Below are 110,039 nucleotides of genomic sequence, written 5' to 3'. Positions count from 1 at the left end.
TTTCGCTGCTGGCGCTGATCAACCCGGTCGGCGCGGTGCCGTTCTTCCTGAGCCTGACCGCGCAGCAAACGGACGGCGAGCGGCGCCGCACGATCCGGATCGCGTCGGTGTCGGTGTTCTGCGTGATGACGGTGACGACGCTGCTCGGGCAGCAGATTATCGACTTCTTCGGCATTTCGGTCGGCTCGCTCGAAGTGGGCGGCGGGATCATCATGCTGCTGATGGCGATCAACATGCTGAACGCGCAGATCGGCAACACGCGATCGACGCCGGAGGAGCGCTACGAAGCCGAGTCGAAGGACAACATCGCGGTCGTGCCGTTGGCGATTCCGCTGCTCACGGGCCCCGGCTCGATCAGCACGGTGATCATCTATGCGGCGAACTCGCATCACTGGTATGAGCGGGCCGGGCTGGTCGCGATCGGCGCGGCCCTGGCTTTTCTGTGTTTCGTCGCGATGCGGCTCGCCGAGCCGATCGCGAACTGGATCGGCCGCACCGGCATCAACATCGCCACGCGGCTGATGGGTTTGATGCTGTCGGCGCTGGCGGTGGAATTCATCGTCAATGGACTGAGGGCGCTACTGCCTGCACTGAGATGAAAACTTCGATTGCGATTGTGGATTATGGGATGGGCAACCTGCGCTCGGTCGCGCAGGCGCTCAAGAAGGCCGAACCGGCCGCCGACGTGGCGATCGTCGACACGCCGGCCGCGATTCGCGCGGCCGACCGCGTCGTGCTGCCCGGCCAGGGCGCGATGCCGGACTGCATGCGCTGCCTCGGCGAATCGGGGCTGCAGGAGGCGGTGATCGAGGCATCGCGCACGAAGCCGCTGCTCGGCGTGTGCGTCGGCGAGCAGATGCTGTTCGACTGGAGCGCGGAAGGCGACACGAAGGGCCTGGGCCTGTTGCCCGGCAAGGTCGTGCGCTTCGAGCTCGACGGCCGGCTGCAGGATGACGGCTCGCGCTTCAAGGTGCCGCAGATGGGCTGGAACCGCGTGCGCCAGTCGCAGCCGCACCCGCTGTGGGACGGCGTGCCCGACGACGCATACTTTTACTTCGTACACAGCTATTACGTGAGGCCGGACAACCCGGCACACACGGTGGGCGAAACGGCATACGGCGCGCCGTTTACGTCCGCGGTCGCGCGGGACAATCTCTTCGCGACCCAATTCCACCCCGAGAAAAGCGCGGAAGTCGGGTTGCGTCTGTATCGCAACTTCGTACACTGGAAGCCGTGAGCGTCGCGTGCGTGCCACAGTCGGCGGGCCGGAACGGCCTGTCGCACACAGCGCGTTCGCGAAAGCGCCGAAAGAGTTGTACTAAACTAGCGAGGCGGCGCGGTACCGGATTGGCCGGTACGCGCCGGATTCTTTTCTTCTTCCACGACGACACCCGATTGCTATGCTGCTGATTCCGGCCATCGATCTCAAAGACGGTCAGTGTGTGCGCCTCAAACAGGGCGATATGGACCAGGCCACGATTTTCTCCGAGGACCCGGCGGCGATGGCCCGCAAGTGGGTCGATCTCGGCGCCCGGCGGCTGCATCTGGTCGACCTGAACGGCGCGTTCGCCGGCAAGCCGAAGAACCTCGACGCGATCGAAGCGATCCTCGACGAGGTCGGCGACGAAATCCCCGTACAGCTCGGCGGCGGCATCCGCAGCCTCGAGACGGTCGAGAAGTATCTCGACGCCGGCCTGTCCTACGTGATCATCGGCACGGCGGCCGTGAAGGACCCGGGTTTCCTGCGGGATGCGTGCACCGCGTTCGCGGGCAACATCATCGTCGGCCTCGATGCGAAGGACGGCAAGGTTGCGACCGACGGCTGGAGCAAGCTGACGGGCCACGAAGTGATCGATCTCGCGCTGAAGTTCGAGGACTACGGCGTCGAATCGATCGTCTACACCGACATCGGCCGCGACGGGATGCTGCAAGGCATCAACATCGAGGCGACCGTGAAGCTCGCTCAGGCGGTCGGCATTCCGGTGATCGCCAGCGGCGGCCTGTCGAACCTCGCGGACATCGATAGCCTGTGCGAAGTGGAAGAGCACGGCGTCGAAGGCGTGATCTGCGGCCGTGCGATCTACTCCGGCGATCTCGATTTCGCGGCCGCGCAAAAGCGCGCGGACGAACTGAACGGCGAACTCGACAACGCGTAAGCGCGGTTGTCCCGTTCGCCGGGGCTGCCTGCTGGCGGCCCCGACCGGAAGCCTCGCGCGAGGCTTCCGTAACCGGCCGTCCCATCGCGGCCTTTGGCGCAACATCATGGCTCTAGCTAAACGCATCATCCCCTGCCTGGACGTGACCGCCGGGCGCGTCGTCAAGGGCGTCAACTTCGTCGAGCTGCGCGATGCCGGCGACCCCGTCGAAATCGCCCGCCGCTATGACGACCAGGGCGCCGACGAACTGACGTTCCTCGACATCACCGCGACCTCCGACCAGCGCGACCTGATCCTGCCGATCATCGAAGCCGTCGCGTCGCAGGTGTTCATTCCGCTGACCGTCGGCGGCGGCGTGCGCGCCGTCGAGGACGTGCGGCGCCTGCTGAACGCGGGCGCGGACAAGGTCAGCATGAATTCGTCGGCGGTCGCGAACCCGCAGCTCGTGCGCGACGCGGCCGACAAGTACGGCTCGCAGTGCATCGTCGTCGCGATCGACGCGAAGCGCGTATCGGCCGACGGCGAGACGCCGCGCTGGGAAGTGTTCACGCACGGCGGCCGCAAGAACACGGGCCTCGACGCGATCGAATGGGCGCGCAAGATGGCCGAGCTCGGCGCGGGCGAGATCCTGCTCACGAGCATGGACCGCGACGGCACGAAGTCCGGCTTCGACCTCGCGCTCACGCGCGGCGTGTCGGACGCGGTGCCGGTGCCGGTGATCGCGTCGGGCGGCGTCGGCTCGCTGCAGCACCTGGCCGACGGCATCAAGGACGGCCGCGCCGACGCGGTGCTGGCCGCGAGTATCTTCCACTACGGCGAGCACACGGTCGGCGAGGCGAAGCGCTTCATGTCCGACCAGGGCATCCCGGTGAGGCTGTGATGAATACGGAAACGAAAGCCCTGCCCGCGTGGCTCGACAAGGTCCGCTGGGACGACAACGGCCTCGTGCCGGTGATCGCGCAGGAAGCGTCGACGAACGACGTGCTGATGTTCGCGTGGATGAATCGCGAGGCACTCGCGAAGACGATCGAGACGCAGCGGGTGGTTTATTATTCGCGCTCGCGCAAGCGCCTGTGGTTCAAGGGCGAGGAGTCGGGCCACGTGCAGCACGTGCACGAGGTACGGCTCGACTGCGACGAGGACGTCGTGCTGCTGAAGGTCGAGCAGGTGTCGGGCATCGCATGCCACACCGGCCGGCATTCGTGCTTCTTCCAGAAATTCGAAGGCACGGTGGACGGCGGCGACTGGGTCGCGGTCGATCCGGTGCTGAAAGATCCCGAACACATCTACAAATGACGCAATCGACCGAAGACACGCTGCTGCGCCTCGCGGCCGTGATCGATAGCCGCAAGGGCGGCGACCCCGATCAATCGTACGTATCGCGCCTGTTTCACAAGGGCGACGACGCGGTGCTGAAGAAGATCGGCGAAGAGGCGACCGAAGTCGTGCTGGCTGCGAAGGACGTGCGCCAGGGCGGTGCGCCGACGGCGCTGGTCGGCGAAGTGGCCGATCTGTGGTTCCATTGCCTCGTGATGCTGTCGCATTTCGACCTGAGCCCGGCCGACGTGATCGGCGAGCTCGAGCGCCGCGAAGGGCTGTCGGGTATCGAGGAAAAGGCGCTGCGCAAGCGCCGCGAGCGCGAGGAAAACGGCGGGTGACGGCGCGCGGCCTGCCGCGCCGGCAACAGTGCGGTAAGCTGTAAGAATTGTCATCTAACGGGGGTAGCATCATGACCGATACGCCGAGCGAGTTTCCGACGCCGTCGGTGCCGGGCGCAGCGGACGCCGAGCGGCTGAACGGCCTGCGCACGCTGACGCACGTGCTGTACGGCCTCTACGCGATTCATTGGCTGACGGGCGGCGTAACCGGCATCATCGCGATCATCATCAACTACGTGAAGCGCGGCGACGTGGCCGGCACGCCGTACGCCGACCATTTCGAGTGGCAGATCCGCACGTTCTGGCGCGCGCTGATCGCGTACGTGATCGGCTTCGCGCTGATGTTCGTGGTGGTGGGATTCGCGATCATGTTTGTCACGTGGATCTGGACGCTGTACCGTATCATCAAGGGTTGGCTGTACCTGAACGACAACAAGACGCTCGATCCGCAGGCCTGGTTCTGACCGGCGCGCGGGGCGTTTCGCAGGAGCAACATGAGTCACGATCCGAATTGCCTGTTCTGCAAGATCGCGGCGGGCGAGATCCCGAGCGCGAAGGTGCACGAGGACGACGAATTCGTCGCGTTCCGCGACATCCGCCCGGCGGCCGAGACGCACGTACTGGTGATTCCGCGCCGGCACCTGCCGACGCTGTCGGCGGCGAGCGAGGCCGATGCGCCGATGCTCGGCCGGCTGATGCTGCTCGTCGCGCGTCTGGCCGACCAGCTCGGCGTTGCCTACACGGGCGGCGAAACCGGTTTTCGCACGGTGATCAACACGGGCCCCGGCGGCGGGCAGGAGGTCTACCACCTGCACGCGCATATCCTGGCCGGTCCGCGGCCGTGGCTGCGGATGGGTTGACGTAGCGGGGCGTTTCCCCGCATCGATAGTCGAAGCCGGCGTGCCGCCGGCGATTTGCGCCGCCACGCGGCATGGTTGAGGAGAGGTTTCATCATGGGTGGATTGAGCATTTGGCACTGGCTGATCGTGCTGCTGATCGTCGCGCTGGTTTTCGGTACGAAGAAGCTGCGCAACATCGGCAACGACCTCGGCAGCGCCGTGAAGGGCTTCAAGGACGGCATGAAGGAAGGCGAGACACCGGCCGATGCGCAGCAACTGCCGCGCACGGGCTCGGTCGACGTCGACGCGAAGGAAACGACGCGTTCCGATTCGAACAAGGCGTAACGCCGGCAAGCTGACAGGCATACGCGATGCTGGATCTCGGTCTTTCGAAGATGGCGCTGATCGGCGTCGTCGCGCTCGTGGTGCTCGGCCCCGAGCGCCTGCCGCGCGTCGCGCGCACGGCAGGCGCATTGTTCGGCCGCGCGCAGCGGTACATCAACGACGTGAAGTCCGAGGTCTCGCGCGAAATCGAACTCGACGCGCTGCGGACGATGAAGACCGATTTCGAGTCGGCCGCGCGCAATGTCGAGACGACGATTCACGACAACCTGCGCGAGCACGAGAAGGAACTGAACGACACGTGGCATTCCGCGGCCGGCGGTCTTAACGAAGGCTCGGTCGATGCCGGCACGTACGGCTCCGACACGCCTGCGGCGCCGTCGTGGCGCGGCAGTACGGCCGCGCTCTCGCGCAAGCGCCGCAACTGGCGTGTGAAGCAGGCGGCGATGCCTGTCTGGTACAAGCGCGCGACGACCCGCCGCACGCACGTGCAGTCGGGCGCCGCGCGTGTCGCGCGCCACCAGCCGGCCAGCCTGCGCCGGCCGACGCGCTTTCTCTGAGCCGAGCGCATGCTCGCTCGTCAATCCTACCGAGGGCCGGTGTGAGCGACCCCCAGCAGAATCCGGGCGACGCCCCGGAAGAAACCTTCATTTCCCATCTCGTCGAGCTTCGCGATCGCATCATTCGCGCGGGGCTGGCCGTGATCGTCGTGTTCCTCGGGCTCGTGTACTGGGCGCCCGACATCTTCCGGCTGCTCGCGCGGCCGCTGATGGAAAACCTGCCGAAGGGCGGCAGGATGATCGTGACCGACGTCACCGGCTCGTTCTTCGTGCCGATGAAGGTCACGATGCTCGTCGCGCTCGTGATCGCGTTGCCGATCGTGCTGTACCAGATCTGGGCGTTCGTCGCGCCGGGCCTGTACCAGCACGAGAAGAAGCTCGTCATGCCGCTCGTCGGCAGCAGCTACTTCCTGTTCCTGTGCGGGATGGCGTTCGCGTACTTCCTCGTGTTCCCGACGATCTTCCGCGTGATGGCGCATTACAACGCGCCGCTCGGCGCGGAGATGTCGACCGACATCGACAACTACCTGAGCTTCGTGCTCGGGATGTTCATCGCATTCGGGGTCACGTTCGAGGTGCCGATCATCGTCGTGCTGCTCGTGCGGATGGGCGTGCTGACGCTGAAGAAGCTGAAGGAAATGCGGCCGTACGTGATCGTCGGCGCGTTCGTCGTCGCGGCGGTCGTCACGCCGCCGGACGTGTTCTCGCAGCTGATGCTCGCGCTGCCGCTCATCGTGCTGTTCGAGGTCGGGCTGCTGGCCGCGCGGTTCTTCGTGCCGAAGCCAACGACGGAAGAACCCGAGCCGGAGAACGGCGCCGCCAGTTGAGCAGGAAACGGGGCGCGGTGGCCGGCATGCTGGCCGCCGTCGATGCGGCCTTTCGGCAAGCAACATCGAAGCCGGGCGCGTGGCCGGAAGGGCAGGCGGTGAGGGCGAGAGCACGGCTTCACCGCGACGAAAGCGTTTCGTTGCAAAGCGGAAGGGCAGCCGAATCGAGTTGACCCCCAAGCGTTGGACATCATTCCAGCCCTTGGGGGTTTTTCGTTTCCGCCAGCTGCCAGCAAGCGGCGCAGACGCGCCGCCCGCCGGATGTCACTCGCTGTCGCTGTCCTGTTCGTCGAGCGCCTGCTTCGGCGGCGGCGGGCGCTTGCCGATCACGACGTTCAGGTCGAACTCCTTGCCCTTGCGCACGACGTGCACCTTGGTCGACGTGCCCGGCTTGATCTGCGCGACGGTGTTCAGCAGCTTCGTCGTGTCGGTGATTTCGTCGCCGTTCACGCTCACGAGGATGTCGCCCGGCTTGATGCCGGCCTTGTCGGCCGGACCGCCCTGCAACACGCCCGCGACGATCGCGCCCGACTTCTGCTGGAGCCCGAACGACTCGGCGATTTCCGGCGTGACGTCTTGCGGCTCGACGCCGATCCAGCCGCGCGTGACCGAGCCCGTCGTGATGATGCTTTCGAGCACGGTGCGCGCGGTCGACACCGGGATCGCGAAGCCGATGCCGAGCGAGCCGCCCGAGCGCGAATAGATCGCCGTGTTGATGCCGAGCAGGTTGCCGTTCACGTCGACCAGCGCGCCGCCCGAATTGCCGGGGTTGATCGGCGCGTCGGTCTGGATGAAGTTCTCGAACGTGTTGATGCCGAGGTGATTGCGGCCGAGCGCGCTGATGATCCCCATCGTGACCGTCTGGCCGACGCCGAACGGGTTGCCGATCGCGAGGACGACGTCGCCGACCCGCGACTGGTCGGAACGGCCGAGCGTGATCGTCGGCAGGTTCGTCATGTTGATCTTCAGTACGGCGAGATCGGTTTCGGGATCGCTGCCGATCACCTTCGCGGTGGCCGTGCGGCCGTCGGCGAGCGCGACTTCGATCTGGTCGGCGCCGTCCACGACGTGCTGGTTCGTTAGAATGTAACCTTCAGGGCTCACGATGACGCCGGAGCCGAGGTTGGCGGCGGGTTCGTCCTGCTGCTTGCGCGCGTTGCGGTCGCCGAAGAAGTAGCGGAACAGCGGATCCTTCGCCCGTGGATCGGGCGGCAGCGAGCCGTCCTTGCTGGAGAATACGTTGACGACGGCGGGCATCGCCTTTTGCGCGGCCTCCGCGTACGACGTGGTCGCCGGCGCTCCGCCGATGCCCGGCGCCACTTCCCGCAGCGCAACGATCGGCGTGGCGAGCTGCTTGCCGAGCTGTCCTTGCCGTTGCAGCCATTGCGGCTTGAGCGTCACGACGATGAACATCAGCGCGAGCAGTACGGTCACCGCCTGCGCGAAGAACAGCCAGAAGCGTCTAAGCATCTGAATGGATTAGAGGTTTATATGGATCGGATCGAACTTGAATTGTACTTGAACAATACCCTTGAAACCGCGCGCTTCAAGGACTATTGCCCGAACGGCCTCCAGGTCGAGGGGCGCCGCAAGATCGAGAAGATCGCCACCGGCGTGACGGCGTCGGTCGCGTTCCTCGAAGCCGCGCTCGAATGGGGGGCGGATGCGGTGCTCGTCCATCACGGCTATTTCTGGCGCAACGAGGCGCCGCAGATCACGGGCCGCAAATACCAGCGCCTGAAGCTGCTGCTCGCGAACGACCTGAACCTGTTCGCGTTCCACCTGCCGCTCGACGCGCACCCCGAGCTCGGCAACAACGCGCAGCTCGGCCAGAAGCTCGGGCTGATCGGCGATCAGCGTTTCGGCGACGGCGACCTCGGCTGGATGGCGACGCTGCCGATGCCCGTCACGCTCGAGCACTTCGTCGCGAAGGTCGAGCGCACGCTCGGCCGCACGCCGCTTGTGCTCGGCGATACGGACATGCAGTTGCGCCGCATCGCGTGGTGCACCGGTGCCGCCCAAAGCTACTTCGATGCCGCGATCGATGCCGGCGCCGACGTGTTCCTGACCGGCGAGGTGTCGGAATCCGTCACGCACGCGGCCGCCGAGAGCGGCGTCGCGTTCGTTGCGGCAGGGCACCATGCCACCGAACGCTACGGAATCCAGGCGCTGGGGCGCCACTTGTCCGAAGAATTCGATATCGAACACCTTTTTATCGATATTCATAATCCGGTCTGAACGACGGATTTGCGGCAGCGCATCGAAATTTCACAATGTAGCGGATGCTTAAAAGTGAAATGATTTAATTGCTCCGATAGTGCGGGAAAACCCTTAACTATCAACCACTTCGAAGGGATTTTCATCTCCGGGCCTTGTAAATGGCGACTCCATTCGAGCAAACTAGCGGCGGAATGGAAAGTCGTGACGGAAAATCCAACTCAGAAGTGGGGCGTGTGATGCGAGACAAGGAAGAGAAACGCGTCGACAGCGGCCGCCGTACCTGGCTGATTGCGACATCCGTAGCAGGTGGCGTGGGAGGTGTCGCCACCGTTGTACCTTTCGCGGCGTCGCTTGCGCCGTCCGCGAGAGCGAAAGCGGCCGGTGCGCCGGTCGAGGTCGACATCAGCGGCCTGAAGCCCGGCGAGATGGTCACGGTGCCGTGGCGCGGCAAGCCCGTCTGGATCCTGAATCGCACCGATTCGATGCTGGCCGATGTGGTCAAGGCCGACAAGGAAGTGGCCGATCCGACCACGAAATCTCCGTATTCGATGCCGTTGCCCGCGTATTGCGCGAACGAATATCGCGCGCGGACCGATCGCAAGAACATTCTCGTCGTGATGGCCGTCTGTACGCACCTCGGCTGCACGCCTAGCCAACGCTTCACGCCGGGTCCGCAGCCGAACCTGCCGGACGACTGGCCGGGCGGTTTCCTGTGCCCGTGCCACGGTTCGACCTACGACCTCGCCGGTCGCGTGTTCAAGAACAAGCCGGCGCCTCAGAATCTCGACATCCCGCCCTACATGTTCACGTCGGCGACGACCCTCGTGATCGGCAAGGACGAGAAAGGAGAAGCGTGATGGCTGCCGACAACAAAGAAGTCTCCACGACAGGTCTCACCGGCTGGATCGACCAGCGCTTCCCGCTCACGTCCACCTGGAAGAAGCACGTTTCCGAGTACTACGCGCCGAAGAACTTCAACTTCTGGTACTTCTTCGGCTCCCTCGCGCTGCTGGTGCTCGTCAACCAGATCGTCACGGGCATCTTCCTGACGATGAACTACAAGCCCGACTCGACGCTCGCGTTCGCGTCGGTCGAGTACATCATGCGCGAGGTGCCGTGGGGCTGGCTGATCCGCTACATGCACTCGACCGGTGCATCGATGTTCTTCGTCGTCGTGTACCTGCACATGTTCCGCGGGCTGATGTACGGGTCGTATCGCAAGCCGCGCGAGCTCGTGTGGATCTTCGGCTGCGCGATCTTCCTGTGCCTGATGGCCGAGGCGTTCTTCGGCTACCTGCTGCCGTGGGGCCAGATGTCGTTCTGGGGTGCACAGGTGATCGTGAACCTGTTCTCGGCGATCCCGTTCGTCGGCCCGGACCTGTCGCTGTGGATTCGCGGCGACTACGTCGTGTCCGATGTCACGCTGAACCGCTTCTTCGCGTTCCACGTGATCGCGATTCCGCTCGTGCTGGTCGGCCTCGTGATCGCGCACCTCGTCGCGCTGCACGAAGTGGGGTCAAATAACCCGGACGGCATCGAGATCAAGGCGAAGAAGGACGCGAACGGTGTTCCGCTCGACGGCATCCCGTTCCATCCGTACTACTCGGTGCACGACTTCTTCGGGGCCTGCGTGTTCCTGATGGTGTTCGCGCTGATCGTGTTCTTTTCGCCGGAGATGGGCGGTTACTTCCTCGAGTCGAACAACTTCGTCCCGGCGAACCCGCTGCAGACGCCGCCGGAGATCGCGCCGGTCTGGTACTTCACCGCGTTCTACGCGATGCTGCGCGCGACCACCGACCCGTTCAAGATCGTGCTGATGATCGTGATCGCGCTGCTCGGCGTGCTCGCGCTGATCCGCGCGCGCGGCAAGTGGAAGGTCGGCCTGCCGGTGCTGGCCGCGGCGATCATCGTGTTCATGTTCCTGACGGAGTCGAAGTTCTGGGGCGTCGTCGTGATGGGCTCGGCGGTGATCACGCTGTTCTTCCTGCCGTGGCTCGACCGCAGCCCGGTGAAGTCGATCCGCTACCGGCCGCTGTTCCACAAGGTGTTCCTCGGGATCTTCGTCGTGGCGTTCCTGACCCTCGCGTTCCTCGGCACACGGCCGCCATCGCCGGTCGCGACGCTGATTGCGCAGGGTTGCGCGCTGATCTACTTCGCGTTCTTCCTCGGCATGCCCGTCTGGACGCCGCTTGGCACGTTCAAGCAGCCGCCGGAGCGGGTGCGCTTCAAGCCCCATTAACGTGAGCGAGGAGAGAACGACATGAAGAAACTGCTTTCGACGCTCGCGCTGATCGGGGCGACGGCCGTTGCGCTGCTGGCGGCGCCGGCCGTGCGCGCGGAAGGTAATTTTCCGCTCGACCGGGCGCCCGATAACACGGAAAATCTCGTTTCGCTTCAGCACGGCGCGCAACTGTTTGTAAACTATTGCCTGAACTGCCACAGCGCGAACCTGATGCGCTACAACCGTCTGACGGATCTGGGCATATCCCAGAAGGAGATCGAAACGAATCTCCTGTTCACGACCGACAAGGTCGGGAACACGATGTCCGTCGCGATGCGGCCCGAAGACGCGAAGAACTGGCTCGGCACCATGCCACCCGACCTGTCGGTCGAGGAGCGGGCGCGCAGCCGCGACTGGCTGTACACGTATCTGCGGAGTTTCTACCGCGACGATACGCGGCCGACCGGCTGGAACAACGCGGTGTTCGAGAACGTCGGCATGCCCCATGTATTGTGGCAACTGCAGGGGCAGCGCACTGCCAAATTCGAAGACAAGACGGACGAGGAGACGGGCGAGAAGGCCCACACGCTCGTCGGCTTCCAGCAGGTCACGCCGGGGACGTTGTCGTCGCCGGACTATGACGCTGCGGTGGCCGACCTGGTGGCCTATATGACATGGATGTCCGAGCCGGCCCAGCAGACCCGCAAACGCCTCGGCGTGTGGGTGCTGGTCTTTCTCGGTGTCCTGACTTTCCTGGCCTGGCGGCTCAATGCCGCCTACTGGAAAGATATCAAGTAAACACGCCTGACCGGCGTGGGGCCGGCGCAAGGCGGAACCCGTGAAAGGGGTTGCGCCGCGTGCCGGCCCTCGGCTTTTTTGAGGAAACGCAAATATGATGGTTCTGTATTCCGGCACAACTTGCCCGTTCTCCCAGCGTTGCCGGCTGGTGCTGTTCGAGAAGGGCATGGATTTCGAGATCCGTGACGTCGACCTGTTCAACAAGCCGGAAGACATCTCGGTGATGAACCCGTACGGTCAGGTGCCGATTCTGGTCGAGCGCGACCTGATTCTGTACGAATCGAACATCATCAACGAATACATCGACGAGCGCTTCCCGCACCCGCAACTGATGCCGGCCGACCCGGTGCAGCGCGCACGTGCACGCCTGTTCCTGCTCAACTTCGAGAAGGAGCTGTTCGTTCACGTCAGCACGCTCGAGAACGAGAAGGGCAAGGCAGCGGAGAAGAATCACGAGAAGGCACGCCTCGCGATCCGCGATCGCCTGACGCAGCTCGCGCCGATCTTCGTGAAGAACAAGTACATGCTCGGCGAGGAGTTCTCGATGCTCGACGTCGCGATCGCGCCGCTTCTGTGGCGTCTGGATCACTACGGCATCGAGCTGTCGAAGAACGCCGCGCCGCTGATGAAGTATGCCGAGCGGATCTTCAGCCGCCCGGCCTATATCGAAGCACTGACGCCGTCCGAAAAGGTCATGCGTCGTTGATGATGCAATGAAGGCATGACGGAGCGGGCGGCGCGGCGTGCCGCGTGCCCGCTCCGGGTTCGAGGATTGTGATGCAAGAGATTTCAACGAAGCCATATCTGCTGCGCGCGCTGTACGAGTGGTGCACCGATAACGGTTACACGCCGCATATCGCGGTGAGGGTCGACAACTCGACGCGCGTGCCGCGTCAGTTCGTGCGTGACGGCGAGATCGTGCTCAACATCAGCTTCGAGGCGACGAGCCAGCTGCAGATGGGTAACGAGTGGATCGAGTTCACCGCCCGGTTCTCCGGGAAGGCGCACAAGATCGAGATTCCGGTGGCCAACGTGCTCGCGATCTACGCGCGGGAGAACGGGCAAGGGATGGCGTTCCAGGTCGACGCGGTGGCGGGTGAGGGCGAGGATTCGGGTGCATTCGAAGACGATGCCGCGCAGGCCGATGAGGCGTCGCGTGACGAGTCGCCTGCCGTATTGACGCCTGTCGTCGATGTCGGCGCGAACGAGGAGCCGTCCGAAGGCGCCGACGAACCGCCGAAAACCGACGGCGACGGCTCGAAAGGCAGCAGCAGACCTCGCCTCAAGATCGTGAAATGAGGTAGAATCTCGCGCTTACGCCGGCTTAGCTCATCTGGTAGAGCAGTTGATTTGTAATCATCAGGTGGCGGGTTCGAGTCCTGCAGCCGGCACCATATCTGACAAGGGGTTACGCGATGTTTGCGTAGCCCCTTCGCGTTTCCAATACCCCCCTCACGTTTCCAATGCGCGTCAGCGAGACGGTTTAACCGGCCGTGCGCCTCGCACATAACGCGCCGTCATGCCCGGTCCGCTGTGACCCGCCAGGCGTTGTCCGGCCTCCAATCCTTCATCGATCGTCTTGTGGGTCACGCCGCGCGCGCGGAGATCGCGGAACTGAAACTTCGCCTTTTCGATACCGGCCCGCTCGCGTGCCTTGTCGAAGCGCGACCGCAGCTTGCCCTTCGTGAGTGGATAGCCTTCCTCGTCGCGCAGCAGGTAGGGAGAGACGTCGACCTTCGAACCACGCCAGGCCAGCAGGCGTTCGATCAGTGCCGCGAGATCGCCCGTGATTTGCACCGTAACGAATGCGCCCGTCTTCTGCGTACGGAAGATGAGGTTGCCGCGCACGATGTTGGAGCGCTGCACGCGCAGGACGTCCGAAGGGCGTTGTGCGCAGAGATCGGCCAGATCCATCGCGTTGCGTAGCGGCTGGTCGGCCACCGTGTAGACGGCTGCATATAGCTCGTCATCGATGAGGATGTCTTGGCGCCCGGTCTCCTTCTTCCCGCGCACGCCGGCGCACGGGTTCGCGATCGTCATCATGCCCCACAGCCGCCCGCAGTTCAGGACCAGCGACAGCACGGCCTTCGTGCGGTTCGCCGTTACGACACCGCGCTTCTCTGCCGTCGCGCGCCAGATTGTGGCGACGTCGGCCGGCGTGAGCGTGTCGAGCTCCCGAGCGCCGATGACGGCCGCGAGCCTGGAGAGGAACAGGTCGTACATGCGTTGCGTCGCCGCAGACTTCTGCGGCAGCTCGCGTATGCGGTAGGCCTGCTCGAGCATGGCGAACGTGTGCCGTGTCGTTTCCGACGACGGCGCGCGGGCGCCTTCTAACTCGGCCCAACGTTGAAGTGCGACGACGCGATCGGTGCCGAGCGGCTCGAGAATGCGCCGCCCGTCCACCTCGCCGTGATCGTAGTAATAACGCAGCGAGCCGTCCGCGTTCTTGCGCGAGCGGAAGCGCGGGATCGCACCTGGAGTTTGTGCCTTGCCCGCCATCACACTGCGCCGAGATTCAGCGACGTGAGACCGGCGGGCTGCGGTGTGCGCGCTTGTTTGGATTCGATGATTCCCATTTGCTTGTCGTGGTAAGCGCGTGCGACCAACACGCGGCCGTGCACGTCGACGACATGCGGCCAACCCTGCCGAGCGAGCCACAGGATTTGGCGCGCGCGTTGCGGCGTGCCGGTCAGTTCGCGCAGTTCTTGTCGGCCGAGGTACGCGCCGGTGCCGCGCTGCGAGCCGCGACGTGAATATTCTTGCATGGTGATTTTCAACGCGTAAAGAGGGGACACGCAGAACAACTAGTGGACTCGTGGCTAACGCGGATATCGACGGTAAGTCGTTGATTCGTAATGGTTGTGTGTGCCACTAGTTGCCATGAAAAACCCGTGGCACCCCCTTCCGACTCGTGGCCTAAAAAATAGGCAGCGCCCGCGACTCGTGGCAAAACGCGCGCGACTCGTGGCATGGCTTTGCGGTCAATTTCCGCCCCTTCTACGTATTCTTTCTTCTTCTTTTTCAATGAATTAGAGAGAAGAGAAAAAGGGACGGCGGCGGTCGGCGCAAAAACCGGACTAGTGGCAAAAACGCCCCGACTAGTGGCAATTCCAATGCGATTCATGGTGGCACTCTTCTCAACAATCAAAGACTTACGAGCGGACAGCCCCGAAAACCACGATTCGCGTGCGCTGCCTGCCCGTTCCCTGTGGAAAAACCGGCCCGCGCGCCCCCTCTCCCTCAAGGCCCGCGTAGTTGCTCGGCCGTTTCGGCTTGCGGGGGGTACGGGGGGAACCGGACAGCACGGCGGCCGCGTGACGACGTGCGCCGATCGCTGCGCGCATCGACGCACGCACCGGAAACCCGAATACAGGGCCGCTACGCGGCCGGAAAGAATGAGGGAAGGGGTACGGCCGCACGGCGGCCGCATCGGCTGAGAGCGAGTCATGCTCGACCCCGCTGCTCGGTCGCGTCGGTGGCCAGGTCTTCGCGGACGGATACGTGCAGACCGAAGCCGGCCAGGCGTTCGAGCGAAATCGGCGTGAGGTACGGCACGCGGCGCGTGTAGATGCGACGCTCGACTTCCTTCTCGCCGACGACGACGCCGGCGTGCTTGAGCTGCGCCTTGAACACGCGGTCGGATTTCACCGGTAGGCCGTTCCATTTGTCGCGCAGCGCGCTCGTGTGGGCGATGTGGTCCATCACGTGGCCCGTGCGCATCAGCAGGCAGAACTCGCCGTCGACCATGTCGAACGTGTACGGGTGCTTGTAGTTGCCGCCGTCGATCTCCGACAGCACGGTTTCCATGATCCAGACCCACGGCTCGCGATCGGCGCTCGTCTCGGCGATGTGACCGTTCATTTCGGCGAGCAGGTCGCGCGGGAAGTCTCCTTCGCTCGGGTCCATGCCGGCGAACTCGCACAGGTAGCGCCAGGCGAGCGCGACGGCCGCATAGTTGCCGGCCATCCGCTTCGCGCCGTCGTCCTCGCCGCTCGCGCGGCAGTTGGCCAGCGCCTTGTCGCGCAGCGTCGCGTACTGGTCGGACACGGCGCGCTTGTCCAGGCGGGCGAGGAATTCGAGCCACTGGCGAACCGGGAAGCGCGGCAGGTCGTCGGGCATCAGCGGGCCGCGCTTGCCGGTCAGCGTCGTGCGCACCAGCTTGCCGAGCAGGCTGCGCACGGGCACGTCTTCGCCGGCCAGCATCACGGGCGCGCACAACAGGTATTCCGTCATGTCGGTGCCGCGACGTGTCACGGTGTACTGGTAGTTCTCCTGCAGCAAGCCGACCGCCTTGTCGATCACGTCCTGCCGACGCGCGGACAGCTCTTCCCATCCGACCGGGTGGCTCGTGTGGCTGATGCTGGTCAACAGGCGGAACTCGGTCTGCAGCGACTGCCCGGAAAACATCGTGAACGCGAGTGAGCGCTCGAGGCGCTTGATGAGCGTCGACTTACCCGCGCCCTTGTTCGCCTGGATCGTGATGTGCGGCCAGAAGCCGAGCAGCGCCTTCAGGTGGCCGCCGAGCGCCCACACGAGCGGGATCGTCGCGGCGTTCTGCTTGAACGTCGCCTGGTACGCGGTGATGACGCGGCGCGCGTCGCTGGCCGGGCCGGTCGGGAAGGTCAGGTTGTGATACGGACACTGCTTGTCGGCTTCGGTGAAATAGCAGTCCGGTCCCTCGTTGACGATCAGGCGGCCGTCGCGCCATGCGAGCCCGACAAAGTTCGCCGCCTGGCGCGCGCCCAGGTCGGCGCCGCGCTCCAGGATGTTGACCATGCGCTTGAACGGCGCCGGCGCCCAGATCGGGCCGAACTTGCCCCACTGGTCGACGTTGTGCAGCTGGTCGTCGAGCATGACGCGGCGCACGAGCTGCGCGCCGTGGCGCGGCGCCTGCACTGACACGGCGAAATAGACAGTGGGCGCCTGGTCGGCGTCGCCCGTCATCGTCGACGTCGCGCTCGCCACGGACACGCGGCTGATGCCGGCAATGCGGAAGCCGCACAGGTCCGTCATGACGGGCGTTTCGACGCCGCTTTCCTCGTTCTTGTCCATCTTCGTGATGTAGCTGGTGAAGTCCGGCCGGACGCGGAAACGCCAGTACTGCGCGAAGTCGTGCGATGGCAGGAAGATCCGCGGCCGGCCGCGACGCGTGGCGTCGCCGGCGAGGCCGGCGATGAGCCACGGCTCGAGCTGGTCGAGTGCGCGCTGCAGATCGGCCGGGCCGCGCAGTTGCAGGTAGTCGTTCACGTCGTTGATCGGCTTGACGGCCTTCTCGCCGTCCGCGAGGTCGGCGAACCAATTCGCCTGGTCGACGAGCACGGCGCTGATGTTCAGCGCCGTGAGCCGTTCGTAGAGCGCCCAGGCAGCTTCCGGCCCAGGCCGGCGGCCGGCACGCGGGTGGCCGTCCGCGAACGGCTCGTCGTTGTCCAGGCAGATCACGACCTGTTTGCCGCGCAGGAACGCGAAGTCGATGCCGCCGACGTTCGCCAGGCCGCGAAGCGCCAGGGCGGCGGCGCCAGGCATCGCGCAGGTGTCGATCGACAGCGCGTTGATCGCGCTTTCGACGATGAACACGCGCTTCGCCTTGTCGAGCCGGCGGGGATCGGCGGTCCAGCCGTAGCCGGCCTTGTCGCCCTGGGTCTGCGTCTTGACTCCGCCGTTCAGCGCCGGATCGACATAGCGCATGTCGACGGCGACGACGCGGCCGTCGCCCGGTACGCGCACGATGAACGCGGCGGCCGGGCCGGCGTGACCCACTTCGCCGGCCGCGACCTTCGAGCTGGTCCACGTGTTGAAGCCGAGCGAACGCGCGGCGATCGCTGCGTCGATCGCCGTGACGGAAATGCCACGGCCGACGAGGTAATCGCGCACCTGGTCGCGCTCGGCGAAGCACCGATCGGCGATGTACTCGACGGTCGTTTTCTCGCGGCGCTCGGCCGGCGCCTGGCGGTCGAGCGGGATGCCGTACGCGTCGTGCAGGTAGCGCACCGCATCGGCGACCGTGCCGCCGCGCGTGTGAATGACCAGGTCGATACACGAGCCGCCGACGTCGGCGCTATGGTCGCGCCAGCCGGTGCCGTGCTTCGGGTGGTTCACGTAGATCGACAGGGACGGGCTCTTGTCGTCGTGCTGCGGCGAGTGGTACAGCGCGCGGTCACCGCCGCGACCACGCTTCAAGCCGAGGCGATCCGCGAGGTCGTGCAGGTCGATGCGTTGTTTCAGTTCGTCAATCGAGGCCATTGTTATTGCTGTTGGTGCAGGGAGAGGGCGGCAGGGTTGCCGGGTGTCGAGGGGCTGTCGACGAGCGCGCGCAGCGCTCCGGCCGAAGCCGGGAAGGCAAGCGCCAGGCGATCGCCAAGAACGCTGACAAACAGCGCGAGCACCGCGACGCGCTGCAGGCCGCCGGGTTCATGGTCGAAGCGAAGCGCGTCGGCGGCCGCCGCGATGGAGGCCGCGAGTGCGGCGTCGTGAGGGGTGGTGTGCGTCATGCTGCTGCGCCTCCGAGGATGTCGTGATGGTTCTGTTGCAGGCGTTGAACGGCGTGCTGCAGCTCGTAGCGCGAGGTGATCGCCTGGTCTAGCATGGTGCGCAGGCGCTTGCGGTTGCGTTCGAGATTCGACGTCGCGTTCGCGAGGGCTGCGGTACGCGTCGCGCCGTGGCCGATGCGGATGCCCGATATCAGGTGCGTGACGACGCACTTTTCGGGGTGGCCGTCGTGCAGGTGCGACTCGGTGTGAATGCCGAACGTGGCGCCGGCGTCGTTCGGGATAGCGACGTGATCGCCTGCGACAGTGCGCAGGCCGGCCGAAGTCAGCAGCTCGTAACGAATGGTGGGCTCGTTCGTCATCGTGTCAGCCCCGCGGCGGAACGGCCCAGGCCAGTGCCGCGACCAAGGCGATCATTGCGACGACGCCGATCACAAAAGCGATCGGCCGGGCGAGCCGAATGTCGAACAGGCGCAGCACGTCGGCGGCTAGGTAGTAGACGCCGGTCAGGGAAAGGGAAAGCATCAGCAGCACGCCGATGCTGAAAACGTAGGGCTTCATGGTGTGGTTCCAGGTGAGTGCACCGGCGGCCGGCGCGGAAGGATCAGTCGAAGTCGTTCGCGGCGCGGCGCTTCCCGTCGATGGCCGGCAACTCGGGCGCGGGTTCTCGATCGCGCCATACGTTCGCCGTACATTCGAAGGCGTGGCGGGCGGCCGGACATAGGGCATCGAAATTCCCGACCATGCGCAGGCGGCGCCACATCGCGCGCAGGTCGAGTTCGGTGAGGGGCGCGCGCATCGCGTCAGTGCATCCAGTCGAGCACCGGCGTGCCGCGCGCTAGGTCCCACGACACGACGAAGCCCAAGGCACGGGCGTACGCGACGAACACATCGGCGCGTACGTCGGCAGCGGAGATCTTCGTGAGGTAGGCGACGCGCTCGTCGTAGGACAGCGATTGGGCGAGTGCGGCGATCGGTGCGGGGATCAGCGTTTGCATACGGCCTCCAAGAAATTTCAGGCAAAAGGAGTCCCTCACGCCCGCAGAGCGGGCGCGATGGGTGTTCAGCGAAAAGCGGGTTAGGGCTTAGGCGTCGAGCAGCGGGAGCTGTCGCGAATCGGTCGGGAGCCGATCAACCTTGCCGACCGGCACGTACACGTGCGGATTCGGGTTGAGGCTCGGCGCGATCGTGTGGACGGTCGCGACGTGAATCTTGTAGGTCGTCGCGCATTCGATGTTGGTGCACTGGCAGTACGCCTCGCGAACGAGAGCGGACAGCGTGCGGCTGGTTCGAATGACGGCGCGGCTGCCGCAGTGGTGACACTTCAATTTCATTCGGGATGCTCCTACGGACGGCTGCATTCGCCGCGACCTTGGCGCGCGCATTGGCAGAACATGCCGACTTCACCCAAGGTCGCGACAGCGTCGAGATATTTGCGGGTCACACAAACGAAGCCAACGGCGGCAACTAGCGTGTCAATCTTGTCGATGACGATGCCCTTGCCGCCGCTCAAAAAACGGCTGACTTCGGAGTCGTCCCATCCGAGCGCTGTTTGTACTTCATGACGTTTAGGACCATGCAGCGCATGGCGCAACGCGGGTTCGATTAGGGCGGGTGGTTGCATGACTCAACGCCTGGCAAAAGAGGTTGAGTGCGGTTGAGCCGTGGAGCCGGTAACTTTGGCGCGGTACCGTTCAACGCCCTCGAGGTAGATGAGACGGGCGACGCTCGACGTCGACCGGTTCAGAAACGTGGACAGCTCTTCTAGCGCACGGCGTTCATCCGGCATAAGCCGCATGTAGACAGGCTTGCTGGATAGGACGCCGCGCGGCGAGCGTGTGATGGGAGCTTTCTTGCGAAGCATGGCGGTATACTTTCCCTTCGTTAACCTTGCACAAGCTAAGTGTAATTGCCAATTTGGCAAATTGCAACGGAAAACTTGCCCGTATGGAAATTTTTGGTGAGCGTTTAAAAGCGGAACGGAAGCGGCTCGGCCTTAAACAGGCCGAGCTTGCCGACCGAGCAGGGACGACCAACGTCGCCCAAAGCCGCTACGAGAGCGGCGATCGTTCGCCTGATTGGGGGTATTTGTCTGCCGTAGCACAAGCTGGGGTTGACGTGCTCTATGTCCTGACAGGGCAACACAGCACGTTGGAGCTATCGGCGGACGAACATGTCTTGTTGGCGGGATACCGCTCGCTCGACGCGCAGGGGCGCGCCGGCGTGCTGGGCATGATCGGGGGGATGACGCAGCCGGTCACCGCCGCACCCTCTGCCAAGAAGGCCACGACGGTTCATCAGAATTTTCAGGGCGCTAGCGTCGGGCAGCACGTCACTGGTGATGTGACAGGCCCCTTCTCAATCAACATGAGTGGCGCAGGGCGGAAGAAGAAGCGAGAGAGTTGACTGTAGCGAAAAGCACTAAACGGCAGGGCCAGCCGTGGGAGAAGAAGAAGTCAATGAATCAGAAGTTCAGCGGTGACGTCGGGCAAGTTGCTGGCGGGGATGTGAAGAGCAATAGCGCGCAGACAAACGTCAATGTGCATTTCCACGGCGGTGAATCGAAGCCGGTTGTGACGAAATTCATCAGCGACAGGCAGCGCAACGCCATCGCACGCAAAGCGTTCGAGATACAGGCGAAGACCGGCACCGATAAGTTGATGGTGTACCGCCGGCTCATGACGGTGTTCGACTTCGAGAGAATGGACGAAATGCCGCGCAACGTGTACGAGCGTGCGATCAAGTACCTCGATGGCTGGATTCGAAACGGCACGCTCGGGCAGGCACCAGGCGCGCCAGCGCAACCGGAAGCCAAAGAGCCGGAACCCGCAGCGGCGCAGCTGGTGGCGCCGCGCGAGTTGCCGGCTGATCGACCGGTACTGCCGGCCGGTACAGCGACGACACCCGTAACGGTATTCCCGTCACCGATGCCTGCACCAGCACCGGTGCCCGCGCCCGCACCGGTCCATCAACAGAGGAACCGATTATCGTGGCTTACGGTGGTGGTCGTGGTGACTGCCGCGGGGGCCGTTGCTGCGATGCTGTATGTTGCAACACACGGCTCTGACGTACCCGCTCAAGCACAGGCAACAGAGCAGCCACATCATTGCGAGTACCGCGGCGATCGCTATTCGCCAGGTAGTGTTGTCATGCAGGCCGGTGTTCGCCGGCAGTGTGTCGCCGTCAATGGCGCCGCAGCATGGCAGAAAGCCGACGCGGCTCGTCGCTGACTTCCTATACCAATTTCCAACAGGCGCAACGCGCTACCTATCCGAGGGACCTATGAAGAAACTGCTCAAAGTGCTTGGCATCGTCGTCGGTGTCGTTTTTGCTATCGGGATTGTGGGAACCATTTTCGGCGAAAAGCCCGGAACAGGAACATCGACCGCGTCGAATTCAACGACCACGACGAAGTCGGAAAGCGAGGCTTCCAAGCCGATTGAGAAAGTCAGTGTGACCGCCGGGGCGCTTTTTGCTGCGTACGAGAAAAACGAAGTAGCCGCAGACCAAAAATACAAGGGCAAGGCCCTGTCGGTGAGCGGAACGATTCAGAGTATCGACAAGGATGCGTTCGACAATATCGTGGTGAAGCTGCGATCCAGCAACGAATTCATGCCTGTCAACGCGTACCTGAGCAAAGAACACGAAGCGCTTGCGGCGTCGCTCGAAAAGGGCAAAAAGGTCACGTGGACGTGCGAAGGCGATGGCCGTTTGATCGGTAGCCCGATGCTGCGCGATTGCACGCCGGCATAACGGTCAATGCACGAGTGAACCGGAGCCCGCGACCGCGGGCTTTTTTGACGTGGCGGCCAATCGATCTGCGCCTCGAGGGCGCTACTCGTTCTCCCCGGATTCGATCTCCGGCACTTCGCTTGCCTTGACCTCCAGATCGAGGTCCGAAGTAAATCCGCCGTTACCGTCGATCGAATGTGTAACGCGCGCAATGATCCAGTTGCACTCGTCGATGACACGTTTGTAACCGCGCACGGTTACAGGTAACTCGGTCATCAGCTCGGGGCGGCCGAGCGCAAGCACGATGCTGAATTCTGCGACGCCGCGCTGTAACTTCTCCCACTCTGCCTTCGCCGCGCGCGTCGCGTTTGCCTTGTTCGCATACGTGTGCCGCAACGTCTTGACGTTCTCGGCCGTGCCGAACAATACGTCGCCGCTCTTGTCGATCGGCTTCTTCTTTGTCGTGCGCTGTCGGCGCCGCTTCACCGTGGTTGCCTGTCGGCGCTGAACTCGACCTGGCTGAACGAAAGCGCGACGCTGTTTCGCCGGCGCTACTACAAGAACGGGAGCCACGCGGGCTTCATCCTGTACATGACCGACGCGGCCGAGAAGCAGGAGGACGTCGACAACCTGCGCTCGGCATTGAAGAACGCGAAGGGGCCGGGCAATTTCCGGAACCTGTTCATGTACGCGCCGAAGGGGAAGAAGGACGGCATCCAGCTCCTGCCGATCGGCGAAGTCGCGGCGAAGGACGAGTTCTGGAACATCAAGAAGGTGACGGTCGAGGATCAGCTCGCGGCGCACCGCGTGCCGCCGCAGCTCATGGGGATCATCCCGTCGAACGCGGGCGGGTTCGGCGACGTGGAGAAGGCGGCCGGGGTGTTCAATGGCCTCGAGATCGATCCGCTGAAGGCTCGGCTCCGGGAGGTGAACGATTGGCTCGGGGTCGAGGTCGTGCGGTTCAGGGACTTCGAGATGCCGAAGGGCTGACGCCCGAGCGCACACCTGGCAACGCAAAGCCGCCGGGCACTTCGGTGCCGGCGGCTTTTTTGCGTCTGGTGCCCGTGCGCCGGCGCGGCGGAATAGGGCGCCTCAGGCCGGCCGCTGGACAGCAGCCCCCAAGGCTTGGCCGAGCCTGCGCCAGGGCCGTGGCGGGCTGCCTGACGCGCCGGCGGCGCACTCCTGGGGCCGGAACGCTGCCCCAAGGATGACGATTCAGACCCGGCGCGCGCAGTTGTGACCCCGCCCCACCTGCCCGCAAAAACGAAAGGTTTTTATGCACTCATGCGGGGCGGGCTCGGGGCCGTCTAGCTTGGGTGTGGCGGCGAGCAGCCGACCGATTCATCTATGCACTTTTATGCGCCATGGTTATGCAATCTCCCCGATCCCTGGCCCAACTTGGGCGGCGGGCTCGTGCAATGCGCGAGCAGATGCAAAAATGGCCGCGGAATCGCGGCCATCTTGTACGTCCCCGATAGGTATTATCGAGACAGATTCGCAATACGTTTCAGGCTGACTCGACCGTACAGGTCAGCGTCAAATTCCCGTCGCAGAGCAGCATAGGCTTCGTCGTTCGCCTCGGCCGACTCAGTCTCTGGCGCTGGCTTTGTCGGGTGGATGAAAGGACTAACTTGTTCGTGGCGCAGTAGTTCCATGAACTCTTCGGATGTAACAAACCTAGGCTCGGTCATGGTGGGCTCACTCGTGCGTTAGTTTGATTGCCGTGCAAAGTATCGCGGATTGAGATCCGCGCGGAAGTAGTGTTTTCGCTTGATCCAAACAAGCCCCTCGGAGCGCGTGATTACAGCGACGTCGACAGGACCGCCAACTGATTGCGTGCGCTGGGTCACCTTTTCCTTCAAAGATTCTAGCACGACCAAAGTTTCTGCCAACTCAGCCATCTCGCTCGGCGGGAGACCCGAGATGACGGAATTGAGGGGCGCATAGTGCGAGTTCCACGTCTGCCTCGTCCAGGCCTGCGAGAAATCGCGTTTTGCCTGCTCGATGCGCTGCGGCACGCCGGCCGCCACGGCCGGATCGAGGTTCAGCCCTGCAATCAGACCTTCCGCATGTGTCGTAAACAGGTTGGTGACGGTGTTGAAGACTTCCGGCGCGAAGCCGGACATGAAGGTCTGAACCATCGACTTCATCGCGAACGCATCGATGTGAGCGTCGACATTGTGATCGATGGCTTTTTTGGAATATTCGACGGCAATCAGCTTGTCTAGGAGAAAACCGTAATATCGTATTTCTATATACGAGGGCAAATATTCTTTCTCGCCATACCCCGCGACGACGATGCCCGAGTATTGACCATCAAAGTGCCAGTGGTAGAAGCGATACAGCGATTCAATAACGACATCGGCAAAGGCGTCCGCGTCGACAACAGTCGCGAGATGATGATGTTGGCCGGGCACACCGAGATAATCGGCAATCTCGTGAGCTAGCCACGCTCGCTGACGAGTTTTCGCATCCACCACATCAGCATCGGTGAACTGACTTCCGAGCGGCGTTGCTGCGTTCAGTGCAATTTCGGTCTCCATGAACGTGCGCATTGTCGCCTGCAGCACGTCAGGCTGCCCGTTCTGTATAAGAGCGGGGTACACCGTGAGAGCTTTGTCGAGCAGTCTGAAGAAGCCGCCAGCTGCCAATTGCCGGAAATGCTTCTCGCGATGGGCCGGAGGGAACAGAGCCGTGTGATCGCGAATGTAATCGACCAGGGATGTCGCGTAATCCGAAAGCGTGTCGCGCGTGTCACCGACTTCACTTCGAAACGATTTGATGACCAATTCCCACGGAACTTCTTGCAGGTCAGCCGCGTTGTAAAGCATGACGCCGACTGGAGCAGCTTTCGCAAGCTGGAAAATCTTGTTGGCCCCAGTTGCGAAAGTGTATTGCTCCGCGCCAGCAGCGGGAGACGTGAAGGTTACTGCGCTGTCTGCTGCGAGAGCGACAGCGAGACGATTCAAAACGGCAACTTCACAAGTCATCGCAATCCCCGTTTGCTTGTTGTTTGTCGGAGATAGTCTACTACCTCGCCAGTGTGTCTACGCGCCCGGCGAGTTGCGACCGAGGCGTCTGAACTGTCGCGTCGCGGGCTGGGAATTGCTTCCTGTTGGTGGCCAATCGCCGTTTAAAACGCTCGTTTTCCACTATTTGGGAACGAGATCCCAACTCCTAGACTCCCGCTACGTCCCACCTCGTGCCTGAGTACGGATGGTTTCTTACCCCGGTCACGGTCCCCCTGTGGCCGGGGTTTTTTGCGTCCTGTCGCCTCGGCGCGAGGCCGCAGGGCAGCGTACCGGGTACCCACTGTGCTAGCAGGACTGTACTATCTGATAATAATCACAAGCACGATGACCGCCGATTCGAACGCGAGCCGGATGACAACATGTCGCCCCAGTGTGGCGCTTACGTATCAGTAAGACAAACCATGAAAAAAATCCAGGACAACCAGACGATCTTTTATCCGGAGCTCAACGAATTTTGTCGAAAGTACTTGGATTCGTCAAAATCTGTAAGCTTGATGGATCAAAATTTGTTCCCTCAGCGAATAAGTGATATACAAAAATCAATATTTGAGCAGCTGTTGCTTTTTGATGCAGTATCATTTCGAGTGCACGGCGAAAACATCCCTCTAGCTGTATTGATCAATTTTTTCGGTCGCAAAGGGTTTGATGCACTGGTTGAGCAGGAGGCGCTACACTTCGTCTTATGGACGCAAAACATCATGCATTTGGTGAGCGACGCAAAGGGTATTAATCCTTTGTGTTGGGGGAAATTCAACGAAGGGCCGCATACCGATCCCATTCAATCCATTGAGCTAGGGTTGAACTGGGTAAGGCCAGTTCCGGGAAGGCGCGAAAAAAGTGCATTGGTGAAAAAATTACTACCTCTGTATTCTGTATCGCGGGATGGTATGGCGGAAATGGCAGTGAAGGCCACGGAGTCTGCATTTTTGTCCGGAAAGCTGACGGCTCTTGGTCTTGATCCTAATGTAATCGAATTAACGAATTTTCCGAAAGCTAAGCGCGAGCTTATGAATAAATGCGCGGATGAAGTTATTTCGTATACGTTGATGTGTGAAGAGCGTCTGACATCCTACTCGAATTTCGATTTTTTTCATTTTTTCAACGATTCAGCTAAAAAAATCACCTCATTGAATTCGGTTGCTGAGGGGTATGCTGAAATTGCGAAGATTCAGAATGTTCCAGATTTAAAGGTTGTATTTGATTCGTTGGATAAGCCATTGGAGCGAATCGCAAAGTTCCGCAACAAGCGAAGTTCTAAAAAATTTCGTGGCTGGCTTGCCGATGCGCTCGACCGTTCTTCGGGAGAGGAACTCACACGGGAGTACATAGATGCATTGGTAGCGCCGAAGGGTTTCTTCCAGAAAGATATTGGAAAGATAACCAAGGCCATTGCGACCACCGCCATCGGGACGGGTATTGGATCTCTGTTGGACACAAAGCTCGCGGGCGCGAAGGTCGTCGCGGGCATGGCAGCAACGACGGTGCTTCAGCCTGTTGCTGATTTTGGCCTTGATCTTGTAGACACGTACCTGTTGGAAGGAATCACCAAAGGCTGGACGCCCCGCATGTTCTTCGACGACTTAGAACGATGGAAGGTCGAATCAGCGAAAGCGAAGACAACAACGCAGGATCATTAAGGATGCTAGCCGATAGGCAGTGTTTGGCGCGAACAACGCTCGCGCCTAGCGGTTACCCGGCTGCCATGGTTGGTCGCGTCGCCTTCGCGGATGAATGCTGAACTCATCCCGAATCCTCACGGGAAATCCGCGGCGACTGTAGGACGCGCTCCAGATACAACTATCCTGCAAGAGTTACCGAGGCGAAATGATGAGAGGGGTACGGCGGAGAATGAAGTGCCGCAAACCGGTTCACTGAGTCTGGACCGAAGTACAGTGAAATTACAGTTGGGGTGAGCTTGGGCAGCTCTGATTGACCTTGATTAGCCTTGGTTTTGCAAATTGCGAGTTGCGCAAGGCATTGATTTATAAATAGTTTTGGTGCGCTGGTAAAACTCCGAAGGCAGTGTTTGGCGCGAACGACGCTCGCACCTAGCCGGTTATGCGCGTGGGTTATCGAGTTTTCGCGTTTTGTGCAGTTCGATCAATAGCTGTTGAGCTGGTCATCCGACACATTGAAGCGGTGCAGCCCTTCGGTTGCCACGTGTGTTGCTACGCGCCCTGCAAGTTGCGACCGAGACGTTTGAATTGTCCCGCCGCGGGCTGTCATTGCTTCCCGTTGGTGGGCAATTGCCGTTTAAGATGCTCGTTTTCCACTATTTTGGAACGAAATCCCGCCTCCTAGACTCCCGGTACGTCCCGCCTCGTGCCTGAGTACGGACGGTTTCTTACCCCGGTCACGGTCCCCCTGTGGCCGGGGTTTTTTGCGTCCTATCGCCTCGGCGCGAGGCTGCAGGGCTGCGAACCGGGGAGCGCGCGCGCCACTTCAATTTCTATCCTGTACGCTTCCACCGTACCTCGAAAATTAATTGTTTGTCCCTAGATTTCATGACCAGTCCAGATGCACCCGTCAAAGAGCGGGCAACGATCGTATGCTGCGATGGCCCGCGCGTGCTGTTGGTCTCACGCGCAGCGTCACGATGGGCGTTGCCCGGAGGCACGATAAAAGTCGGTGAATCGCCGCTTGACGCAGCTCATCGGGAACTGTGGGAGGAGACGGGTTTGATCGACCTGAACCTCACCTATGCCATGCACTTCGGCGGCCTCAGCAAGCTGCACCACGTGTTTATCGGGTCGTTCGTCGCTGAACAGAAGCCGCAGCCGAGTAACGAAATTGCTCGATGCAAATGGTTCCGCCACGATGCGGTCGCCAATATCCGGGCGAGCATTCCTACGAAGAAAATCATCGAACTGGTATTCGACGGCGAGCTGCACGCGTAGCGCCGTTTTTCAGTTCCGGCACACTCGCTCGTAGCTATACTTCGGAGCACCCATTGGGGGCTCACCCGCACCGAGGCGTAAATGGACAGCGCGTACACATATCGCGGATACACGATCGACGTCCGCTGCGAGTATCAGTTCGATCAGGCGAGCGCAACCCTCACGACGGATCACGTCGATGCGGGTTTCGTTGCTGTCGTGCAGGTTCGCGCGACGGCGGCGCCGTCGTTCTTTCTCGCGCCGATTCGCCTGGCCGATGATCGCGGTAAGCCATTTGCCGACGGCCTAGAAGCCTTGCGGGCCGGTCGTTCCGCAGGTGAAATCATCATTGACGATCTGCTCGTGGACCTGGGGCGCGACAGTCTCGGCGCTCAGTGATGATGTTTTCGTCGCAGCTCGTGTACGGAGTACACGACGAGGAAGATACCCATCATCGCGATCCCTGACGACAGAAAGTCGTTCAGTGTCCCCGTGCTATTCAGGGCGCGCGGAAACAGGCTGAGGCTCAGCCCGACCAATGTAAGAATCACGCCTGCAGCGATTCCCCAGCCCGGACCGGCATTTTCATTGGTTGTATTTTTCATATTGCCCTCGTCGAAAATCACTCCCTTAGCACTGGCGAACAGCATTTTGCTTCTGGCAAGAGTGCTCGCAAGTGCCTCTTCCCGCAGTGCTTCACAATCATCTATCGAAGATATGTGGAGGGCAACTAGAGAAAGGGCGCGTTTCCAATACGATGCGAGCCCTTGCCACATAAGGCTCGGGAGCATGCAAATTATCCGGATTTGGAAACGTGGAATTACGCTAAGCCCTTGTAGTTTCTAGGAATTTCAAGTGCTTTGTAATCATCAGGTGGCGGGTTCGAGTCCTGCAGCCGGCACCAAATCCGAAAAGGGGTTACGGAATTTTCCGTAGCCCCTTTTTTCGTTTCGGCGCAATCACCAACAACGCGCTGAGCGCCGACGTCTTACGTCCCCGTTCCGATTCGCACCACGTGCGCCGCACGCAAGGTTTCACCGAACATTTTCCCCATCGCCACACCGCACTTCCTTGCGAGACTGTCGGAATCGAGACACGTTTCCCCGTTGGCGCGTGCCTTGTAGATCGGCTTGATCGTATAGCGGGTACCACCGGGTTTGTCGTTGGTCGCCGGCACCGGTGCAGTCGTAACGTCCGATACCTCCATCTGCCACGTCGCGCTGATGGGCGTGCCGTAGCGCATCATGTCGGACTCCGTGAACAAGCGGATCGTGTGACTTGGGCTCATGGCCTGCAGCGCGGACGGTACCGGATTCACGAATTTCATCACGTCGAGTTCCACGACTTTCGTCGGCACGTCCGCCAGTGCGCCCTGGATGCCTTCGCCCAGTCCGACCAGATAGGCGCGGCCCTCCTTACCGAACGACGGCGCGTCGAACATCCTGCCGTCCACGACGATCAGAATGCCGCTCGCCTGCGTTGGCGTAGCGCCCGCCGTGCCCTCGCCGAGGAGACTGGGTGTCGCAACGCAGCCGCTCACCAGCGCTGCAACGACGCACACTGCGATTCCACGCATTGTTTTCATAGTTGGCCTGTCGGGCAAATCCTCGCGTCGGCATCGAGGCCATGCAGCCGTGCGCCGAGTGTTCGCGTGATTGTCGTGTACGTCGCGCGGTTTGCCAACGCATCGTCCAACATCTGTCAAAACGTAATCCTGCCGCGCATGTCGCCAACCGGCGCCGAACATGTCCGCCCGAAGCCTGAATCGTCGCGAATGCGCGTAGCCGGCCGGCGGCATCTTCCGCCTCCCGCGCCCCGCAATTCCGCCAGCCAGCACGCATCGCTACGCCCCCGTTTCCCTGTCACGCCCGCGTCACGCTGCGCCCCTAACGTTGCACATTCCCGTCGCGGCGCCGTCGTCGCGATCCGGGCGTGCGCACTCCGCACGCGACGCCGTGCCCGCGTCGCGCAAGCGGCCAACCGGGATCTCGCTCCCGACAGCGCATCGACCATGCACCGCGCCATTCCATTCGAAAACACGATCGACGCCGATTGAGTTGGATCGCGGACGATCAGGAGACACGGACCATGCTGAGTCCACATGAATTTTCGATGCTGCTGCGCATTGCTCGCGCGCCGGACAGCGTCGACCCGTCGAACCCGGCTTTCGCCGTGCTCGTCGAAAAGCGGCTCGTTGACGATACGCAGGTACGCGTGAATGCGGTGGCTGCACGCCCGGCGCTGACGCCGATCGGACAGCTGCTGCTCGCGCGCTTTGACGAAGCTGCTTGAGGGGAAACGAACAGAACTGCAGAAGCGCGTCACGCCTTCGCCGCAGCGAAGGACGTGACGCGATGAAAGCGCGGCGAACCGCTTACTGCGCGAGCGGCACCGTCACGTCGCTGCCGAACCAGTGCATCGAGATCTTCTTCAACGTGCCTTCCTTGCGCAGCGAATCCAGCGCATCGTTGATCGCCTTCTCGAACTTCGGATTACCCTTGCGGAACGGGATCGCCATCTCCTGCTTGCCGCCGTTGAGCACCGCGCCCGAGCGCAGCGGCAGGTTTGACGTCTTGATCATGTACGGCAGCATCAGGCGGTCGTCGAGCGTCGCCTCGATCCGGCCCGCGGCGAGGTCGCGCAGCTTTTCCGGCGCGCCCGGATACGTCTGCACCTCGATGCCCGGCACGCTGCGCGCCATCTGGTCGTAGTTGGTGCCGAGCGTCACGCCGAGCTTCTTGCCCTTGAAATCCTCGAGCGACTTGAAGTTGCGCGTGTCGTCCTTGCGCTGGATCAGCTGCGCGGCCGAGTACGTGTACGGCTGGCTGAAGTCGAGCACTTCCTTGCGCTGCGGCGTGATCGTGACCTGGTTGACGATCACGTCGAACTTGCCGGCCTGCAGCCCCGCGATGATCCCGCTCCATTCGGTCGGGATGAACTGCGTCTTCACGCCGAGCTTGCCGGCGACCGCATTCGCGACGTCGACGTCGAAGCCCTCGAGCTGACCGGAGGTGCCGCGCGAGTTGAACGGCGGATACGTGCCTTCGAGCCCGACGCGCAGCACGCCGGCTTTCTTAATCGAGTCGAGCAGGTCTTCCGCGTGCGCGGCGACGGCCGTGAAACCGAGGGCCGACGCGAGCAGCAGGCCCGACAGAAGGAACTTCGAACGTTTCATCGCAGATCTCCAGTGTTTCAATATGGTAATTGTGCGCCGGGCATCGAGCGTGCCCGGGCTGGGCCGGAATACGGGCACGTAGACACTACTCGCAACCGGCCCGTGCCGAAAGTCGAATGGGCCCTGATTGCAATCGATTTCAGCGGGCGGCGGGTGCAGTGCAGAGTGACGACGCGGCATCTCATGCGTTTAGAAATGCGCTTTTAAATCAGGGTCATTTCCGTTTCGTGCCATTGGCATCACGAATACGACGAACTCGACAACCGGCGACGTACTGTGCGGCCGGACGGGCATGCCGTCGACTGGTTGATGTACGGTTCCGGCCATGTGCACCGGATGCTGCTCGATGGTGAGGAGCGCGTGCAGTTCGAGCGCGATGATCTTCATCGCGAGACGGTGCGCGTGCTGTCGAGCACGGTCGGGCAGCGCACGCACTGCGATCCGGCAGGGCGCGTGCTGCAGCAGACGATTCAACGGTCGACGTCGCCCGCGCCGCTCGCCGAGCGGCGGTATCGTTATGTCGCGGCGGGGCAGTTGTCGCGGATCGAGGACTGCTCAAATCTCTGGTATGCAACGGGCATTCCGAAATCAATACGGATGTACGCACGGAATTCAATGAGGCCGCTAGACGGATGAGGGCAGCAGGTGTTCCAGAAGATGTCGTGAGGCGAGCTATGCGGCAAAATTACAAGCATTTTGACTGTTTTGGATCTTTCAATGCCAAATAGAGCGAATCTTAGCCAGCACTTCGAACTGAGAGTTCCCGCGCTGCTTGCCCAGATTCATGCTGCGGAGGCGAAGGTCGGACTGTCTTTTCCTAAAGAGTACGTTGACTTTCTTCTAATTACCAATGGGCTCAATTCGACTGGCTGCTTGGCCCTGCATGAGATAGAAGTTTTGCCTGAGCGAAATATAGAATATGAAGTCCAGAAGTACTTTCCTGGATATTTCATGATTGGCGATGATAGCGGCGGTCAAGCAATTCTGATCAATGCTGCCGGAGAGGTGTTTGAAGTAGGAATGGGCGTAACGAATCCAAAGTTCCTGGAGAGATCGGCCGATTCACTTACCGATCTGTTGGTGAAGCTCAAAGGCTTGACGCTTGGGGAGAGGTGAGATCAGGACCGATCTTGACTGCGATAAGGTACTTAACGATGCGGGAATTTAATTCGAAGGATTTGGATGCTCTGGATTTCGAGGGCGTTCGCAGTGCATTGCTCGGGGGGGAGGGGGGATTTCCCTCGAAAAAGTCGTCTGTCTACCGGAGGCTGATGTTTTGTGTTGCGCGTATATGGGAAAATATTTCAATGTGAAATTTGATCTGGATTACGGAGTTTCTCTTGAGGCTGTGAGTGATTTTTCCGTTGATGAGCTTGAGGACATTGCTCGAATTTTGATGTGCTAGAAGATGATGGGCTTCCAAGGGTGTTGTCGGCGAGCCGCTTCCCTCAGCACTCGCGCGACGCAGGATGATCAAGCCCGACCAATTTCCCCGTCGCGGAATCGGCATAATGACGGCCTGCCAACGTGACACCGCGGCGCCCAGCAAAACTCATCCTCGTTACAAACGCACTACCCATGTCGACCATCACCGCGACCACCGCGTCGCTGAAGCACATTCTCGAACACCCCGGCGATTTCTCCGGATGGCTCTGTCTGCCGCCGACGCCATGGACGCTCGATACAGAAGGCGTATTCATCGAAGACGCCGACCACACTGAAGCCGACATGCCGCCCGCCACGGCCCCGCAACCCGGCTGGCGCGTGACACTGAACAGCGCGACGATCGAGGACATCGTAATCAACGCACATGACCAGGTCGACGAACCATCAGTCGCGCAATTGTTCGATGCATTCGTGTTCTACGTCGACAACGACGAGTTCATCCTGCTCTGACGACGCGCGCAACGTGCCACGCGCCACAGTAAAAAAGGACCGCTGAGCGGTCCCTTTTTGATGAAGCATCAGCGCGGAACGAAGCCTGCCCCTCAAGGCAACGAAATCGTCAAATTCGCAGACTCCGGCCCGACCTTGACGACTTGCGAATAAGGCGCCAACGCCTGCAGCGTCTTGTCCTTCAGATACGTATTGAGCCCGAGATACCCCAGCAGTGCGACCAGCGCGAACACCGCCCCGATCGCCCAAACCGGCACCTCGCGCTTCAACCGATGCGCGATCTGGTCGGGCAGCGGCCAATGCGGCGCGAACGGTGCGCGCTTGCCTTTCATATGCGCGATCTCGTCGCCCAGCCGCGCGGTGAGATAAGCCAGCTTCTCCGGCCCCTCGAGCAGATACTTGCCCTGGAACCCGAGCAGCAGGCACATATGAAACACCTCGAGCGACTGCAGCCGCGCCGCGCCCTGCGCGCGACATTCCTCGAGATACTGAAAGAACTTCTCCCCCGCGAGCTGCTCGCCGAACAGCACGAGCTGCAGCGGCCGGCGCTCCCAGTCGGCCCGAATCTTGAACTGCGACGACAGCACCATTTCATCGACCGCCGCGCAATACGCGAACTTCGCGCCGTACACGTCTTCCGCAGCGATATTCAGCTTCTTCGCGCCGCGCTCGAAATCCGACAGGAATTCCTGGATCTTCGTGCTGAACTCGCTCGCGCTGTCCGGCTCGCGGCCGTTCTTGAGCAGGAACAGCATGAAGAACCCGTCGTACAGCAGGTCGACCAGCGAACGGGCCTGGAACGCGGCGTCGGTCGACGCCGGGGTCTGCAACGGTGCCGGCGTGTTGTCGCCGAACAGGGAGGGCGCGTAGCTCATGAGGTGACCGCGATCAGTTCGAATTTCAGGTCATTGATGCCAGTCGGCGCGTAGATCATCGCGGACTGGGCCTGCAGCATGCGCTCGTACAGCGCGCCGCGCGAATCGAGCGAGAAATAGCACGCGCCCGGCCGCACGGGGATCGCGGGCGGCACCTGCGGCGTGTACGCAAGCCGCACGCCGGGCATCGCCGACAGCACGAGCTTGTCGACGTCGTCAGGCGCACCGACCTTGAAGCGGGCCGGCACGGCGTCGACGAGCTCGACGTTCGGCATGTCGGCGGACACGGCCAGGTAGAACTCGGTCTTGTCGTCGATCTTGCCGGAATCGAGGCGGCCGAGGTGGAACGACGGACGCACCTCGTCGAGCGTGATCGCGAAGTAGCGCGTCGAGATCACGGTGTCGAGCAGCTCGCGCAGCATCAGGTCGAGACGCGCGAAGCTCGGGCCCGGATCGTCGTGGCGATACACGGGCAGGTCGGCGAGCGTATAGCCCTTCGAGAACGTCATCAATTGCCCCGCGAGGCGCAACAGTTCCTGGAACAGTCGTTCCGGATGCAGCGCCGCATGCTGGTGCAGATGCGCGAGCGTCGCGAACGCGGCGTTCGCGGTGTGCAGCAGCCAGAACGACGCGATGTCGCCCGAACGGAACTCGATGATGTTCTTCGACGGCTCGCGGTGAAAGCCGTACAGCGCGTTGACCTTCGCCTGCAGCGCGTCGACCAGTTGGCGCAACCGCTGGTGCAGGATCGGCGAAGCCTCGATCGCGAGGCACGGCGGCACGAAGCTGTCGTCGATCTCGAAGCCGGACGTCGCGGTGCGGCGCACGCGCACGAGCGGCACCGACAGCAGCTGGTCGCGCGGCTCGCTGTGCGCGATCAGCTTGACCTGGGTCTTCAGGAACGTGATGTCGGCTTCGGCGGCGTCGGTGAAGTTGTCGGCGACGCTCGTCTGCTCGCTGACGAAACGCGTCATGAAACCGGCGGCCGGATCGTCGCTGTAGTTGGTGCCGTTCTCGCGCAGCGGGTGCAGCGCGAGGTAGAACACGAATTCGTTGATGCCGTCGGGCAGCGTGTCGAGCGCGATCGGCGGCGGCAGGTCGTCGGCCTGCGGCGCGGCATACAGCGCGCCGTCCGGGAACACGAGCGCGAGCTCGGCCACGCGCAGCACGTTGCTGCCGAGCGCATCGCGGTCGATGCGCACGGAGCGCACGCCCCAGTTGTACGGCTGGATCGCCTGGATGGATTCGAACAGGCGCGCCTCGTGGTAGGCGTCCTGACGCTGAAAGTGTTGAGGCCGGAGGAACAGTCCTTCCCCCCACAGCACCTTGGCCGAATAACTCATGTCAAATCCGGTTAATGTGGCGTTGCGATGTAATCGATTTGGTCATGCCCGAATTAACTCGCCAATTGTTAACTCTTGTTAATTGACATTCGCGCGTCATGTCTTTAACCGCAGCTGACCGACGAAAGCATATTCAGCGGTTGCGAAGGCGCGCCTTGTTGCGGTGCGATCACGGAACCATCGGTGACCGTCATCGCGCAATTATGCAGGCCGATGATTATGCCGGATTTCTCCGACTTCGCCGGGTCGAACGTCAGTTTCCATCGCTGGATTGCGGGATCGCGGAACAGCGCGACGATGCCGAATGCCTGCGCTTCGCGCGATACCTTTTCGGTCGCGGTATAGCGCTGGCCCGGAATCAGCGTGATTTCACGCACGTTCAGCAGATCGGCGCCCAGCGCGGCCTTTTCCTTGGTCGGATCGGTGAACGCATCGAACGGCGCCTGCTGGAACGAAGTCGGATCCTTCAGCGCGTAGAGTCTCACCACTAATGCGAGCGGCTTGCGATCGTTCGCGGCATTCAGGTTGGACGCGGCGGCGAGCGTGAGCCCGATGTTGCGCGGCGGCTTCTGGGCATCCGGCAGGTCGGGCTTGCCGACGCCGGCAGCCTGCAGCACGGCGCTCGCGGCGGAGCCGAGCAGCGGGGCGGCCGCGCATCCGGCCAGGAGCGCGCAGGCGATCAGCGGCAGCGCATAGCGAATCATGGACGATCTCATCGTATTTCCGGCGTGCCGCCTTTAACTCCCCTGTCAAAACTACCGGGCCTTGCGCGTTCTCCGCGTATGTCCGGCTTATCTGGTGTTCAACTATTAAGCAAACGTGCGACGCATCGCGTCCCCGGAAAATTTTTCCGTCGCCCTGGCGATGCGTTGCCGGGCAAGTAAAACTTGCGCATTCCGGTCGATGGGAAAGCCGCCGCGGGGCCGTTGCCAGAGGCGTTTCGAGGGGTAGCGCTCGGTTTTAAAAGGAATTACTCTGCACGCAGCGATTGAATTATGAAAAATTGATCGGTACTATACCCGCGCGCTTCTTGCAAAGCAAAAGAACCAGATTCTCAACGATTTTAATACTCACGCGCCGGTGGATATAAGATGAAAGACCGTCTCTTCGCAAAACTTTCTGGGGTAGTGCTGGCTTGCGGCGTGATCGCCGGTTGCGCGAGCCAGCCGCCGGCGCCGCCGACTGCCGAGGTGTTCAACAAGTCGCTGGCCGATGCAGACGCCGTTGCGAAGTCGGGTGACCAGGACAAGGCTCTCGGCCTGTACCAGCAACTCGCGAAGTCGGATCCGACGCGCGAGGAGCCGTGGTCGCGCATCGCGCAGATCCAGTTTGCCCAGAACCACTATGGCCAGGCGATCGTCGCCGCGCAGGAAGCGCTGCAGCGTGACGCGACCGACCGCCAGGCCAAGAGCGTGCTGGCCGTCGCGGGCCTGCGGATCGCGACGCAGTCGCTCGGCGAGTTGCGCCAGGACTCGTCGCTCGCGGGCGACGCGAAGTCGGACGCGCAGGCGCTCGCGAAGCAGCTGCGCGACACGCTCGGCGAATCGGCGCTGTTCCCGCCGGAACAACGGGTCACGAAGGCGCGTACGCCGCGCCGTATCGTTCATCGTCCGAAGGCCGGTGCGGCACCGGCCGCTGAAGCGGCAACGACCGCGCCGACGCCGCCTGCCGCGCCGCAGGCCGCCGCGGGGCAGAAGGGCGGAGCCGATCCATTCAGCGCGCTGCGCAACTGACCGCAACTGACGCGATAACCACAACTAACCTGGGAGCCGTCGAGATGGCCAAGAAAGAAAGCATTCAGAAAAGCTTGCAGAAAATTCGGCCGCCGCGCGTCCAATTGACCTACGAGGTCGAGAAGGGCGACGCGATCGAGGTGAAGGAACTGCCGTTCGTCGTCGGGGTCGTCGGCGATCTGGCGGGCCAGTCGGAAATCGAGCAGCCGAAGCTGCGCGACCGCAAGTTCGTCAATATCGACCGCGACAACTTCGACGACGTGATGAAGGCGATCGAGCCGCGCGCCGCGTTTCAGGTGGAAAACCGCCTGAGCCCGGAAGGCGGCAAGTTCGCGGTCGACCTGAAGTTCCGTTCGCTGTCGGATTTCAGCCCGGACGACGTCGTCGAACAGGTCGAGCCGCTGCGCCGCCTGCTCGAGGCGCGCTCGAAGCTCGCCGACCTGCGCAACAAGCTCGCCGGCAACGACAAGCTCGAGGATCTGCTGTCGGAAGTGCTGAAGAACACGCAGCAGCTGCAGGAGCTCGCGAAGGGCACGGGCGGCGACAAAGACGGCGAATGACGACGGAGTATTGAGATGAACCAGCAAACGGCTGCGGCCCAAGCGAGCGGCGCGGAATACGCCGCCGGGACTTCGTTGCTCGACGACATCGTCGAGAAGAGCAAGGTCGCGAAATCCGATTCCGAGCATGCGCGTGCGAAGGACCTGATCGGCGAGCTCGTGCACCAGGTGCTCGACGGCACGGTGATCGTGTCGGACAACCTGTCGGCGACGATCGACGCGCGCGTCGCGGAGCTCGACCGCCTGATCTCCACGCAGCTCTCCGCGGTGATGCACGCGCCGGAATTCCAGCGCCTCGAAAGCACGTGGCGCGGGATGGACTACCTGGTCAAGGAAAGCAACACGGGCCAGACGATCAAGATCAAGGCGCTGCACGCACCGAAGCGCGACCTCGTGCGCGACTTCAAGGGCGCGAGCGAGTTCGACCAGAGCGCGCTGTTCAAGAAGGTCTACGAAGAAGAGTTCGGCACGTTCGGCGGCTCGCCGTTCGGTGCGCTGATCGGTGACTACGAGATCTCGCGCCAGCCGGAAGACATGTACTTCATCGAGCAGATGTCGCACGTCGCGGCCGCGGCGCATGCGCCGTTCATCGCGTCGGCGTCGCCGGAGTTGCTCGGCCTCGAGTCGTTCTCCGACCTCGGCAAGCCGCGCGATCTCGGCAAGGTGTTCGACACGGTCGAATACGCGAAGTGGAAGTCGTTCCGCGATTCCGAGGATTCGCGTTACGTTGGCCTCACGCTGCCGCGCTTCCTCGGCCGCCTGCCGTTCAATCCGAAGGACGGCCAGACCGCGGAGAACTTCAACTTCGTCGAGGATGTGGACGGCACCGAGCACGACAAGTACCTGTGGTGCAACGCGTCGTGGGCGTTCGCGGCACGCCTGACCGCCGCGTTCGACGACTTCGGCTGGTGCGCGGCGATCCGCGGCGTCGAGGGCGGTGGCCTCGTCGAGGATCTGCCGACCCACACGTTCAAGACCGACGACGGTGAAGTCGCGCTGAAGTGCCCGACCGAAATCGCGATCACCGATCGCCGCGAGAAGGAGCTGAGCGACCTCGGCTTCATCCCGCTCGTCCATTGCAAGAACTCGGATTACGCTGCGTTCTTCGCCGCGCAATCGGTGCAGAAACCGAAAAAATACAGCACCGACAGCGCGAATGCGAATGCCGTCCTGTCCGCCCAGCTTCAGTACATCTTCTCGGTATCGCGCGTCGCGCACTACCTGAAGGCGATGATGCGGGACAAGATCGGCAGCTTCGCATCGGCGCAGAACGTGGAGACTTTCCTCAACCGGTGGATTTCGCAGTACGTCCTGCTCGACGACAACGCATCGCAGGAACAGAAGGCGCAATTCCCGCTGCGCGAGGCATCCATACAAGTGTCAGAGATTCCGGGCAAGCCGGGCTCGTATCGTTCGGTCGCGTTCCTGCGCCCGCACTTTCAGCTCGACGAACTCTCGATTTCTCTGCGACTTGTCGCTGATCTGCCCAAACCGGCAAATTCATAAGCGAGTAGATCGCCCGGGCGGGCCGCCTGGGTAGGACGTTAAAACCACCTCTTTGGGGAGTCGAAGGGCCATGTTACATATGCACTTGCAGTTTGGTAGTCCCGCGGTGAAGGGCGAGTCCGCGGACAAGGACCACCAGGGCTGGATCGAGCTGAAATCGTGGGATCACTCGATCGTTCAACCGCGTTCGGCAACCGCATCGACTGCTGGCGGTCACACGATGACGCGTTGCGAGCACGGCGACATGATTTTCACGAAGGAAATCGATTCGTCGAGCCCGCTGCTGTACCAACACGCTTCGGGCGGCACCACGTTCGACGAGGTGACGGTCCATTTCTCGCGCGCTGACGGTGAAGGCAAGCGCGTGCAGTATCTGGAAGTCAAGCTCAAGTACGTGATCATCTCGAGCATCGCCCCGAGCGTTCGCGAAGAAGGTCTGCCGCTCGAGACGTTCTCGCTGAAGTACGCAGCTGTGCAGTGGAAGCAAACCCAGCAGAAGATCGGCGGCAACCAGGGCGGCAACACGCAAGGCGCCTGGAGTCTGACGAAGAACGACAAGACCTACGCGGTCTAAGGTCGGTTGCGGCAACGGGGCGCGCGCGTCCCGTTGCCGTTTTCGCTGTGCGAGCCGGCTGATGAAACGATTCGAACCCAGTTTTCTCGACAAGCTGTTCGACGACGAACCGCACCTGCCGGCCTCGGCAGCGATGCGGCAATTGTCGCTGGACGAGCTCAAGAACACGGTCGCCCGCGACGTCGAGGCGATCCTCAACACCCGTATCGCGCACACCGAAATCGAACTGGCCGCGCTGCCGGAATGCCAGAAGTCGGTGCTGACCTACGGGCTGAACGATTTCGCGGGGCTGAGCCTCGCGAGTCATTACGACCGCGCGTTCATCTGCAAGTCGATCCAGCAGGCCATTGCGCGCCACGAGCCGCGGTTGCAGCAGGTGCAGGTGACGTTCGAGCTGAACGAGCAGTCGACCAACGCGCTTTACTTCGCGATCCAGGCGCTGCTCGTCGTGCATCCGGCCGAAGAGCCGGTGAGTTTCGACGCGATGTTGCAGCCGTCGACGCTGCAGTATTCGGTCACGCGCACACGCGCGGCAAGAATGCTGTGAGTCAAGCCGCCGAGCGGGCCGGACCGCCCGGTGGAGGAACAGGGTCCGGCAGGAAATATTGAGGTTCGGGGTCGTCGATGGAAGAATTGCTGCCGTATTACGAGCGCGAATTATCGTTTTTGCGGCGCTATTCGCGAGATTTCGCCGAACGCTATCCGAAGATCGCCGCGCGGCTCGCGTTGTCCGGCGAGCACTGCGAGGATCCGCACGTCGAGCGGATGATCGAGTCGTTCGCGCTGCTGGGTGCGCGCATCAACAAGAAGCTCGACGACGACTACCCGGAATTCACCGAAGCGCTGCTGGAAGTGCTGTATCCGCACTACCTGCGGCCGTTCCCGTCGTGCTCGATCGCGCAATTCACGCCGGCTTCGCCCGGCCAGCAGACCGAACCGGTCGTGATCGACCGCGGCACCGAGCTGAAGAGCCGTCCGATCCGCGGCGTGCAGTGCCGGTTCCGCACCGCGTACGACGTGACGCTCGCGCCGATCCGCATTTCGGAAGCGCGCTACATGCCGGTCGCGCTCGCGCCGAGCGCGACGGTGCTGCCCTCCAACGCGACGGGCGTGATCTCGATCACGTTCGAATCGCTCGCCGCGCAGCTCGATCTCGGCGCGCTGAAACTGCCCACGCTGCGCGCGCACCTGCACGGTGAACAGTCGTTCGTCGCCGCGCTGACCGACTGCCTGTTCGTCAATGTGCTCGGCGCGTATGTCGAGCCCGAGCGCAACGGCCGCTGGACCGCGCTGCGCAAGCTGCCGATCGCGCACGCCGGCTTCGACGAGGACGACGCGCTGATCGACTACCCGGCGAAGTCGCACCCCGCCTATCGCCTGCTCACCGAATACTTCGCGTTCCCCGACAAGTTCGATTTCGTCGATTTCGACCTCGCGGCAATTGCGCGCGCGTCGGGCCGCTGCCAGCGCGCGACGCTGCATCTGGTGCTGCAGGACGTGCGCAGCGATTCGCACGTCGCGCGGCTGCTCGAGCTGCTGACGGCCAGCCATTTCCGGCTGTTCTGCACGCCGATCGTCAACCTGTTCCGCCAGCACGGCGAGCCGATCCGCATCACGCACCGCGCGGTGTCGTATCCGGTGATCGCCGAAGCGCGCCGAGCGTTCGCGTACGAGGTGTACTCGATCGATTCGGTGAAGCTCGTCCGGCAGCAGGCGCATGAGGAATCGGTGATCGAGTTCCGGCCGTTCTATTCGCTGCATCACGGCGAATCGGCGCGGATCGGTCATTACTGGTTCGCGCGCCGCAACGACTGGGTCGCGCAGAAAAGCCCCGGATACGAAACGGAGATCTCGATCGTCGACATCGACTTCGAGCCGACGTCGCCGCAGACCGACACGCTGAGCCTCGACCTCACCTGCACGAACCGCGACCTGCCGTCGATGCTCGCGTTCGGCCTCGAAGGCGGCGACCTGTTCCAGGAAGGCGGCGCGCAGACGAGCGGCATCTCGCTGCTGCGGCGCCCGACCCAGAGCGTGCGTTTCGAGCGCGGCCGCGCCGCGCACTGGCGGCTCGTGTCGCACCTCGCGCTGAACCACGTGTCGCTGGTCGCACACGGGCTCGCGCCGCTCAAGGAAATGCTGACGCTGTACGACCTGCGGCGCACCGCCGTGTCGATGCGCCAGATCGACGGCCTCGCCGGCGTCGAGCAGCGCGGCGCCGTGCAGTGGCTGCCCGGCAAGCCGTTCGCGACCTTCGTGCGCGGCATCGAGATCCGGCTGACGATCGACGAGGAGCACTTCGTCGGCGCGAGCCTTGCGTCGTTCGTACGCGTGCTCGACAGCTTCTTCGGGCTGTATGTCCACCTCAACAGTTTCGTTCAACTAGTCGTGGTGTCGAAGCGCACCGGCGAGGAGATCATCCGATGCAAGCCCCGAACCGGCGAATCGATCCTGGCGTAGTCGACGCGCTGCTCGACGAGCCGCACCGCTTCGAATTCTTCCAGGCGGTGCGCGTGCTCGAAGGGCTGTTCGCGCGGCAGGCGTCCGATGCGCCCGGCGCATGGCGGCACGGCGACGTCGTCGCGCAGCACATCGAATTCCGCAACACGCTGTCGCTCGGCTTTCCGCCGAGCGAGATCGAAGGCGCCCGCTCGTTCCACGACGGCGGCCAGCTGCTCGATTCGGATGAGGAACGCGGCGCCGCGCTCGCGGCCGGCGAGCTCGGTCACGTCGAGCTGACGCCCGCGTTCTTCGGGCTGCTCGGCGCTCAGGGCGCGCTGCCGCTGCACTACACCGAGCAGATCGTCGCGCGCGAGCATCTGAAGCGCGACCACGCGGCACGCGCGTTCTTCGACGTGTTCTCGAACCGCGCGACCGCGCTGTTCTATGCGGCGTGGAAGAAATACCGGCTGCCGTTCCATTACGAACTCGATCGCGACGAGCGCTACCTGCCGCTGCTGCTCGCGATCGCCGGCGTGCCGAGCGACGAGATCCGCGACAGCCTCGCGGCCGGCGCGGGCGGCGTGCTCGACGAGGCCGTCGCCGGCTATGCGCTCGCCGCGCGGCACCGTCCGATGTCGGCCGCGTACCTGCAGCGCACACTGTCCGACTACTTCCGCGTGCCGGTGAAGATCGACCAGTTCGTCGGCAAATGGTACGACGTGCCGCCCGACCAGTTGAGCGTGCTCGGCGAGGTCAACGCGGTGCTCGGCGCGACGGCGCTCGTCGGCGAACGTGTGTGGCAGCGCGACATGCGCGCGCGGATCGTCGTCGGCCCGCTGTCCAAGCGCGACTACGAGGCATTCCTGCCCGGCGGCGCGCACGCCGTCGCGCTCGAACGGATGCTGACGCTGCTCGCCGGCGTCACGCTCGAATACGAGGTGAAGCTCGTGCTGAAGCGCACCGAGGTTGGCGCGAGCGTGCTCGGCGCGGGCTCGCGGCTCGGCTGGGACGCGTTCCTCTGCACGCGCGACGCGCTCGACGACCGCTCGGACGCCCGCTACGAACTGCACGTGATTCACTGATTCCAAACGACAATAAACACCAATCGAACCTGAGATCGACGCCATGAGCACGCCTCTGAAGACCCTGATCACGAAACTGAATCCGCTGTGCCGGCACGCGACCGAGCGTGCGGCGAGCGCGTGCCTGGCGCGCGGCCATTACGAGGTCGATCTGGAGCACCTGTTCCTCGCGCTGCTCGACGAAGCGACGGGCGACCTGCCGCTCGCGCTGCGCGCGAGCCGCGTCGATCCGCATGCGCTGCGTGCCGATCTCGAGCGAGAACTCACGCGGCTGAAGACGGGCAACACGCGCACGCCGGTGTTCTCCGTGCATCTGATCGCGCTGTTCGAGCAGGCATGGCTGATCGCGTCGCTCGATTCTCAGCTCGGTCGCATCCGCTCGGGGCACCTGCTGCTCGCGCTGCTGACCGCGCCCGATCTCGCGCAGTTCGCGCAGCGCATGTCGTCGCAGTTCGCGGAAATGAACGTGACGGACCTGAAGCACAAGTTCGACGAGATCATGGGCGGCTCGAGCGAGGCCGAGCCGCGCCAGCCGGATACGGAAGAGGGCGACGTCGCGTCGGCCGCCGACGGCGCCGCGCCCGCGGCCGGCCCGTCGAAGACGCCCGCGCTCGACACCTACACGACCAACCTCACGCAGCGTGCGCGCGACGGCAAGATCGACCCGGTGATCGGCCGCGAAGCGGAGATCCGCCAGGCGATCGACATCCTGATGCGCCGCCGCCAGAACAATCCGATCATGACCGGCGAGGCCGGCGTCGGCAAAACGGCGGTCGTCGAGGGGCTCGCGTTGCGGATCGCGGCCGACGACGTGCCGCCGCCGCTGCGCGGCGTCGCGCTGCACGTGCTCGACATGGGCCTGCTGCAGGCCGGCGCGAGCGTGAAGGGCGAGTTCGAGAACCGTCTGAAGAGCGTGATCGACGAGGTGAAGAAGAGCGCGCACCCGATCATCCTGTTCATCGACGAGGCACACACGATCATCGGCGCGGGCGGCCAGGCCGGCCAGAACGACGCGGCGAACCTGCTGAAGCCGGCGCTCGCGCGCGGCGAGCTGCGCACGATCGCCGCGACGACGTGGAGCGAATACAAGAAGTACTTCGAGAAGGATGCGGCGCTTGCGCGGCGTTTCCAGGTCGTGAAGGTCGAGGAGCCGAGCGAGCCGCTCGCGGCCGCGATGCTGCGCGGGATGTCCGGGCTGATGGAGAAGCACTTCAACGTGCGGATCCTCGACGACGCGATCACCGAGGCCGTGCGCCTGTCGCATCGCTACATCAGCGGTCGCCAGCTGCCGGACAAGGCGATCAGCGTGCTCGACACCGCGTGCGCGAAGGTCGCGCTCGCGCACAGCGCGACGCCGGCGGCGATCGACGACACGAAGAAGCGCATCGAGCGCATCGACGCGGAAATCGCGTCGCTGGAGCGCGAATCGGCGGGCGGCGCGTCGCATGACGAGCGGCTCGGCGAGCTGCGCGGCGCGCGCGACACGGCGCTCGCGCAATTGACCGAGGACGAGGCGCGCTATGAAGCCGAGCGCGTGATCGTCGCCGAGATCACCGAACTGCGCGACACGCTCGACAAGGCGCGCGGCCCGTCGGAAGACGGCGAGCCGGTCGACGTGCCGGCCACCCGCGAGAAGCTGGCCGAACGCGTCGCGGCGCTGCACGCGCTGCAGGGCGGCGAGCCGATGGTGCCGTTGCAGGTCGACGGCCACGTCGTCGCCGAGATCGTCGCCGCGTGGACCGGCATTCCGCTCGGCCGGATGGTGAAGGACGAGATCGACACCGTGCTGAACCTGCAGCCGCTGCTGAGCGCGCGCGTGATCGGCCAGGACCATGCGCTCGACGCGATCGCGCAGCGCGTGCGCACGGCGACCGCGAACCTCGAGGATCCGAACAAGCCGCGCGGCGTGTTCATGTTCGTCGGACCGTCGGGCGTGGGCAAGACCGAGACGGCGCTCGCGCTGGCCGACATCCTGTACGGCGGCGAGCGCAAGATGGTCACGATCAACATGAGCGAGTACCAGGAAGCGCACAGCGTGTCGGGCCTGAAGGGTTCGCCGCCGGGCTACGTCGGCTACGGCGAGGGTGGCGTGCTGACCGAGGCCGTGCGCCGCAACCCGTATTCCGTCGTGCTGCTCGACGAGGTCGAGAAGGCGCACCCGGACGTGCTCGAGATGTTCTTCCAGGTGTTCGACAAGGGCACGATGGACGACGCCGAAGGGCGCGAGATCGACTTCCGCAACACGTTGATCATCCTGACGTCGAACGTCGGGTCGACCGCGGTGATGCAGGCGTGCCTGAACAAGCCGGCCGAGGAGCTGCCCGATCCGGACGCGCTCGCCGAGGCGCTGCGTCCGCAGCTGTACAAGACGTTCAAGCCGGCGTTCCTCGGCCGGATGAAGGTCGTGCCGTACTACCCGATTTCCGACGACGTGCTGGCCGAGATCATCGAGCTGAAGCTCGAACGGATCCGCCGCCGCATCGACGCGAACCACAAGGCCGCGTTCGAGTGGGACGAATCGCTCGTCGATGCGGTGCTCGCGCGCTGCACCGAGGTCGACTCGGGCGCTCGCAACGTCGACCATATCCTGAACGGCACGCTGCTGCCGGAGATCGCGGGCCACGTGCTCGGCCGGATCGCCGACGGCGCGGCCATCGCGCGCATCGCGGTGCGCGCGGACGAGGCCGGCGAATTCGCATACACCGTCGAATGAGCACGGCCGCGCAACACGCATTGATGAACTGACCGAACCATGCCGATCAATCTTCCCGAGCTGCTGACGCCGATCAGCGATGCGTCGCCCAGCGGCGACGACCTGCTGTTCTCGAACGAATTCGACGCGATCCAGGATGCGCGGCGCTATGACGATCCGACGCTCGACCAGGGCGAGTGGGTGACCGAGATCAAGGAGGCCGACTGGGGCTTCGTCGTCGATCACGCGGGCGAGTTGCTGCGCACGCGCACCAAGGACCTGCGGCTCGCCGTGTGGCTGACCGAGGCGCTCGCGCTGGAGGACGGCATCACCGGCCTCACCGAAGGCTATGCGCTGCTGGAAGGCCTGTGCCGCGACTATTGGGACACCGTGCATCCGCTGCCCGAAGGCGACGACGTCGAATACCGGCTCGGCAACGTCGCGTGGCTATCCGGCCGCACGGCCGAGTTGCTGCGCGGCATTCCCGTGACGGAAGGCGCGTCGAGTGCGTTCACCACGCTCGACTGGGAAGTCGCGCAGCATGTGGCGCAGGCCGTGAAGCGCGACCCCGAACACGCGGACGACATCGCGCGCGGCAAACCGTCGGTCGAGCAGGTCGATGCGTCGCGGCGCGTGACGCCGATCGCGTTCTACACGACGCTGCTCGCGAACCTGAAGGCGTTCGAGTTCTCGCTCGACGCGTTCGAGGAGCGGCTCGTCGAACGTGCGGGCGATTCGGCGCCGAGCTTCCGGCAGGCGCGCGACGCGTTCGAGACCGTGTACCGGCTCACCGAGCGCTTTGCGCGCGAGCAGGGCTATACGGGCAGTGCGCCGCAGGCGCCGTCGTCATCGCAGACGCAGCCCGAGCGCATCGAGCCGAGCTTCGGCGACGCGTTCCCTACCCAGGAGACCCATGTGCAGTCGCAGACCGCTCCGCGTCCTCCGATGACGCAAATGATTGCCGGCATCCAGAACCGCGCGCAGGCCGTCGACCAGCTGCGCGCCGTCGCGCGTTACTTCCGGCAGACCGAGCCGCACAGCCCGGTCGCGTATCTCGCGGACAAGGCGGCCGAATGGGCCGACATGCCGCTGCACAAGTGGCTCGAGAGCGTCGTGAAGGACGACGGGTCGCTGTCGCATATCCGCGAGCTGCTGGGTGTGAGGCCCGACGAGCAGTCGTGAGGCAGTCGTGGGCTGGATTCAGTAGTCGGTCGGTCAGGCGACCGACTTGTTGACACTGCGGGAGCAGAATGGGGCCTGCGCAATCCGCGGGACAGTCTGCCAGTAATCCTGCCCCCGGATCGCCGCTTACTGCCCTACCCGGAACTCAATCCGCCGATTCCTCGCCCGTCCGTCCGCCGTATCATTCGGCGCAATAGGCTGATCCGGCCCGACCCCCGTCGTCGTCATCTGCTGCGGCGGAATGCTCTTCGTGATCAGATACCCCTTCACCGCATCCGCGCGCGCCTGGCTCAGCGCGATGTTCGACGTCCGGTTCCCCGAGTTGTCGGTGTGGCCGATGATGTCGACCGTGCGGTTCTGCAACTTCGACAGCGCGGCCGCCATCTGATCGAGGATCTGCCTGCCTTGCGGCGTGAGCGTCGCGCTGCCCGTCTCGAACTCGATCGTGCGGTTCGCGAGCGTCTGGTCGAGCAGCCCCTGCTCGGACGCCGACACACGCAGCCCGTTCTTGATCGTATAAGTCGGGTTCAGCGTGTTCGCCATGTCGCTCGCGAGCTGCTGGCGCTGCGCCTCGTTGTGCACCTCGCCCTTCACCTCGATCTGCGTGCCGTTGATCTTCAACTGGCCCTTGCTGATCTGCTTGAGCTGCGCGCCGAGCAGTTTCTGCACGTTCGCGCTCCAGTTCGGCGGCGTCGCGACGTCGCCGACCTCGATCTGGTCGACCACGTTCGCCGCGCCGTAGGTGTCGCGCAGCTTCTGCAGCACGGCGGCCTTGGTCGCCTCGTCGGGCACCTTGCCGCCGGCCACCACCTGGCCGGGCGTCGCGTTCGCGGGCGGCGGCGCGATCGTGCCGGCCGTGCCGTGCACCACCGTGCCGGACGCTGCGGCCGACGCGGCGGCGGGATTGGTATTGGCGGGCAGGGCGGCGGTCGCGACCGCGCCGTTGCCGACCGGCGTGACGGTCGCGCCGCCCGTGTTCTGCGCGTAGGCCGCGCCGCTGCCGATGAGGCCGGCGGCGACGAGGGCGGCCACGAAGGGCGAGAAGCGCGCGCGGCGGACGTGAATCGTGCGTTGCATCCGGTCAGCCTCCGATGAACGCTTCGCGGAATGCGTCGATGGCGACGCGCAGCGAGAGTTGCGGTTGGTCGAGGTAGCTGACGAGCTTGCTGATCTGGTGATCGTTTTGCGCATGGGCGTCGATCCACTCGGGATCGTCGATGTCGATGTTGTGGGCGGCGTAAGTCTGCGGGTCGACGACGCTCAGCAGCGTCTTCGATGACGCGCCGTTGAAGCCGATGATCAACCGCTCGCGCTCGGCGATCGAGCCGATGAAGATCGCGAGCTCGAAGTCGGCCTGCGCGACAAACGGAGCGATCAGTTCGAGCCAGAACGCGGCGACGAGGCTGCGATAGAACGGATCGACCGGCAGCGGCAGCGTGAGGCCGCGCTCGATGTGCGACGAACCGCTCTGCATCACGGGCCGCAAGAGCGAGCCGAGCGCGAGCATCGCGCCGCGCAGCCGGACCGGATGGCCGCTTTCGAGCAGCATCTGCTGCAGGCCGTACAGCGACTGGTGTTCGATGAAGTCGTTGAAGGTGCCGTCATGCGACGTGCCGGGGCCGCCGACGTCGATCGGCACCTGGGTGTCGCCGAGCGCCTGCAGCGCGCCGGGCGGCTCCTCCTTGGCCAGCAGCGGCGGGATCTGCGCGGCGACGCGCGACCACAGCCGCGCGAACGCGAGCGGGCTGCGCGCGAGGAACGCGAGCGGCCGGTCGACTTCCAGCGCGGTCGCGCCGAGGAACGGGAAGCGGCGCATCGACACGTCGTGGCTCGCGACCATGTGGCCCGCGATCGCGAGCTTGCTGCGCGAGCCGAGGAACGCGAAATGCATCGGCTTCGCATCCTCGTAGACGATCTTCCAGCGCGGATCTTCCGCGAGCAGTTCGAGCGCCTGCGCGATCCAGCGATCGAGCGTCTGCAGCAACTGCGGATTGTGCGGGCTCTTCACGAAGTCGCCGCGCGACGGAATCTTGCCGAAGTAGGCGATCTGCGCCTGAACGGTTTGCGTCATTGCGCCCCCTGTGCATTCGTTGCGGTGGCGGCCGTGACGGCCGGTGCCGCGGCCGGCACGCCCGTGCCGGCCTGCGTCGCGTTCTGTGCTGCGCCCGCGCTCGCGTCGGCGACCGACGACGGCAGCTGCAGGCCGCGCAGGCTTTGCTGCTGCGGCTGGTCGCCGCCGCCGCTCGTCGGCTGCGACGTGCTGATGATGCGCATCGTCACCGATACGTTCACGCTGCCCTGGACCCACGTGAGGTCGAAGGTGCCGTCCGGACGGCGCTTGCGCTGCGCGGAGTTGATCAGCTTCTCGAGACCGTAGCGGCCCGGCTCGTTGACGAGCTGCACCGTGCGGCCGTCGAAGGTCGTCGCGGACAGCGTCGCGCCCGGCGAACCCTGCGGGTTCGGCCACACGAAATTGGTCCACTGCGGCGGCGTATTGCGGTAGCGCAGTTGCTGGCCGTCGATCGCGATCGTGTATTCCGTCGTGCCTGTGCTCGGCTGCGGCAGGATCTGGAACACGGTCTGCGGTTCGGCCGCCGCGGCCGCGCCGCCTGCGGCGCCGCCGGCGAGCGGGGCGACCCAGCGCGCGAAGCCGTTCGTGAAGTCAGGCGTGAGGCCGATGCCCATGTCACCCCACGTGCGGGCCGCGAGCGTGTCGCCGCGGCGCACCGCGAGCGGGCCCAGCGTCGTGCCGACGAACTTGGCGATCGCACCGTCCGGACCGAACACCTGCGCGATTTCGCCTGCGCCGGCCTCGACCTTCGCATTCGCGGCGAACGGGTACTTCGTCGCGAGCGAGCTCTGGAACGGCTGGTAGACCTGCGCGTTCCACACCTTGTTGACTTCGGCGCTGGCCGGCTGGATCACCACCGAGAACGCCTGCATCAGCGGGCGCACCAGCAGCGGACGCAGCGACTTGCGTTGCGAATCGGTGAGGCCGGTCAGCATCTGCTCGTCGACGAACTTCAGCGAATCGGCGAGTTCCGAGCCGTTGCCGTCGAGCGTCTGCTGCATCAGCTGGCGCGCGCCGGGGCCGGGGTCGCCCTGGTTCTTGATCACGTTGAAGCGCGTGCGCACCTTCGACAGCGAGTCCATGTAGCCCTTGAGCATCGACGTGCCGTCGTGCGTCGCGACGATCCGCGCGAGCCCGATGAACTCCTGGCCGATCGGACCCATCGGCACCTCGGCCGGATTGCCGTTGATGTCGATGTTCGCGGCCGCCATCTGGCCGGCCTGCGAGCGCGTGAACAGTTGCTTGACCCAGTTCACGACACCCGTCTGCGCCTTCTTGATCGTCACGTTCGCGAGCGACGGGTTGTCCCACGACGTCTGGTCGTACGCGGTCTCGAGGATCTTGCGGATCGGCGAATCCTGCGGATCGCCGAGGCGGTTCATCCCGTCGACGGCCTGGCCGAAGCTGCTGAAGCCCTGCACCGCGATGCCCTGCATGAACTTCTGCCAGTGCTGCGCGTACTCGGTCTTGTACATCCCGACGAGCGTCTTCTGGATCTGCTCGGGGCTGCCTTCCAGCGTCAGGTCGTCCTGCGTCGACGTGTTCAGCACCCAGTCCTTCGCCTGCAGCTCCTTGGTCGCCGCGTCGCGGATCGCCGGCTGCACGTAGTCGAACCATGCTTCACGCGTGAACGTGCCCGGAATCGCGTAGCTGCCGGCGACCAGCCCCTGGTTGCCGTCGCCGACGATGCGCGCGATGGTCATCGGTGCGAAGCGGGTCGATGCGCGAGCCTTGATTTCCTCATAGACGCGCTGGCGGGCCGGCATGCCGCGCACGACGCGGCGCAGGTTCTCGCGGGTCTGGTCGACGAGCGCGAGGTTCGCGTCGATCATCGGCCAGTCGTCGTCGGTCACGCGCGACAGATAGAACGAGATCATGCGCTCGGCGCTCTTGATCATCTCGTCGCGCGGCATGTTGCCGCGATTCGTCTCGAGCCAGCCGCGCCAGAAGCGGGCGAGCTGGTCGGTCAGGTGCGCCTGTTCGACGTGACGCTTGTCGGACAGCATCAGGTAGGTCTTCAGCGCGTTGTACGCGTCCTGCACGTTGGTCGGCGACGCGTCGCTGTACAGCCCGCCCTGCGGAGCAGCCGGCTGTTGCGGCGCGGCGGCGGTCGCGGCGGATGCGCCTTGCGCGGCGCCGGCCAGCGGTGCGGCGCCCGGCGGGTTCGTCGAGACCGGCAGCGCGCCGCCCTGCACGGCACCCGATTCGGGCGGGCGCGTCATCGGCACAAGCTGTTCGGGGTGCGCGTTCACGTCCTTCATGAACGACGCCAGGTTCTGCGAGACCGGCACGAGCAGGATCTGGCGCACGCCGTTGTAGTACTCGGTCAGCAGGTGCTGCTCGAGACGGTCGCCCTGGTACAGGCCGAGCGATACCGACACCGGCTTGTCGCGGCGGAACTGCTCGAGCTGTTCGATCCGGTCTTCCAGGATGTCCATCGCCTGCAGGCGCGACTGCAGGTCATTGCGGCCCTGCTGAAGGCGCGTGACGTTGTCGAGATCGGCCTGCACGTTCGCGACGAGCTGCTGGTTGCCGATCGTCGACCAGGTCCAGCCGCCGAGTGCGAGCGCGAGGGCCGCGACGAAGCCGAAGAAGGTCGCGTAGCGCAGCCGGGTCTTGGTCGGGCTCGCGAACTGGCGCACGGTCTGGCGGTCCGCGAAGATCACCTTGGAGAACAGGTCGCGCAGGAAGAAGCCGTTCTTCGAGAACGCGCTGTGCGGCTTCGGCAGCGCGCTCGCGTCGAGGCCGAAGCGGTGCGCGATGCGCTGCGCGGCGGCGCTGTTGGTTTCGCCTTCCTGCAGCGCGCTGGTGAAGTAGAAGCCGCGGAAGATCGGCTTGTACTGGAACGGGTTGTTCTCGAACAGCGTCGCGAGGAACGCGCGCAGCGACGGCTTGATCGTCGAGAATTCGAGCGGGAAGCTCAACTGGCCCGGCGACAGCTGGTTGCCGCGCGACAGCGACAGCTGCGCGACGCTGATTTCCTTCAGCCCTTCGTACAGTTCCTCGAAGCGCTCGTCGAACAGCGCGACGACGTCACGCTTCTCGTCCGGCTCGTAGGGCAGGGTGGCGCCCCACACGCGGTCGTACTCGTGCTTGTCGCTGCTGCTGAAGAATTCGGTGAAGCCGGTGATCAGGTCGGCCTTCGTGAACATCACGTAGACCGGCGCGAACACCTCGAGCTTTTCCGTCAGCTCCTGAACGCGCTGACGGAGGTTTTTCGCGAGGTTGATCGCAAATTCGGGGCGGTTGCCGGTGAGCTCGGCGATGCTCGCGGTGACGATGATGCCGTTGATCGGCGCCTTCGGACGGTAGCGCTTGAGCAGGCCGAGGAAGCCGAGCCATTCGCTGCGGTCTTCCTCGTGCACCGAGTAGCGGCCGGCCGTGTCTAGCAGGATCCCTTCGGTCGTGAAGAACCAGTCGCAGTTGCGCGTGCCGCCGATGCCGTGGATCACGGCGCTGTTCTTGTCCGCGAACGGAAACTGCAGGCCGGAGTTCAGCACGGCGCTGCTCTTGCCCGCGGCCGGGTTGCCGATCACGATGTACCACGGCAGTTCGTACAGGGCGGAGCCGCCCGACACCTGGCCGATCTTCGACGTCTTGATCGTCTTCACCGCGTCGGACAGGCGCGTGCGCAGCACGTCGAGGTCGGCGGTCTTCGAGTCGGGCGCGAGCGCGGCCGCGGCCGGTGCGGCGATCTTGCCGGTTTCCGCCTGCTCCTCCAGCACCTGGCCCAACTGCTGGTTCGCGCGCTTCACGCGCCAGCGGCGCCACAACGCGACGCCGAGCCACAGCACGAGGATCGCCGCGAAGGCGACCGCCGCCCACAGGAGCGGCAGCTGCAACATGTCGGCGACGATGAAGAGAATCGCCGCTAGCGCGACGATCCCGACAATCGAGAGCGTACGCGGATGAGTCAGCACGTTGAGGATGCGTTGCATAGGACGTTCAGGTTCCGGTGCGATTCAGTGAGGCGACGCAGGCGCGCCGAGCGGCAAGGGTGGCGCTGCGATGTGTCGCCATGCTGTCAAACGGGATGAAGAGGGCTGGCATCAATGCGCCCGCGGCATCGGAGAAGGCGCGCGCAATAATGAAAGGACGCTGTGAGAATTAAAACGGATGCGGCGGCCTGAAAAAATCGCGCAACGGAATGCCCGATCGATTGCGCCGCCCAAATCGTTTCCTGCCGGGTGATTAAAAAGCCCCATGCCGCCCTCATTATTTCTTGTTCGGCAGCCGTGACTAGCTGCCGCGTCCCAGTTTAAAACCGGGTTTATGGTATTCCACGTGCCCGAGATCCATCATCTTCCAACGGCCTCCCCAGGTCAGGCCGACCTGCTCGGCAACCTGCCCGTACAACTGGTAGCCGCGCATCGCCCAGGGATCTTTCTCGGAAATGACCAGCTTGCCGTCGCGCAGGAACGCGTTGTCCGCCGCCAGCCCGAACTGGTGATAACTCTGGAAGGCCGCCGCATTGGTCACGTTGGTGCCCATCTGCGCGAGCCGGTTCTGCCGTTCCGGACTCCGATAACCTTCCAGCAGCGCCATCTCGTAACCATATTGTTCGTGCATGATCTTGTAGACCAGCAGCAAACGCGTACGGAAATCGGGATCCAGCAGGTTCCAGTCGCGGCTCGCATCCTTCAGCGCCGGCCGCACCTGTTCGACTTCCTTCGTGGCAAAGACTTCCGGCGGCAACGGCGGCGGCGGCACGAGTTGTTCGCCCTGCAACAGCGCGGCGATCTTCTCGTCGGGCACGCGCGCCGTGTCGTCGTACTGAAATAATTGCCGACCGCGTAACGCAATGGCCACCAATGGCGGCGTCGCAAGAATACCTGCCGACACCATAATCATCAAGCGCCGCCGAACCAGTAAATTTTGCACGCCACTTAATGCGCCGCGCGTCACGGTTGCCGATTTAACAATTTGACTGCGCGTGCGTGCGGCGCGATCGTTCGCGCGGCGCGTCATGCGGCCGTGAAACTGGGCGACGGATTCGAAAACGGTCGCCCTGATACCCGGTAAAAGCAACAGGGCCGCAACCGCGACGGCAAGGGCGAAATAGGCGACGAGTGCGACGGCAATCAAGGAAATCCCCGGAAATTGGAATTGATTGTGTTTTGCAATGCTTGCTCTTAGAATCAGGCTGCTTTGAGAGGCCGGGCTATATTATCGCGGTGAATTAAACCAGGATTCAATGAGACGCTGAATGAGTGCGCCGGAAAATTCAAATTCGAAAACCCCGCCCAGCCTGCTGTCCGATACCAAACCGGCAGGCGGGGGCGGACCTCAGCAATCGCGCATTCTCGCGAATCTGGAAGGACGTGTCACGCCGCCAGCCGAAGCGCCGCGCCGTTCGCTGAAGGGGCCGATCGCGGCCGTTGTCGCGCTCGTGGTCGCCGTCGGCGGCTGGGGCGCCTGGCGCTTGCAGCAGCAATCGGGCGAGCAGGCTATCGTGGCCGCCGCGTCCGTGCCGGCACCGGTGAAGGCCGAGGCGGCCAGCGGTGCCGCCGTGCAGGTCGCGCAGAATGCAGCGTCAGCCGCGCCCGCCGCGCAACCCGCGACGATCGTCAACGACGATGCCGCATCCCAGACCGTTGCGTCCGCATCGTCCGCGTCAGGCGCGGACAGCAGCCGCTTGTCGCGCGCGCTCGCGAACGGTGCCGACGATGCGTCGGGCGCAGCCACGGCAGGCGCCGCCGCCGCGACGGCCGCCGCCGCAGCGGCGACGAAAACGGCGAAGGCCGACACCGCGAAGGGCGACAAGGTCGCCGCACGCAGCAAGGCCGATGCGAAGGCCGAAACGAAGGCAGAAGCCCGCAAGCATCACAAGGAACAGCAGGCGGAACTCGCGCAGGCGAAGAAGCGTCGCGAAGCGACGACTCGTACCGCGAGCGCGAAGGCGTCGGGGAAGGACGACCCGGATGCGGATCTGCTCGCCGCGCTCGTCGCACGCACGAAGCCGGCCGACAAGAAGGCCGCCGCCCAGAAGGGGCAGGCAGTGCCGACCAAGACCGCTGCCACGACGGGCGGTTCGCTCGCATCGCGCGTGAAGGATTGCTCGGAGCGCGGCTTCTTCGAGGATCAGCTGTGCCGCTGGCGCGTCTGCGACGGCCACTGGGGCAAGGATCCGGCCTGCCCGACCGCCGCGCAGTCGGAGCCGCGGCAGTAATCCAAGGCTTCGCGCCGGTCCGCTCATCGCACATGCGCCGCCCAATGGGCGGCGCGTTGCTTTTTGGGATAGGCTGATGAGGCCCGGACAGGCGTATGTGACAGTGTCGCGAAAGTGTCACATTCGTCGGGCATACGTTTCGTTTCATTTCCCGGCGTGGCGCCGCGATGCGCGATGCGCGGCGCGGCGCGCGCCGCACGACCTTCGACACGATGGACCTGATCGTACAGACTTACGGCGCCGATACGTCCGGCATGGTGTGCGGATTCCGCTTCGTCCCGGGCGGATCGGGCGTGATGCTCGACGCCGAAGCGGCCGCTGCATGGCTGCGCACGTGCCGCGAGCGCGATGCGACCGCATCGGACGATTTCGTCTGGCTGCACTTCAATCTCGCGCACGGCGCGAGCGAGCGCTGGATGCGCACCCACCTCGGGTTGCCCGACAGCTTCTTCGAATTCCTGCACGAAGGGTCGCGCTCGACGCGCATCGAGCAGGAGGACGGCGCATTGCGTGCGATCGTCAACGACGTGATGTTCAACCTCGAGCTGACGCCGTCGGAAATCGCCACGCTGTTCGTCCACGTCGAGCGGCGCATCATGGTCACCGCGCGGCTCAAGCCGCTGCGCTCGGTCGACACGCTGCGCGCAGGCGTGCGCGACGGCGAGCGGTTCCGGTCGCCGGTCGAACTGCTCGTGCACCTGCTGCACGACCAGGCCGACCTGCTGATCCAGATCATGCGGCGTACGAGCGTCGACGTCGATCGCATCGAGGATCGCTTCCTGTCGCAACGGCTCACGTCGAATCGCGTCGAACTCGGCGCGATGCGCCGCACCTTGACGCGCCTGCAGCGGATGCTGGCGCCCGAGCCCGGCTCGATCTTCCGGCTGCTCGCGAAACCGCCCGCGTGGCTGCATCCCGAAGACGTGCAGGAGCTGCGCGAGTCGACCGAGGAGTTCTCGCTCGTACTCGCCGATCTGTCGGGACTCAACGAGCGGATCAAGCTGTTGCAGGAAGAGATCGGCTCGCGGCTCGACGAGCAGAACAACCGGACGCTGTTCACGCTGACGCTCGTGACCGTGATCGCGCTGCCGATTAACATCGTCGCGGGCTTCTTCGGGATGAACGTCGGCGGCGTGCCGTTCTCCGAGAACAAGCACGGCTTCTGGCTGATGGTGCTGCTCGTCGCGGGCTTTACCGCGCTTGCCGCGTGGTGGGCGTTTCGCCGGCGCGACGATCGCTAGCCCTTGCAGGTGCGGCGCGAGCGGACCCGACAAAAAAACAGGCCCCGCATGCGAGGCCTGCCGAAGGACGTGAGGACTTGAACGCCGGCCGGCGCCGCGAACCGCGCGGCACCGGCCGGCCGGACAACGTTACTGAACCAGCGTCTTGCGCGGCTTGAACATGCCCTGATAGCGCAGCGACGGACGTTCCTTCGCCGTCGGCGCGATGCCGCCGAAGCTCGGCGTCTGGCGCAGCTTCATCGCGGCCGGCGAAGCGACCGAGCCGATCGACGTCGAACGCGAAGCCGGCGCGAGGTTGTTCGCGACGAGCAGTGCGGCCTCGCTCTTCAGGTTCGCGAGCAGCACCGGATCGGTCGAGCTGTTGACCTGCGTGAGCAAGCCGCTCCACGCGGCGTCGCTGTAGTTCACGACGTAGTAGTCGAGACCGCTCGGATCCGCGACCACGCCCGTGCAGCCGTCGATCCGCGTCTGCGCCTGCGTATCCTTCAGCGCGATCGTCGTGTGTTTCGCGAGACCCTGGCCGTACGCGATCGTGAGCGGTACCGTCCACTGCAGGCCCGGATACGCGTTCTTGTTCGGGAACGGCTGCTGTTTGAGCGTGACGATCGTCTGGTTCTTCGTCATGTCGCACTGCGTGTCGAGCGAGATCAGCGGCACGCCCGTCTGGCGCACGTAGCTGTCGCCGATCGGGCCGACCGACTGGCCGCTCGCCTTCGACAGCGCATCCCACAGGCGCTTCGGCGTGCCGTTGCCGAACGAGTAGTCGACCAGATACTGCTGCAGGCCCTGGCGCAACGTCTGCTCGCCGAGATAGTTCTCGAGCGTCTTCAGCACGTGGCCGCCCTTGTCGTACGTGAACGCGCTCGCGCTCAGCACGAAGTCGTTCGACGCCCAGTCGTTGAAGTTCGGCGCGACCGGGAACGCGTTCGGGCCGATGTCGCGATTGATCACGCGGTACTTGTTCTTCACCTGGTCGAGCCAGCTGAACTCGTCGGGGAAGAACTGGATCGTCGTCTTCGTCTCGAAGAACGTCGCGAACGACTCGTTGAGCCAGACGTTGTCCCACCAGTCGGTCGTGACGAGATCGCCGAACCACTGGTGCGCGACTTCGTGCGTCAGCACCTCGTTACCGTAACGCGACATCGGCTGGCCCGGCTGCGGCAGGATGTCGTCGGCGAACTCGAGGATCGACCCCCAGTTCTCCATCCCGCCGAAGTTCAGGTCCTTCTGCTCCTTGAACGCGTCGTTCGCGGCGACCGTGTCGAACTTCGTCAGCGGCAGCGGGATGCCCGTGTAGCGGTAGTAGTAGTCGAGCGCCTGCTTGGTGCGGTCCATCGCGGGCTTCGCCCAGTCGCTCATGCCCGGCGGCGTGAACACGCGCAGGTGCAGGCCGCCCTTGCCGCCCGGCAGCGGGCTCGAGAAATCGTCCTCGTAGGTGTCGAACATGCCGCCGCCGAAGAACAGCAGGTACGACGGCATCGGCGGGGTCTTCTCGAATTGCACGAGCTTGTAGCCGCCGCCGACGTTGGTCGACGGCTTCTCGGCCGCATTCGACACGACGCGCCAGCTTTGCGGCACTTCGGCCGTCACTTCATAGGTCGGACGGAACGCCGGCTCGTCCCAGCCCGGGAACCACTGGCGCGACAGGTTGGTTTCGCCCTGCGTGAGGATCGCGCCGCTCGTCTTGCCGTCGGTGCCCTTCAGGTCGACGCGGAACACGCCTTCCGCGGCCGAGCAGCCGGGATACGGATCGTCGCCGCAACTGCCGCCCGTCTGCGTGGCCGGATCGTCGTACGACTTGAAGTTGATGATGCCCGACCACTCCATGTGCAGCGAATAGTTGCCCGGCGCGATCGTGCCGGCCGCGGGGCGCAGCTGGTAGAAGTCGCCCTTGTCCTGCGGCGTCGCGATCAGCTGGATGTTGCCCGGCTGCAGCGTGATGCGGCCGTTCGTGAACTTGATCCGGTGGCCGGCGATCACGATGTTGTTGACCGGCTTCAGCACCTTGATTTCGACGTCGGCGCGCCCGTCGAACGCGTTCAGCGCGTCGTTCGGGCGGAACCACAGCCGGTAGTTGACCGGTACCACGGTGTCCGGCAGCTCGACAGGCGACGCGCTCTTGTCGACGTTGGACGCGCTCGGCGGCGTGTTGGCGGCGGGCGACGAGCCCGAGTGCGGCGCGCCGGCCGAGCTGAGTGCGGAAGCCGAGCCCACGCCGCCGTCGTCGCCGCCGCAACCGGCGAGTGCGAGTGCGGCGACCAGCGGTAGATAACGCATCTTGTGAATATTGATCGACATGACTGAAACCTCGATTGTTGAAAGAATCGTTCAGTGCTGCGAAAACGCCGGCAAAGACAATCCCTCGCCGTTAATCAGCGGCGATGAGAAAAGCCAATGACGGATTATTCGAAAAGACGGTCGGCCGACTACGTGAAGGTAATCATCGTTTACTGCCCCCTCTGTGTTTCCGGATGTCGGTTAACTTGCCGGTTCAAAATGGCCGTGCGCGTGTTGTACTGAATTGATTTCGCGCGCACGACACGCGGCCGCCCGCCCTGCACGGGCGTGCATTCCCTTTGAACCGACGACCCACGGGGCTGGCCGTACCAGACCGCAGGACGGAAGGACGGCGTGTCGCCGTTCCGTAAAATCGCCGTCATGCGGCATCAAGGTTTGTCGGCCTGCTCGAAGGATGCGTAAATATACTTGATGGTTTTGGGTAAAGGAAACGAAAAAATTAGAAAGTGACTCGATTGAATTTTTCGTGTGCCATTGAATGCTGGAAGGCATTAATTCACTTTCCGTTTAGCTACTGCTTTCCGTAGTTTTAATCTATTAACGATCTCGGAGATACGCGAAAACTACGAACCGGCGTGTGGCGCGGCGTGCTCGGTACAATGCATCGACCACCTGTCGATTGAGATTGATTGCCGCAAGGAGGCCAGCCCATGCCACGAGCCCTGTTCCTTATCGCGCCGCTGCGCGCCGTGCTGCTGCTGTTCGCCGCCGCCGTCATGCTTGGCGGTTGCGCGGGCTTCACGCGCGAGCCCGTGAGCGTATCGGTCGCGGGGCTCGACCCGCTGGTCGGGCAGGGCCTCGAGATGCGCTTCAGCCTGAAGCTGCGCGTGCAGAACCCGAATGACGCGCCGATCGAATACGACGGCATTTCGGTCGCGCTCGACCTGAACGGCACGCCGTTCGCGAGCGGCGTCAGCGATCGCTCGGGCGTCGTGCCGCGTTTCGGCGAGGCGGTGATCGACGTGCCCGTTTCGGTGTCGGCGTTCGCCGCCGCACGGCAGGCGTGGAACCTGCCCGGCGCGGCGGCCAGCGGCGAGCTGCCCTACGCGCTGCGCGGGCGGCTCGCGGGCGGTGTGCTGGGCAGCGTGCATTTCCGCGACGCGGGCACGTTGCGCATGCCGACGACGCCGGGATGGGGTGGGTAGGTGTGACGGTAACGTCGGCCAAATGTCACGAAAAGTTGACGAATTAACAGTCTTCAACAGTTTGCTTGGCGGAAGTTAGATTGTGGTGGTTACTGCTCCTACACTGGTCAATGTCCGAGGGTCGGACGTTCTTTTAGGAGAGTAACCACATGGCTGCAAAGTTCGAGATCAAAAAGGCGACGAACGGTCAGTACTTCTTCCATCTGAAGTCGGCGAATGGCGAGATCATTCTGGCGAGCGAGCGGTATGAGGAGAAGGGTGGCGCGCGAACCGGCATCGCTTCCGTACGCGAGAATGCGCCGCTGGACGAACGTTATGAGCGGAAGATCGCGCACAACGGCGAGTACATGTTCAACCTGAAGGCCGCAAACCACCAGGTTATCGGTACGAGTGAAACGTACAAGAGCACACAAGGCCGTGACAACGGGATTGCCGCCGTCAAGCGCGACGCGCCCGCCGCAGAGACTGTCGATCTCGCCTGATTGACGATCGTGCCGCGGCAAACGCCTTCGGGCGGGCGCCGCGGCCGCGGTTTTTGCGGGGCTGGACAAAGCGCGGTATGGTGTCGTCCGCGCGGTGAATTCTCGCCGCCTGTCTGAAGCCAACCGTAGCCGAGCTCGCGTGACCGATTTCCCCGTTTTCCACTGGACCGACGCCGACGGCGCCGAACATGCCGTGCGCTGGCGCTCCGAAGCCGGCGTGCAGCCGCCGAAGCGCGCCGTGCCCGCCGACGACCGCTTCACCGCCGATGCCGCGTACCGCCTCGCGTGCGAGGGCACCGCGCTCGTCTGGCAGGGCGACTTCCAGAATGCGCGCCAGCTCGTGCAGGCGATGGCCCGCCGCGTCGAACGCAAGCCGAAGAAGGCGAAGGCCGCGGTCGGCGCCGACGCATTCAACCTGCACCGGCTCGCGCAATCGCAGCGCGCCCGCACGCTCGGAATGCTGCTGATCCCGCTCGATGCCGACTACACGATCCCGCTGCGCCGCGCGCCCGACGTGCGCGCCGCGTGCGAGGAAGCGTACGGGCCGGGCGACGCGCCGTCGGTCGTGTCGTTGCGCGAACTGCTCGGTCTCGTCGGTGCGCACGAATGGCGCAAGAAGGGGGTGCCGATTCCGGCACTCGGCGGTGCGCCGATCCATCCGCATTACGGCGTGTTTTCGCCGGTGCGCGGCGAGTACGTCGAACTCGTCGCGCGTGCGCCGCTGCCGGTGACGTCGCTCGCATTCGACATCGGCACCGGCACCGGCGTGCTCGCGGCCGTGCTCGCGTCGCGCGGCGTCGAGCGCATCGTCGCGACCGACCAGGATCCGCGTGCGCTCGCGTGTGCCCGAGAGAACATCGCGCGGCTCGGCCACGCCGATCGCGTCGAGGTCGTCGAAGCCGACCTGTTTCCGGCCGGCCGCGCGCCGCTCGTCGTGTGCAACCCGCCGTGGGTGCCGGCCCGCCCGAGCGCGCCGATCGAATACGCGGTCTACGATCCCGACAGCCGCATGCTGCGCGGTTTCCTCGCCGGGCTCGCCGACCATCTCGAGCCGGGCGGCGAAGGCTGGCTGATCCTGTCCGATTTCGCCGAGCATCTCGGCCTGCGGCCGCGCGACACGCTGCTGCAATGGATCGATGAAGCCGGTCTCGTCGTGCTCGGCCGCGAAGACATCCGCCCCGCGCATCCGAAGTCGACCGACGCGGACGATCCGCTGCACGCGGCACGCCGCGCCGAACTCACGTCGCTCTGGCGGCTCGGCGCGCGGGCCTGATCGCGCATTTTCGGTAAACTGTCGCCATTCCTCACGAATTCACGCCGCCGGGCCGTGGTCACCCGACCATGGCCCGGCGCCGCTTCACGATGTCGAACAAGACCTACGAAATCCGTCCGGAGCAGTCCGTCGAGCTGTTGAAGGAACTGCACATCCTGACCCGCGACGGCAAGCTGAACCAGGACAGCCGCCGCAAGCTGAAGCAGGTCTATCACCTGTTCCAGTTCATCGATCCGCTGCTCGCGAGCGTGCAGGCCGACAAGGGCGCCGTCACGCTCGTCGATCACGGCGCCGGCAAGTCGTATCTCGGCTTCATCCTGTACGACCTGTTCTTCAAGCAGCAGCCGGGGCACGGCACGCCGGCGTTCGCGTCGCACGTGTACGGCATCGAGACGCGCGAAGAGCTCGTCACGCGTTCCGCCGAACTCGCCGCGCGACTCGGGTTCGGCGGGATGTCGTTCCTGAACCTGTCGGTCGCCGACTCGATCACGTCGCCGAAGCTGCCCGAAACGGTCGATGTCGTGACCGCGCTGCATGCGTGCGACACGGCGACCGACGACGCGATCCGTTTCGCGCTCGCGAAGCGCGCGCAGCACATCGTGCTGGTGCCGTGCTGCCAGGCGGAGGTCGCGGGCGTGCTGCGCAGGAACAAGGGCAAGTCGCTCGCGAATGCGCTGACGGAAGTGTGGCGGCATCCGCTGCATACGCGCGAATTCGGCAGCCAGATCACCAACGTGCTGCGCTGTCTGCAGCTCGAGGCGCACGGCTACCAGGTTAGCGTGACCGAGCTGGTCGGCTGGGAGCATTCGATGAAGAACGAGCTGATCATCGCGCAGTACAAGAACCTGCCGCGCCGCAAGCCCGGCGAGCGGCTGAACGAGATCCTCGGCATGTTCGGGCTCGCCGAACTGAACGAGCGCTTCTTCGTGCCGGCGCCCGCGGCGGCGGACGACGAGGCCGTCGAGCCGGCTGCGGACTGAGGCCGACTGAGCCGACTGACGCGCGGCCCGTCGGCCGTGCGATGGCCGGCCGTCGCGCGACCCGTCAGACGTCGTCGCCCGGCCGGCGCATCCATTCACGCCAGCCGTCGTGGCCGAGGCGGCGCAGCGTTTCCTGGTTTTTCTCGTAGATCGCGGACGCGTCCGGAAACGCGTCGACCGCGCGCGCGATGCTGTCCTCGCGCAGCAGGTGCAGGATCGGATACGGCGCGCGGTTCGTGTAGTTCTCGATGTCGTCGGCTTCGCTGCCTTCGAACCGGTACTCCGGATGGAAGCTCGCGATCTGCAGCACGCCGTCGAGCCGCAACTGCCGCACGAGCCGGTCGGCGAAAAACAGCGCATCGTTGTAGTCGACGAAATCCGCGAACGCGCGCGGATAGATCACGAGCGTCGTGTCGACCTGCTGCGGATCCGCCGCCTCGAGCGCGCGCAGCTCGGTTTCGAGGTCGGCGAGTGCGTCCTCGAGCGTCGTCGCTTCGCTGATCGCATAGCGCACCTGTTCCTTCACATAGACGCTCTTCGCGAACGGGCACAGATTGAGCCCGATCACCGCGCGCGCGAGCCAGTGCCGCGTGGCGGCGAGGATGGCGTCGTGCGAGTCGGGGCGGGTATCGGTCATGGCGAAGGCAATCGGGCGAAGCGGCAGCGAGGGCCGCATTGTAGCTGGAGCGGACCGGCGGGGTTCGGGCGTGCGCCGCCCGTCACGCGCAGCCGGCCTCGATCAGCTGCGTGACCAGCGCAGGCGCGGTGCCGATCGGCGTTTCGCCGTGCCGGTAGGTCTGGCTGGCCGCGTAGATGCCTTCGACCACCAGCGCGAGCGCATCGGCGAGCGCTTGCGGCTGCCGTGCGCCGGCACTTTCGCACAACGCGACGAGCCGCTTCATCAGCTGTTCCTTGTTCTGCGCGACGCGCTCGCGCGCCGGGTGCGACGCATCCGGGAATTCGGCCGCCACGTTGACGAACGGGCAGCCGCGATAGTCCTTCTGCGTCGCGCGCTCCGCGAGATCCACGAAATACTGGATCAACTGCGCCTTCGGCTGGCCCGGATGCTTCGCGACGCTCGAATCGAAACGCTCGAAGAAGCACGCATCCATCCGTTCCAGATACGCGAGGATCAGCTCGTCCTTCGACGAGAACTGGCGGTACAGGCTCATCTTGTTGACGCCCGCGAGTTCCACGACCGCCTCGACGCCGACCGCGCGCACCCCTTCCTTGTAAAACAGCTCCTCGGCGGCGCGCAGCAGGTGTTCCTGCGCCGCGGCCGCGGCGATCGGCCGGCGCGTGCGGCGTGCCGGCGGCTTGTTGACGGCCTCGATGCCCGACATGATGATCCTCGACTGCGTGATGAATTGCTTGACATGTTACCGACTGGTAACTACGATCGCAACACACTTGTGACCGAGCGGTAACAATGCCGAGCGGATCGACAGACAAATGCCAGGTGTCGGCCCGGGTCAGCCGATGCAGCGTGCGGCGGAGGTGGCCTGGTGGTGAGGCGGGGCGGGCGCGCGGGCGCCGCGCTGCCAACTGGAGAGCGACAACATGAACTGGGCAGTGACACGAATCGGCGGGCGATTCCACTACGGATGGCTCGCGGCGGCGGTGGTTTTCCTGATCCTGCTGGCGGCCGCCGGCACGCGCGCGACGCCGAGCGTGCTGATGGTGCCGCTCGAGCGCGAACTCGGCTGGAGCCGCGCGGCGATTTCGCTGGCGATTTCGGTGAATATCGCGTTGTACGGCCTGACGGGCCCGTTCGCGGCCGCGGCGATGCAGCGTTTCGGGCTGCGGCCGACGATCCTGACTGCGTTGGTGACGATGGGCGCGGGCGTCGCGCTGTCCTCGATGATGACGCAAAGCTGGCAGATGGTCGTGATCTGGGGGCTAATGGTCGGCTGCTCGACCGGCGTCGTCGCCTTGACGCTGTCCGCGACCTTCGTCACGCGCTGGTTCCATGCGCGGCGCGGCCTCGTGATGGGCATCCTGACCGCGAGCACGGCCACCGGCCAGCTCGTGTTCCTGCCGATGCTCGCCGCGATCGCGCAGCGCCACGGCTGGCGGCCGGTCGTACTCGTCGTCGCGGTCGCGGCCGCGATCGTGATTCCGCTGGTCGCGTTCCTGCTGCCCGAGCGGCCGGCCGACGTGCAGCTGCGCCCGTACGGCGAGCCGGCCGATGCGCCGGCCGCGCCCGACGCGACGAAGGAGAACCCGCTCGCGGTGGCGTTCCGCACGCTGCTGATGGCGAGCCGCTCGCGCGACTTCTGGCTGCTGTTTTTCAGCTTTTTCATCTGCGGCGCGAGCACCAACGGCTATGTCGGCACGCACCTGATCGCGATGTGCAGCGACTACGGGATGACCGAAGTGCAGGGCGCGTCGCTGCTCGCCGCGATGGGCGTGTTCGACCTGTTCGGCACGACGCTGTCGGGCTGGCTGTCCGACCGCTACGACAATCGCGTGCTGCTGTTCTGGTACTACGGGCTGCGCGGGCTGTCGCTGATCTACTTGCCGCATGCGTTCGGCATCGATTTCTTCGGGCTGCCGCTGTTCGCGATGTTCTACGGGCTCGACTGGATCGCGACGGTGCCGCCGACCGTGCGGCTCGCCACCGATGTGTTCGGCAAGGCCGCGGCGCCGGTCGTGTTCGGCTGGATCGTCGCCGGCCACCAGCTCGGCGCGGCATTCGCGGCGCTCGGCGCGGGCTTGCTGCGTGCGAGCCTCGGCACCTATACGATCGCGTCGATGATCTCGGGCGGGCTCTGCATCGTCGGCGCGCTGATCGTGCTGCGGATCAACCGCGGCCCGTCCCGCGCCACCGCGCAGGCCGCCTGAGCGCGGCGCTCCGGCCGGCCCGTGCGCGGCGGGCAGCTGGTCAATGCAGGATCGGTGATTTGCATTGCGCGGGACGATCGGGCGCGTGATTGCTCAAGCGGTTATGCTTGCGGTTCGGCGCGCGTTCGCGCCCCTTCATCGATGTCAGCGAGGAACCGCATGTCTGTCAAACCTGCTCCCACCACTGTTTCGATTCACGACCTGATCGCGGGCCGCTGGAGCCCGCGCGCGTATTCGGACGAGCCGATCAGCGCCGCCGATCTGCACGCGGTGCTCGAAGCCGCGCGCTGGGCGCCGTCCGCGTACAACGCGCAGCCGTGGCGCTTCATCGTATTCGATCGCACCCAGGACGAAGCGGCGTTCAAGCGCGCATTCGCGACGCTGGTGCCGTTCAACCAGGCCTGGAACGCGCCGGCGCCGGTGCTGATCGCCGTGACTTCGCACACGCTCACGCCGAAGGGCGAGCCGGCGTCGACCGCGCTGTATGACGCCGGCGCGGCCGCGATGTCGCTGGTGCTGCAGGCGCACGCGCTGGGCCTTGCCGCGCACCAGATGAGCGGCTTCGACGCGAAGGCGTTCCGCGACGCGTTCGAGATTCCGGCCGACGTCGCCATTCCGGCGCTTATCTCGCTCGGCCACTACGGCAACGTCGACAAACTCGATCCGGTGCTGCGCGACCGCGAAAAGGCGCCCCGCACGCGCCATGCGCTCGGCGAGGTCGTCTACGCGGGCGCATGGAAGAAGGGTTTCGAAGCGGCAGCCTGATTCCCCAGGCAGGCGGTGGGGTGCGTTTGGCCGCCGACCGCACCTGTCGCCCCTGACGCGCCCGCCGGCGCGCCCGATCTCCGCCCCGGGCCGGTTGCGCCGTACCGCTGGCCGGCCCCGGTTGTGATCCGGCGGGCTTCATGTTAAAAAGCCCGTCCTTTCCGTTTTCCGCGCCGGCCATGCTGCGGCACCTTCCGATGACTTACTGCGCGATCGATTTCGGCACGTCCAATTCCGCCGTGGCGCTGCCCGACGGCGATGGGATGCGCCTCGCGCCCGTCGAGGGCGACCACCTGACGCTGCCCACCGCGATCTTCTTCAACAACGACGAGCAGACGGTCGAATACGGCCGCGCGGCGCTCGCGTCGTATATCGACGGTTTCGAAGGCCGGCTGATGCGCTCGATGAAGAGCATCCTCGGCTCGCCGCTCGCGGAAACCACGACCGATCTCGGCGACGGCAGCGCGATGGCGTACACGGAGATCATCGCGCGCTTCCTGACGCACCTGAAGCGCAAGGCCGAGGCACGCGCGGGCGCGCCGATCGGCCGCGCGGTGCTCGGCCGGCCGGTGTTCTTCGTCGACGACGATCCGCGCGCCGACCGCCTCGCGCAGGACCAGCTCGAAGCGGCCGCGCGGTCGGTCGGTTTCACCGACGTGCATTTCCAGTACGAACCGATCGCGGCCGCGTTCGACTACGAGTCGCGCCAGCAGGCCGAACGGCTCGTGCTGGTTGCCGACATCGGCGGCGGTACGTCGGACTTCTCGCTCGTGCGTGTCGGGCCGGAGCGGATGGCGCGCCTCGAGCGCAAGGACGACGTGCTCGCGCACCACGGCGTGCACGTCGCGGGCACCGATTACGACCGCCGCGTCGAGCTGGCGGCGATTCTGCCGGCGTTCGGCTACCGCTCGCTCGATCCCGAGGGGCGCGAACTGCCGAACCGGATCTACTTCGACCTGGCGACCTGGCACCTGATCAACACGGTCTACACGCCGAAGCGGCTGGGCGAGCTGAAGCTGATGAAGCACCTGTACCAGGATGGGCGGCAGTACGACCGGCTTACGCGCGTGGTGGAACAGCGGCTCGGGCACGCGCTGATGGCACGCGCGGAAGAGGCGAAGATCGGCGTGGCGGCGGGCGGGGAGACGATGATCGACCTGAACGACGTGGAAGAGGATCTGCAGATCGCGTTCGACGCCGAACGCCTCGTCGATGCGAGCGTCGACGACACCGCGCGCATCGTCGACGCCGCGCGCGAAACGGTGCGGCTGGCGGGCGTTGCGCCGCGCGACCTCGGCGCGCTGTATTTCACCGGCGGCTCGACCGGGCTCGCGTTTCTGTCGGGTGCGCTCGCCGGCGCATTTCCGGACGCGCAGCCGGTGTTCGGCGATCGCCTCGCGAGCGTCGCGACAGGGCTCGGCATTCACGCGCAGCGGCTGTTCGGCTGAGCGAAGGTGAGCCGGACTGGCGGTGGCCGCATGGCTGCCGCGCCTTAAAACAAAAAGCCCCGCCGAAGCGGGGCTTTTTTACACGAAATATCGCGCCGAACTTAGACCGGACGGATGTTCGCAGCTTGCAGACCCTTCGGGCCCGTCTTCACTTCGAATTCAACCTTCTGGTTTTCTTGCAGCGTCTTGAAGCCTTCGACGCGGATTTCCGAGAAGTGCGCGAACAGATCGTCGCCGCCGCCTTCCGGGGTAATGAAGCCGAAGCCCTTTGCGTCATTGAACCACTTGACGGTACCGGTTGCCATGTTACTTATTCCTAAAAAGATAAAACGGGGCCGAGGCCCATGGGGTGCGGAAAATCAAGGAAGGGGGTAATAGGACCAACCGGAGTACCGTTGATGGGCGAACTACGAAAGAACCAATTCACTCGCCGCTTGAAATCCTGCAACGTTGTTTATACGGCTAATCGCTCGCGTGGTCAACCGGATTTCCATGCACTCAGGGTTATTGCGGAGTTCATGTTTACAAACCTTGCAAACGATGCGAATTTTTTGTAGGGGGCGAACGATTTTGGCGCCATCTTGCAGGTGCAACCGTTAAACTACGCGCCGCTGGACGGGTTGCCCCGATCGGGTTACCCGTCCCCCCAAAATGACGCGCGCGGTGCTGTCCGAGCCGATCCCGGACAGCTGGCCGACCACGCTTTTTGAGACACAGGAGAGGATGTGAAGAGTTCTATTCAACGGAACATCGGCCCGTTTGCACTGATGCTGACGGGCCTGGGTTCGATTATCGGCTCGGGCTGGCTGTTCGGCGCCTGGAAGGCCGCGAAGATCGCCGGTCCGGCGGCGATCTGCGCATGGATCATCGGCGCGGTCGTGATTCTCGCGATTGCCCTCACGTACGCCGAACTGGGCGCGATGTTCCCCGAGTCCGGCGGCATGGTGCGCTATGCGCGCTACTCGCACGGTTCGCTGGTGGGCTTCATCAGCGCATGGGCGAACTGGATCGCGATCGTATCGGTGATCCCGATCGAGGCGGAAGCGTCGATCCAGTACATGAGCACGTGGCCGTATCCATGGGCGCACGCGTTGTTCGTGAACGGTGAGTTGCAGACCCTCGGCCTGCTGCTGTCGGCCGTGCTGGTCGTCATCTATTTCATGCTGAACTACTGGGGCGTCAAGGCGTTCGCGCGGGCAAACACCGCGATCACGATCTTCAAGTTCCTGATCCCCGGCCTCACGATCCTCGGCCTGATGCTGACGAGCTTCCATTCGGAAAACCTCGGCACCGCATCGAACGCGAGCTTCGCGCCGTACGGCTGGTCGGCCGTGCTGACCGCGGTTGCGACGAGCGGCATCGTGTTTGCGTTCAACGGCTTCCAGAGCCCGGTGAACCTCGCCGGTGAAGCGCGCAATCCGTCGCGCAGCGTGCCGTTCGCGGTGATCACGTCGATCCTGCTGGCACTCGTGATCTACGTGCTGCTGCAGATGGCGTACATCGGCTCGGTGAATCCGGCCGACGTCGCGAAGGGCTGGGCGCACTTCAACTTCTCGTCGCCGTTCGCGGAACTCGCGATCGCGCTGAACCTGAACTGGCTCGCGATCCTGCTGTACGTCGATGCGTTCATCAGCCCGAGCGGCACCGGCACGACCTACATGGCGACGACCACCCGCATGATCTACGCGATGGAGCGCAACAACACGATGCCGAAGATGTTCGGCAACGTGCACCCGATCTACGGCGTGCCGCGCCAGGCGATGTGGTTCAACCTGCTCGTGTCGTTCATCTTCCTGTTCTTCTTCCGCGGCTGGAGCTCGCTCGCAGCGGTGATCTCGGTGGCGACGGTGATTTCGTACCTGACCGGCCCGATCAGCCTGATGGCGCTGCGCCGCGCGGCGACCGACATCGAGCGTCCGCTGTCGATTCCGCTGATGAAGCTGATCGCACCGTTCGCGTTCGTCTGCGCCTCGCTGATCCTGTACTGGGCGAAGTGGCCGCTGACCGGCGAAATCATCCTGCTGATGATCGTCGCGCTGCCGGTGTACTTCTTCTTCCAGGCCAAGTCTGGCTGGAGCGGCTGGGGCGCCGACCTGAAGGCCGCATGGTGGCTGGTCGCGTACCTGCCGACGATGGCCGTGCTGTCGCTGATCGGCAGCAAGGAGTTCGGCGGCCATGGTCTGATGCCGTACGGCTGGGACATGGTGATCGTCGCGGCGATCTCGCTGGTGTTCTACTTCTGGGGCGTGAACACGGGCTACCGGACCCAATATCTCGACGAGCGTGAATCGCACGACGAGATCCTCGAAAAGGTCGGCGCCTGACGCCTGACCTGCCACCGGAATCGGCGGTGGCAGGAAGCGCAAAAAAAGCCCGCCCGAGCGATGCTCGGGCGGGCTTTTTGTTTGGGGTCGCCGGTTGTGCCGGGCGACTCAGGCTGCCGCGCTCGCGAACACGTAGTTCGTCATCGCGAGCACACGTTGATACGTGCCGAGCGACTGGATGCCGAGCCGGTAGTCGTCGTCGGCCGCACCCAGCGCGGTGAACACCGGCAGCAGGTGTTCGTCGGTCGGATGCATCAGCACCGCGTGCGGCGCCTGCCGGCGATAGTCGAGCAGCGCGTCGACATCGCGCGCGGCGAGCTTCGCCTCGAACCAGTCGGTGAACTCCGTGACGCGCGGGTCTGCATCCTCGGGCGCCGCGCCGAAATCGGCGGCGCGCAGGTTGTGCGTGATCTGGCCCGAGCCGATCACCATCACGCCTTCATCGCGCAGCGGCCGCAGCGCGCGGCCGAGCGCGAAGTGATGGGCGGCGTCCGCGCGCGGCTGGATCGACAATTGCGCGACGGGCACGTCGGCCTCCGGGAACATCAGCAGCATCGGCACCCACGCGCCGTGGTCGAGGCCGCGCTCGGTCGTCGCGGTCGCGATGCCGGCTGCATTCAGCAGCGCGGCCGCCCGTTCGGCGACCTCGGGCGCGCCTGGTGCCGGATAGCGGATCTCGTACAAGGCACGCGGGAAGCCATGGAAGTCGTGGATCGTTTCCGGATGCGCGGCCACGCTCGCGACCGGCTGCTGCGTGCCCCAGTGTGCGGACAGCATCAGCACCGCGCGCGGGCGCGGCAATTCGGCACCGAGATGCGTGAACGCGCCGGACGGCAGCGTCGGGTCGATCGGCAGCGTCGGCGCGCCGTGGGACAGGTAAAGCGAAGGCAAGCGGTTCATGGTGGGGGAGCCTGCAAAAGGGTTTGCCTGTGACTATAGACGCGCACCACGCATTGATAAATCGGCCGCGTGGAATTTAATTGAATCTCGCTGGTTGTTAATGCGGGTGCTTCCGCGTGCGCGAACGGCAGGCGGTGCTTGAAATGGCCGGATCGAGCCGGAAGGCGGCTGAGTCGACGAAGATGCGTGAGGAACGGCGCAGAAGCGCCGCGTCGAGCAGCTTACTGGGCGGGCCGGATGCCGGCCCACGGCGTCGTCATCGGTGCACTGAGCGCGAACAGGTCGAGGACGCGCGTGACCGTCTGGTCAACGAGTTCCTCGATCGTCTTCGGCATCGCGTAGAACGCGGGCAGTGGCGGGAATACGATGCCGCCCATTTCGGTCACGGCGGTCATGTTGCGCAGATGCGCGAGGTTGAACGGCGTTTCGCGCACCATCAGCACGAGACGGCGGCGTTCCTTCAGCGTGACGTCGGCCGCGCGCGTGATCAGGTTGTCCGACAGCCCGTGCGCGACGCTCGCAAGCGTCTTCATCGAGCAGGGTGCGATCACCATTCCGTCGGTCGCGAACGAGCCCGACGCGATCGTCGCGCCGACATCGCGCACCGAATGCACGACATCCGCACGGCTTTCGACCTCGGCCTTCGACAGCTTCAGTTCATGCTGGATATTGAGCCAGCCGGCGTTCGAAACCAGCAGATGCGTTTCGACGCCGCCGGCGGCGCGCAGCAATTCGAGCAGCCGCACGCCGTAGACCGCACCGGTGGCGCCGGTGATCGCGACGATCAGCCGGCGTGGCGGCGCGCTGGGAGATGCCATCGGGAAGGGGGCGTTACGCGGCGGCGAACAGTTGCTGCAGTTCGCCCGACTGGTACATCTCCATCATGATGTCCGAGCCGCCGACGAATTCACCCTTCACGTACAGCTGCGGGATGGTCGGCCAGTTCGAGAATTCCTTGATGCCCTGGCGGATTTCGTCGTCCTCGAGCACGTTGACCGTCTTGAACTGGTCGACGCCGCAGGCTTTCAGCACCTGCACGGCGCGGCCCGAGAAGCCGCACATCGGGAATTGCGCGTTGCCCTTCATGAAGAGCACGACCTGGTTTTCGTCGACGATTTGCTTGATACGTTGTTGGGTGTCCATGACTGACCTTGCGTTTGCGGGGCGTTGGAACGAAATGATAGCGGATTTCAACCGGGCGGGCCGGCCATCAGCCGGGCCGGCGCCCGCCGGTCGTGCGTTCGATCGCGGCCAGATCGGCGAGCGATTCGACCGCGACGAAGCCGCGCGACACGAGTAGCGCGCGCACGGCTTCGGCCTGGTCGTAGCCGTGCTCGATCCAGAGCGTGCCGCCCGGTTTCAGGTAAGCGCCGGCGCCTGCGACGATCGTGCGGATCGCGCTCAGGCCGTCGGCGTCGTCGGTGAGCGCGCCGCGCGGCTCGAAACGCAGGTCGCCCTGCGCGAGGTGCGGATCGTGCTGCGCGATGTACGGCGGGTTGCTGACGATCGTGTCGAACGCGAGCGCCGGGTCGAGCGCGGCGTACCAGTCGCTCTGCAGCCAGTGCAGCGGGCCGCCGGGGCGGCGCGCGTCGAGCAGCTTGTCCGCGTTGCGCCGGGCGACTTCGAGCGCGGCCGACGAACGGTCGAGCGCCCATACGCGTGCGTCAGGCCGTTCCGCTGCGATCGACACGGCGATCGCGCCGCTGCCGGTGCCGAGATCGAGCACGGCCGGATGCGGCCGTCCGTCGATCGCGTCGAGCGCGGCTTCGACGAGCAGTTCGGTTTCCGGGCGCGGAATCAGCACGTCGGGCGTCACATCGAACGGCCGGCCGAAGAATTCGCGCATCCCGACGAGCTGCGCGACCGGCTCGCCCGCCACGCGGCGCGCTTCGAGCGCGCGGTAGCGCTCGATCGACGCGGGCTCGAGCGGGGTGTCGCCGCGCGTGATCAACTGCGTGCGGGTCCAGCCGAGCGCGTATGCGAGCAGCATGCGTGCATCGACCGCATCGAGCGGCGACGCGCGCAGCAGGTCGTCGGCGGTGGTGTCGGGCATCGCGGCCTCAGTCGGTGTCGCCGAGCGACGCGAGCAGTTCGGCCTGGTGCTCGGTGACGAGCGCGCCGATCAGTTCGTCGAGATCGCCGTCCATCAGCGCCTCGAGCCGGTATAGCGTCAGGTTGATCCGGTGGTCGGTCATCCGGCCTTGCGGGAAGTTGTACGTGCGGATCCGTTCCGAGCGGTCGCCGGAGCCGATCAGGCTCTTGCGCGTCGCCGCTTCCTTCGCGTGCTGCTCGTGATACTGCTTGTCCTTGATGCGCGCGGCGAGCACCTTCAGCGCGCGGTCCTTGTTCTTGTGCTGCGAACGGTCGTCCTGGCACTCGACGACGATCCCGGTCGGGATGTGCGTGACGCGCACCGCCGAATCGGTCTTGTTGATGTGCTGGCCGCCCGCGCCCGACGCGCGGAACGTGTCGATCCGCAGGTCGGCCGGATTGATCTCGACCTCGCCGATCTCGTCGGCTTCCGGCATCACCGCGACCGTGCATGCGGACGTGTGGATGCGCCCCTGCGTTTCGGTGGCCGGCACGCGTTGCACCCGATGGCCGCCCGACTCGAACTTCAGGCGCGAGTACGCGCCCTGGCCGGCGATCCGCACGATCACTTCCTTGTAGCCGCCGAGATCCGACGCGCTTTCCGACATCATCTCGACCTGCCAGCGCTGGCGCTCCGCGAAGCGCAGGTACATGCGCAGCAGATCGCCTGCGAACAGCGCCGATTCGTCGCCGCCGGCGCCCGCGCGGATTTCGAGGAAGATGTTGCGATCGTCGTTCGGGTCCTTCGGCAGCAGCATCTTCTGCAATTCGGCTTCGAGACGGACCATGCGCTCACGTGCGCTGCGAATCTCGTCTTCGGCGAAATCGCGCATCGATGCATCGGCGAGCAGTTCCTGCGCGGCCGTCTCGTCGTTGCGCGACTGGCGCCACAGTGCGTACTGCTCGACGACCGGGCCGAGTTCAGAGTGTTCGCGCGTGAGCCTGCGGTACTGGTCGAGGTCGGCCGTGACGTTTTCACGGCTCAACAGGTCGTTCAGTTCGGCCAGCCGGGTAGACAGCTGGTCGAGCTTGCGTTGCATGCTCGTCTTCATGGTGTGGAGCGGCGCTCCCGGGCAAGGGGTATTCGGAAAGGATAGGCCGGCTCGCGGCCGGCGGCAGGGCAACCGGGCGGCGCTAGTGGCCGGATTGGTCGTTCGAGCGCGGCGCGTGCTGGTAGAAGCCGCGCATCAGGTCGATCAGCGAATCGCGGTCGGCGCCGTTCACGCGGTTGAGCGCGCTCGTCGGGCCGTGGATCAGCTTGTTGGTGAGCGCTTGCGACAGCGCTTCGAGGACGGCGGCGGGATCGTCGCCGCGCGCGAGCAGCTTCTGCGCCTTCTCGACTTCCGCACGGCGCAGCGCGTCGGCCTGCGTATGCATGTGACGAATCACCGGCACGACGCTGCGCGTGTCGAGCCATTGCATGAAATTCTGTACACGCGTCTCGATGATCGTCTCGGCCTGCGCGACCGCGGCCTGGCGCGATGCGTTGCCTTCGCGCACGATCGCGCCGAGATCGTCGACGGTGTAGAGGAATACGTCCTTCAGCTTGCCGACTTCCGGCTCGATGTCGCGTGGCACCGCGAGGTCGACCATGAAGATCGGCCGGTGGCGGCGCGCCTTCACCGCGCGCTCGACCGCGCCGAGGCCGATGATCGGCAGCGTCGACGCGGTGCACGACACGATGATGTCGAACTCGTGCATCCGTGTCGGCAGGTCCGACAGCGGCATCGCGCGGCCGTTGAAGCGTTCGGCGAGCCGCTGGCCGCGCTCGGCCGTGCGGTTCGCGATCACGAGCTCGCGCGGGCTCTGCGCGGCGAAGTGCGTCGCGCACAGCTCGATCATCTCGCCGGCGCCGATGAACAGCACGCGTTGATCCGACACCTTTTCGAAGATGCGCTGCGCGAGACGGACCGCGGCGGCGGCCATCGACACCGACTGCGCGCCGATCTCGGTCGTGCCGCGCACTTCCTTCGCGACGGCGAACGTGCGCTGGAACAGCTGGTTCAGATAGGTGCCGAGTGCGCCGGCTTCTGTCGCGGTGCGCACCGCGTCCTTCATCTGGCCCAGAATCTGCGTTTCGCCGAGCACCATCGAATCGAGGCCCGATGCGACGCGGAATGCGTGCCGGACCGCTTCCGACTGCGGCAGCGCGTAGACGTGCGGCGCGAGCTCGTCGACCGGAATCTGGTGGTACTCCGACAGCCAGCGAATCGCCCCCTCGCGTGCGGCCCGATCGTCGGTCGCGCAATAGAGTTCGGTGCGGTTGCAGGTGGAGAGGATCGCTGCTTCCGGCGCATTGGGCGCCTGAGGGCCGAGGAACACGTTCTTGAACGTGACGAGAGCCGGCTTGATCTGCTCGAGCGGAAACGCCACGCGTTCGCGCAGGGCGACAGGCGCAGTGTGGTGGTTGATTCCGATCGTGAGGAGTTGCATATCGAGGGCTATCGTTTAGCCCCATATTATAGCGTTTCAGCGATTTCCTCACTCGCGGCATACCGGGCATCAGCGTGGCGTGGCCTCGAATTTGGGGGCTCGATCGGCACGCGGTCGAGCTGATAGCCGTAGCCGTAGAGCGGCAGAAGCCGGTAGCCGTGCTCCGGGAGCAGTTGCAGCTTGCTGCGCAGGCGGGACGCATGGGTGTCGAGCGTGCGCGACTTCATGTCGCGGCGGCGGGCCCAGACGGTTTCGAGGATATGGGCGCGCGATACGGGCCGGGACAGATTCGCGAACAGCAACTGCGCGAAGCGGAACTCCTTCGGCGTGAGCGCGACGACCGCGTCGCCGAAGCGCACGAGGCTGTGGGTCGCATCGAATGCGTATTCTCCAAACATTTCGCGTGAGCGATTCGGCGGCCGCCGGACCCCGGCGCGCCGACTCAGCGCATTGATCCGCGCAAGCAGCTCGGGCCCGCTCACCGGGCGCACGAGGCAGTCGTCGGCGCCCGCGTGCAGGCACGACACGACCTCGCTTTCGCGCGGCAACTGCATCACGGCGATGGCCGGCAGCCCGGGCAGGATCGCCTGCGCCCGCGGAATGACTTCCTCGGCGGGCTGATCGCCGGCCCAGTTGCCGGTGATCAGCATGTCGCAGGTATCGGTGGCGAGCCACTCGAAGAACGCCGCGCTGGACAGAAACGCGTGGCACACATGACCGCCGGCGAAGAGCAGGCGGTTCAGGAGCGCAGCATGACGCGCCTCCGGATCGATCAGGGCGATTCGCATGAGGATTTCTTCAATACGGCTGCCGGTGCGCGCTTGCCATAACGTCGGGTCGGCCCCTACACTCGAATGTTCGCGGCGCCCGGCTGGTCTCGGGTTCGATGGATGAATCGATGCTAGCCGCTGGCAACGTTCACGCCTATGGGACGAATCTGAATTTATAGAAGGCGTCGAATGAACTGGTTTGGAATCCTTGTCCTGGGAGCGGCCGTCGGGCTGTTCGGCCGGTGGCTGCATCCGATGCGGCGCACGGGCCGGCCGGCATGGTGGATCGTGGTGCTGGTCGGCATCGCAGGCGCCGCCGCCGCGCGCATGGCCGGCAACCTCTCTGGACTGTTTTACGATGGCGAAACGCTCGAATGGCCGGTCTGCACCGGTGTCGCGTTCCTCGCCGTAGCCGTGACGGTCGCCCTGTCGGCCCGTCGCGAAAGCTCTCAGGTGAAATCATGAATGCCCGTCTCCCCGAAGTCTCGCCGGTGCCGGCCCGCCTCGCGCTGCTGCGCGGCGCGATGGTCCGCGAGGATCTGGCCGCCTATCTCGTGCCGTCCGCCGATCCGCACCTGTCCGAGTACCTGCCCGAGCGCTGGCAGGCGCGCCGCTGGCTGTCCGGTTTCACGGGCTCGGTCGGCACGCTGGTCGTGACCGCGGATTTCGCGGGCTTGTGGGTGGACAGCCGTTACTGGGTGCAGGCCGAGGCCGAACTCGCCGGCACGGGTGTCCAGCTGATGAAGATGACGGGCGGGCAGCAGAGCGCGCCCCACGTCGACTGGCTCGCGCAGAACGTGCCGGCCGGCGCGACGGTCGGCGTCGACGGCGCCGTGCTCGGCGTCACGGCGGCACGCGCGCTGACGGCCGCGCTGAACGCGCGCGGCATCGCGCTGCGCACCGATCTCGACCTGCTCGACGCGATCTGGCCGGAGCGCCCGGGGCTGCCGGGCGACGCGGTGTTCGAGCACCTGGCGCCGCAGGCCGACACGACGCGCGCGAGCAAGCTCGCCGAAGTGCGCCGCGCGATGCAGGCGCAGGGCGCGCAATGGCATTTCGTGTCGACGCTCGACGATCTCGCGTGGCTGTTCAACCTGCGCGGCGCCGACGTCAACTTCAATCCCGTGTTCGTCGCGCACGCGCTGATCGGCGCCGATCGCGCGACGCTGTTCGTCGCCGACGGCAAGGTGTCGCCGGCGCTGGCCGCGTCGCTCGCGCGGGACGGCGTCGAGGTCCGTGCGTACGACGCCGTGCACGCGTCGCTCGCGGCGCTGCCCGACGGCGCGACGCTGCTGATCGATCCGCGCCGCGTGACGTTCGGCACGCTCGAGGCCGTGCCGGCCGGCGTGAAGCTGATCGAGGCGGTGAACCCGTCGACGTTCGCGAAGTCGCGCAAGACGTCCGCCGAGATCGAACACGTGCGCGTGACGATGGAGCTCGACGGCGCCGCGCTTGCCGAATTCTTCGCGTGGTTCGAGCAGGCGGTGAACCGCGAGACCGTCACCGAGCTGACGATCGACGAGAAGCTCACGGCCGCGCGCGCACGGCGCCCCGGCTATGTGTCGCCGAGCTTCGCCACGATCGCCGGCTTCAACGCGAACGGCGCGATGCCGCACTATCGCGCAACGCCCGAGTCGCACGCGACGATCGCCGGCGACGGCCTGCTGCTCGTCGATTCGGGCGGCCAGTACACAACCGGCACCACCGACATCACGCGCGTCGTGCCGGTCGGCACGCTCAGCGACCTGCAGCGCCGCGATTTCACGATCGTGCTGAGGTCGATGATGGCGCTGTCGCGCGCACGCTTCCCGCGCGGCATCCGCTCGCCGATGCTCGATGCGATCGCGCGCGCGCCGATGTGGGCGGCCGGGCTCGACTACGGCCACGGCACCGGCCACGGCGTCGGCTACTTCCTGAACGTGCACGAGGGCCCGCAGGTCATCTCGCACTACGCGCCGGCCGAGCCGTACACGGCGATGGAAGAAGGGATGATCACGTCGATCGAGCCGGGCGTGTACCGGCCCGGCAAATGGGGCATCCGGATCGAGAACCTGGTCGTGAACCGCGCGGGCGGGCAGACCGAGTTCGGCGACTTCCTCGCGTTCGAGACGCTCACGTTGTGCCCGATCGACACGCGCTGCGTGCTGATCGAGATGCTGCATGAAGAAGAGCGCGCGTGGCTGAACGCGTATCACGCGACCGTGCGCGAGCGTGTCGGCCGGCACGTGAGCGGCGACGCGAAGGCGTGGCTCGACGCGCGCACGCAGCCGATCTGACGCAACACGCGATACCGGCCGCACGACGGCCGGACCATGACCGAGAGGGCAACCGATGGCAGACACCGCAGTGATCGTGATCGACATGCAGCGCGGGCTGGTGCAGCGGGCGCGGTCCGCGTACCGGCTCGACGACGTCGTGTCGGGCATCAACCGGCTGACGGCGGCGGCGCGCGCGGCACACGCGCCCGTATGCTTCGTGCAGCACGACGGCGATGCGGACGACGACATCGTGCCCGGCACGCCCGGCTGGGAACTGCATGAGGCGCTGATCGTCGGTCGCGCCGACTGGCGCATCCGCAAGCAGGTGAGCGATTCGTTCCACGACACGCCGCTCGCCGCGCAGCTCGACGGCCACGGAATCCGTTCGGTGCTGATCTGCGGCTATGCGACCGAGTTCTGCGTCGATTCGGCCGCCCGCCGCGCGGCACTGCTCGGCTACCGGACGACCGTCGTCTCCGATCTGCACACGACGAACGAGCGCACGCACCTGTCGGCCGCGCAGATCGTCGCGCATCATCACTTCGTCTGGGAAAACAATACGCTGTCGGGCAACGCGGTGCGGCCGCGCCCGCTCGCGGACGTGCTTGCAACGGAGTTCGCATGACGATCAAGGCCGTGGTGTTCGATTTCGGCGGCGTGCTGATCGACTGGAGCCCCGACTATCTGTACCGGCAACTGATTCCGGACGAAACCGAGCGTCGCTGGTTCCTCACGCACGTGTGCGCGATGGACTGGGTGATCCGCCAGGACGGCGGCCAGACGATCGACGAGGGAACGAGCGAGCTGGTCGCGAAGTTTCCGGAGCACGAGGCGCTGATACGCGCGTTCTACGCACGCTGGCACGAGATGATCGGCGGCGTGCTCGACGACGGCGCCGCGCTCGTCGACCGGCTCGACGCGCAGGGGATGCCGCTCTTCGGGTTGACCAACTGGTCCGCGCAGACCTTTCCGTATGCATGGGACAACTTCCCGGTGCTGCGGCGCTTCAAGGACATCGTCGTGTCGGGCCGCGTGAAGCTGGTGAAACCCGATCCGGCGATTTATCGCGAAATGCACGCGCGGATCGATCCGCATCTGCCGGGCATCGCGCCGCACGAACTCGTGTTCATCGACGACAACGCGAAGAACGCGGCGGCCGCGACGGCGCTCGGCTGGCATGGCATTCATCACACGAGCGCGACAGCGACCGAGGCGCGCCTGCGTGAACTGGGCGCGCTCGCGTAGGCGGCCGAACGACAGCCGGATAAAAAAAGCGGGCCAGCGGCCCGCTTTTTCGTTTTGCCGATCCGGTGGCGGCCGCTTTCGGCATCCGGCCCGCGTCGCCGCAGTGCCGGGTGCCCGGGCCGCGCCGTTCAGCGGCTGATCGGCTTGTAGCGCAGGCGCTTCGGCTTCGCGGCTTCCTCGCCGAGGCGTGCACGCTTGTCGGCTTCGTATTCCTGGTAGTTGCCGTCGAAGAACGTGACCTGCGAATCGCCTTCGAACGCGAGGATGTGCGTCGCGATCCGGTCGAGGAACCAGCGATCGTGCGAGATCACCATCACCGAGCCTGCGAACTCGAGCAGCGCGTCTTCCAGCGCGCGCAGCGTTTCGACGTCGAGGTCGTTCGACGGTTCGTCGAGCAGCAGCACGTTGCCGCCGGAGATCAGGGTCTTCGCGAGGTGCAGGCGGCCGCGCTCACCGCCGGACAGATTGCCGACGATCTTCTGCTGATCGCCGCCCTTGAAGTTGAAGCGGCCGATGTACGCACGCGACGGCGTTTCGTACTTGCCGACCGTCAGCACGTCGGCGCCGCCCGAGATTTCCTCGAACACCGTCTTCGAGCCGTCGAGCGCGTCGCGGCTCTGGTCGACGTACGCGAGCTTCACGGTGGGGCCCATCACGACTTCGCCCGAATCCGGCTGTTCCTTGCCGGTCAGCATCCGGAACAGCGTCGACTTGCCGGCGCCGTTCGGGCCGATGATGCCGACGATCGCGCCAGCGGGGATCTTCAGGTTCAGGTTGTCGATCAGCAGGCGGTCGCCGAACGCCTTGCTGACGTTCTTGAACTCGATCACTTCATTGCCGAGGCGGTCGCCGACCGGAATGAAGATTTCCTGCGTTTCGTTGCGCTTCTGGTATTCCTGGCTATTCAGCTCCTCGAAGCGCGCGATACGGGCCTTCGACTTCGCCTGGCGGCCCTTCGGGTTCTGGCGCACCCACTCCAGTTCCTTCTTGATCGCCTTCTGACGCGCCGATTCCGATGCTTCTTCCTGTTTCAGGCGTTCTTCCTTCTGGTCGAGCCAGCTGCTGTAGTTGCCCTTCCACGGAATGCCGTGGCCACGGTCGAGTTCGAGAATCCACTCGGCTGCGTTGTCGAGGAAGTAGCGATCGTGCGTGACGGCGACGACGGTGCCCGGGAAGCGCACCAGGAACTGCTCGAGCCAGTCGACCGATTCGGCGTCGAGGTGGTTGGTCGGTTCGTCGAGCAGCAGCATGTCCGGCTTCTCGAGCAGCAGCTTGCACAGCGCGACGCGGCGCTTTTCGCCGCCCGACAGGTGCTCGATCTTCGCGTCCCACGCCGGCAGGCGCAGCGCGTCGGCGGCCACTTCGAGCTGCTGCTCCGGGCTGCCGCCGTCGCTCGACGCGAGGATCGCTTCGTATCTCGCCTGCTCGGCCGCGAGCGCGTCGAAGTCGGCGTCCGGCTCCGCATACGCGGCGTAGATTTCCTCGAGCTTCTTGTTCGCCTGGAACAGGTCGCCGAGGCCTTCCTCGACGGCTTCGCGCACCGTCTTCGTCGGGTCGAGCTGCGGTTCCTGCGGCAGGTAGCCGATGTTCAGGTTCGGCATCGGCGTTGCTTCGCCTTCGATGTCCTTGTCGACGCCCGCCATGATGCGGATCAGCGTCGATTTGCCCGAGCCGTTCAGGCCGAGCACGCCGATCTTCGCGCCGGGAAAGAACGACAGCGAGATGTCCTTCAGGATCTGGCGCTTGGGCGGCACGATCTTGCCGACCCGGTTCATCGTGAAAACGTATTGGGCCATTTGGGTGTGAAAGTCAGAAAGGGTTGAGACTGCCTCGCAGCGCCTGGGCATGCGTGGCGTCGGGGGATTCGGTACGGAGCGTGCCGCGCGGGGCGCGGCGGTGTCGCCGCGGGTTGGCGGCGCGAGCGCGTATTGTACTTCGCCGCCGGCTGCCGCTGACACCGCGCCGGCCATTCGGCCGACCCGCGTTCACAGCCACGCGGCGACGCCGCCGTGCCCCGAACAGGTGCCGCGACGATGGCGGCTGAAGCTGTATGTGCCGTCGCGGCAGCGCGCGCTCGCGCCCTCGGGCACGCGGCCCGATTTCGAATGGGCCGGCGCATGGACGGTGTCGCCGTCGCGATTGCGGTACGTGTCGTGCCGGTCGAGGTCGGCTTCGTTACCGTAGCTGGGCGACGCGCGATACGCGTGCGCCGCAGGCGGCACGGCGGCGCACGCGGCGAACAGCGCGGCGGACAGGGTCGCGATGCGCATCGCGCGGCGGAGCTGGGCAGGCATGGTCTCTCTCCGGATGTTGTTATCTGCTGTCGATCCCGGGCCGCATGTTAGCCGATCGGCTGAAGATCGGTGCCGCTGCGCCGAGGTGCGGCGACGCTACGCCGCGCCGGTCATCGCTGCCGCGCCGTCGGCTTGCGCGGCCTCGAGAATCCACCGGCGGAACGCCGCGACTTTCGTACGTTCCGCGTGATGCGGCGGGTAGACGAGGTAGTACGCGAAGTCGTCGAGCCAGGCGATGTCGGCAAGCTGCACGAGCCGGCCGCTCGCGAGCTCGTTGCGCACCATCGCCGCCGGCAGCAGGCCCGCGCCCTGGCCGTCGAGAATCGCCTGCAGCAACAGGCCGGAATCGTCGAACGCGGGGCCGCGCGGCGGACCGAAATCGTCGATCCGCTGCGCGTCGAACCAGATGTGCCAGCCCTTGCGCTCGGCGTCGTGCAGATGCGGCCATCCGGCCAGGTCGGCGGGCGTGGCCGGCATGCCCAGCCGCGCGACGAGTGCCGGTGCCGCAAGCGCGACGATCTCCACCGTCAGCAGCCGTTCGCTGCACAGCCCGACGTAACGGCCGAGACCGTGGCGGATCGCGACGTCGACGCCGTCACGCGAGAAATCGGCGAGCGCATGGCTCGTGGCGATCTGCAGGTCGATGTCCGGGCACGCGTCGCGGAACTGCGCGAGGCGCGGCACGAGCCACGCGGACGCGAAAAACGGCGTGACGCTCACCGTCAGCACGCCGCTGTCGGCGGCCCCCGACACGCGCTGCGACGCGTCGGCGATCTGCCGGAACGCGTTGCGCACGGGCGGCAGGTAGTCGCGGCCCGCAGCGGTCAGCAGGATGCCGCGGTTCACGCGCTCGAACAGCTGCACGCCGAGGTGGCGCTCGAGCGTGCGAATCATCTGGCTCACCGCGCCGGGCGTGACCGACAGCTCTTGTGCCGCGGATTTCACCGACAGGTGGCGGGCCGCCGCCTCGAACGCACGCAGCGCGTTGAGGGGCGGCAGGCGGGAACGGTTCATTCAGTTTTTCTAAAGCGAAAGGCCGACGAAATATCGTTTGAGGCAATGTGTGTGCGCGAGTACCGTTGTCGCATCGGATCGCATTCGTCGCGACTGACTTGCAGCGACCGATGCGATCAACATAGTTCAACTATATCCATGAGGCAATCCGGGCGCCGCGCGGCGTCCGGCGGAACCTGGGAGGAGCATCGTCATGAGCGGCCCGCGCGCATCGCGCGTCTTCTACGGCTGGTATGTGGTGGCGGCCGCGTTCGCCGTCACGTTCGTCGGCTTCGGCAGTGCGTACACGTTCAGCGCGTTCGTCGAATCGCTGCAGCGGGATTTCGCCGCGTCGCGCGGGCAGATCTCGCTCGTGTTCTCGCTGGCCGGCTTCCTGTATTTCGGCTTCGGCATCGTCAGCGGCCCGCTTGCCGATCGCTTCGGCTCCCGACGGCTCGCCGTCGCCGGCATGTTGCTGACGGCCGCCGGTCTGGCTGCAGCCGGCGCCGCGCATACGCTGCTGCAGGTCTATGTCGCGTATGGGCTCGGTGTCGGCTTCGGCGTCGGTTGCGCGTATGTGCCGGCCGTCGGTGCCGTGCAACGCTGGTTCGTGCGGCGGCGCGGCTTCGCGTCGGGGCTCGCGGTCGCAGGGATCGGGGTCGGCACGCTGGTGATGCCGCCGCTCGCGTCCGCGCTGATCGCGCACGTCGGCTGGCGAGGCGCGTATGTCACGTTGGCGGCGATCGCGGTGGTGGTGGGCGCGGGGATGTCGCTGCTGATCGAGAACGACCCGCGCGGGCGCGGCTTGCTGCCCGACGGCGATGTGGCGCGTACGCAAGCGGGCGATGCGCTGCCCGGTGCCACGTCATCGGTTCCGGCCGGTGCGACCGTGCGCGAGGCCGTCGCGTCGCGGCCGTTCGCGAGCCTCTACGCGGCGTGTCTCGTGTGCTCGTTCGGCGTCTTCGTGCCGTTCGTGCACCTCGTGCCGTACGCGCTCGATCATGGCGTCGCGCCGTCGACGGCCGTGCTGCTGCTCGGCGCGATCGGCGTCGGCAGCACGGCAGGGCGGTTCTTCCTCGGCGGCCTCGCCGATCGCTTCGGCCGCCGCGCGTCGCTGCTCGCGATGTTCGCGGGCATGGCCGTCGCACTCGTGGCTTGGGCCGGTGCCGGGAGCGTCGCGACGCTCGCCGCGTTCGCACTCGTGTTCGGCGTGTTCTACGGCGGCTGGGTCGCCGTGCTGCCCGCCGTCGTGATGGACTACTTCGGCGGCCGCAACGTGAGCGCGATCATAGGCGTGCTGTACACGAGCGTTGCGTTCGGCACGCTGATCGGGCCCGCCGCGGCCGGTTTCATCTATGACGCGGGCGGCGGTTATCTCGTGCCGATCCTGGGCAGCGCGGCCGCCAATGCGATCGCGTTCGCGATCGTCGCCACCACCGGCCGCGCGCCGCTGGCGGCGCGCGCGGCCGGCCGCTAGGCACGCGTCGCCGGCCACGCGGCCTGACGCCTCGCGGCTAGGCGTCATCCACGATTTCCGCTACGGTGTGCGGGGCGTCGATCATCGACGGACGGAGGCGCATCGTGACATTCGACGAAGTTCGACGGATCGCGCTGGCATGGCGCGGTGTCGAGGAGGGCACGTCGTACGGCACGCCCGCACTCAAGGTGAAGGGCAAGATGCTCGCGCGCCTGCGCGAGGACGGCGACACGCTCGTCGTGAAGGGCGTCGGCCCCGACGAGCGCGCGTGGCTGATCGAATCGGAGCCCGACGTGTATTACGTGACCGACCACTACGCGGGCTGGCCCATCGTGCTGGTGCGCCTGTCGGCCGCGCATCCCGACGCCGTGAAAAATCTGCTTCTGCGAGAATGGCAGGCGATCGTGCCGGCCAAATGGCGGGACGAAGAGCCACGCGGCGCGAACTGAGCATCCGGCGCGGCGCCCGCGCGGCGAACGAACCTCTTCGACGGAACGGGGCCGCGATGCCGGGGGGCAGCACCGCCTTCGGTTGCCCGCTCCGGCGACGCGCAAAGCGGACGCCGAACCGGACCAAGCGTTGCATCGATTCACATCGATACAACAAGTGGTTCCATCGAAATTCTTCAATTGGTTCTTAGTGAAGAACCGTTTGATGCTTACACTCGTTCGCTTCGAAGGCGGCTGACCGACAGCCGACGGAAAGGGCGCACGCGATGCGCCGGCATCCTCGCGTGCCGCATCGCACCCGCAGCTTCGCAGACTGCGTCGCGCACCGACCGAACCAGGCTCGATCCGGCTTCCTGCCCGCATGCCGCGCACGCGCGGCGGGCTGCCGGGTTCAACAACGACAACTCCCCACGCCGCCTTCACGAGACCCCCGGTCGTACCGGAATCGTTTTTTGGAGAGAGACATATGAGTGGAAGCAACACAGGCCTCGGCACGGGCCTGAAGCAGCGTCACGTGACGATGATGTCGATTGCCGGCGTCATCGGCGCGGGCTTGTTCGTCGGCTCCGGCCACGCCATCGCCGAGGCCGGTCCGGCTTCGATCCTCGCGTATGCGATCGCGGGCGTGCTGGTCGTGCTGGTGATGCGCATGCTCGGCGAGATGGCCGTCGCGCATCCGGACAGCGGTTCGTTCTCGACCTATGCCGATCGCGCGATCGGCCACTGGGCAGGCTTCACCATCGGCTGGCTGTACTGGTGGTTCTGGGTGCTCGTGATCCCGATCGAGGCGACAGCCGCCGCGACCATTCTCAATGCGTGGTTCCCTGGCGTCGCGACCTGGATCTTCGCGCTCGGCATCACGCTGCTGCTGACGATCACCAACCTCTTATCGGTCAAGAACTACGGCGAATTCGAATTCTGGTTCGCGCTGATCAAGGTCGTCGCGATCGTCGTGTTCCTGTGCATCGGCGGTGCGGCGATCGTCGGCATCATTCCTGCCCCGGCCGTGTCGGGCGTGTCGAACCTGTTTGCGCATGACGGCTTCATGCCGCACGGCGCCAGTGCGGTGCTCGCGGCGATGCTGACGACGATGTTCTCGTTCCTCGGCACCGAGATCGTGACGATCGCGGCCGCCGAATCGGATAACCCGCAACGCCAGATCGTGCGTGCGACGAACTCGGTGATCTGGCGCATCACGCTGTTCTATCTCGGCTCGATCCTCGTCGTCGCGGCCATCGTGCCGTGGAACGATCCGCTGCTGCCGACGCACGGCTCGTATCAGCGTGCGATGGAGCTGATCGGCGTTCCGAACGCGAAGGCGATCATCGACGTGATCGTGCTCGTGTCGGTCGCGAGCTGCCTGAATTCCGCGCTGTACACCGCGTCGCGGATGCTGTTCTCGCTGTCCAGGCGCAAGGACGCGCCCGCGTTCCTGCACCGCACCGATTCGACCGGCACGCCGCGTGCAGCCGTGCTCGCATCGACGGCGTTCGGTTTCCTGACCGTGATCGCCAACTACCTGATGCCGGAACAGGTGTTCGGCTTCCTGCTGGCGACGTCGGGTGCGATCGCGCTGCTCGTGTATCTCGTGATCGCGATCTCGCAGCTGCGGATGCGCAAGACGCTCGAATCGGGCGGCGCCGACCTGACGCTGCGGATGTGGCTGTTCCCGTGGCTCACGTGGGCGGTGATCCTGTTCATTTGCGGCACGCTGACCGTGATGTTCGTCAGCGAGGAACACCGGATGGAAGTGGGTGCGACGGCCGTGCTCGCGCTGATCGTGCTGTTTGCCGCGTGGCTGAACAAGCGCGGTCGCGATGCGCGGGCAGGGGCGGGGCGGCGGGTGTCGGCGATGTAATGACGACGTGACGGAGCGGCGGCTGCACTGAGCGTTTGCTGCCTGCCGGCGCGGGAATTACCGTCGTGAAAATGGCCCGATCGGCATGTGCCGCTCGGGCCATTTGTCTTTCACGAGTAAGCAGATGCGCTTGCCCCTGGCGATGCAGGGCGTTCCGCAACATGGCGCGCCATCGACATCTGGACTCACAAAAATCGAACTCGTCTGATTTCATCGACAACGGCAACTTCATACATTGTTCGCTTCGACAACCGAAGTGAATGATGAAGTCGACTCGCGATTAGCGGTCATGCCGGGAGGGTGACAGATGGCGAATGAGAGCATGCGATTGAGTGAAACGGGCTGGGCCGAGCTGCGTCGGCGGGAAAGCGCGGTGATGGCTTACTACAACGATCAGGCGAACAACTGCACTTATGGTGTCGGGACGCTTGCTCATACCGGGCCCTGCACTCCGGAAGAATTGCGCAGGCCGGTTACGACGACGCAGGTGAATGCGCAACTTGCAGCCCGTGTCAGACGGGCGGAGGCCGCCGTGCGACGACATGTTTCAACTCGGCAATTGACGCAGGTGCAATGCGATGAACTCGTCAGCTATACATACAATGCCGGTAATACAGGCGCGCTGGCCGCGCTGCGTTCGGCGAATCAGAGCGATGATGCTGGCGTGGTGTCACACATGAGTCAGCTCGTCTGGATTCATCCGCGAGACGAGAACGGGCGTCGCCTGGCACCCGTCCGTTCGAACGGCCTTGTCAATCGGCGTCGGCTCGAATCGGCGCCGTTTCAGCCACAACAGAGGGCACAGTGAGACGGGCCATGATCGGTTTTTTCGTGCTTCTGTCGACGAATGCATTTGCCGGTCCGACGCCAGCCGACGAGATAGCAGCGCGCAGTGGTTTGCCGGCAAGCGAGGTCAACGCGTTGCTCAGCGACTGCGATTCGAATCAGACGAGCATGAATTTCTGCGCATGGCGCGATCAACTCGTCGCCGAGCGGGAATTGCAGCGCGTCGTTGATAAACAGGCGGGCGAGCAACCGCGGCGCAAGAAGGCGCTCGACGCGCAGATTGCGAAGTGGAAGAGGGCGCGCGACGCATCATGCGAAAAATCGACGCGTAACGCATGGGGTGACGGGTCAATGCGTCCTGCAGCACGGGCGATCTGTGCAACGGAGGCGACGAAGGAAATGACGAAAAGATTGTCCGCGAGCGCCTCCCGCAAACCTTCACGAACCAATCCGGAATGAAAAAAGGCCCGCTACTTCTGCGGGCCTTTCCGGGGTGCCGTGACACTGCGAGAAGCGGTGTTTGTCGATGTATCAGACGTTGAACAGGAAGTTCATCACATCCCCGTCGTGCACGACATATTCCTTCCCTTCCGCGCGCATCTTGCCGGCTTCCTTCGCACCCTGTTCGCCCTTGTACGAGACGAAGTCGTCGAAGGCGATCGTCTGCGCGCGAATGAAGCCGCGCTCGAAGTCGGTGTGGATCACGCCGGCCGCTTGGGGCGCCGTGTCGCCGACGTGGATCGTCCACGCGCGCACTTCCTTCACGCCCGCGGTGAAGTAGGTCTGCAGGCCGAGCAGCTTGAAGCCCGCGCGAATCACGCGGTCGAGGCCCGGCTCTTCCATGCCCATGTCGGCGAGGAACGCTTCCTTGTCCGCATCGTCGAGATCGGCGATTTCCGCCTCGATCGCCGCGCACACCGCGACTACCGGCGAATTCTCGCTTTCCGCGTACTTGCGCACCACTTCGAGGTGCGGGTTGTTCTCGAAGCCGTCGTCCTTCACGTTCGCGACGTACATCGCCGGCTTCGCGGTGATCAGGCAGAACGGCTTGAGCAGCGCCTGCTCGTCTTCCGACAGGTCGAGGCCGCGCACGGCCTTGCCCTGGTCGAGGTGCGCGCGCACCTTCTCGAGCACCGCGGCGAGCTTCACCGCTTCCTTGTCGTTGCCCGACTTCGCGGCCTTCGAGTAGCGCGTGAGCGCCTTCTCGACGGTGCTGAGGTCGGCGAGCGCGAGCTCGGTGTTGATCACTTCGATGTCGTCGATCGGGCTGACCTTGCCGGCGACGTGGATGACGTTGTCGTCCTCGAAGCAGCGCACGACGTGCGTGATCGCATCGGTTTCGCGGATGTTCGCGAGGAACTGGTTGCCGAGGCCTTCACCCTTGCTCGCGCCCGCGACGAGGCCGGCGATGTCGACGAATTCGACGACGGCCGGCACGACGCGCTCGGGCTTCACGATTTCGGACAGCGCCTTCAGGCGCGCGTCGGGCACTTCGACGATGCCGACGTTCGGCTCGATCGTGCAGAACGGGTAGTTCTCGGCGGCGATGCCGGCCTTGGTCAGCGCATTGAACAGGGTGGACTTGCCGACGTTGGGCAAGCCGACGATGCCGCATTTGAGGCTCATGGAATCCTTCGGACCGGTGAGGCGGCGCGGCCGGACAAAGCGCGGCGGCGCGGGAAAAATAGGGACGGCCGGCGCCTGGAGTGCGGCGGGCCGATGTTCGAAGCCGCTATTGTACCGTGCCGACGCCCCGGTTTCCGGCCTTCCCCCGAACGCCCGATGCGACGGGCCGCCGCGCTGCCGGGCCAGCCCGCGATTCTGCTGATTTCCCGCAAAGTCCGGCGGCGTAAGGGATTGGCCCCGCGGCTATAATGCCCGCCATGACTGCCCACCACACCTTCGACGTCGCCGTGGTCGGCGGCGGGCTCGTCGGCAAGACCGCCGCGCTCGCGCTGACCCAGTCCGGCTACAAGACTGCCTTGCTCGCCCAGCCGGCTGCGCCGCGCCCCGCCGATCTCGCGTTCGACACGCGCATCTACGCGCTGTCGTCCAGCTCGCAGGCGTTGCTGGAGCGGCTGCGGGTCTGGCAGGCGCTCGACCACGGCCGGCTCGCGCCGGTCTACGACATGCGTGTGTACGGTGATGCGCATGCGGAACTGCATTTCTCCGCCTATCAGGCGTCCGTTCCGCAACTTGCCTGGATCGCCGAATCGTCGCTGATCGAGACGTCGCTCGACGCCGCGCTGCGGTTCCAGCCGAACCTCACGTGGTTTGATGCGCGCGCGCAAGGCTTCGATGTGCGCGACGACGCGGCCGTGCTCACGCTGTCGTCGGGGCAAGTGCTCGAAGCGGACCTCGTGGTCGGCGCGGACGGCGCGCATTCCTGGGTGCGCTCCCAAATGGGGGCAAGGATCGAGCGGCGCGATTACCGGCAGACCGGCGTTGTCGCGAACTTCAAGGCGTCGCTCCCGCACCGCGAGACCGCCACCCAATGGTTCCGCGACGGCGAGATCGTCGCGCTGCTGCCGCTGCCGGACGGGCATGTGTCGCTCGTGTGGTCCGCGCACACCGCGCACGCGGACGAACTGCTCGCGCTCGATCCCGCGCAGCTCGCGGCCGAAGTCGAGCGCGTGTCGCACGGGCAGCTCGGCACGCTCGAATGCGTGACGCCGGCCGCCGGTTTCCCGCTCGCGCTGCAGACCGTCGACAAGCTGATCGCCCCGCGCGTCGCGCTCGTCGGCGATGCCGCACACCTGATCCACCCGCTCGCGGGGCAAGGGATGAATCTCGGGTTGCGCGACGTCGCGGCGCTCGCGGATGCGATCGCGAACAAGGAGCGTTTCCGCAACCTCGGCGACACGGTGCTGCTGCGCCGCTACGAGCGTTCGCGCCGTGAGGACATCCGCGCGCTGATGGTCGCGACCGACGGGCTGCAGCGGCTGTTCGCGGTGCCCGGCTCGTTCGCGAAGGCGGTGCGCAACGCGGGCATGGCGTTTATCGGCGCGCAACCGCTCGTGAAGCGCTGGCTCGTGTCGGCCGCGCTCGGCTGATCGAACCTTCGCGCGCCCGGCCTGTCGGACAGGGTTCCGTTACGGCGTACACTGTGACGTGCACTCCGATTGAGCTGAAGGAACAACAGGATGAAAAAAACGATCCGCATCGCATCGCTGGCGCTGGCCGTCACGATGGCGACGCTCGGCTGCACCGCGCAGGCCGACCAAACCACCGACAAGTTGAAAGCCACGCTGCAAGCGCGTCTCGGCAGCGACGCGCCGATCAAGAGCGTGTCGAAATCGCCGGTCGCGGGCCTGTACGAAGTGAACCTCGGCACGCAGATCATCTATAGCGATGCAGCCGGCGACTACGTGTTGCTCGGCGATCTCGTCGACACCAAGACGCACAAGAACCTGACCGACGCGCGCCTGTCCGACCTGAACAAGATCGACTTCGCGAGCCTGCCGCTCGCGAACGCGATCAAGGTCGTCAAGGGCAACGGCGCACGCAAGATCGCGGTGTTCTCCGATCCGAACTGCCCGTACTGCAAGCGGCTCGAGACGACGCTTCAGTCGGTCGACAACGTGACCGTCTACACGTTCCTGTACCCGGTGCTGTCGCCCGATTCGACCACGAAGTCGAAGGCGATCTGGTGCGCGACCGACCGTGCGAAAAGCTGGGAGGGCTGGATGCTCGACCATCGCGCGCCGTCCGGCGCCGGCAACTGCGATACGAGCGCGCTCGACAAGAACCTCGCGCTGGGCCGCGGGATGAACGTCACGGGCACGCCGACGATCTTCCTGCCCGACGGCCGTCGCCTGCCGGGCGCGGTATCGGCCGATCAGTTGAATCAGGCGCTCGCGTCGAACAAGTAACCGACCGACACGCCGGGCCGCATGGCCCGGCCAGCGAGGGGCGCCCGCGATATCTGCCGGCGCCTCTCTTCGTTTCCGCCGCCATATTCCGTCCGATTTTCGACCGATTGCCACGATGACCCAGCCGATCCGTTATTCGATTGCCCCGAAAGATCTTGCCGCGCACCTGTTCGAAGTGTCGGTGACGGTCACCGATCCCGATCCCGAAGGCCAGCGCTTCTCGCTGCCGGTATGGATTCCCGGCAGCTACCTCGTGCGCGAGTTCGCGCGCAACATCGTGACGCTCGCCGCGTTCAACGACGCGGGCCGCAAGGTGCGGATCGCAAAAACCGACAAGAACACGTGGCAGGCCGCGCCGGTGAACGGCACCCTGACGCTGCGTTACGACGTGTACGCGTGGGATCTGTCGGTCCGCTCTGCGTATCTCGACGAATCGGGCGGCTTCTTCAACGCGACGGCCGTGTTCCTGAGCGTCGCCGGTCGCGAGGATGCTCCGTGCGAAGTCGACATCGCGAAACCGGCGGGCGCGGCGTTCCGCACGTGGCGCGTCGGTACGTCGCTGCCCGAGGCGCGCGGCACCAAGCGCTACGGGTTCGGCGCATATCGGGCCTCGAACTATGACGAACTCACCGACCATCCGGTGACGATCGGCGAATTCGCGCTGGCGACGTTCGACGCGCACGGCGTGCCGCACGACATCGTGATCGCCGGGCGCGTGACGCAGCTCGACATGGAACGGCTGCGCGCCGACTTGAAGCGCGTGTGCGAAGCGCAGATCGCGCTGTTCGAGCCGAAATCGAAGAAGGCGCCGATGGACCGCTACGTGTTCATGACGCTCGCGGTCAGCGACGGCTACGGCGGCCTCGAGCACCGTGCGTCGACCGCGCTGATCTGCAACCGCACCGACCTGCCGGTGAAGGGCCGGCCGGAAACGACGGAAGGCTATCGCACGTATCTCGGCCTGTGCAGCCACGAGTATTTCCACACGTGGAACGTGAAGCGCATCAAGCCGGCCGCGTTCGTGCCGTACGACCTCGCGCGGGAGAATTACACGTCGCTGCTGTGGCTGTTCGAGGGCTTCACGTCGTATTACGACGACCTGATGCTCGTGCGCAGCGGGCTCATGTCGCAGGACGAGTATTTCGCGGCGCTCGGCCGTACCGTCGGCGGCGTGCTGCGCGGCACGGGGCGCCTGAAGCAAAGCGTCGCGGACAGCTCGTTCGACGCGTGGATCAAGTATTACCGCCAGGACGAGAACGCGACCAACGCGATCGTCAGCTATTACACGAAGGGTTCGCTCGTCGCGCTCGCGTTCGATCTCGCGATCCGCGCGCAGACGCGCGACCGCAAGTCGCTGGACGACGTGATGCGTCTGCTGTGGCAGCGCTACGGCCGCGAGTTCTATCGCGGCAAGCAGGCAGGCGTCGAGGAAAACGAGGTCGAGGCGCTGATCGAGGAAGCGACGGGCGTGGCACTCGGCCGACTGTTCGCCGACGCCGTGCACGGCACGCGCGACCTGCCGCTCGCCGAACTGCTCGCGCCGTTCGGCGTAACGCTCGCGCCCGAGGTCGCGCTTGGCGCGGCCGCGAAACCGACGATCGGCGCGCGCCTGCGCGGCGGGGCGGACTGCACGCTGGCGGCGGTGTACGAGGGCGGTGGCGCGCATCGCGCGGGGCTGTCGGCCGGTGACACGCTGATCGCGCTCGACGGGCTGCGCGTCACCGGCACGAATCTCGACACGCTGCTCGCGCGCTACCGGCCGGGCGACAAGGTCGAGGTGCACGCATTCCGCCGCGACGAACTGCGGACCGCGAAACTGAAGCTGGACGGGCCTGAAGTCATGCGCTACCGGCTCACGGCGGCCGTGAAACTGGCCGCCGTGCGCAAGTCCCGGGACATCTGGCTGAAGGGCTGATCATGCGCGAACGGATTTAGGGGCGCGACCACGGATTGTTCTGCTGCTGCAACAATCCGTCGCCCCTAAGCCGCTTTTTCGCGACGATGCGGCCACGCACAATGGCGTCACTCGCGCTACCGAAGCGCAGCCCAACTGGAGCCTGACATGACGACCATTCTGCAAATCAATTCCGCGGCGCGCTCGCAAGGTGCGCAATCCACACTGCTGGCCAACGAACTGACGGCAAAGCTGCAACAATCGAACGCCGGTGCGAAGGTCGTGGTTCGCGACCTGCTGGCCAACGGTCTGCCGCACCTTGACGAATCGGTACTCGGCGCATTTTTCACGCCGGCCGACCAGCGCAGCGCGGAACAGAATGCGATCGTCGCGAAGAGCGATGCGCTGATCGCCGAACTGCAAGCCGCCGACATCATCGTGATCGGTGCGCCGATGTACAACTTTGGCGTCTCGTCGCAACTGAAGACGTATTTCGACTGGATCGCCCGCGCAGGCGTCACGTTCCGCTACACCGAGAACGGTCCGGAAGGGCTGATCAAGGGCAAGAAGGTTTACGTGGTGACGGCGCGCGGCGGCAAGTACGCCGGTACGCCGAACGACAGCCAGACGCCGTTCCTGCGCACGTTCCTCGGCTTCATCGGCTTGACCGACGTGAACTTCATCCACGCGGAAGGCCTGAACCTCGGGCCGGATTCGCAGAGCGCGGCGCTCGCCAGCGCACGCGAAGCGATCGCTGCCGCGTAAGGCCGGCGCGGGTGCATCGCACCCGCGTTGCGTCGCCGGATGAAAGAACGCCGCGTCCCGAAAGGGCGCGGCGTTCTTGCGTGGTGCGGGTAAAAGCGGAACGCGATTACGCGAGCGTTTCGGCCACCTCAGGCAGGCGCCAGTCGACCGGCTCGCGGCCCGCTTCGACGAGATAGTCGTTCGCGAGCGCGAAGTGGCGGCAACCGAGGAAGCCGCGGTGTGCGGACAGCGGTGACGGATGCGGCGCCTCGAGCACACAGTGGGCGCTCGCATCGAACAGCGCGCGCTTCGCCTGCGCGTGCGCGCCCCACAGCATGAACACGAGCCCGCGATGGCGATTGGCCAGTTCGCGGATCAGCGTGTCCGTGCATTGCTCCCAGCCGCGCTTCGCGTGGCTCGCAGCCGCGCCGCGCTCGACCGTCAGCACGGTGTTGAGCAACAGCACGCCCTGGCGCGCCCAGGTGTCGAGGCAGCCGTGACGCGGCGTGTCGTGGCCGAAATTCGCGGCGATTTCCTTGAAGATGTTGCGCAGCGACGGCGGCGTGCGGACGGCCGGCGGCACCGAGAACGCCAGGCCGTGCGCCTGCGGTGTGCCGCGATCGTCGCCGTGGTAGGGGTCCTGGCCGAGGATCACGATTTTCACGTCGTCCGGGCTCGTCAGGCGCAGCGCGCGGAACACATCGGTCGGGTAGACCGTCTTGCCGGCCGCGCGCTCGTCGTCGACGAAGCGGCACAGCGGCGCATACGCGTCGCTGTCGGTGAACGGTTTCAACACGTCGCGCCAGACGGCCGGCAGCGCGTCGAACTGTGCGGCGAGGTGTGGGACGTTCGCGACAACGGGGCGCGCGGGCTGCGGCGCGGCGGAAATCGGGGCGGCCGCTGCGGCGTTCTTTGCGGGTTTGCGCCCGGCAGCGGCCGGCGCAGGCGCCGAGGCGGAAACATCGTCCTGCGCCGTTTCCGGCACGGGATCGTCGAACAGCGACGCCTGCTGCGGCGTGCGGAGAGTCTTGCGGGTTGCCATGCGTGATGCGTGTTTATTGCGCGCGCAGCCGATAGCCGCGCTGCGCCTTGCTGATGTTTTCGGGGGCGAGGCCCGGCAGCGCCTGCTGCAGTTCGGCGGCGAGCGTCGCGAGCGCCGCTTCCGGGCCGTCGATCAGTTCGAGTTCGATTTCGCTGATCGGTTCGCGGCGCGTATCGTTTTCCGTCTGGACGACGATCTCGCCGACGTCGACCGCGGCCTCGACGGTTGCACCGCCGATTGCGATGCGCCACAGCGTACGCGAAAAATCCGTCCGGAACAGCGCATGCAGCGCCGGCGCCGCGTCGCGCAGTGCGGCGGCGGCGTCCGGTACGTCGCACGCGGCGACGAGCGCATCGATTTCGAGTGCATCGCCGGCAACGGGCAACTCCCATTCGTGGCGACTATGCAGGCCGTCTTGCGCGCTGCCGACCGTCTTGAAGGTCTGCAGCCAGCCATGCGGTGTGCGGCGCACGCGCACCGCGCTCTTCGAACGGGCCAGCGCGAGATCGGGCGTGTCGTAGTAGACGTTCGCGAGCGTGATGACGTCGCCGTCTTCGCCGGTCAGCGTCGCGAAAAAGCGCCGCGCGGCATCGGCCTGACCGGCCGGCAGCGCGAGCTTGATTTCCGTTTCGATCGCCATCAGAAGAACATCCGCGCGAGTTCCTCGCCCGGCTGGTCGGCGCGCATGAACGCTTCGCCGACGAGGAACGCGTTCACGTTCGCCGCGCGCATCGTGTCGACGTCGGTGCGCGACAGGATGCCGGACTCGGTCACGACCATCCGTTCCGGCGGAATCATGTCGAGCATGTCGAGCGTGGTCTGGATCGTCGTCTCGAATGTGCGCAGGTTGCGGTTGTTGATGCCGAGCAGCGGTGTCTTCAGCGTCAGCGCCTGTTCCATCTCGTCGCGGTCGTGGACTTCGACCAGCACCGCAAGGCCGAGCGAGTGCGCATACGCCTCGAGGTCCTGCATCAGCGGCGTGTCGAGCGCGGCCGCGATCAGGAGGATCGCGTCGGCGCCCATCGCGCGCGCTTCGAGGATCTGGTACGCGTCGACGATGAAGTCCTTGCGCAGCACCGGCAGCGTGCAGGCCGCGCGCGCTTCCTCGAGGTAGCGGACGCTGCCCTGGAAGAACTGCTCGTCGGTCAGCACCGACAGGCACGCGGCGCCGTGGGCCGCATACGAGCGCGCGATGTCGGCCGGCACGAAATGCTCGCGCAGCACGCCCTTCGACGGGCTCGCCTTCTTCACTTCGGCGATCACTGCCGCGTTGCCGGCCGCTTGCTTCGCGCGCAGTGCGCCGACGAAGTCGCGCAGGTCGCGCGCCGATGCGTCCAGTTTCAGTGCCTCGAGCGGCGTGCTGCGCATGGCCGCCGCGACTTCTTCGCGCTTGACGGCGATGATTCGGTCGAGAATGTCGCTCATGTGGGTTCCTGCTTGATTCGTAAGGGGAGTCAGCGCTTGAACTGCTGCGTGAAGCGCACGAGTTCGTCGACCTTCGCGCGCGCCTTGCCGCTCGCGATCGCTTCGCGGGCGAGCTGGATGCCGTCCGCGATCGATTCGGCGATATTGGCCGCGTAGAGCGCGGTGCCTGCGTTCAGCGTGACGATTTCGCGCGCGACGCCCGGCTGGTTGTCCAGCGCGCCGAGCAGCATCGTGCGCGATTCCTCGGCATTTTCCACCTTCAGCGTGCGGTTCGACACCATCTGCAGGCCGAAGTCTTCCGGATGGATCTCGTATTCGTGCACCTTGCCGTCGCGCAATTCGCCGACGAGCGTCGCGGCGCCGAGCGACACTTCATCCATCCCGTCCTTGCCGTACACGACCAGCACGTGCTGCGCGCCGAGACGCTGCATCACGCGCACCTGGATGCCGACGAGGTCGGGGTGGAACACGCCCATCAGCTGGTTCGGCGCGCCGGCGGGATTGGTCAGCGGGCCGAGAATGTTGAAGATCGTCCGCACGCCCAGCTCGCGGCGCACGGCCGCGATGTTCTTCATCGCCGGGTGGTGGTTCGGCGCGAACATGAAGCCCATGCCGGTTTCGGCGATCGACGCGGCAACCTGGTCGGGCTGCAGGTCGATGTTCACGCCGAGCGCGTCGAGCACGTCGGCGCTGCCGGACTTGCTCGACACGCCGCGGTTGCCGTGCTTCGCGACCTTCGCGCCGGCCGCTGCCGCGATGAACATCGACGCGGTCGAGATGTTGAACGTGTGCGAGCCGTCACCGCCCGTGCCGACGATGTCGACGAAGTTCGAGTTGTCCTGCACCTCGACGTGATTCGCGAATTCGCGCATCACGGTCGCGGCGGCGGCGATCTCGCCGATCGTCTCCTTCTTCACGCGCAGCCCGGTGATGATCGCGGCCGCCATCACGGGCGACATGTCGCCGCGCATGATGAGCCGCATCAGGTGCAGCATCTCGTCGTGGAAGATTTCGCGGTGCTCGATCGTGCGCTGCAGCGCTTCCTGCGGGGTAATCGTCATCATGCGTCTCCCGTCAGGCGGCCGGCGCGGCCGCGTGGGCCGCCGCGCGATTCTGCTTCAGGAAATTCTCGAGCAGCGCATGGCCGTGCTCGGAGAGGATCGATTCCGGGTGGAACTGCACGCCTTCGATCGGCAGCGTCTTGTGACGCACGCCCATGATCTCACCGTCGTCGGTCCAGGCGGACACCTCGAGGCAGTCGGGCAGCGACTCGCGTTCGATCGCGAGCGAGTGGTAGCGCGTGACGTCGAAATGCTTCGGCAGGTCGGCGAACACGCCGCGGCAGTCGGTTTCGATCCGGCTCACCTTGCCGTGCATGATGGTCTTCGCGCGCACCACGCGGCCGCCGAACGCTTCGCCGATCGCCTGGTGGCCGAGGCAGACGCCGAGAATCGGCTTCTTGCCCGCGAATTCGCGCAGCACGTCGAGCGTGATGCCCGCGTGTTGCGGGTTGCTCGGGCCGGGCGACAGGCAGAGGGTGTCGGGATTCAGGCGCGCGATGTCGTCGAGCGTGATTTCGTCGTTGCGGTACGTGTGCACGTCCTCGCCCAGTTCGCCGAAGTACTGGACCAGGTTGTAGGTGAACGAGTCGTAGTTGTCGATCATGAGCAGCATGGTCAGTCTCCGGTCAGAAGTCGCTATCGAGGCCGTCCTGGACCTGTTCGGCCGCACGCAGCACCGCGCGCGCCTTGTTTTCGGTCTCTTGCCATTCGGATTCGGGCACCGAGTCGGCGACGACGCCGGCCGCCGCCTGCACATACAGGTTGCCGTTGTGGATCAGGCCCGTGCGGATTGCGATCGCGAGATCCATTTCGCCCGAGAACGACAGGTAGCCGACGGCGCCGCCGTACAGCCCGCGCTTGACCGGCTCGAGCTCGTCGATCAGTTCCATCGCGCGCACCTTCGGCGCGCCGGACAGCGTGCCGGCCGGGAACGTCGCGCGCAGCACGTCGTAGTTCGTCATGCCGGGCTTCAGCTTGCCTTCGACCGAGCTGACGATGTGCTGCACGTGCGAGTACTTCTCGATCACCATCTTGTCGGTGACCTGCACCGAGCCGATCTGCGCGATGCGGCCGACGTCGTTGCGCGCGAGGTCGATCAGCATCACGTGCTCGGCGATTTCCTTCGGATCGTTCAGCAGTTCGGTCGCGAGTTCCGCGTCGCGTTCGGGCGTGTTGCCGCGCGGGCGCGTGCCGGCGAGCGGACGGATCGTGACGATCTGGTCTTCGCCGCGCTTTTCCTGGCGCACCAGGATTTCCGGCGACGCGCCGACCACGTGGAAATCGCCGAAGTTGTAGTAATACATGTACGGCGACGGATTCAGCGAGCGCAGCGCGCGATACAGCGATAGCGGATTGTCGCGGTACGGCTTCGTCAGCCGCTGGCCAACCTGGATCTGCATCAGTTCGCCGGCCGCGATGTATTCCTTCGCCTGGCGCACGGCGGCCAGATAGTCTTCCTTCTTGAATTCGCGGAACGTCTCGGTGCGCACGCTCGCCGACGTGACGGGCGGCTGCACGGTCGTGCGCAGGCGCTGCTTCAGCTCGCGCAGGCGTTGCTTCGCCTTCGTATAAGCCTCGGGCTGGGCCGGATCCGCATAGATGATCAGGTAGAGCTTGCCGGCGAGGTTGTCGATCACCGCGACTTCTTCGGTGAGCAGCAGCTGGATGTCGGGCAGGCCGAGATCGTCGCGCGGCGCGGTGTTCGCGAGCTTCTTCTCGATGTAGCGCACCGCGTCGTAGCCGAAATAGCCGGCAAGGCCGCCGCAGAAGCGCGGCAGGCCCGGGCGCTGCGCGACCTTGAAGCGCGCCTGGAACGACTCGATGAATTCGAACGGGTCGCCGTCGTGCGTCTCGACGACCTGGCCGTCGCGCACCACTTCGGACACACCGTTGCGGGTGCGTACCAGCGTGCGTGCAGGCAGGCCGATGAACGAATAGCGGCCGAAGCGTTCGCCGCCGACCACCGACTCGAGCAGGAACGAGTTGGCGCCCGCACGTTCAGGCTGGGCCAGCTTCAGGTAGAGGGACAGCGGTGTTTCGAGGTCGGCGAGCGCTTCCGCGATCAGCGGGATACGGTTGTAGCCTTCGTTCGCGAGCGATTGGAATTCGAGTTCGGTCATGTTCCGGTCCTGTTCGGGACGAGCGGCGGTGTGCGCCAGGGATCACTTGACGCTGCGCGGGCTGCCGTCGGCGAAAGGGCGGTCGATCGAGAAGTGCCTGTTGCCGGCCGGCATTCCGGGCGTGAGCGTCGCGAGCCTGCGGCCGATCCTGAACGCAAGCGTTCGGGCGCGGTAGAACTCGAGGTGGTGCGACGATCGGCGCGCGGATGCGCAGCGAGATAAAAAACGGCGCTGAAGACGTGCCTCAGCGTACCTCATCGAAGAGGTTAGCGCGACCAGCGACGCCAGGGCCAGGCTCCCCGGTCGATGCTGCTCAGACTCCGTTTTTTATTCAGAAACATGCGGATGGAAGAAATAATCAGATGGTTGGCCGGCCGGCGTTGTGCGCGGCGATCGCGCGTGCTGCGACCAGCAACGAATCGACTATACCATCCGAATTTATCGTTTGTATAGCCTTGCCGTGGTTGTACCCGTACGGCACCGTCAGCGTCGCCATGCCGGCCGCACGGCCCGCCAGCGCGTCGTTTTCCGAGTCGCCGATCGCGACCGCCGCGTCCGGCGCGACGCCGAGCGCGTCGCAGGCCGTCAGCATCGGCAGTGGATCAGGCTTCTTGCGCGCGACGCTGTCGCCGCCGAGCACGATGCCGAAGCGATCGATCAGCCCGTATTGCTCGAGCAGCTCGACCGCGAAGCGGTGCGGCTTGTTCGTCACGCACGCGAGCCGGATGCCGGCCTCGTGCAACGCATCGAGACCGGCCGCGACCTCGGGATAGAGGCGCGTGTGACGGCCGTTGATCTTTGCGTACTCGGTCTGGTAGATCGCGAGCGCGTCGTCGAAGCGCGCGTGCGCTTCGTCGGGCGTGAAGCGCGGCTTCAGCACGCTCTGGATCAGATGCTCGGAGCCCTTGCCGACGTAGCCGATCACCTCGTCGCGGGACGTGGCCGGCGCGCCGAGCTGCGCGAGCATGCCGTTCAGCCCGGCCGTGAAATCGTCGGCCGTATCGACCATCGTGCCGTCGAGGTCGATCAGCGCCGCGTCGATGCGCGACGCCGCGAAACGGATCGGGCCGTCGGCTTCGGCCGGTGCTCGACCCGCCAGCGAGGAATCGGCCACGGCGTCAGCTCCGCTCGACGGTGGCGAGCGCGGCGCGCATCTCGTCGATCACCGTGCGGTAGTCGGGCTTGCCGAAGATCGCCGAACCCGCGACGAAGGTGTCCGCGCCGGCTGCCGCGATTTCCGCGATGTTGTCGGCCTTCACGCCGCCGTCCACCTCGAGCAGGATCTCGCGGCCGGTGCGCTCGGTGTACGCGTCGATGCGGGCACGCGCTTCGCGCAGCTTGTTCAGCGTTTCCGGAATGAACGACTGGCCGCCGAAACCGGGGTTCACCGACATCAGCAGCACGAAGTCGAGGCGGTCCATCACGTGGTCGAGATAGTTCAGCGGCGTGGCCGGATTGAACACGAGGCCGGCCTTGCAGCCGTGATCGCGGATCAGCGACAGCGTACGGTCGATGTGGTCCGAGCCTTCCGGGTGGAAGCTGATCAGGTTCGCGCCGGCTTTCGCGAAATCGGGCACGATCCGGTCGACCGGGCGCACCATCAGGTGCACGTCGATCGGCACCTGCACGTGCGGGCGGATCGCCTCGCAGACGAGCGGGCCGATCGTCAGGTTCGGCACATAATGGTTGTCCATCACGTCGAAGTGAATCCAGTCGGCGCCGGCGGCGACCACGTTGCGGACTTCTTCGCCGAGCCGTGCAAAGTCGGCCGACAGGATGCTGGGAGCGATGCGGAATTGAGTCATGACAGGGGAGCGGGGACGCTGCGGCGCAAAACCGCCATTCTACCGTCCGGCGACCCGGTGCGCGGCGACAGGCCGTGCGGTTGCGGCCCGATTCCGCATAGAATGCCGAACCAATGCGGCGCGCCCGCGGCCTGGCCGCTCGAGTTGGCGCGGGTGCTTACCTACAGCGGAAACATCATGAGTCAGTATCAGTTCACCGTTTCGGTGAAAACCAGCTACTTGCCGGAACAATCCGACCCCGATCGGCGTCAATACGCATTCGCGTACACGCTGACCATCCGCAATACCGGGCAGGTCGCGGCGCAGTTGATCGCGCGTCACTGGATCATCACGGACAGCGAGAACCACGTGCAGGAAGTGAAGGGGCTCGGCGTCGTCGGGCACCAGCCGCTGCTGCAGCCGGGCGAACACTTCGAATACACGAGCTGGGCCGTGATCGCGACGCCGGTCGGCACGATGCGCGGCGCGTACTTCTGCGTGGCGGAGGACGGCGAGCGGTTCGACGCGCCGGTCGACGAATTTGCGCTGCACATGCCGCGCACGCTGCATTGAGCGTGCGGGGGCGGTCAGCGCGGCTGGCGGTCGTTGCCGCGGGCGTGCTTCTTCCTGCCCGACGACGTCCACACGACGATGAAGATCAGCAGGGCGAGCGCTACGAAAGCTTCGAGCGCGAAGATGAGCATCGGATATTGGTCGAGAAAATCTGACATGGCGGTTTCCATCAAGAACGGACATTGTATGTGGTTTGGGCCCCGGCTGGCCGGCTGGGTTGCGGCGGCCGCGACGGCCGCACTGCTGGCCGCGTGCGGCGGCGCGCCGACGCGGACGTCGACACTCAAGCCGCCGACCGGCACGGCGATCGTGCCGGGCCAGATCGCCGCGAAGCGGCTGACGCCGGTCGCATGGCAGCAGGTGCCGGGCTGGCAGGACGATTCGCTGATTGGCGCGGCGGCCGCGCTGCGGCAGAACTGCGTGCGGCTCGCGCGCCAGCCGGCGTGGCAGCGCGCCTGCGCGGCCGCGGATCGCCTCGATGAACTCGACGTCAGCGGCGCGCGGGCATTCTTCGAAACGTATTTCACGCCGTTTCAGCTGGCGAACACCGACGGCACGCTCGACGGGCTCGTGACCGGCTATTACGAGCCGCTGCTGCACGGCTCGCGCGTGCGTCGCGGTCCTTACCAGTACGCGCTGTACCGCTGGCCGACAGGCTATCGCGCCGGTGCCGCACTGCCCGCTCGCGCGCAGCTCGAGCGCGCCGGCATCCTGAACGGCAACGAACTCGTGTGGGTCGACGATCCGATCGAGGCGTTCTTCCTGCAGGTGCAGGGTTCGGGACGCGTGCTGCTCGACGACGGTTCGGTGATGCGGGTCGGTTTCGGCGGGACCAACAACCAGCCGTACCGTTCGATCGGCAAGTGGCTGCTCGATCGCGGCGAGTTGACGCCCGCACAGGCGACGATGCAGGGCATCAAGGCATGGGCGAAGGCGAACCCGACTCGCGTCGACGCGTTGCTCGACACGAATCCGCGATTCGTGTTCTTCCGTGACATGCCGACCAAGGAAGATGCGCCGCACGGCGGCGCGGACGGCCCGATCGGCGCGCTCGGCGTGCCGCTCACGCCCGAGCGGTCGATCGCGGTCGATCCGTCGTCGATCCCGCTCGGCACGCCCGTGTTCCTGCAGACCACGCGTCCTTTGACGAATACGCCGATGAACCGGCTCGTGTTCGCGCAGGATACGGGTTCCGCGATCCGGGGCGGCGTGCGGGCCGACTATTTCTGGGGGCTCGGCGACGACGCCGGCGATCAGGCCGGGCGGATGAAGCAGACCGGCCGGATGTGGCTGCTGTTCCCGAATTCGTGATGCGTGGCGGTGCCGGCGCGCACGTGTAGCCGGGCATCGAAACGAAACAGCCCGATCGGTTTGTTGGCCGGTCGGGCTGTTTTTTTGCGTGCGCGATTGCTGCTTCGCGTGGCGATGGGGCCGCGGCGGGTGTCAGCCCCTGCGCTTGTCGATCACGCGGCGAGCCTTGCCGACCGAGCGCTCGATCCCGTTCACGGGTAGCACGTTGATCACGGCCGTCACGCCGATCAGCGACTTGATGTCGTGCGCGAGCGCCTGCCTGGCCGCATGGATCGCCGCCGTGTCGGGGGCCGTTTCGGGACACGGTTCGACGTTGAGCGTCAGCACGTCGAGCGGCCCTTCCTTCGTCAGCACGATCTGATAGTGCGGCGCGAGCGCGTGTTGCTTCAGCAGCTGTTCCTCGATTTGCGTCGGGAAGACGTTGACACCCCGCACGATCATCATGTCGTCCGAACGCCCGGTGATTTTTTCCATTCGGCGCATCGTGCGCGCGGTTCCGGGCAGCAGACGCGTCAGGTCGCGCGTCCGGTAGCGGACGATCGGCAATGCTTCCTTCGTCAGCGACGTGAAGACCAGCTCGCCGAGTTCGCCGTCCGGCAGCACTTCACCGGTCTCGGGATCGATGATTTCCGGATAGAAGTAGTCTTCCCAGATGGTCGGGCCGTCCTTGGTCTCGACGCATTCCGATGCGACGCCCGGACCCATCACTTCGGACAGCCCGTAGATGTCGACCGCATCGATGCCCATTCGCTGCTCGATGGCCACACGCATGTCGTTGGTCCACGGTTCCGCGCCGAAGATGCCGATGCGCAGCGAGCTTTGCGCGGGATCGAGGCCCTGGCGCTCGATCTCGTCGGCGATCGACAGCATGTAGCTCGGCGTCACCATGATGATGTCGGGCCGGAAATCCTGGATCAGCTGCACCTGCTTCTCGGTCTGGCCGCCGCCGAACGGGATCACCGTCAGCCCCGCGCGTTCGGCGCCGTAGTGCGCGCCGAGCCCGCCCGTGAACAGCCCGTAGCCGTAGCTGACGTGAACCTTGTCGCCGCGGCGCGCGCCGGCCGCGCGGATCGAGCGCGCGACGAGATTCGCCCACGTGTCGATGTCGCGCGCCGTATAGCCGACGACGGTCGGCTTGCCGGTCGTGCCCGACGACGCGTGAATGCGCGAGATCTGGTCCTGCGGCACCGCGAACATCCCGAACGGATAGTTGTCGCGCAGGTCGCTCTTGGTCGTGAACGGGAAGCGCGACAGATCCGCGAGCGTTTTCAGGTCGTCGGGATGCACGCCCGCTTCGTCGAATTTGCGGCGATAGACGGGGGAGTGCTCATACGCATGCCGGAGCGACCATTTCAGGCGTTCGAGTTGCAGCGCGGTCAGCTCGTCGCGTGAGGCGGTCTCGATTGGCTCGAGCGGTAGCGGGGTAGTCATGCGTGTCTCCAGTGATTGTTATGAGCGAGCCGTGGACGTCAGCGGTCTTCCGGGAGGACCGTGCCCTTGATCTGGGTCGATTTGCCGCGAAACATTGCGACCGTTTCGCCTGTCTGGTTCGTGACGCGGATGTCGTAGATGCCGTGCCGGCCGCTGCGCGTCTGTTCGATCGCCTCGGCCGTCAGCAGGTCATTGCCGTATACGGGACGCAGGTATTCGATCGAGCAGCCCGCCGCAACGGTATTCAGGTTGTACGAGTTGCACGCGAACGCAAACGTCGAATCGGCGAGGGTGAAGATGATGCCGCCGTGGCAGGTCTGGTGTCCGTTCAGGAATTCCGGCCGGACGCGCATCTGCAGGCGAGCGTAGCCGGCGCGTACTTCGGCGATTTCCATGCCGAACGCGCGGCTGCAGGCGTCCGCATCGTACATGGCCTGGGCCGTCGCACGGGCGAGCGCATCGGGGGCGAGCGTGTCGGTGGACGTGGTCATGTTAACGCCCCTCGAAGCGCGGCGCGCGCTTCTCGATGAACGCCTTGACGCCTTCCGCGTAGTCGGCCGACTGGCCGAGCTTGCGCTGCAGGTCGCGTTCGAGGTCGAGCTGCTGGTCGAGCGTATTCGTCATGCTGTCGCGCATCGACTGCTTGATCGATGCGATCGCGAGCGTCGGCTGCTGCGCGAGCTGGTTGGCGACCTGACGGGCCGACGCGGCGAGCGCATCGTCGTCGACCGCGCGCCAGATCAAGCCCCATTGTTCGGCCTGTTCGGCCCCGAGCTTGTCGCCGGTCAGGGCGAGCCCGAGCGCGCGGGCCATGCCGACGCGTTGCGGCAGGAACCAGGTGCCGCCCGAATCGGGTACGAGCCCGATCTTGACGAAGGCCTGGATGAAACTGCTCGAGCGCGCGGCAAATACGATGTCGCATGCGAGCGCGAGATTCGCACCGGCGCCGGCCGCCGTGCCGTTGACGGCGGCGATCACCGGAATCGGCATGCGTTGCAGGCGGCGGATCAGCGGATTGAAATACTCGTCGATCAGCGTGCCGAGGTCGGTGGACGCGCCTGGCGTGAAGTCGAGGTCGGCCAGGTCCTGGCCCGCGCAGAAGCCGCGCCCCGCACCCGTCAGGATCAGCGCACGCGCGCCGCTCGCCTCGACTTCATCGAGTGCCGACTGCAGTTCGCGGTGCATCGCCCGCGTGAAGCTGTTCAGCTTGTCCGGACGGTTGAGGGTGATCGCGGCCACGTGGGCAGCCTGATCGATATCCAGCTGGATCGCCTGATATGACATGCAGAGTCTCCTTCATGACTTCGTTATAGGCGCGCGGCGCGTCGGTTACACGCGTTCGATCGCGATCGCGATGCCCTGGCCGACGCCGATGCACATCGTACAGAGCGCAAAGCGGCCGCCCGTACGCTCGAGTTGGTGAAGCGCCGTGGTCACGAGCCGGGCACCCGATGCGCCGAGCGGATGGCCGAGCGCGATCGCACCACCGTTCGGGTTCACGCGCGGATCGTCGTCGGCGACACCGAGCATGCGCAGCACCGCGAGACCCTGCGAAGCGAACGCTTCGTTCAGCTCGATCACGTCGAACTGGTCGATCGTCATGCCGAGCTGGCGCAACAGTTTCTGCGTGGCTGGCGCCGGGCCGATACCCATCACGCGCGGCTCGACGCCGGCGCTCGCCATGCCGACGACACGCGCGCGGCGGCGCAGCCCATATTGATCGGCGGCTTCCGCGTTGGCGAGCAGCAGTGCGCATGCGCCGTCGTTGACGCCCGACGCGTTGCCGGCCGTCACCGAGCCGTCGGGACGCACGACACCCTTCAGCTTCGCGAGCGCTTCGAGCGACGTTTCGCGCGGATGCTCGTCGAGCGATACGACGAGCGCGTCGCCTTTTTTCTGCGCAATCGTGACCGGGACGATTTCAGCGGCGAGCGTGCCGTCCTGCTGCGCACGCGCGGCCTTCTGCTGGCTACGCAGCGCGAACAGATCCTGGTCGGCGCGGCTGATGCTGTAGTCGACCGCGACGTTCTCGGCCGTCTCGGGCATCGAGTCGACGCCGTATTGCTGTTTCATCAGCGGATTGATGAAGCGCCAGCCGATCGTCGTGTCGAAAATGGCGGCCTGGCGCGCGAATGCGCTGGCGGCCTTGCCCATCACGAAAGGCGCACGCGTCATGCTTTCCACACCGCCCGCGATCATCAAGCGTGCCTCGCCCGCCTTGATCGCGCGCGCGGCCGTGCCGACGGCGTCCATGCCCGAGCCGCACAACCGGTTCAGCGTCGTGCCCGGCACGGCGGTCGGCAGGCCCGCGAGCAGCGCGGACATGCGCGCGACGTTGCGGTTGTCTTCGCCGGCCTGGTTCGCGCAGCCGTAGATCACGTCGTCGATCGCCGACCAGTCGACGTTCTGGTTGCGTTTGATCAGCGCCTTGAGCGGCACCGCGCCGAGATCGTCGGCACGAACGTCTTTCAGGGCGCCGCCGTAGCGGCCGATGGGGGTGCGAATCGCGTCGCAGATGTAGGCGTCGGTCATGGGTGTGTCGATGTGCAACGAACCCGCCGGGTGGCGGATTCGTTCATGGTAGGGAACGTGGCGGCGTTTGCACGTCGGCCATTCGGGTTATGCAGTCTGGCCGACTTCCGCGGGCACTGCCTTCGGCGCAACATGGACGCGGCTTTGCACCACGCGGAACCGATTGGCGACGAACGCCGGGTCGGCCAGCGCCGCGTTGGCGGCCGGGTTCGCACCGGTGCCGTGGAAGTCGGAGAACGCGGCCGACTGGTTGACGAACACACCACCCGTCAGGTTGATCGACAGCGCGACGCCGCCACGCACCGCCGCATCGTGCGCGGCGTCGAGGACCTTGTCGTCAGTGCTGTAGACGGAAAGCGTCAGCGCGCCATGCTCCGCGGCGATTTCGCCGGCGAGATCGAGCGACTGTGCGGTCGAGTCGGTCGCGATCACGAACGAGATCGGGCCGAACCACTCCTGCGTGAATTTCGCGCGGTCGGCCACGTCGAGCTGCAGCACCAGCGGCGTGCGCACGCGAGCGTCGGCGAACGCCGGGTGCTGAAGCGTCTGGCTGTCGGCGAGCACGCGGCCGAGCTTGCGGGCGTCGTCGATGCGCGCGGTCACGCCGTCGTTCTGGATCGCGCCGATCAGTTCGACCGAGCGAGCCGGGTCGCCGGTCAGCTTCTGCACGGACACGGCGATCGCCTGCGCGACTTCGTCGAAGCTCGCGTGGCCGTCCGCCGTCCGGATGCCGTCGCGCGGCACGTAGATGTTCTGCGGTGCGGTGCACATCTGGCCGGAGTACAGCGCCAGCGAGAACGCGATGTTCTTGGCCGCGGCCTTCAGGTCGTCGGTCGAGTCGATCACGATCTGATTGACGCCGGCCTTCTCCGTATACACCTGGGCCTGATGGGCATGGCGTTCGAGCCACGTGCCGTTTTGCGTGCTGCCCGTGAAGTCGATCAGCTTGATTTCAGGACGCAGCGCGAGGTCCTGGACGAGGGCTCCGTCGTTCGGTTCGGTTGCGAGGAGCGTGACGACGTTCGGATCGAAGCCGGCCTCGCGCAGCACGTCGCGGGCGATGCGAACCGTGACCGCGAGCGGCAGGATCGCGCCCGGGTGGGGTTTGACGATCACCGTGTTGCCGGTCGCCAGGTCGGCGAACAGGCCGGGGTAGCCGTTCCAGGTCGGGAACGTGCAGCAGCCGAGCACGAGGCCGGTGCCGCGCGGGACGATCGTATAGCGCTTGTGCATCGCGAGCGGCGGGTTCTTGCCTTGCGGCTTTTCCCAGTGCGCATCGGCGGGGATGCGACGCAGTTCGTCCCACGCATAGGCGACTGCTTCGAGTGCGCGATCCTGCGCATGCGGGCCGCCGGCCTGGAACGCCATCATGAACGCTTGGCCCGTGGTGTGCATCACGCTGTAGGCAATCTCGAAGCTTGCGCGGTTCAGCCGCGCGAGGATTTCGAGGCTGACGCCGACCCACGCGCTCGGGCCGGCTTCGCGCCATGCACGCTGGGCAGCGGCGGCCGCTGCAATCAGCTCGTCGGGCGTCGATTTCGGATAGCGGATGCCGAGTGCGATCCCGTACGGCGACTGCTCCGCGCCGACGGTTCCGCCGGACGCCGGCTGGTCGAGCCCGAACGTGTTGCCGAGGTGTGCTTTGAACGCCGCTTCACCCTCGGCGTTGGCGCTTTCCCCGTACACTTTGGGACTTGGCATTTCCGCGAACGGGCTCCAGTACCCGCGGCTCTCGATGGCGGCGAGGGCGTGTTTCAGCGTGTCTTCGTGCTTCGTGAACAGTGCATGGGTCATGACGGCGGCCTGATGGACGTTGAGAGGAATTGGATCGATTAATTAACCGACCGGTTGGTCGGAGAATGGTAGCATCAAACTATTCGCGTGTGCGAGGCGTTTCTCATTTCATTGATCGAGGAGAAATAGATGTCTTACGAGAACATCCTGGTGGAGACCCGGGGTAGGGTCGGGCTGGTCACGCTCAGCCGTCCGAAGGCGCTCAATGCGCTGAACGATGCGTTGATGGATGAATTGGGCGCTGCGCTGAAAGCGTTCGACGCGGACGACGAGATCGGCGCGATCGTCGTGACGGGGAGCGAGAAGGCGTTCGCGGCCGGGGCCGACATCGGCATGATGGCGACCTATTCCTATATGGATGTCTACCGCGGCGACTACATCACGCGTAACTGGGAGACCGTCCGCGAGATCCGCAAGCCGATCATTGCTGCCGTGGCGGGGTTCGCGCTCGGCGGCGGCTGCGAGCTCGCAATGATGTGCGACATCATCTTCGCGGCGGATACGGCCAAGTTCGGCCAGCCCGAAATCAAGCTGGGCGTGATGCCAGGTGCGGGTGGCACGCAGCGCCTGCCGCGCGCGGTGTCGAAGGCGAAGGCGATGGACATGTGCCTGACCGCGCGCTTCATGGATGCGGCCGAGGCGGAGCGGGCAGGGCTCGTGTCGCGCGTGCTGCCGGCCGACAAGTTGCTCGACGAAGCGATTGCCGCGGCGACGACGATCGCCGAGTTTTCGCTGCCGGCGGTCATGATGGTCAAGGAGTCGGTGAACCGTGCGTATGAGACGACGCTGGCCGAGGGCGTTCATTTCGAGCGTCGACTGTTCCATTCGCTGTTCGCGACCGAAGATCAGAAGGAAGGGATGGCGGCATTCGTCGAGAAGCGGAAGCCGGTATTCAAGAACCGCTGATTCGATGGCGACGGGTGTCGGTCGCCGGCATGATTTCCTGGTGCAACGAACCCCCAGCCCCCGTGCGCGGCAGCGCACGGGGGCTTTTTCAAAATATTTTCACAAAGGGGCTTGCGGAGACGGGGTGGGGTGCTTAGAATCACGCCTCTT

Annotated in this window: 114 protein-coding genes, 1 tRNA gene and 3 pseudogenes (1 of these 118 running past the window's edge); 65 read left to right on the top strand and 53 right to left on the bottom strand. The window is 65.1% G+C overall.

What is annotated here, in order from left to right; genetic code table 11:
• The 11 genes from ACVK00_RS28505 to tatC all read left to right on the top strand — a co-directional run.
• On the top strand, positions 1 to 599 hold the 3' portion of the coding sequence (locus tag ACVK00_RS28505) for a YchE family NAAT transporter (protein WP_006751803.1). Its footprint begins 22 nt before the window's first position; 599 of the gene's 621 nt are visible here — the last part of the coding sequence; its start codon lies beyond the left edge, outside the window; the stop codon is at positions 597 to 599.
• Positions 596 to 1,237: an imidazole glycerol phosphate synthase subunit HisH gene (gene hisH, locus ACVK00_RS28500; protein ID WP_006751802.1), complete on the top strand. Its 642-nt coding sequence runs from the start codon at positions 596 to 598 to the stop codon at positions 1,235 to 1,237. The genes ACVK00_RS28505 and hisH overlap by 4 nt, the downstream gene beginning before the upstream one ends.
• A 163-nt stretch (positions 1,238 to 1,400) precedes the next feature.
• Positions 1,401 to 2,156 carry a 1-(5-phosphoribosyl)-5-[(5-phosphoribosylamino)methylideneamino]imidazole-4-carboxamide isomerase gene (gene hisA, locus ACVK00_RS28495; RefSeq protein WP_006751801.1) on the top strand — a complete coding sequence of 252 codons (756 nt, stop codon included), beginning with the start codon at positions 1,401 to 1,403 and terminating at the stop codon, positions 2,154 to 2,156.
• 106 nt (positions 2,157 to 2,262) lie between these two features.
• Positions 2,263 to 3,036, top strand: a complete 774-nt coding sequence (hisF, locus tag ACVK00_RS28490; RefSeq protein WP_006751800.1) for an imidazole glycerol phosphate synthase subunit HisF — start codon at positions 2,263 to 2,265, stop codon at positions 3,034 to 3,036.
• Positions 3,036 to 3,452 carry a phosphoribosyl-AMP cyclohydrolase gene (hisI, locus tag ACVK00_RS28485; RefSeq protein WP_284888484.1) on the top strand — a complete coding sequence of 139 codons (417 nt, stop codon included), beginning with the start codon at positions 3,036 to 3,038 and terminating at the stop codon, positions 3,450 to 3,452. Before hisF ends, hisI begins: the two co-directional genes overlap by 1 nt.
• Positions 3,449 to 3,814, top strand: a complete 366-nt coding sequence (locus ACVK00_RS28480) for a phosphoribosyl-ATP diphosphatase (protein WP_006751798.1) — start codon at positions 3,449 to 3,451, stop codon at positions 3,812 to 3,814. The genes hisI and ACVK00_RS28480 overlap by 4 nt, the downstream gene beginning before the upstream one ends.
• A gap of 71 nt (positions 3,815 to 3,885) precedes the next feature.
• Positions 3,886 to 4,278, top strand: coding sequence for a DUF4870 family protein (locus ACVK00_RS28475; RefSeq protein WP_166722066.1), 393 nt, complete (start codon positions 3,886 to 3,888; stop codon positions 4,276 to 4,278).
• Positions 4,279 to 4,308: 30 nt separating this feature from the next.
• Entirely contained in the window at positions 4,309 to 4,674 is a 366-nt protein-coding gene (locus tag ACVK00_RS28470; protein ID WP_166722065.1) for a histidine triad nucleotide-binding protein, read from the top strand.
• 93 nt (positions 4,675 to 4,767) lie between these two features.
• On the top strand, positions 4,768 to 4,998 hold the full coding sequence (gene tatA, locus ACVK00_RS28465; protein ID WP_166722064.1) for a Sec-independent protein translocase subunit TatA: 231 nt from the start codon (positions 4,768 to 4,770) through the stop codon (positions 4,996 to 4,998).
• Between the two features lie 26 nt (positions 4,999 to 5,024).
• Positions 5,025 to 5,555 carry a Sec-independent protein translocase protein TatB gene (tatB, locus tag ACVK00_RS28460; RefSeq protein ID WP_284888485.1) on the top strand — a complete coding sequence of 177 codons (531 nt, stop codon included), beginning with the start codon at positions 5,025 to 5,027 and terminating at the stop codon, positions 5,553 to 5,555.
• Positions 5,556 to 5,596: 41 nt separating this feature from the next.
• Positions 5,597 to 6,382 (top strand): twin-arginine translocase subunit TatC, encoded by a 786-nt coding sequence (tatC, locus tag ACVK00_RS28455; protein ID WP_006751793.1) that lies wholly within the window; start codon positions 5,597 to 5,599, stop codon positions 6,380 to 6,382.
• Between the two features lie 264 nt (positions 6,383 to 6,646).
• Here tatC and ACVK00_RS28450 read toward each other — a convergent pair whose 3' ends face one another.
• Positions 6,647 to 7,852 (bottom strand): Do family serine endopeptidase, encoded by a 1,206-nt coding sequence (locus tag ACVK00_RS28450; RefSeq protein ID WP_166722062.1) that lies wholly within the window; start codon positions 7,850 to 7,852, stop codon positions 6,647 to 6,649.
• Positions 7,853 to 7,873: 21 nt separating this feature from the next.
• Here ACVK00_RS28450 and ACVK00_RS28445 point away from each other — a divergent pair, with 21 nt between their 5' ends.
• The 7 genes from ACVK00_RS28445 (at position 7,874) to ACVK00_RS28415 (ending at position 13,015) form a co-directional block, all read left to right on the top strand.
• A complete protein-coding gene (locus ACVK00_RS28445; protein ID WP_166722061.1) occupies positions 7,874 to 8,620 on the top strand; it encodes a Nif3-like dinuclear metal center hexameric protein in 747 nt (248 codons plus the stop codon).
• A 218-nt stretch (positions 8,621 to 8,838) separates the two neighbouring features.
• Positions 8,839 to 9,459, top strand: coding sequence for a ubiquinol-cytochrome c reductase iron-sulfur subunit (gene petA / locus ACVK00_RS28440; protein WP_175758682.1), 621 nt, complete (start codon positions 8,839 to 8,841; stop codon positions 9,457 to 9,459).
• Entirely contained in the window at positions 9,459 to 10,841 is a 1,383-nt protein-coding gene (locus tag ACVK00_RS28435; RefSeq protein ID WP_284888486.1) for a cytochrome b, read from the top strand. The genes petA and ACVK00_RS28435 overlap by 1 nt, the downstream gene beginning before the upstream one ends.
• Before the next feature lie 21 nt (positions 10,842 to 10,862).
• A complete protein-coding gene (locus ACVK00_RS28430; RefSeq protein ID WP_166722059.1) occupies positions 10,863 to 11,621 on the top strand; it encodes a cytochrome c1 in 759 nt (252 codons plus the stop codon).
• Positions 11,622 to 11,715: 94 nt separating this feature from the next.
• Positions 11,716 to 12,327: a glutathione S-transferase N-terminal domain-containing protein gene (locus tag ACVK00_RS28425; protein WP_006400565.1), complete on the top strand. Its 612-nt coding sequence runs from the start codon at positions 11,716 to 11,718 to the stop codon at positions 12,325 to 12,327.
• 71 nt (positions 12,328 to 12,398) lie between these two features.
• Entirely contained in the window at positions 12,399 to 12,920 is a 522-nt protein-coding gene (locus ACVK00_RS28420; RefSeq protein WP_284888487.1) for a ClpXP protease specificity-enhancing factor, read from the top strand.
• Between the two features lie 19 nt (positions 12,921 to 12,939).
• Positions 12,940 to 13,015: transfer RNA gene (locus tag ACVK00_RS28415), tRNA-Thr, on the top strand.
• A gap of 76 nt (positions 13,016 to 13,091) precedes the next feature.
• On the opposite strand, the gene ACVK00_RS28410 is transcribed toward ACVK00_RS28415, so the two are convergent.
• The 11 genes from ACVK00_RS28410 to ACVK00_RS28360 all read right to left on the bottom strand — a co-directional run bounded on the left by ACVK00_RS28410 (position 13,092) and on the right by ACVK00_RS28360 (position 19,970).
• On the bottom strand, positions 13,092 to 14,120 hold the full coding sequence (locus ACVK00_RS28410; RefSeq protein WP_354122899.1) for a tyrosine-type recombinase/integrase: 1,029 nt from the start codon (positions 14,118 to 14,120) through the stop codon (positions 13,092 to 13,094).
• Positions 14,120 to 14,416, bottom strand: a complete 297-nt coding sequence (locus ACVK00_RS28405; protein ID WP_232515145.1) for a DUF4224 domain-containing protein — start codon at positions 14,414 to 14,416, stop codon at positions 14,120 to 14,122. The genes ACVK00_RS28410 and ACVK00_RS28405 overlap by 1 nt, the downstream gene beginning before the upstream one ends.
• A 649-nt stretch (positions 14,417 to 15,065) precedes the next feature.
• A complete protein-coding gene (locus ACVK00_RS28400) occupies positions 15,066 to 17,861 on the bottom strand; it encodes a toprim domain-containing protein (protein WP_354122900.1) in 2,796 nt (931 codons plus the stop codon).
• Between the two features lie 2 nt (positions 17,862 to 17,863).
• The gene (locus tag ACVK00_RS28395) at positions 17,864 to 18,109 is read right to left on the bottom strand and encodes a hypothetical protein (RefSeq protein WP_354122901.1); all 246 of its coding nucleotides are present in this window, start codon (positions 18,107 to 18,109) and stop codon (positions 17,864 to 17,866) included.
• Positions 18,106 to 18,468 carry a hypothetical protein gene (locus tag ACVK00_RS28390; RefSeq protein ID WP_017424051.1) on the bottom strand — a complete coding sequence of 121 codons (363 nt, stop codon included), beginning with the start codon at positions 18,466 to 18,468 and terminating at the stop codon, positions 18,106 to 18,108. The genes ACVK00_RS28395 and ACVK00_RS28390 overlap by 4 nt, the downstream gene beginning before the upstream one ends.
• A 4-nt stretch (positions 18,469 to 18,472) precedes the next feature.
• Entirely contained in the window at positions 18,473 to 18,667 is a 195-nt protein-coding gene (locus tag ACVK00_RS28385; RefSeq protein WP_354122902.1) for a hypothetical protein, read from the bottom strand.
• A gap of 43 nt (positions 18,668 to 18,710) precedes the next feature.
• Complete coding sequence (locus ACVK00_RS28380) at positions 18,711 to 18,905, bottom strand: hypothetical protein (protein WP_175977941.1); 195 nt, start codon at positions 18,903 to 18,905, stop codon at positions 18,711 to 18,713.
• A gap of 4 nt (positions 18,906 to 18,909) precedes the next feature.
• Complete coding sequence (locus ACVK00_RS28375; RefSeq protein ID WP_006757080.1) at positions 18,910 to 19,104, bottom strand: hypothetical protein; 195 nt, start codon at positions 19,102 to 19,104, stop codon at positions 18,910 to 18,912.
• A gap of 87 nt (positions 19,105 to 19,191) precedes the next feature.
• Positions 19,192 to 19,440, bottom strand: coding sequence for an ogr/Delta-like zinc finger family protein (locus ACVK00_RS28370; protein ID WP_354122903.1), 249 nt, complete (start codon positions 19,438 to 19,440; stop codon positions 19,192 to 19,194).
• Positions 19,441 to 19,451: 11 nt separating this feature from the next.
• Positions 19,452 to 19,730: a hypothetical protein gene (locus tag ACVK00_RS28365; RefSeq protein ID WP_006757082.1), complete on the bottom strand. Its 279-nt coding sequence runs from the start codon at positions 19,728 to 19,730 to the stop codon at positions 19,452 to 19,454.
• Positions 19,731 to 19,733: 3 nt separating this feature from the next.
• Positions 19,734 to 19,970, bottom strand: a complete 237-nt coding sequence (locus tag ACVK00_RS28360; protein WP_081472749.1) for a hypothetical protein — start codon at positions 19,968 to 19,970, stop codon at positions 19,734 to 19,736.
• Between the two features lie 83 nt (positions 19,971 to 20,053).
• Between ACVK00_RS28360 and ACVK00_RS28355 the strand changes: the two genes are divergently transcribed.
• From ACVK00_RS28355 to ACVK00_RS28345, 3 genes are read left to right on the top strand one after another with little or no spacing between them, the layout of a single operon-like run.
• Positions 20,054 to 20,512: a helix-turn-helix domain-containing protein gene (locus ACVK00_RS28355; RefSeq protein WP_006757083.1), complete on the top strand. Its 459-nt coding sequence runs from the start codon at positions 20,054 to 20,056 to the stop codon at positions 20,510 to 20,512.
• A gap of 53 nt (positions 20,513 to 20,565) precedes the next feature.
• Complete coding sequence (locus ACVK00_RS28350; RefSeq protein WP_354122904.1) at positions 20,566 to 21,336, top strand: alpha/beta hydrolase; 771 nt, start codon at positions 20,566 to 20,568, stop codon at positions 21,334 to 21,336.
• A 52-nt stretch (positions 21,337 to 21,388) separates the two neighbouring features.
• Complete coding sequence (locus ACVK00_RS28345; RefSeq protein ID WP_354122905.1) at positions 21,389 to 21,859, top strand: OB-fold protein; 471 nt, start codon at positions 21,389 to 21,391, stop codon at positions 21,857 to 21,859.
• A gap of 81 nt (positions 21,860 to 21,940) precedes the next feature.
• Here the strand turns inward: ACVK00_RS28345 and ACVK00_RS28340 are convergent.
• Positions 21,941 to 22,336 (bottom strand): annotated as a pseudogene (locus tag ACVK00_RS28340) (phage late control D family protein); the annotation flags it as partial.
• Between ACVK00_RS28340 and ACVK00_RS28335 the strand changes: the two are divergent.
• Positions 22,334 to 22,828: pseudogene (locus ACVK00_RS28335) on the top strand (phage portal protein); the annotation flags it as partial. The pseudogenes ACVK00_RS28340 and ACVK00_RS28335 sit on opposite strands and share 3 nt — an antisense overlap.
• 719 nt (positions 22,829 to 23,547) lie before the next feature.
• Here the strand turns inward: ACVK00_RS28335 and ACVK00_RS28330 are convergent.
• Positions 23,548 to 24,828 (bottom strand): hypothetical protein, encoded by a 1,281-nt coding sequence (locus ACVK00_RS28330; protein ID WP_354122906.1) that lies wholly within the window; start codon positions 24,826 to 24,828, stop codon positions 23,548 to 23,550.
• 443 nt (positions 24,829 to 25,271) lie between these two features.
• On the opposite strand from ACVK00_RS28330, the gene ACVK00_RS28325 reads away from it, so the two are divergent.
• The 3 genes from ACVK00_RS28325 to ACVK00_RS28315 all read left to right on the top strand — a co-directional run bounded on the left by ACVK00_RS28325 (position 25,272) and on the right by ACVK00_RS28315 (position 28,145).
• Positions 25,272 to 26,507, top strand: coding sequence for a hypothetical protein (locus ACVK00_RS28325; RefSeq protein ID WP_354122907.1), 1,236 nt, complete (start codon positions 25,272 to 25,274; stop codon positions 26,505 to 26,507).
• 867 nt (positions 26,508 to 27,374) lie between these two features.
• Positions 27,375 to 27,767 (top strand): NUDIX hydrolase, encoded by a 393-nt coding sequence (locus ACVK00_RS28320; RefSeq protein ID WP_354122908.1) that lies wholly within the window; start codon positions 27,375 to 27,377, stop codon positions 27,765 to 27,767.
• Positions 27,768 to 27,848: 81 nt separating this feature from the next.
• Positions 27,849 to 28,145, top strand: coding sequence for a hydrogenase maturation factor (locus tag ACVK00_RS28315; protein ID WP_229050520.1), 297 nt, complete (start codon positions 27,849 to 27,851; stop codon positions 28,143 to 28,145).
• On the opposite strand, the gene ACVK00_RS28310 is transcribed toward ACVK00_RS28315, so the two are convergent.
• Together ACVK00_RS28310 and ACVK00_RS28305 are read right to left on the bottom strand one after the other, a co-directional pair.
• Entirely contained in the window at positions 28,139 to 28,537 is a 399-nt protein-coding gene (locus tag ACVK00_RS28310) for a hypothetical protein (protein WP_354122909.1), read from the bottom strand. The genes ACVK00_RS28315 and ACVK00_RS28310 overlap by 7 nt on opposite strands.
• A gap of 197 nt (positions 28,538 to 28,734) precedes the next feature.
• Positions 28,735 to 29,331 (bottom strand): hypothetical protein, encoded by a 597-nt coding sequence (locus ACVK00_RS28305; RefSeq protein ID WP_284888488.1) that lies wholly within the window; start codon positions 29,329 to 29,331, stop codon positions 28,735 to 28,737.
• 503 nt (positions 29,332 to 29,834) lie between these two features.
• Between ACVK00_RS28305 and ACVK00_RS28300 the strand changes: the two genes are divergently transcribed.
• The gene (locus tag ACVK00_RS28300; protein ID WP_006757125.1) at positions 29,835 to 30,038 is read left to right on the top strand and encodes a hypothetical protein; all 204 of its coding nucleotides are present in this window, start codon (positions 29,835 to 29,837) and stop codon (positions 30,036 to 30,038) included.
• Positions 30,039 to 30,120: 82 nt separating this feature from the next.
• Here the strand turns inward: ACVK00_RS28300 and ACVK00_RS28295 are convergent, their stop codons facing one another.
• Positions 30,121 to 30,921, bottom strand: coding sequence for a transporter substrate-binding domain-containing protein (locus tag ACVK00_RS28295; protein ID WP_284888489.1), 801 nt, complete (start codon positions 30,919 to 30,921; stop codon positions 30,121 to 30,123).
• A 234-nt stretch (positions 30,922 to 31,155) separates the two neighbouring features.
• Between ACVK00_RS28295 and ACVK00_RS28290 the strand changes: the two are divergent.
• The 4 genes and pseudogenes from ACVK00_RS28290 to ACVK00_RS28275 all read left to right on the top strand — a co-directional run.
• Positions 31,156 to 31,473: pseudogene (locus tag ACVK00_RS28290) on the top strand (RHS repeat-associated core domain-containing protein); the annotation flags it as partial.
• On the top strand, positions 31,356 to 31,649 hold the full coding sequence (locus ACVK00_RS28285) for a hypothetical protein (RefSeq protein WP_456826970.1): 294 nt from the start codon (positions 31,356 to 31,358) through the stop codon (positions 31,647 to 31,649). The pseudogene ACVK00_RS28290 and the gene ACVK00_RS28285, both read left to right, overlap by 118 nt.
• Positions 31,639 to 32,037, top strand: a complete 399-nt coding sequence (locus ACVK00_RS28280) for an SMI1/KNR4 family protein (protein ID WP_284888490.1) — start codon at positions 31,639 to 31,641, stop codon at positions 32,035 to 32,037. Before ACVK00_RS28285 ends, ACVK00_RS28280 begins: the two co-directional genes overlap by 11 nt.
• Before the next feature lie 462 nt (positions 32,038 to 32,499).
• On the top strand, positions 32,500 to 32,817 hold the full coding sequence (locus ACVK00_RS28275; protein WP_284888491.1) for a DUF7716 domain-containing protein: 318 nt from the start codon (positions 32,500 to 32,502) through the stop codon (positions 32,815 to 32,817).
• 92 nt (positions 32,818 to 32,909) lie between these two features.
• On the opposite strand, the gene icmH is transcribed toward ACVK00_RS28275, so the two are convergent.
• From icmH to tssJ, 3 genes are all read right to left on the bottom strand, one after another.
• Positions 32,910 to 33,692 (bottom strand): type IVB secretion system protein IcmH/DotU, encoded by a 783-nt coding sequence (gene icmH, locus ACVK00_RS28270; protein WP_228906637.1) that lies wholly within the window; start codon positions 33,690 to 33,692, stop codon positions 32,910 to 32,912.
• Positions 33,689 to 35,035: a type VI secretion system baseplate subunit TssK gene (gene tssK, locus ACVK00_RS28265; RefSeq protein WP_228906639.1), complete on the bottom strand. Its 1,347-nt coding sequence runs from the start codon at positions 35,033 to 35,035 to the stop codon at positions 33,689 to 33,691. Before tssK ends, icmH begins: the two co-directional genes overlap by 4 nt.
• Positions 35,036 to 35,139: 104 nt before the next feature.
• Entirely contained in the window at positions 35,140 to 35,751 is a 612-nt protein-coding gene (tssJ, locus tag ACVK00_RS28260) for a type VI secretion system lipoprotein TssJ (RefSeq protein ID WP_166722048.1), read from the bottom strand.
• Positions 35,752 to 36,126: 375 nt separating this feature from the next.
• On the opposite strand from tssJ, the gene ACVK00_RS28255 reads away from it, so the two are divergent.
• The 9 genes from ACVK00_RS28255 (at position 36,127) to tssA (ending at position 46,806) form a co-directional block, all read left to right on the top strand.
• Positions 36,127 to 36,768: a tetratricopeptide repeat protein gene (locus tag ACVK00_RS28255; protein WP_228906640.1), complete on the top strand. Its 642-nt coding sequence runs from the start codon at positions 36,127 to 36,129 to the stop codon at positions 36,766 to 36,768.
• A 44-nt stretch (positions 36,769 to 36,812) separates the two neighbouring features.
• Entirely contained in the window at positions 36,813 to 37,328 is a 516-nt protein-coding gene (tssB, locus tag ACVK00_RS28250) for a type VI secretion system contractile sheath small subunit (protein WP_069619456.1), read from the top strand.
• 15 nt (positions 37,329 to 37,343) lie between these two features.
• A complete protein-coding gene (gene tssC / locus ACVK00_RS28245) occupies positions 37,344 to 38,834 on the top strand; it encodes a type VI secretion system contractile sheath large subunit (RefSeq protein WP_006757139.1) in 1,491 nt (496 codons plus the stop codon).
• Positions 38,835 to 38,904: 70 nt separating this feature from the next.
• Positions 38,905 to 39,408 (top strand): Hcp family type VI secretion system effector, encoded by a 504-nt coding sequence (locus ACVK00_RS28240; protein WP_006477093.1) that lies wholly within the window; start codon positions 38,905 to 38,907, stop codon positions 39,406 to 39,408.
• Positions 39,409 to 39,469: 61 nt separating this feature from the next.
• A complete protein-coding gene (tssE, locus tag ACVK00_RS28235; protein WP_059465243.1) occupies positions 39,470 to 39,955 on the top strand; it encodes a type VI secretion system baseplate subunit TssE in 486 nt (161 codons plus the stop codon).
• A gap of 77 nt (positions 39,956 to 40,032) precedes the next feature.
• Positions 40,033 to 41,868, top strand: coding sequence for a type VI secretion system baseplate subunit TssF (gene tssF / locus ACVK00_RS28230; RefSeq protein WP_166722046.1), 1,836 nt, complete (start codon positions 40,033 to 40,035; stop codon positions 41,866 to 41,868).
• Positions 41,832 to 42,932, top strand: a complete 1,101-nt coding sequence (gene tssG / locus ACVK00_RS28225; RefSeq protein ID WP_284888493.1) for a type VI secretion system baseplate subunit TssG — start codon at positions 41,832 to 41,834, stop codon at positions 42,930 to 42,932. The genes tssF and tssG overlap by 37 nt, the downstream gene beginning before the upstream one ends.
• A 43-nt stretch (positions 42,933 to 42,975) precedes the next feature.
• A complete protein-coding gene (gene tssH / locus ACVK00_RS28220; RefSeq protein WP_284888494.1) occupies positions 42,976 to 45,645 on the top strand; it encodes a type VI secretion system ATPase TssH in 2,670 nt (889 codons plus the stop codon).
• Positions 45,646 to 45,684: 39 nt separating this feature from the next.
• Entirely contained in the window at positions 45,685 to 46,806 is a 1,122-nt protein-coding gene (tssA, locus tag ACVK00_RS28215; RefSeq protein ID WP_284888495.1) for a type VI secretion system protein TssA, read from the top strand.
• Between the two features lie 126 nt (positions 46,807 to 46,932).
• Here the strand turns inward: tssA and ACVK00_RS28210 are convergent, their stop codons facing one another.
• The 4 genes from ACVK00_RS28210 to ACVK00_RS28195 form a co-directional block, all read right to left on the bottom strand.
• On the bottom strand, positions 46,933 to 47,883 hold the full coding sequence (locus ACVK00_RS28210; RefSeq protein WP_284888496.1) for an OmpA family protein: 951 nt from the start codon (positions 47,881 to 47,883) through the stop codon (positions 46,933 to 46,935).
• 4 nt (positions 47,884 to 47,887) lie between these two features.
• Positions 47,888 to 48,877 (bottom strand): type VI secretion system-associated protein TagF, encoded by a 990-nt coding sequence (gene tagF, locus ACVK00_RS28205; RefSeq protein ID WP_006755789.1) that lies wholly within the window; start codon positions 48,875 to 48,877, stop codon positions 47,888 to 47,890.
• Positions 48,874 to 52,815, bottom strand: coding sequence for a type VI secretion system membrane subunit TssM (gene tssM, locus ACVK00_RS28200; RefSeq protein ID WP_284888497.1), 3,942 nt, complete (start codon positions 52,813 to 52,815; stop codon positions 48,874 to 48,876). The genes tagF and tssM overlap by 4 nt, the downstream gene beginning before the upstream one ends.
• A gap of 301 nt (positions 52,816 to 53,116) precedes the next feature.
• Complete coding sequence (locus tag ACVK00_RS28195; protein WP_006755762.1) at positions 53,117 to 53,962, bottom strand: M15 family metallopeptidase; 846 nt, start codon at positions 53,960 to 53,962, stop codon at positions 53,117 to 53,119.
• A gap of 121 nt (positions 53,963 to 54,083) precedes the next feature.
• Between ACVK00_RS28195 and ACVK00_RS28190 the strand changes: the two genes are divergently transcribed.
• Entirely contained in the window at positions 54,084 to 55,046 is a 963-nt protein-coding gene (locus ACVK00_RS28190) for a phage tail protein (RefSeq protein ID WP_284888498.1), read from the top strand.
• Positions 55,047 to 55,258: 212 nt separating this feature from the next.
• Entirely contained in the window at positions 55,259 to 56,287 is a 1,029-nt protein-coding gene (locus tag ACVK00_RS28185; protein WP_166722076.1) for a transporter, read from the top strand.
• 129 nt (positions 56,288 to 56,416) lie between these two features.
• Here ACVK00_RS28185 and ACVK00_RS28180 read toward each other — a convergent pair whose 3' ends face one another.
• Positions 56,417 to 58,585, bottom strand: a complete 2,169-nt coding sequence (locus ACVK00_RS28180; protein ID WP_284888499.1) for a M1 family metallopeptidase — start codon at positions 58,583 to 58,585, stop codon at positions 56,417 to 56,419.
• A 650-nt stretch (positions 58,586 to 59,235) separates the two neighbouring features.
• Here ACVK00_RS28180 and ACVK00_RS28175 point away from each other — a divergent pair.
• The 4 genes from ACVK00_RS28175 to ACVK00_RS28160 all read left to right on the top strand — a co-directional run bounded on the left by ACVK00_RS28175 (position 59,236) and on the right by ACVK00_RS28160 (position 62,465).
• Complete coding sequence (locus tag ACVK00_RS28175; RefSeq protein WP_228906656.1) at positions 59,236 to 59,730, top strand: LEA type 2 family protein; 495 nt, start codon at positions 59,236 to 59,238, stop codon at positions 59,728 to 59,730.
• A gap of 149 nt (positions 59,731 to 59,879) precedes the next feature.
• Entirely contained in the window at positions 59,880 to 60,212 is a 333-nt protein-coding gene (locus ACVK00_RS28170; RefSeq protein ID WP_228906657.1) for a YegP family protein, read from the top strand.
• Positions 60,213 to 60,351: 139 nt separating this feature from the next.
• The gene (locus tag ACVK00_RS28165; RefSeq protein ID WP_284888500.1) at positions 60,352 to 61,485 is read left to right on the top strand and encodes a class I SAM-dependent methyltransferase; all 1,134 of its coding nucleotides are present in this window, start codon (positions 60,352 to 60,354) and stop codon (positions 61,483 to 61,485) included.
• 89 nt (positions 61,486 to 61,574) lie between these two features.
• Positions 61,575 to 62,465 carry a class I SAM-dependent methyltransferase gene (locus tag ACVK00_RS28160; RefSeq protein ID WP_284888501.1) on the top strand — a complete coding sequence of 297 codons (891 nt, stop codon included), beginning with the start codon at positions 61,575 to 61,577 and terminating at the stop codon, positions 62,463 to 62,465.
• 64 nt (positions 62,466 to 62,529) lie between these two features.
• Here ACVK00_RS28160 and ACVK00_RS28155 read toward each other — a convergent pair whose 3' ends face one another.
• Together ACVK00_RS28155 and ACVK00_RS28150 are read right to left on the bottom strand one after the other, a co-directional pair.
• Positions 62,530 to 63,102 carry a DUF1415 domain-containing protein gene (locus ACVK00_RS28155; RefSeq protein WP_284888502.1) on the bottom strand — a complete coding sequence of 191 codons (573 nt, stop codon included), beginning with the start codon at positions 63,100 to 63,102 and terminating at the stop codon, positions 62,530 to 62,532.
• 82 nt (positions 63,103 to 63,184) lie between these two features.
• A complete protein-coding gene (locus tag ACVK00_RS28150) occupies positions 63,185 to 63,808 on the bottom strand; it encodes a TetR/AcrR family transcriptional regulator (protein ID WP_105785617.1) in 624 nt (207 codons plus the stop codon).
• A gap of 217 nt (positions 63,809 to 64,025) precedes the next feature.
• On the opposite strand from ACVK00_RS28150, the gene ACVK00_RS28145 reads away from it, so the two are divergent.
• From ACVK00_RS28145 to ACVK00_RS28135, 3 genes are all read left to right on the top strand, one after another.
• On the top strand, positions 64,026 to 65,309 hold the full coding sequence (locus tag ACVK00_RS28145) for an MFS transporter (protein WP_006753620.1): 1,284 nt from the start codon (positions 64,026 to 64,028) through the stop codon (positions 65,307 to 65,309).
• Between the two features lie 159 nt (positions 65,310 to 65,468).
• Positions 65,469 to 66,074: a nitroreductase family protein gene (locus tag ACVK00_RS28140; RefSeq protein WP_006753621.1), complete on the top strand. Its 606-nt coding sequence runs from the start codon at positions 65,469 to 65,471 to the stop codon at positions 66,072 to 66,074.
• A 197-nt stretch (positions 66,075 to 66,271) separates the two neighbouring features.
• A complete protein-coding gene (locus ACVK00_RS28135; RefSeq protein ID WP_228907595.1) occupies positions 66,272 to 67,522 on the top strand; it encodes an Hsp70 family protein in 1,251 nt (416 codons plus the stop codon).
• A 101-nt stretch (positions 67,523 to 67,623) separates the two neighbouring features.
• Here ACVK00_RS28135 and ACVK00_RS28130 read toward each other — a convergent pair whose 3' ends face one another.
• Complete coding sequence (locus tag ACVK00_RS28130; protein ID WP_006477070.1) at positions 67,624 to 67,827, bottom strand: cold-shock protein; 204 nt, start codon at positions 67,825 to 67,827, stop codon at positions 67,624 to 67,626.
• A gap of 420 nt (positions 67,828 to 68,247) precedes the next feature.
• On the opposite strand from ACVK00_RS28130, the gene ACVK00_RS28125 reads away from it, so the two are divergent.
• Entirely contained in the window at positions 68,248 to 69,846 is a 1,599-nt protein-coding gene (locus ACVK00_RS28125; RefSeq protein WP_228906665.1) for an APC family permease, read from the top strand.
• Positions 69,847 to 69,954: 108 nt separating this feature from the next.
• Here the strand turns inward: ACVK00_RS28125 and ACVK00_RS28120 are convergent, their stop codons facing one another.
• From ACVK00_RS28120 to ACVK00_RS28090, 7 genes are all read right to left on the bottom strand, one after another.
• Positions 69,955 to 70,746 (bottom strand): DODA-type extradiol aromatic ring-opening family dioxygenase, encoded by a 792-nt coding sequence (locus ACVK00_RS28120; protein ID WP_229050523.1) that lies wholly within the window; start codon positions 70,744 to 70,746, stop codon positions 69,955 to 69,957.
• Positions 70,747 to 70,967: 221 nt separating this feature from the next.
• On the bottom strand, positions 70,968 to 71,564 hold the full coding sequence (locus tag ACVK00_RS28115; RefSeq protein ID WP_006759426.1) for a UbiX family flavin prenyltransferase: 597 nt from the start codon (positions 71,562 to 71,564) through the stop codon (positions 70,968 to 70,970).
• Positions 71,565 to 71,577: 13 nt separating this feature from the next.
• Positions 71,578 to 71,889, bottom strand: coding sequence for a Grx4 family monothiol glutaredoxin (grxD, locus tag ACVK00_RS28110; protein ID WP_006753626.1), 312 nt, complete (start codon positions 71,887 to 71,889; stop codon positions 71,578 to 71,580).
• A gap of 67 nt (positions 71,890 to 71,956) precedes the next feature.
• Positions 71,957 to 72,799, bottom strand: a complete 843-nt coding sequence (prmC, locus tag ACVK00_RS28105; protein WP_284888503.1) for a peptide chain release factor N(5)-glutamine methyltransferase — start codon at positions 72,797 to 72,799, stop codon at positions 71,957 to 71,959.
• Between the two features lie 7 nt (positions 72,800 to 72,806).
• Entirely contained in the window at positions 72,807 to 73,889 is a 1,083-nt protein-coding gene (gene prfA, locus ACVK00_RS28100) for a peptide chain release factor 1 (RefSeq protein WP_228906674.1), read from the bottom strand.
• An 82-nt stretch (positions 73,890 to 73,971) separates the two neighbouring features.
• A complete protein-coding gene (gene hemA / locus ACVK00_RS28095; protein ID WP_166722027.1) occupies positions 73,972 to 75,270 on the bottom strand; it encodes a glutamyl-tRNA reductase in 1,299 nt (432 codons plus the stop codon).
• A gap of 26 nt (positions 75,271 to 75,296) precedes the next feature.
• Positions 75,297 to 76,058, bottom strand: coding sequence for a response regulator transcription factor (locus tag ACVK00_RS28090; RefSeq protein WP_228906677.1), 762 nt, complete (start codon positions 76,056 to 76,058; stop codon positions 75,297 to 75,299).
• A gap of 171 nt (positions 76,059 to 76,229) precedes the next feature.
• On the opposite strand from ACVK00_RS28090, the gene ACVK00_RS28085 reads away from it, so the two are divergent.
• Genes ACVK00_RS28085 through ACVK00_RS28070 form a run of 4 tightly spaced genes read left to right on the top strand, consistent with a single transcriptional unit; the run spans position 76,230 to position 79,543 of the window.
• Positions 76,230 to 76,505 carry a hypothetical protein gene (locus tag ACVK00_RS28085; RefSeq protein ID WP_228906678.1) on the top strand — a complete coding sequence of 92 codons (276 nt, stop codon included), beginning with the start codon at positions 76,230 to 76,232 and terminating at the stop codon, positions 76,503 to 76,505.
• Complete coding sequence (locus ACVK00_RS28080) at positions 76,502 to 78,316, top strand: aminopeptidase P family protein (RefSeq protein WP_284888504.1); 1,815 nt, start codon at positions 76,502 to 76,504, stop codon at positions 78,314 to 78,316. The genes ACVK00_RS28085 and ACVK00_RS28080 overlap by 4 nt, the downstream gene beginning before the upstream one ends.
• 55 nt (positions 78,317 to 78,371) lie before the next feature.
• On the top strand, positions 78,372 to 78,923 hold the full coding sequence (locus tag ACVK00_RS28075) for a cysteine hydrolase family protein (RefSeq protein ID WP_284888505.1): 552 nt from the start codon (positions 78,372 to 78,374) through the stop codon (positions 78,921 to 78,923).
• Positions 78,920 to 79,543 (top strand): HAD family hydrolase, encoded by a 624-nt coding sequence (locus ACVK00_RS28070; RefSeq protein ID WP_228906681.1) that lies wholly within the window; start codon positions 78,920 to 78,922, stop codon positions 79,541 to 79,543. Before ACVK00_RS28075 ends, ACVK00_RS28070 begins: the two co-directional genes overlap by 4 nt.
• 128 nt (positions 79,544 to 79,671) lie before the next feature.
• On the opposite strand, the gene ettA is transcribed toward ACVK00_RS28070, so the two are convergent.
• From ettA to gcvA, 3 genes are all read right to left on the bottom strand, one after another.
• Positions 79,672 to 81,339, bottom strand: a complete 1,668-nt coding sequence (ettA, locus tag ACVK00_RS28065) for an energy-dependent translational throttle protein EttA (RefSeq protein ID WP_228906683.1) — start codon at positions 81,337 to 81,339, stop codon at positions 79,672 to 79,674.
• Positions 81,340 to 81,528: 189 nt separating this feature from the next.
• Positions 81,529 to 81,837, bottom strand: a complete 309-nt coding sequence (locus ACVK00_RS28060; RefSeq protein ID WP_284888506.1) for a DUF3761 domain-containing protein — start codon at positions 81,835 to 81,837, stop codon at positions 81,529 to 81,531.
• 96 nt (positions 81,838 to 81,933) lie between these two features.
• On the bottom strand, positions 81,934 to 82,851 hold the full coding sequence (gene gcvA, locus ACVK00_RS28055) for a transcriptional regulator GcvA (RefSeq protein ID WP_228906685.1): 918 nt from the start codon (positions 82,849 to 82,851) through the stop codon (positions 81,934 to 81,936).
• A gap of 193 nt (positions 82,852 to 83,044) precedes the next feature.
• On the opposite strand from gcvA, the gene ACVK00_RS28050 reads away from it, so the two are divergent.
• The 5 genes from ACVK00_RS28050 to ACVK00_RS28030 all read left to right on the top strand — a co-directional run bounded on the left by ACVK00_RS28050 (position 83,045) and on the right by ACVK00_RS28030 (position 87,859).
• Positions 83,045 to 84,307 (top strand): MFS transporter, encoded by a 1,263-nt coding sequence (locus ACVK00_RS28050; protein WP_228906687.1) that lies wholly within the window; start codon positions 83,045 to 83,047, stop codon positions 84,305 to 84,307.
• A 104-nt stretch (positions 84,308 to 84,411) separates the two neighbouring features.
• On the top strand, positions 84,412 to 84,756 hold the full coding sequence (locus ACVK00_RS28045; RefSeq protein ID WP_228906694.1) for an MmcQ/YjbR family DNA-binding protein: 345 nt from the start codon (positions 84,412 to 84,414) through the stop codon (positions 84,754 to 84,756).
• Between the two features lie 466 nt (positions 84,757 to 85,222).
• Positions 85,223 to 86,614, top strand: coding sequence for a GABA permease (gabP, locus tag ACVK00_RS28040; protein ID WP_284888507.1), 1,392 nt, complete (start codon positions 85,223 to 85,225; stop codon positions 86,612 to 86,614).
• 307 nt (positions 86,615 to 86,921) lie between these two features.
• Complete coding sequence (locus ACVK00_RS28035; RefSeq protein ID WP_284888508.1) at positions 86,922 to 87,422, top strand: glycoside hydrolase family protein; 501 nt, start codon at positions 86,922 to 86,924, stop codon at positions 87,420 to 87,422.
• Positions 87,423 to 87,430: 8 nt separating this feature from the next.
• Complete coding sequence (locus tag ACVK00_RS28030) at positions 87,431 to 87,859, top strand: lysozyme inhibitor LprI family protein (RefSeq protein WP_354122910.1); 429 nt, start codon at positions 87,431 to 87,433, stop codon at positions 87,857 to 87,859.
• 72 nt (positions 87,860 to 87,931) lie between these two features.
• On the opposite strand, the gene ychF is transcribed toward ACVK00_RS28030, so the two are convergent.
• Positions 87,932 to 89,026, bottom strand: a complete 1,095-nt coding sequence (gene ychF / locus ACVK00_RS28025) for a redox-regulated ATPase YchF (protein ID WP_284888510.1) — start codon at positions 89,024 to 89,026, stop codon at positions 87,932 to 87,934.
• 248 nt (positions 89,027 to 89,274) lie between these two features.
• On the opposite strand from ychF, the gene ACVK00_RS28020 reads away from it, so the two are divergent.
• From ACVK00_RS28020 to ACVK00_RS28005, 4 genes are all read left to right on the top strand, one after another.
• Positions 89,275 to 90,453 (top strand): UbiH/UbiF family hydroxylase, encoded by a 1,179-nt coding sequence (locus ACVK00_RS28020; protein ID WP_284888511.1) that lies wholly within the window; start codon positions 89,275 to 89,277, stop codon positions 90,451 to 90,453.
• A 90-nt stretch (positions 90,454 to 90,543) separates the two neighbouring features.
• Positions 90,544 to 91,272, top strand: a complete 729-nt coding sequence (locus ACVK00_RS28015) for a DsbC family protein (RefSeq protein ID WP_228906706.1) — start codon at positions 90,544 to 90,546, stop codon at positions 91,270 to 91,272.
• A 115-nt stretch (positions 91,273 to 91,387) separates the two neighbouring features.
• Positions 91,388 to 93,187 (top strand): M61 family metallopeptidase, encoded by a 1,800-nt coding sequence (locus ACVK00_RS28010; protein WP_354122911.1) that lies wholly within the window; start codon positions 91,388 to 91,390, stop codon positions 93,185 to 93,187.
• 147 nt (positions 93,188 to 93,334) lie between these two features.
• Positions 93,335 to 93,931: an FMN-dependent NADH-azoreductase gene (locus tag ACVK00_RS28005; RefSeq protein WP_228906708.1), complete on the top strand. Its 597-nt coding sequence runs from the start codon at positions 93,335 to 93,337 to the stop codon at positions 93,929 to 93,931.
• Between the two features lie 106 nt (positions 93,932 to 94,037).
• Here the strand turns inward: ACVK00_RS28005 and ACVK00_RS28000 are convergent, their stop codons facing one another.
• The 8 genes from ACVK00_RS28000 to rpe form a co-directional block, all read right to left on the bottom strand.
• Positions 94,038 to 94,952, bottom strand: a complete 915-nt coding sequence (locus ACVK00_RS28000) for a uracil-DNA glycosylase (RefSeq protein ID WP_354122912.1) — start codon at positions 94,950 to 94,952, stop codon at positions 94,038 to 94,040.
• A 13-nt stretch (positions 94,953 to 94,965) separates the two neighbouring features.
• Positions 94,966 to 95,592 carry a CYTH domain-containing protein gene (locus ACVK00_RS27995; protein WP_012363008.1) on the bottom strand — a complete coding sequence of 209 codons (627 nt, stop codon included), beginning with the start codon at positions 95,590 to 95,592 and terminating at the stop codon, positions 94,966 to 94,968.
• On the bottom strand, positions 95,592 to 96,377 hold the full coding sequence (gene trpC / locus ACVK00_RS27990; protein WP_228906711.1) for an indole-3-glycerol phosphate synthase TrpC: 786 nt from the start codon (positions 96,375 to 96,377) through the stop codon (positions 95,592 to 95,594). Before trpC ends, ACVK00_RS27995 begins: the two co-directional genes overlap by 1 nt.
• Before the next feature lie 29 nt (positions 96,378 to 96,406).
• The gene (gene trpD, locus ACVK00_RS27985) at positions 96,407 to 97,438 is read right to left on the bottom strand and encodes an anthranilate phosphoribosyltransferase (RefSeq protein ID WP_011655871.1); all 1,032 of its coding nucleotides are present in this window, start codon (positions 97,436 to 97,438) and stop codon (positions 96,407 to 96,409) included.
• Positions 97,439 to 97,451: 13 nt separating this feature from the next.
• Entirely contained in the window at positions 97,452 to 98,051 is a 600-nt protein-coding gene (locus ACVK00_RS27980) for an aminodeoxychorismate/anthranilate synthase component II (protein ID WP_175708673.1), read from the bottom strand.
• Positions 98,052 to 98,064: 13 nt separating this feature from the next.
• Positions 98,065 to 99,558, bottom strand: a complete 1,494-nt coding sequence (gene trpE / locus ACVK00_RS27975) for an anthranilate synthase component I (protein WP_166722009.1) — start codon at positions 99,556 to 99,558, stop codon at positions 98,065 to 98,067.
• A 358-nt stretch (positions 99,559 to 99,916) separates the two neighbouring features.
• Entirely contained in the window at positions 99,917 to 100,672 is a 756-nt protein-coding gene (locus ACVK00_RS27970) for a phosphoglycolate phosphatase (RefSeq protein WP_284888514.1), read from the bottom strand.
• A 4-nt stretch (positions 100,673 to 100,676) separates the two neighbouring features.
• Entirely contained in the window at positions 100,677 to 101,363 is a 687-nt protein-coding gene (rpe, locus tag ACVK00_RS27965) for a ribulose-phosphate 3-epimerase (protein ID WP_006752695.1), read from the bottom strand.
• Between the two features lie 177 nt (positions 101,364 to 101,540).
• Between rpe and apaG the strand changes: the two genes are divergently transcribed.
• Positions 101,541 to 101,915, top strand: coding sequence for a Co2+/Mg2+ efflux protein ApaG (gene apaG / locus ACVK00_RS27960; protein WP_166722007.1), 375 nt, complete (start codon positions 101,541 to 101,543; stop codon positions 101,913 to 101,915).
• A gap of 14 nt (positions 101,916 to 101,929) precedes the next feature.
• Here apaG and ACVK00_RS27955 read toward each other — a convergent pair whose 3' ends face one another.
• Positions 101,930 to 102,073: a hypothetical protein gene (locus ACVK00_RS27955; RefSeq protein WP_006758475.1), complete on the bottom strand. Its 144-nt coding sequence runs from the start codon at positions 102,071 to 102,073 to the stop codon at positions 101,930 to 101,932.
• Between the two features lie 28 nt (positions 102,074 to 102,101).
• On the opposite strand from ACVK00_RS27955, the gene mltA reads away from it, so the two are divergent.
• On the top strand, positions 102,102 to 103,226 hold the full coding sequence (gene mltA / locus ACVK00_RS27950) for a murein transglycosylase A (protein ID WP_284888515.1): 1,125 nt from the start codon (positions 102,102 to 102,104) through the stop codon (positions 103,224 to 103,226).
• Between the two features lie 132 nt (positions 103,227 to 103,358).
• Here the strand turns inward: mltA and paaK are convergent, their stop codons facing one another.
• The 5 genes from paaK to paaN form a co-directional block, all read right to left on the bottom strand.
• A complete protein-coding gene (paaK, locus tag ACVK00_RS27945) occupies positions 103,359 to 104,657 on the bottom strand; it encodes a phenylacetate--CoA ligase PaaK (RefSeq protein WP_284888516.1) in 1,299 nt (432 codons plus the stop codon).
• A 38-nt stretch (positions 104,658 to 104,695) separates the two neighbouring features.
• Complete coding sequence (paaI, locus tag ACVK00_RS27940; protein ID WP_228906717.1) at positions 104,696 to 105,148, bottom strand: hydroxyphenylacetyl-CoA thioesterase PaaI; 453 nt, start codon at positions 105,146 to 105,148, stop codon at positions 104,696 to 104,698.
• Position 105,149: 1 nt separating this feature from the next.
• The gene (gene paaG, locus ACVK00_RS27935; RefSeq protein WP_284888517.1) at positions 105,150 to 105,941 is read right to left on the bottom strand and encodes a 2-(1,2-epoxy-1,2-dihydrophenyl)acetyl-CoA isomerase PaaG; all 792 of its coding nucleotides are present in this window, start codon (positions 105,939 to 105,941) and stop codon (positions 105,150 to 105,152) included.
• Positions 105,942 to 105,986: 45 nt separating this feature from the next.
• Complete coding sequence (gene pcaF / locus ACVK00_RS27930; protein ID WP_284888518.1) at positions 105,987 to 107,189, bottom strand: 3-oxoadipyl-CoA thiolase; 1,203 nt, start codon at positions 107,187 to 107,189, stop codon at positions 105,987 to 105,989.
• Positions 107,190 to 107,276: 87 nt separating this feature from the next.
• Positions 107,277 to 108,983, bottom strand: a complete 1,707-nt coding sequence (gene paaN, locus ACVK00_RS27925; protein ID WP_284888519.1) for a phenylacetic acid degradation protein PaaN — start codon at positions 108,981 to 108,983, stop codon at positions 107,277 to 107,279.
• A gap of 129 nt (positions 108,984 to 109,112) precedes the next feature.
• Here paaN and ACVK00_RS27920 point away from each other — a divergent pair, with 129 nt between their 5' ends.
• Complete coding sequence (locus tag ACVK00_RS27920; RefSeq protein WP_284888520.1) at positions 109,113 to 109,889, top strand: enoyl-CoA hydratase; 777 nt, start codon at positions 109,113 to 109,115, stop codon at positions 109,887 to 109,889.
• The last annotated feature ends 150 nt before the right edge of the window (positions 109,890 to 110,039 follow it).

The sequence above is a fragment of the Burkholderia sp. PvR073 genome (genome assembly GCF_054055695.1).
Note: the sequence above shows the minus strand (reverse complement) of the source record. Positions and strands in the feature narration are given on the sequence as shown.

Bases quoted from the DNA above. Each gene is read 5' to 3' on its own strand.
- hisH (WP_006751802.1), top strand. From the start codon at position 596: ATGAAAACTTCGATTGCGATTGTGGATTATGGGATGGGCAACCTGCGC.
- hisA (WP_006751801.1), top strand. From the start codon at position 1,401: ATGCTGCTGATTCCGGCCATCGATCTCAAAGACGGTCAGTGTGTGCGC.
- hisF (WP_006751800.1), top strand. From the start codon at position 2,263: ATGGCTCTAGCTAAACGCATCATCCCCTGCCTGGACGTGACCGCCGGG.
- hisI (WP_284888484.1), top strand. From the start codon at position 3,036: ATGAATACGGAAACGAAAGCCCTGCCCGCGTGGCTCGACAAGGTCCGC.
- ACVK00_RS28480 (WP_006751798.1), top strand. From the start codon at position 3,449: ATGACGCAATCGACCGAAGACACGCTGCTGCGCCTCGCGGCCGTGATC.
- ACVK00_RS28475 (WP_166722066.1), top strand. From the start codon at position 3,886: ATGACCGATACGCCGAGCGAGTTTCCGACGCCGTCGGTGCCGGGCGCA.
- ACVK00_RS28470 (WP_166722065.1), top strand. From the start codon at position 4,309: ATGAGTCACGATCCGAATTGCCTGTTCTGCAAGATCGCGGCGGGCGAG.
- tatA (WP_166722064.1), top strand. From the start codon at position 4,768: ATGGGTGGATTGAGCATTTGGCACTGGCTGATCGTGCTGCTGATCGTC.
- tatB (WP_284888485.1), top strand. From the start codon at position 5,025: ATGCTGGATCTCGGTCTTTCGAAGATGGCGCTGATCGGCGTCGTCGCG.
- ACVK00_RS28450 (WP_166722062.1), bottom strand. From the start codon at position 7,852: ATGCTTAGACGCTTCTGGCTGTTCTTCGCGCAGGCGGTGACCGTACTG.
- ACVK00_RS28445 (WP_166722061.1), top strand. From the start codon at position 7,874: ATGGATCGGATCGAACTTGAATTGTACTTGAACAATACCCTTGAAACC.
- petA (WP_175758682.1), top strand. From the start codon at position 8,839: ATGCGAGACAAGGAAGAGAAACGCGTCGACAGCGGCCGCCGTACCTGG.
- ACVK00_RS28435 (WP_284888486.1), top strand. From the start codon at position 9,459: ATGGCTGCCGACAACAAAGAAGTCTCCACGACAGGTCTCACCGGCTGG.
- ACVK00_RS28430 (WP_166722059.1), top strand. From the start codon at position 10,863: ATGAAGAAACTGCTTTCGACGCTCGCGCTGATCGGGGCGACGGCCGTT.
- ACVK00_RS28425 (WP_006400565.1), top strand. From the start codon at position 11,716: ATGATGGTTCTGTATTCCGGCACAACTTGCCCGTTCTCCCAGCGTTGC.
- ACVK00_RS28420 (WP_284888487.1), top strand. From the start codon at position 12,399: ATGCAAGAGATTTCAACGAAGCCATATCTGCTGCGCGCGCTGTACGAG.
- ACVK00_RS28410 (WP_354122899.1), bottom strand. From the start codon at position 14,120: ATGGCGGGCAAGGCACAAACTCCAGGTGCGATCCCGCGCTTCCGCTCG.
- ACVK00_RS28400 (WP_354122900.1), bottom strand. From the start codon at position 17,861: ATGGCCTCGATTGACGAACTGAAACAACGCATCGACCTGCACGACCTC.
- ACVK00_RS28395 (WP_354122901.1), bottom strand. From the start codon at position 18,109: ATGACGCACACCACCCCTCACGACGCCGCACTCGCGGCCTCCATCGCG.
- ACVK00_RS28390 (WP_017424051.1), bottom strand. From the start codon at position 18,468: ATGACGAACGAGCCCACCATTCGTTACGAGCTGCTGACTTCGGCCGGC.
- ACVK00_RS28385 (WP_354122902.1), bottom strand. From the start codon at position 18,667: ATGAAGCCCTACGTTTTCAGCATCGGCGTGCTGCTGATGCTTTCCCTT.
- ACVK00_RS28380 (WP_175977941.1), bottom strand. From the start codon at position 18,905: ATGCGCGCGCCCCTCACCGAACTCGACCTGCGCGCGATGTGGCGCCGC.
- ACVK00_RS28375 (WP_006757080.1), bottom strand. From the start codon at position 19,104: ATGCAAACGCTGATCCCCGCACCGATCGCCGCACTCGCCCAATCGCTG.
- ACVK00_RS28370 (WP_354122903.1), bottom strand. From the start codon at position 19,440: ATGAAATTGAAGTGTCACCACTGCGGCAGCCGCGCCGTCATTCGAACC.
- ACVK00_RS28365 (WP_006757082.1), bottom strand. From the start codon at position 19,730: ATGCAACCACCCGCCCTAATCGAACCCGCGTTGCGCCATGCGCTGCAT.
- ACVK00_RS28360 (WP_081472749.1), bottom strand. From the start codon at position 19,970: ATGCTTCGCAAGAAAGCTCCCATCACACGCTCGCCGCGCGGCGTCCTA.
- ACVK00_RS28355 (WP_006757083.1), top strand. From the start codon at position 20,054: ATGGAAATTTTTGGTGAGCGTTTAAAAGCGGAACGGAAGCGGCTCGGC.
- ACVK00_RS28350 (WP_354122904.1), top strand. From the start codon at position 20,566: ATGAATCAGAAGTTCAGCGGTGACGTCGGGCAAGTTGCTGGCGGGGAT.
- ACVK00_RS28345 (WP_354122905.1), top strand. From the start codon at position 21,389: ATGAAGAAACTGCTCAAAGTGCTTGGCATCGTCGTCGGTGTCGTTTTT.
- ACVK00_RS28330 (WP_354122906.1), bottom strand. From the start codon at position 24,828: ATGACTTGTGAAGTTGCCGTTTTGAATCGTCTCGCTGTCGCTCTCGCA.
- ACVK00_RS28325 (WP_354122907.1), top strand. From the start codon at position 25,272: ATGAAAAAAATCCAGGACAACCAGACGATCTTTTATCCGGAGCTCAAC.
- ACVK00_RS28320 (WP_354122908.1), top strand. From the start codon at position 27,375: ATGACCAGTCCAGATGCACCCGTCAAAGAGCGGGCAACGATCGTATGC.
- ACVK00_RS28315 (WP_229050520.1), top strand. From the start codon at position 27,849: ATGGACAGCGCGTACACATATCGCGGATACACGATCGACGTCCGCTGC.
- ACVK00_RS28310 (WP_354122909.1), bottom strand. From the start codon at position 28,537: ATGCTCCCGAGCCTTATGTGGCAAGGGCTCGCATCGTATTGGAAACGC.
- ACVK00_RS28305 (WP_284888488.1), bottom strand. From the start codon at position 29,331: ATGAAAACAATGCGTGGAATCGCAGTGTGCGTCGTTGCAGCGCTGGTG.
- ACVK00_RS28300 (WP_006757125.1), top strand. From the start codon at position 29,835: ATGCTGAGTCCACATGAATTTTCGATGCTGCTGCGCATTGCTCGCGCG.
- ACVK00_RS28295 (WP_284888489.1), bottom strand. From the start codon at position 30,921: ATGAAACGTTCGAAGTTCCTTCTGTCGGGCCTGCTGCTCGCGTCGGCC.
- ACVK00_RS28280 (WP_284888490.1), top strand. From the start codon at position 31,639: ATGCCAAATAGAGCGAATCTTAGCCAGCACTTCGAACTGAGAGTTCCC.
- ACVK00_RS28275 (WP_284888491.1), top strand. From the start codon at position 32,500: ATGTCGACCATCACCGCGACCACCGCGTCGCTGAAGCACATTCTCGAA.
- icmH (WP_228906637.1), bottom strand. From the start codon at position 33,692: ATGAGCTACGCGCCCTCCCTGTTCGGCGACAACACGCCGGCACCGTTG.
- tssK (WP_228906639.1), bottom strand. From the start codon at position 35,035: ATGAGTTATTCGGCCAAGGTGCTGTGGGGGGAAGGACTGTTCCTCCGG.
- tssJ (WP_166722048.1), bottom strand. From the start codon at position 35,751: ATGAGATCGTCCATGATTCGCTATGCGCTGCCGCTGATCGCCTGCGCG.
- ACVK00_RS28255 (WP_228906640.1), top strand. From the start codon at position 36,127: ATGAAAGACCGTCTCTTCGCAAAACTTTCTGGGGTAGTGCTGGCTTGC.
- tssB (WP_069619456.1), top strand. From the start codon at position 36,813: ATGGCCAAGAAAGAAAGCATTCAGAAAAGCTTGCAGAAAATTCGGCCG.
- tssC (WP_006757139.1), top strand. From the start codon at position 37,344: ATGAACCAGCAAACGGCTGCGGCCCAAGCGAGCGGCGCGGAATACGCC.
- ACVK00_RS28240 (WP_006477093.1), top strand. From the start codon at position 38,905: ATGTTACATATGCACTTGCAGTTTGGTAGTCCCGCGGTGAAGGGCGAG.
- tssE (WP_059465243.1), top strand. From the start codon at position 39,470: ATGAAACGATTCGAACCCAGTTTTCTCGACAAGCTGTTCGACGACGAA.
- tssF (WP_166722046.1), top strand. From the start codon at position 40,033: ATGGAAGAATTGCTGCCGTATTACGAGCGCGAATTATCGTTTTTGCGG.
- tssG (WP_284888493.1), top strand. From the start codon at position 41,832: ATGCAAGCCCCGAACCGGCGAATCGATCCTGGCGTAGTCGACGCGCTG.
- tssH (WP_284888494.1), top strand. From the start codon at position 42,976: ATGAGCACGCCTCTGAAGACCCTGATCACGAAACTGAATCCGCTGTGC.
- tssA (WP_284888495.1), top strand. From the start codon at position 45,685: ATGCCGATCAATCTTCCCGAGCTGCTGACGCCGATCAGCGATGCGTCG.
- ACVK00_RS28210 (WP_284888496.1), bottom strand. From the start codon at position 47,883: ATGCAACGCACGATTCACGTCCGCCGCGCGCGCTTCTCGCCCTTCGTG.
- tagF (WP_006755789.1), bottom strand. From the start codon at position 48,877: ATGACGCAAACCGTTCAGGCGCAGATCGCCTACTTCGGCAAGATTCCG.
- tssM (WP_284888497.1), bottom strand. From the start codon at position 52,815: ATGCAACGCATCCTCAACGTGCTGACTCATCCGCGTACGCTCTCGATT.
- ACVK00_RS28190 (WP_284888498.1), top strand. From the start codon at position 54,084: ATGAGTGCGCCGGAAAATTCAAATTCGAAAACCCCGCCCAGCCTGCTG.
- ACVK00_RS28185 (WP_166722076.1), top strand. From the start codon at position 55,259: ATGGACCTGATCGTACAGACTTACGGCGCCGATACGTCCGGCATGGTG.
- ACVK00_RS28180 (WP_284888499.1), bottom strand. From the start codon at position 58,585: ATGTCGATCAATATTCACAAGATGCGTTATCTACCGCTGGTCGCCGCA.
- ACVK00_RS28175 (WP_228906656.1), top strand. From the start codon at position 59,236: ATGCCACGAGCCCTGTTCCTTATCGCGCCGCTGCGCGCCGTGCTGCTG.
- ACVK00_RS28170 (WP_228906657.1), top strand. From the start codon at position 59,880: ATGGCTGCAAAGTTCGAGATCAAAAAGGCGACGAACGGTCAGTACTTC.
- ACVK00_RS28160 (WP_284888501.1), top strand. From the start codon at position 61,575: ATGTCGAACAAGACCTACGAAATCCGTCCGGAGCAGTCCGTCGAGCTG.
- ACVK00_RS28155 (WP_284888502.1), bottom strand. From the start codon at position 63,102: ATGACCGATACCCGCCCCGACTCGCACGACGCCATCCTCGCCGCCACG.
- ACVK00_RS28150 (WP_105785617.1), bottom strand. From the start codon at position 63,808: ATGTCGGGCATCGAGGCCGTCAACAAGCCGCCGGCACGCCGCACGCGC.
- ACVK00_RS28145 (WP_006753620.1), top strand. From the start codon at position 64,026: ATGAACTGGGCAGTGACACGAATCGGCGGGCGATTCCACTACGGATGG.
- ACVK00_RS28140 (WP_006753621.1), top strand. From the start codon at position 65,469: ATGTCTGTCAAACCTGCTCCCACCACTGTTTCGATTCACGACCTGATC.
- ACVK00_RS28135 (WP_228907595.1), top strand. From the start codon at position 66,272: ATGACTTACTGCGCGATCGATTTCGGCACGTCCAATTCCGCCGTGGCG.
- ACVK00_RS28130 (WP_006477070.1), bottom strand. From the start codon at position 67,827: ATGGCAACCGGTACCGTCAAGTGGTTCAATGACGCAAAGGGCTTCGGC.
- ACVK00_RS28120 (WP_229050523.1), bottom strand. From the start codon at position 70,746: ATGAACCGCTTGCCTTCGCTTTACCTGTCCCACGGCGCGCCGACGCTG.
- ACVK00_RS28115 (WP_006759426.1), bottom strand. From the start codon at position 71,564: ATGGCATCTCCCAGCGCGCCGCCACGCCGGCTGATCGTCGCGATCACC.
- grxD (WP_006753626.1), bottom strand. From the start codon at position 71,889: ATGGACACCCAACAACGTATCAAGCAAATCGTCGACGAAAACCAGGTC.
- prmC (WP_284888503.1), bottom strand. From the start codon at position 72,799: ATGCCCGACACCACCGCCGACGACCTGCTGCGCGCGTCGCCGCTCGAT.
- prfA (WP_228906674.1), bottom strand. From the start codon at position 73,889: ATGAAGACGAGCATGCAACGCAAGCTCGACCAGCTGTCTACCCGGCTG.
- hemA (WP_166722027.1), bottom strand. From the start codon at position 75,270: ATGCAACTCCTCACGATCGGAATCAACCACCACACTGCGCCTGTCGCC.
- ACVK00_RS28090 (WP_228906677.1), bottom strand. From the start codon at position 76,058: ATGCGAATCGCCCTGATCGATCCGGAGGCGCGTCATGCTGCGCTCCTG.
- ACVK00_RS28085 (WP_228906678.1), top strand. From the start codon at position 76,230: ATGAACTGGTTTGGAATCCTTGTCCTGGGAGCGGCCGTCGGGCTGTTC.
- ACVK00_RS28080 (WP_284888504.1), top strand. From the start codon at position 76,502: ATGAATGCCCGTCTCCCCGAAGTCTCGCCGGTGCCGGCCCGCCTCGCG.
- ACVK00_RS28075 (WP_284888505.1), top strand. From the start codon at position 78,372: ATGGCAGACACCGCAGTGATCGTGATCGACATGCAGCGCGGGCTGGTG.
- ACVK00_RS28070 (WP_228906681.1), top strand. From the start codon at position 78,920: ATGACGATCAAGGCCGTGGTGTTCGATTTCGGCGGCGTGCTGATCGAC.
- ettA (WP_228906683.1), bottom strand. From the start codon at position 81,339: ATGGCCCAATACGTTTTCACGATGAACCGGGTCGGCAAGATCGTGCCG.
- ACVK00_RS28060 (WP_284888506.1), bottom strand. From the start codon at position 81,837: ATGCCTGCCCAGCTCCGCCGCGCGATGCGCATCGCGACCCTGTCCGCC.
- gcvA (WP_228906685.1), bottom strand. From the start codon at position 82,851: ATGAACCGTTCCCGCCTGCCGCCCCTCAACGCGCTGCGTGCGTTCGAG.
- ACVK00_RS28050 (WP_228906687.1), top strand. From the start codon at position 83,045: ATGAGCGGCCCGCGCGCATCGCGCGTCTTCTACGGCTGGTATGTGGTG.
- gabP (WP_284888507.1), top strand. From the start codon at position 85,223: ATGAGTGGAAGCAACACAGGCCTCGGCACGGGCCTGAAGCAGCGTCAC.
- ACVK00_RS28035 (WP_284888508.1), top strand. From the start codon at position 86,922: ATGGCGAATGAGAGCATGCGATTGAGTGAAACGGGCTGGGCCGAGCTG.
- ACVK00_RS28030 (WP_354122910.1), top strand. From the start codon at position 87,431: ATGATCGGTTTTTTCGTGCTTCTGTCGACGAATGCATTTGCCGGTCCG.
- ychF (WP_284888510.1), bottom strand. From the start codon at position 89,026: ATGAGCCTCAAATGCGGCATCGTCGGCTTGCCCAACGTCGGCAAGTCC.
- ACVK00_RS28020 (WP_284888511.1), top strand. From the start codon at position 89,275: ATGCCCGCCATGACTGCCCACCACACCTTCGACGTCGCCGTGGTCGGC.
- ACVK00_RS28015 (WP_228906706.1), top strand. From the start codon at position 90,544: ATGAAAAAAACGATCCGCATCGCATCGCTGGCGCTGGCCGTCACGATG.
- ACVK00_RS28010 (WP_354122911.1), top strand. From the start codon at position 91,388: ATGACCCAGCCGATCCGTTATTCGATTGCCCCGAAAGATCTTGCCGCG.
- ACVK00_RS28005 (WP_228906708.1), top strand. From the start codon at position 93,335: ATGACGACCATTCTGCAAATCAATTCCGCGGCGCGCTCGCAAGGTGCG.
- ACVK00_RS28000 (WP_354122912.1), bottom strand. From the start codon at position 94,952: ATGGCAACCCGCAAGACTCTCCGCACGCCGCAGCAGGCGTCGCTGTTC.
- ACVK00_RS27995 (WP_012363008.1), bottom strand. From the start codon at position 95,592: ATGGCGATCGAAACGGAAATCAAGCTCGCGCTGCCGGCCGGTCAGGCC.
- trpC (WP_228906711.1), bottom strand. From the start codon at position 96,377: ATGAGCGACATTCTCGACCGAATCATCGCCGTCAAGCGCGAAGAAGTC.
- trpD (WP_011655871.1), bottom strand. From the start codon at position 97,438: ATGACGATTACCCCGCAGGAAGCGCTGCAGCGCACGATCGAGCACCGC.
- ACVK00_RS27980 (WP_175708673.1), bottom strand. From the start codon at position 98,051: ATGCTGCTCATGATCGACAACTACGACTCGTTCACCTACAACCTGGTC.
- trpE (WP_166722009.1), bottom strand. From the start codon at position 99,558: ATGACCGAACTCGAATTCCAATCGCTCGCGAACGAAGGCTACAACCGT.
- rpe (WP_006752695.1), bottom strand. From the start codon at position 101,363: ATGACTCAATTCCGCATCGCTCCCAGCATCCTGTCGGCCGACTTTGCA.
- apaG (WP_166722007.1), top strand. From the start codon at position 101,541: ATGAGTCAGTATCAGTTCACCGTTTCGGTGAAAACCAGCTACTTGCCG.
- ACVK00_RS27955 (WP_006758475.1), bottom strand. From the start codon at position 102,073: ATGTCAGATTTTCTCGACCAATATCCGATGCTCATCTTCGCGCTCGAA.
- mltA (WP_284888515.1), top strand. From the start codon at position 102,102: ATGTGGTTTGGGCCCCGGCTGGCCGGCTGGGTTGCGGCGGCCGCGACG.
- paaK (WP_284888516.1), bottom strand. From the start codon at position 104,657: ATGACTACCCCGCTACCGCTCGAGCCAATCGAGACCGCCTCACGCGAC.
- paaI (WP_228906717.1), bottom strand. From the start codon at position 105,148: ATGACCACGTCCACCGACACGCTCGCCCCCGATGCGCTCGCCCGTGCG.
- paaG (WP_284888517.1), bottom strand. From the start codon at position 105,941: ATGTCATATCAGGCGATCCAGCTGGATATCGATCAGGCTGCCCACGTG.
- pcaF (WP_284888518.1), bottom strand. From the start codon at position 107,189: ATGACCGACGCCTACATCTGCGACGCGATTCGCACCCCCATCGGCCGC.
- paaN (WP_284888519.1), bottom strand. From the start codon at position 108,983: ATGACCCATGCACTGTTCACGAAGCACGAAGACACGCTGAAACACGCC.
- ACVK00_RS27920 (WP_284888520.1), top strand. From the start codon at position 109,113: ATGTCTTACGAGAACATCCTGGTGGAGACCCGGGGTAGGGTCGGGCTG.